Origin of the sequence: Shewanella hanedai (genome assembly GCF_007197645.1) — a bacterium.
Lineage (GTDB): Bacteria > Pseudomonadota > Gammaproteobacteria > Enterobacterales > Shewanellaceae > Shewanella > Shewanella hanedai.
The window spans coordinates 1-115,343 of record NZ_VKGK01000007.1; the positions used below are offsets into that span (position 1 = coordinate 1).

A 115,343-nucleotide genomic window follows, 5' to 3' on the forward strand; every position below is an offset into this window, starting at 1 on the left:
CTCTTTAAAGAGCCGTTCGAGACTAGGACGTTGATAGGCAAGGTGTGTAAGCGTTGTGAGGCGTTGAGCTAACTTGTACTAATGACTCGTAAGGCTTAACCATACAACCCAGATGGGTTTTATGAAGCGACAATAGTGATTACTTCATAAGCACAAAAGAATACGAACTTGATTTACGTGTTACCCAATTATTTAGAATTATCTTGCGAATGTGAGATAACAGCTTTCGAAATTATTTACCTTTAGCTTTTTAAAAGCTGAAAGTAATAGCAAATTTGTCTGGAAACCATAGCATTGTGGCCCCACCTGATCCCATCCCGAACTCAGAAGTGAAACGCAATCGCGCCGATGGTAGTGTGGGGTCTCCCCATGTGAGAGTAGGTCATTTCCAGGCGCCTATTTAAGTGACAAAGCCACCTTATTAAGGTGGCTTTTTTGCGTTTGGGATTTTAGAAGTTTGAAATTTCATTTTCCGTATCGAATTTATTGCAGACAGGTGGCTTATCCACTTAAGCACGTACGTGCAATGCCTACCTCGATGTCGACCCGCCGCTAAGCGGGCTCCCCAGTTCAGCGACTTCGTCACTTCTCGCTACAAAGCAGCTGAATGCTGCGCATCCAATACACTACTTTTTCGGCCCCATGTGTCCCTTTCGAGGATAATAAAGAGTAGGGCGAATATTGCGATAGTGATGTGCTTATGAGCGCGAAGCTTTAGCGTAGCTGGCCATGACAGGCGCCTATTTAGTATTTAAGCCCGCTACGATGTAGCGGGCTTTTTTACGTCTGCAATTTGTCATTTCTAACCACCTTCCTTATTAAACGGTTTCTAAACTTCCGCGAATAACGTCATAAAAACTGTGCTGTGAGGGCAAGATATTCATACCTGTAGCGCGTTAATTAGAACCGTCTTTTTAATTGAACATATTGAACCTCAAATAAATTCTATGCTGGTATTGCTATTGAGACTGGGCTTGTTACTTTAGCTGGTATTAACGGATTACTGACTTAGGATTGTCGATGAAGCTCGAGATGATTTGTACTGGTGAAGAGGTGTTAGCGGGGCAGATAGTAGATACGAATGCTGCTTGGTTTGCTAACGCGCTTATGGAAAAGGGAATTGAATGTCAGCGCCGTATAACCGTTGGTGACCGTTTAGAAGATTTGGTTGCAGTATTTAAAGAGCGTAGTACTGAAGCCGATATCATAATGGTCAATGGCGGTTTAGGGCCTACTAGTGATGATCTCTCTACTGAGGCTATGGCTTCCGCTATGGGAGTAAGTCTTGTTGAAAACAAAGAGTGGCGCAATAAGTTAGAGGCTTGGTTTACCAAAAATGGTCGAGTTATGGCTGCAAGTAACCTAAAGCAGGCGTTACTTCCCGAAGGGGCTGTGATGATCGATAACCCTGTCGGTACAGCTTGCGGATTTGCAGTCAAATTCAATCGTGCCTGGCTGTTCTTTACTCCTGGTGTTCCTTTTGAATTCAAGCGCATGGTGACTGATCAATTCATTCCTTTTGTTGAGGATAGATTCCCTTTATCTGAGCCCGTTTCAGTGAAGAAGCTGCTAACACTTGGAAATGGTGAGTCAGCTTTGGCAGACAAACTTGAGGTGATTTCTTTACCTGAAGGGATCACGCTAGGTTACCGCTCTTATATGCCTTATATCGAAATAAAGCTGTTTGCGCGTGGGCAATTGGCGATTGATTCGATCCCAAGAATAACTGAAAGGGTGGAAGAGATACTTGGTAATGGAGTTGTGGCAGAAGACATTACAACGTTAGATCAAGAGATCCATAATCGATTAGTTAATTCTGGTTTAACCCTGAGTGTTGCTGAATCTTGCACTGGAGGCATGATCACAAGCGGTTTAGTGGCATTTGCTGGAAGCTCTGCTTACCTGCATCAAGGTTTGGTCACTTACAGTAATGAGGCTAAAGTAAAAGTATTAGGTGTTAACCCTCATACACTAGATGATCATGGCGCGGTATCAATTGCCACGGTAGAGGAGATGGTTAAAGGAGCTCGTGGAATTTTGGATAGTGACTTCGCTCTTGCTACCAGCGGTATTGCCGGACCTGAAGGTGGAAGTGATGAAAAGCCAGTTGGTACTGTCGCTATCGCTTTAGCGACTAAGTCAGGAGTGTACAGTCAGATGCTGAAACTTCCTAGTCGATCTCGTGCATTGGTGCGTACTTTAAGTACCGCAGTTGCCTATGACATGCTTAGACGCGAGCTATTAGGTGAAGCTGTCATTGTGGATTACGCTTCTTTTTCACGTTTTAGTAAATAGTTTAAAAATACATATAAAAAATGCAATCAAGGGTGTTGATTGCATTTTCTGTATTAGGCTAACAAGGTTATAAACTTATTCGTCAAATATTAGCTTTAGCTTTCCAGGCTCTACTTTTATCTGCTTAGTCATGTCAGCGATTAAAGCTTGATTAGATTCAGAGGTATCAAGTACATAAACTGGCTGCGTTTCTAAAAAGTTAGTCAAGAACCCCATCATTTGTGGCGCCACTTGTTTCACCGCTTTCTCAATATCTTTAGGATCAGATTCGATACTCACGAGTGTTAACTGCTTTAAATAGACGCTATGACTTTGAGCATCATACCAAGGCTCGGCCTCAAAGGTCGTCTTCATATTCGCTTTGAACGGGACTAACGGGTTTTTGATCTTAATCACGCTATCAGCTGTGACTGACATAGTGTCAGCTTTATGTCCCAACTCTACATCGATATTATTGATGCGCATTTCAATGCCAAAGAGTTGGTTACCCTCTTTGACTTCGAAATGGATCTCATCGGATAGATAGCCTTCTAATTCCTCTTCTGTAATGCTGTACTGGCTAACACATCCAGTCAGTAACAGCATTGTGAGAGGAAGCATGCAACTTAAGAGTTTCATCAACCTGTATTTCTCATGCCTGCAGCAACACCTGCAATAGTAAGCATTAATGCTAACTCTACATTGGTTGATGGGGCTTCTTCTTTACGAGTTCGGGCTAACAGTTCAGCCTGCATAAAGTTCAATGGATCGATGTAGGGGTTTCTCAATGTCACCGATTCTCGGCTCCACGGAGTATGCTCCATTAACGCTTCTGATTGAGTCAGTTCTAGCACAGCTTTGATGCCTGTTGCTAAACGAGCTCTCAATGCGTCACCGAGATGATGCAGATTTTCTGGTACTAAACATGTTTCATAGTACTTGGCTAAGTTAGGTTCAGCTTTAGCATAAACCATCTCTAACATAGAGATCCTTGTTTTAAAGAAAGGCCAATCCTGTTCCATTTCTTGCAGTAGTGGCATATCTCCTCTATCACTTGCGGCTTGTAATGCCTCACCTGCGCCAAGCCAAGCTGGGAGCATTAAGCGGTTTTGTGACCAAGCAAAGATCCATGGAATCGCGCGTAGTGATTCTATCCCGCCATCAACTCGGCGTTTTGCTGGACGGCTACCTAGAGGTAGCTTACCCAATTCAACTTCTGGGGTCGCTGCGCGGAAATAGGCGACAAAATCGGGCTCTTCTCGAACAATAGCACGGTATGCGGCAACTGACTCTTCAGCCAGTCTCTCCATACATGTGCGCCATTCAGGTTTAGGCTCAGGAGGTGGCAGCAGTGTGGCTTCCATTACTGCTGAGGTGTACAGCGCTAAGCTCTGCACTGCGAGTTTAGGTAACCCAAATTTAAAGCGGATCATCTCACCTTGCTCAGTGACGCGAATACGGCCGTCTACTGATCCCGGCGGTTGAGAAAGAATAGCTTCATGAGCAGGTCCACCACCACGTCCGATAGTGCCACCTCGTCCATGGAACAAGGTTAGTTTTACATCGGCTTGACGGCTTACTTCAACCAACTGCTCTTGGGCATGGTATTGCGCCCAAGCTGCTGCCATTACACCGGCATCTTTTGCGGAGTCAGAATAACCAATCATCACTTCTTGATGACCTTTGGTATAACCACGGTACCAATCAATGGCAAATAGCGCAGTCATGCAACTAGACGCGTTGTTGAGATCGTCTAAGGTTTCAAAAAGAGGTACAACACGCATCGGGTGCGGACAGCCAGTCTCTTTTAATAATAATAAAACCGTTAATACATCTGATGGCTTGCTGGCCATGGAGATCACATAGGAACCAAGGGCGCGAGCAGGTTGAGTTGCGACAAGACGACAAGTACTGACAACTTCAGCAACTTCAGCGCTTGGTTGCCAGTTCGATGGGATCAGTGGACGCTTACTACTGAGTTCTCTGAGTAGGAATGATTGTTTCTCGCTTTCATCCCATTGGCCAAAATCTCCCATACCTAAGTAACGAGTGAGTTCAGCAATCACATCGCTGTGGCGCTCGGCATCTTGTCGTATATCCAGTCTGAGCATGTGGATGCCAAAACAGGCGATACGGCGTAAGGTATCAAGTAATAAGCCGTTAGCGATTAAGCTCATGCCTGAATCACAGAGGCTTTTGTAAAGCATCATCAGTGGGGTTTTAAGATCGTTTTCATGCCAGATAATCGTGTCTAAATCGATTTCTGGTTGGTGACCTAATAAGCGTTCATTTAAATAATCTATGGTGTTTCTGAGTTTCAGCCTGATATCGCGCAGCACATCTCGGTATGGTTCGTGGCTACCGTTAGTGAGTGCTAACAATTCATCGTTGGCTCCCTCCATAGATAGGTCGTTCACCAGTAAGACGACATCCTTTAAATACATGCGAGCCGCTGTATGGCGGTTTCTATCCAATACTTCTTGAGTCACTTTAGCGGTGACAAAGGGGTTGCCATCGCGATCGCCACCCATCCAGCTTGAAAAGCGTACTGGGGATATGTCGATTGGGAGTTGCTTACCCGTTTTTTCTTCGACTTGTTCATTAAGCTGTCGGAGAAAATCAGGAATGGCTTGCCAGAGTGAGCCCTCTATGGTGCTCAGGCCCCAACGTGCTTCGTCAACTGGTGTCGGACGCTCGTGTCTAATTTCGTTAGTGTGCCAGATCTGTGCGATAAGCTGACGTAAGCGAAGGTGTTGTTGTTTCTTCTCTCGCTCAGTGAGCTGTGGATTTTCTAAGGCAGCAAGACTGTCGATAACAGATGAGTATTTCTGGATTAAGGTTCGACGAGATATCTCTGTTGGGTGCGCCGTCAGTACTAAATCAATGTCTAGGTTTTGTAAGCAATCGAGCATTTTATCTTGGTCGATATTGCTACTTAATACTCTGCTAAGCAGTTGTTCTACAGGATCAGGGACACAAACCAGTTCGTCACAATTGCGGCTGATGGTGTGAAATTGCTCTGCAATGTTCGCTAAGTTTAGAAATTGATTGAATGCTTTAGCAAAAGGAACCAGCTCATTATCAGGAAGTGCAGCGAGTAATTTGAGCATCTCTTCACGAGAGGCTTCGTCGCCTTGTCGTGAGTTTTTAGCGAGTTGACGAATTTGCTCAATTTTATCAAGAAAAGGATCGTCTAAATTGGTGCGAATTGTGTCACCAAGGATCTGTCCTAAGGTACCGACATTGGACCTCAAAGACGCATACATATCAGCCATACTTACTCCATACCAAGATTTATGCTAGTCAGCCACAATACCTAGGCTTGATGGCCAAGGTCAATATTGGCATGCGAGATATTGTGAGCTTATGTGTTTTATATCACTTAAGCTGATGTAAATAGCCTAAGTTATTATAGAAATTAACTATTTAATACATGCGTGATAGATAAGTTGTTTCAATAAACTAACAGTCTGGTTGAGATACTTAGTGTCCAAATACTCATCGGGTTGGTGTGCTTGTTCGATACTTCCTGGTCCAAGTACGAGTGTTTGGCAGCCAAGCTTAGAGATGTAGGGTGCTTCGGTGGCATAGTTAACAACTTCGGGGGCATGGGCTGATAGTTCGGCAACAAGTTTACTCCAACTGTTTTCTGCACTGTCTGCAAAAGGCTCAGATCCTGGATAAAGCGGTGCGACATTGATACAACCAGGATACTTTTCATTGATCGGTGCAAGGTAGTTGATGACCAGTTGCTCTAACACATCCAGTTCCAGTCCCGGCAGTGGTCGTATATCGATGTGGAGATCGCAACAACCACAGATCCTATTGGCAGCATCACCGCCGTGAACGTGGCCAAAATTCATCGTAGGGTAGGGTACGCTAAACGCCTCTTCTCTATAATTATCTGCCAAATGTTGTTTGAGCTTTAATAGCTGCCCCATTACTTGGTGCATGATCTCGATGGCATTGATCCCTTTGGCTGGATCGGAAGAGTGACCACTCTTTCCTACAACTCGGATCCCTTGAGTAAGATGACCTTTATGCATATATACCGGTTTGAGACTGGTGGGCTCACCTATGATGGCATAATCTGGCGCGATAGATTTTTGCTGTGCGAATGCCTTGGCGCCATTCATGGTGGTTTCTTCATCGGCGCTGGCGAGAATGTGAAGCGGACGTTTGAATTGAGTCAGCGGCATATCCTTTAGGGCTTCAAGCACAAGGGCAAAAAAACCTTTCATATCACAGGTGCCTAAGCCATACCAACGATTATCTTTTTCGGTCAAGGTAAATGGGTCTTGGCTCCAGCGTCCTTCGTCGTACGGTACGGTATCAGTGTGACCGGCTAACAGTAATCCTCCTTTACCAGAGCCAAAAGAGGCGACTAAATTATGCTTATTGCGTGAATCTTCAACTGCCTGAACCTTACATTCAAACCCTAATTCTGAAAACCAAGTTTGCAAGAGATCGATGACGCCTTGGTTACTCATATCTTGCTCGACTTCGAGTGCACTTATCGAAGGTGTAGCAATTAATTGGCTAAAATTGCTTTTCAAATCTGCTAATGAACTCATAAGTTATTCCGTAAATATATATATTCAAATATATTGCATAATTAGTTTCTTGTGGTAGTCTATCAAACAGCTAAGACGAGCACCAGATTACAATGGATATTATTGAGAGTACAAATGAATAATCTACACATAAAATTTATTATTAAGGCGATATATAAAGACTTCCTGCGACGATAAACTTGTCAAAATTGGTATTTCTACCAGGGGCTTAAGTTGTGCCCTTTCTTTTTTTACTTTTAAAGCATTAATATTCAAATTAAGAAGTGTCAGATTATGAAAAGCATTGCGATTATTGGCGCGAGTGGTTACACCGGCGCACAAATTACTTCTCTCATCGATGCCGATAATAACTTAGTTATTCAAGGCCTTTATGTCTCAGAAAATAGTCTAGATAAAGGTAAGCCTTTGTCTGAGCTTTACCCTACATACAGTCATATTTCCCAGTCTCTATCACCTTTATCAGCTGAAGCAAAAGCCCTTATCGTTAAACAAGCCGACGGCGTGGTGCTGGCTACCGATCATGCTGTTAGTTTGCATTTGGCTGCTTGGTTTTTTGAACAAGGTTTAGCCGTATTCGATCTCAGTGGCGCTTACAGATTCTCAGATACAACTCAATATCCCAAATGGTACGGCTTTGAGCATGATTATCCTGAAGTTTTATCTCATGCTGTTTATGGACTGGCCGAGTGGAATGCTGCTCAAATTGCGGACAGTAAGATGATTGCTGTGCCGGGATGTTATCCGACTGCATCACTTACAGCGCTTAAGCCATTGAGTTCATTATTGACTGCTGTTTTACCGGTGATCAATGCGGTGAGTGGGGTTACCGGTGCTGGACGTAAGGCGCAACTGAATACTAGTTTTTGTGAGGTGAGCTTAACCCCTTATGGTGTACTCGGTCACAGGCATCAGCCTGAAATCGTAACGCAGTTGGGTCAGGAAGTGATATTCACGCCTCATTTAGGTAATTTCAAACGGGGCATTTTAGCCACGATCACAGTGCAGCTAAAAGCGGGAACAACCGAGGCCGATATTAAAGCTGCTTATGCCGTTTATGATGATGCTCCCTTGATCACAGTAAAACAAAATCAATTCCCTAAAGTGGATGATGTGACGAATACACCTAATTGCCACCTTGGATGGAAGTTTGATCCTCAGACGGGTTATTTGGTGGTAGCGAGCGCGATTGATAACCTGATGAAGGGAGCTGCTAGCCAAGCCCTTCAGTGCATAAAGATTCATTTCAAATACTAATTAGACAGGCGATTACGATGACAAAAAACAGTGACACATTAGTTATCAAAGTTGGTGGTGCCCTGCTTCAGTGTGAGATGGGGATGGCAAGGTTGATGGATACTGCGGCTAAGATGATAGCCAAGGGGCAGAGAATTATTTTAGTCCATGGTGGAGGTTGTTTGGTTGATGAACAACTTACAGCTAATGGCATGAAGACGGAAAAGCTTGATGGCTTAAGAGTCACTCCTGCTGAGCAGATCCCCGTCATTGTTGGTGCGCTGGCGGGTACTTCAAATAAGGTTTTGCAGGCGGCAGCTATCAAAGCTGGTGTGACTTCGGTTGGTATGAGTTTGGCTGATGGCAATATCGTTGTCGCCAAAGTCAAAGATGAGAGTTTAGGGTTTGTGGGCGAGGTTGCTCCCAAAGATGCAATGTATCTCGAGTTCTTGCTATCGCAAGGTTGGTTACCCATCGTGAGTTCTATTGCCATCGATGAAAGTGGTCAACAGCTTAATGTGAATGCGGATCAAGCTGCCACTGTATTGGCCAAGTTGGTTGATGCTCAACTGGTACTGTTATCTGATGTATCAGGTGTTCTCGACGGTAAAGGTCAATTAATTCAAAGTTTGAACAGGGCTCAGGTAGAGGATTTAACCAATAAAGGCGTGATTGAAAAAGGCATGAAGGTCAAAGTCGAGGCGGCCCTTGATGTTGCTGAACTGATGGGGCAGACCGTTCAAGTCGCCTCATGGAGAAGTGCTGATCAGCTAGCTGCGTTGTCTAATGGACAAAGTATTGGTACGCAGATCCAACCTAATTAAATCTTATATAAAATTAAATTTTAGCGGGCTTAAAGCGGCCTGTTATTAAAGTGACAAGTTTGGTGACATCACCAACTAGAGGAGTTTGAATGGACCACTTATTATCGATTAAAGACCTATCCCAAGAGCAGCTCTTAGCGTTACTTTCTCTTGCTAAGAAGATTAAGGCTAATCCTGCAGAATATAGACATGCATTAGATGGTAAAAGTGTGGTGATGTTATTCGAAAAGCCTTCATTGAGAACCCGTGTGAGTTTCGACATAGGTATTAATAAATTGGGTGGTCATTGTCTTTATTTGGATCAACAAAATGGCGCATTAGGTAAGCGTGAGCCTGTGTCGGACTTTGCGGCAAATATCTCCTGTTGGGCCGATGCCATCGTTGCGAGGACTTTTCTGCATTCAACCATCGAAACCTTGGCCGAATACGGTACGGTGCCTGTGATCAATGCACTGTCTGATCTTTATCATCCTTGTCAGGGCTTAGCAGACTTTCTCACATTGTCGGAAAAATTCGATGACTTGAGTCAGGTTAAACTCGCTTATGTGGGTGATGGTAATAATGTGACTCATTCGTTGATGTATGGCGCAGCTATTTTAGGGGCGACGATGACAGTGCTTTGTCCACCGGGTCATTTTCCTGATGGGCAAGTTGTTGTCGAAGCTCAAGCTTTGGCAGCAAAGCATGGTGGTAAGCTAATACTTACATCAGATGTTGAGCAGTTAGCTGAACAGGACGCCATCTACACCGATACGTGGATCTCTATGGGTGATGATACGGACTTGGGTGAGATAAAAGCTAAATTCCAGCCTTATCAAGTTAACGAAGTGATGATGAAAAAAGCGGGTGCTAACTTCTTTATGCACTGCCTACCTGCGTACCGAGGAGTAGAGGTTACCGCTGAGGTGGTCGACGGTGAAGGCTCACTTATATTGCAACAGGCGGAAAACCGCATGCACGCACAAAATGCCGTTTTGGTTACCTTATTAGGTCAGTAATTTAATCTATATTGGTCTTGCAGAGTTGCTCTGTGAGACACGTTAACAGAATTAGGAAATAAACATGTCAGCAGTAATAAAAAAAACCGGTGTTAAGAAAGTCGTTTTGGCATATTCAGGTGGACTCGATACTTCAGCGATTATCCCTTGGCTAAAAGAGACCTACGATGATTGTGAAATCATCGCATTTTGTGCTGACGTGGGTCAGGGCGAAGCTGAGTTAGAAGGGCTATATGAGAAAGCCATCTCTTCGGGAGCATCTGAGTGCCATATTGTCGATCTAAAAGAGGAGTTGGTTGCTGATTATATCTATCCGACCATTGCTACTGGTGCTATCTATGAAGGGACTTACCTACTCGGTACGTCAATGGCGAGACCTATTATTGCCAAGGCACAAGTTGAAGTTGCACGTAAAGTAGGTGCTGATGCGGTTTGTCATGGTTGTACAGGTAAAGGTAATGATCAGGTTCGTTTCGAAGGCTGTTTTGCTGCGCTGGCACCAGATTTAAAAGTGATAGCACCTTGGCGTGAGTGGGAGATGGTGAGTCGTGAAGATCTACTTGACTATCTTGCCGAACGCAATATTGAAACAACGGCTTCTGCGACTAAAATTTACAGCCGTGATGCTAATGCTTGGCACATCTCACACGAAGGTGGTGAGCTCGAAGATCCATGGAACGAGCCGACTAAAGGCGTGTGGACCATGACCGTTGCGCCAGAAGATGCCCCTAGTGAGCCTGAATATGTGACGATTGAAGTTGAGCAAGGCAAGATCACTAAGGTTAATGGCGAGGCTCTTTCTCCTTATGCAGCCCTTATGGTGCTTAACGAAGTGGCTGGTGCACATGGTGTTGGCAGAATCGATATTACTGAGAACAGATTAGTGGGTATGAAGTCACGTGGCTGCTACGAAACCCCTGGTGGAACTGTGATGTTTGCAGCGCTACGTGCTGTTGAAGAGTTAGTACTAGACAAGAGCAGCCGTGAGTGGCGTGAGCAGATTGGTGCTCAGATGGCGCACCTTGTTTATGATGGACGTTGGTTTACCCCATTGTGTGAATCTTTGCTTGGTGCATCTCAGCCGTTAGCCAATTTAGTCAATGGCGAAGTTGTGATTAAGCTTTATAAAGGTCAGGCTCAAGCGGTTAAGAAACGTTCTCCAAATAGCCTTTATTCTGAAGCATTTGCGACTTTCGGTGAAGATGACGTGTATAACCAGAAAGATGCTGAAGGCTTTATCCGCCTTTATTCTCTTGCAAGTCGTATTAGAGCATTAAATCCCAAAATTTAGAAAATTACAGTCTACTAATTTATAGAATTAAACGGGGCGCTAAGCGTCCCTTTTTACAGAAACAAGAGGAAGTCAGCATGGCATTATGGGGCGGAAGGTTTAGTCAAGAAAGTAGCGCGTTGTTTAAATTATTCAATGACTCATTGCCTGTCGATTATCGTTTGATTGAGCAAGATATTGTTGGTTCTATCGCTTGGGCTGCTGCGATTACGCAAGTAGGAATTTTGACTCAAGTTGAGTGTGACAAGTTGCAAAAGGCCTTAAAAGATCTGTTGGCGGAAGTCACCAATAATCCTGAGCTTATTCTAGCGTCTGGAGCCGAAGACATTCACAGTTTTGTTGAGTCGGCTTTGATTGCTAAAGTCGGTGATCTAGGTAAAAAATTACATACGGGTCGTTCACGTAACGATCAGGTGGCGACGGATCTTAAGCTCTGGTGTAAGAAAGAGGGGCAACAACAGTTAGGGCTCTTGGTAAAACTTAGGCAAGCTTTGCTCGAACTCGCTGAGCGTGAACTCGATGCTGTGATGCCTGGCTATACCCACCTTCAGCGTGCTCAGCCTGTTGCTTTTGGTCACTGGTGTTTAGCTTATGTTGAGATGTTTGAACGTGACATTAGTCGTCTTGAAGATGCGCTAAAACGCGCTGATACATGCCCGCTTGGTACTGGCGCATTAGCGGGGACGGCATATCCGATGGATAGATATAAGCTCGCTGAGTCGTTAGGGTTTGCATCACCGACATTGAACAGTTTAGATAGCGTGTCAGACAGGGATCATGTGATTGAGATCTGCAGTGATGCCTCAATTAGCATGATGCATTTGAGTCGTATGGCTGAGGATTTGATCTTTTTTAATAGCGGTGAAGCTGGGTTTATCGATCTCGACGATGAAGTGACTTCGGGCTCATCGTTGATGCCACAGAAAAAGAATCCAGATGCCCTTGAACTTATTCGTGGTAAAACAGGCCGTGTTTATGGCAGCTTAGTTGGTATTCTCACCACGATGAAAGCACTCCCGCTTGCATATAATAAAGATATGCAGGAGGACAAAGAGGGCTTGTTCGATGTGATGGATAGCTGGGCCATTTGTTTAGAGATGGCGGCATTGGTATTAAGTGGCTTAACTGTTAACCGTGAAAATACACTCAAGGCAGCTCAACAAGGTTATGCAAACTCAACAGAGTTGGCCGATTACTTAGTCGCTAAAGGTGTGCCATTTCGTGAGGCGCATCATGTTGTAGGTGAGGTTGTCGTTTGTGCGTTAGCTGCCAAGAAACCACTAGAGGATTTTGCTCTTGAAGAGTTGAAATCATTCGCTGCCGTGATTGAGCAAGATGTCTATGACTGCTTAACGATTGAGTCTTGTTTAGCCAAGCGTGAAGCATTGGGCGGGACGGCATTACCGCAAGTGAAGTCAGCATTAGACGTTAAAAAGTCTAAATTTTAACCACTTGGTATTGAGCTGAAAAATATTTTCGCTGTGTGTCAAAAAATAGTCGTGAAAATATAAGCACCGCATAAAATGAAAAAGCGCGAAAGACTCAATGAGTCCTTCGCGCTTTTTAATAGAGCAATGATGCAACCGTTAAAGATTTACCTTTATTGGAATAGATCTTCAGTAGAGTCCTCGATAAAAATATTATTCGACTCTTCAGCTTCAGTTGCAAATTCTGTTGGCTCAGTGCCAGAAACAAAGTACTCAAATTTACTGGTGTAGTCTGTTTTGCGGCTGAGTTTACCCGTTGCTAAATCGATTCTGACCGATACGATCCCTTCGGGTGGAGAACTTGGTACTTCAGGCTGACCAGCAAGTGCATTCTTCATAAACTCATTCCAAGCAGGGCCTGCTGTTTTTGCGCCAGCTTCTGCTGCTGAGATTTGATCCCTAGCTCCATTGGCATTCCAACTGGTTCTACCAAGTTCTTGGCCGTGATCATCAAATCCTACCCATACCGTTGTTGTTAAGTTAGGGTTGAAACCACTAAACCAAGTGTCGCGTGACTCGTTGGTTGTCCCTGTCTTACCAGCGATATCGTGTCTTTTTACGACTCTTGAAGCGCGCCAAGCTGTGCCATTCCAACCGGTTCTTTTACTCCAGTTACCGCCACCCCAAATAACACTCTTAAGGGCGTCAGTGATAAGAAAAGCGGTTTGCTCTGAGATTATTTGTGGAGCAAAGCGGCTATCTGAATCACCACATATATTATCAGGATCTTCAAGCGAAATTGGCGCAGGAGCAAGTTCTTGTGCCATTGAGGCAAACGGATCGACCTCTATTGCTGGCTCAGGAACTTCAGCTGCTGGTGGGGCGCAAGCTAGCGTTGGGTTTGATTTTTCAATGATGTCACCATAGGCGTCTTCAATACGATCAATGAAAAAAGGTTCGACCTTATAACCGCCGTTTGCAAAAACTGAAAACGCAGTGACTACTTGAAGAGGCGTCACAGAAGGAGAACCTAAAGCGACGGACTCATTTTTAGGAAGGTCGGCGGGATCAAAGCCAAATTTAATTAGGGTTTCAATGGCCGTATCCAAGGTCGCATAACGAATGGCTCTAACTGCCATCACGTTAATGGACTGAGCGAGACCCATCTTAAGACGTGTCGGTCCAGTATATTTATCTGGTGAGTTTTTAGGTCTCCAGGCTGTCCCTTGACGAGTATCGGGCTTATTAATTGGCGCATTATTGATTAAGGTTGCCAATGTATAGCCTTTATCAATTGCTGCTGTATAGATGAAAGGTTTGATGTTCGAGCCTAGCTGACGTTTGGCTTGAGTCACTCTGTTGTACTGACTTGTATGGAAGCTGAAACCTCCAACAAGCGTGCGTATTGCCCCGTTATTTGGGTCTAGAGATACGATGGCACTTGATACTTTAGGTACTTGAGATAGTTGCCAAATATCACCATTATTACGGATCCAAACCTGTTCACCAGGCGTTAAGATTTGATCCGCTTTTTTAGGAGCCTTACTTTGGCGTTTATTGGTAATATATTTTCGAGCCCAATTTAAACCCTGCCACTCTATGGTGAGCTCTTCGCCGTCAGGAGTGAGCACCTGTGCACTTTGTTCATCGATGCTAATCACTGCGACTGGAACCATGCCTTGAAAAGCTCTGGTTTGTTTGAGCTTAGTTATAATAACTGCGTTATCTAAGGGAGTTTCGGTCCATAGAATTTTAGTTGGTCCGCGGTAGCCATGACGTTCATCATATGCGAAAACATTATCCCTGAGTGCTTCTTGAGCGAAGACCTGAAGGCGTGAATCGATAGTTGTATAGATATTATATCCGCCAGTATAGGCTTCATCTTCACCTAATTTGTCAACGAGGTAATCACGAGCCATTTCAGAGATATAGGGAGCATATAAATTGATTTCTGCTCCGTGATATTTAGCAGTTATCGGTGTTTGGCTAGCTTCTGTATATTGCGTCTTGTTTATACTCTGTTTTTCCAACATTCGACTCAGCACCCAATTACGGCGGTTCATCGCTCTACTGGGGTTACGAATTGGATTGGCGGCAGATGGAGCTTGTGGCAAACCTGCAATCATCGCCATTTCGGGAAGAGTGAGCTGATCGAGTTCTTTACCGTAATAAACCTGAGCAGCAGCACCGACACCGTAGGCACGATTTCCAAGAAATGAGCGGTTGAGATAAAGCTCTAATATTTGCTCTTTAGATAATGCTTTTTCGATCTTTATAGCAAGAAATATCTCTTTGATTTTACGTATGTAAGTCTTTTCACGAGATAGGAAAAATCCCCTCGCAACTTGCTGAGTAATGGTACTTGCGCCCTGGCTTTTCTTCCCTGTTGTGATCAGAATAAATGCCGCACGAGTGATGCCGATTGGGTCTATACCATGATGTTCAAAGAACCTTGCATCTTCAGTGTCTAACACTGCATCGATAAGAAGAGGAGGGACATCCTCAAATGCGACTGGGATCCGTCTTTTTTCACCAAATTGTGAAATCAGCTTTCCGTCACTGCTGAAAACACGCAGAGGAGTTTGAAGTTTGACCGTTTTTAAGGTGTTAACATCAGGTAAATCTGGCAACACATAAAAATAAGCTGCAGCGATAGCGCCGACGCCTAATAGAGCGAGGCTAAATAGAGCGATAATTATACGTTTAAACCACTTCACCAGAATATCCCAAAATTTAAGCAAGGCCGACAGTATATAAGGCGTTAAGCAATTGGTGAAGTAAAAATGGTCGTCAAAAAAATGTCAATTGTAAAAGGGCTAAACATTCTGTACAAATAGCTATAACAAGTTGATTCTGTGCTAATCTAATTCTTGTAACAATAACAAAGAGCGACAATCAAATTATGCTTTCGAATTTATGGAAGCGTCAGGCTCCGCAGATGGTTGGAATTGACATCGGTTCCCACGAAATAAAAGCAATCCTGCTGAGTAAGACGGCTGATGGTTATAAAATTATAAGTCATGCAGCAGTTCCTTTAAAAAAGGGGGCTGTCAATGATCATGAGATCAGAGATGTCGATGCCGTCGTTGAATCGTTAAAGCAAGTGAGGCGTGCGCTTCCTAAAGGTACTCGGTCAGCAGCTGTTGCTGTATCAGGTTCAGCTGTGATGACGAAGGTTATCTATATGGATGCGGCATTAAATGAAGAGGAAATGGAGGCACAAATTGAAATTGAAGCCGATAATTTAATTCCTTATTCACTTGATGAAGTCAGTATTGATTTTGAAACATTAAATGTTAACAGTGCCGATCCCACCAAGGTTGATGTGCTACTCAGTGCATGTCGAACCGAGAATATTGATGTACGGGTCGATTCTCTCGATGAAATTAATTTTGAAACAAAAGTGGTAGATGTTGAAGGTTATGCTCTAGGACGTTCCTACGAAATTGTTTCGGCACAATTGCCTGAGGGTGCTGAAAACAAGGTTGTTGCCCTCGTTGATATTGGTGCCAATATCACGACTTTTGCAGTGGTTGAAAATGGTGAAACCAGTTTTGTGCGTGAGCAAGCATTTGGTGGAGAGCAGTTTACTCAGTCGATACTGTCATTCTACGGCATGTCACATGAACAAGCCGAAAAAGCAAAATTAGAAGGGGACTTACCGCGAAACTATATGTTTGAAGTTTTATCTCCTTTTCAAACGCAATTATTACAACAAATAAAAAGAACATTGCAGATTTATTGTACATCGAGTGGGAAAGATAAAGTTGACCATATTATTTTATGTGGCGGGACATCTAAACTTGAAGGAATGGCTAATTTACTCACGAATGAACTTGGTGTTCACACAATTATTGCAGATCCATTCCAAGGTTGTTTACATGCTGATGAGAAAGTTAAAAATAAACTTCAACCGGATATAAGTAAATATATGGTTGCTTGTGGATTAGCGCTAAGGAGTTACGCCCAATGGCGAACATAAATTTATTACCTTGGCGTGAAGAAGCGAGAGAGAAGCAGAAAAAAGACTATATCGGAATTCTGGTATTAGTTTTTATTGCTTCCTCTTTTGTGGTTTATTCCTCTCTAGGTTTTGTCGAGATGATGACTGATAACCAAAAATCTCGGAATGCATATCTAACCACTGAAATTCAGTTATTAGAGAAACAGATTGCTGAAATTAAGAAAATTAGAACGCGAAAGGATGACATTGAGCGTCGAACTGAAATCATACTGAATTTACAACAAGCACGAAATTTGCCGACTCATGTTCTTGATGAACTAGTGAGAATAGTCCCACCCGGCATCTATCTTTCAAGTATAGAGAAAAAAGGAAGTTTGTTGTGGATTCAAGGTAGAAGCGAATCTAACAACAATGTTGCTAATATGATGAGGAAAGTAAAAACATCCCCATGGCTTCAAGATCCTACTATTCAATCTATTGTTGCCCAAAATCAAGAGTTAAGGCAGTTACAGAGCTTTAGTTTGAAAGTCACTATCAAGCCTGCTGCTGATGTGTATAACTTGGCGGATCAAGGGGCGAGTAAATGAATCTCGATCTAGATCAGTTTAATGATATCGATTTTGAAAATGTAGGTGGTTGGCCTCTATTGGTCAAGATTGTATTTGCGGCAATTTTATCAGTCTGTATTTTTGTGGCGAGCTATTTCTTGTTCATTTCAGATGCGATGGCACAACTCGATAGAGAACAGCAAACAGAGCAAAGACTCAGAGAAGACTTTAAATCGAAGTACCAGTTAGCCGCTAATTTAAAGTTGTATCGTGAACAGTTAGGGACAATGGAAGGACAGTTTGCTCAGCTACTTAAGATGTTGCCTTCGAAAAATGAGATGCCTGGTTTACTCGATGATCTCACTTTTGTCGCTACTGACTCTGGCCTTAAAATCGACAGTTTAGATTGGCGAGATGTTGTTCAGCGAGACTTCTATATAGAGTTTCCAATTAGCATGTCTGTTAGCGGTGAGTATCACGAGTTGGGGCAATTGGTGGGTGGTGTTGCTAAGTTGCCGCGTATTGTGAGCTTGCATGACTTTGTCATCAAGAAGACGGATGGCGGTTACTTAGGGATGGAAATCCTAGCAAAAACTTATCGTTTTAAAGAGGGTGCTGATTTACCGGATAAGAAGGGGAAAAAATAATGAAACGACTCTTTCTTATATTATCTGCGTTTGTACTTGTGGGTTGTGTTGGCGATCGAAGTGACTTAGAACTCTTTGTGACGACCACTAAAGCGCAGCATGTCGCTCATATTCCGCCATTAAAAGAAGCTCCAAAATTTGAACATTTTTCTTATCAGGCTGATTTAATGCGAAGCCCTTTTGTTCCTCCGTCTAGAGAGTTGACTGAAGAGATTATTGATACAACGAAGGATTGTTTACAGCCAGATTTAAAAAGACGTAAGGGAAGATTAGAAACCTATGCGTTAGATAATCTAAAAATGCGTGGCACATTGAGTGAAATAGACACTACATGGGCTTTAGTTGAGAGCAATGATGGCAGTGTATACCGTTTAGGCTTAGGTGAATATTTAGGTCTCTATAATGGGAAGATAGCTAAAGTTACGCCACAAAAAGTTGAAATCATTGAATTAATTCCAGATGGTTCTGGTTGCTGGACTGAAAGAGTCAGCAGCATGGAATTGACTGGAGAATAACAAGCGAAGGATGTGGGAATAATGGGATCTTCTGCCGCGAGAAATAGAAGCTTTGGCAAGTCAGCGTTATACAGTTTTATTATTTGTTTAGCCTTGGCTATTACAGGTGTGTCTAATGCCGTTGCCGCAAATCGATTAGTTGACGTTAAATATCATACAATTGTGGATCACCAGTTAGAACTGCAATTGATATTTGAAGATGATATCGCAAAGCCTGAAATAGAGCTCAATGCATCACCTGCTCAAATCATATTATTCTTTAAAGATAGTATTTCAGGGTTAGAAAAGAACCTGCTTCCAATTAAGGCTGTTGGGGTTGAATCTGTGAGTGTTAGTCAGGATGGTGGCAGCACGAGATTAGTTGTCAGTCTTGATAAAGTGAAAGCTTACAAAGGCAACTTAGCTGGTAATACCTACAACCTAACTATTAATGATGAAGTGGCGGAGTCTAAAGACAGTGCTGAGAACCCATTTGTAAATTCAATTAATAATATTGATTTTAGACGTACGGAAGAAGGGGGCGGAGAGTTACTGGTCAAGTTGAACAACAGTAAGGTTGCAGCCAATGTTGAACAAGTTGGGGCTAAGCTTGAGCTTAAACTTTATAACACCGATATTGAGTCAGACTTACTTTACGTGATGGATGTTCAAGACTTTGCTACGCCAGTAAGAAGCTTTGAAACCTATAAAGATGAGCTTACCTCACGCTTCTTAATTGATATTACTGGTGAGTATGATTACAGCTATGTGCAAGAAGGTAACGTGTTCCGGTTGAGCATTACTAAAGCCGAACGTGTCTTTTTAGCCAAAGAGGAAGCGAAATATGATGGTAAATCACTATCATTGAACTTCCAGAGTATCTCCGTAAGAACGGTTTTACAGATTATTGCTGATTATAATAACTTTAACTTGGTGACCAGCGACACTGTCGAAGGCGATATTACGCTTAGGTTGGACGATGTTCCTTGGGATCAGGCGTTAGATTTAATTCTACAAACAAAAGGATTAGATAAGCGAATCGAAGGTAATATCTTGATGGTGGCGCCAAGAGAAGAGCTCGCGATTCGTGAGAGTCAGATGTTAAAGGACATGCAGGAAGTTAAAGAACTGTCTCCACTTTATTCCGAGTTTATCCAGATTAACTATGCGAAAGGTTCTGATATTGCAGTACTATTGAAAAGCGACGATTCGAGTTTATTATCTTCTCGGGGGAGCGTAGCTGTTGATGAAAGAACAAATACACTTCTTGTTAAAGACACTGAAGAGATCATCGAAAATATTAATCGATTAATCGAAGTGTTGGACATCCCCATCCGTCAGGTGCTTATTGAAGCTCGAATGGTAACAGTGAAAGACGATGTGTCAGAAGATCTTGGTATTCAATGGGGAATAAGTGACAAACAGGGCAGTAAAGGTACCTCAGGCAGTATTGGCGGCGCTGAAAGTATTGCTAACGGCAAGATCCCGAGTATCAATGACAGGCTCAATGTGAACTTTCCTGCTCCAGCTGCGGCAGCAAGTGTGGCATTCCATATTGCTAAGTTAGCAGATGGGACAATCCTCGACATGGAATTGAGCGCCCTTGAACAGGAAAATAAAGGTGAAATCATCGCAAGTCCGCGGATCACCACTTCGAATCAAAAAGCGGCATATATTGAGCAAGGTGTAGAGATCCCTTACGTTGAGTCAAGCTCAAGCGGTGCGGCTACGGTCAGCTTTAAAAAGGCCGTATTGTCGCTTCGTGTAACACCACAAATAACACCTGACAATAGAGTTATTTTAGATCTAGAGATCACTCAAGATTCTCAAGGTAAAGTAGTTGCAACACCATTAGGAGAAGCTGTTTCCATTGATACACAGCGTATCGGAACTCAGGTGTTAGTCGACCATGGTGAGACAATCGTGCTTGGCGGTATCTATCAACAAAACTTAATTAGCCGTGTTAGTAAAGTGCCGGTATTAGGTGATATACCGTTTGTCGGTTTTCTCTTTAGAAGCACTTCAGATAAAAATGAGCGACAAGAGCTACTCATATTTGTTACGCCGAAAATTATCTCTGAAGAGATATAAGCACACTAAATTATTAGATAAAACCAGTACCTAAGTTACTGGTTTTTATTTTTTAATCAGACAATATTTGAATTATATAGGGACATGGCTTGCCTTTAATGGTGTTTAACTGAGATAATCAGGGGTCAAGTCTCATTAGAGCAAGGTAACATATAAGGTCGGTTTTATTTTTCGAATCGACGTAGGCAAACTTAATATAAGATTCAGACGTAAAGCAATGGCTGAGAAACGTAATATTTTTCTAGTAGGTCCTATGGGGGCTGGCAAAAGCACTATAGGCCGTCATCTGGCACAGATGCTGCACTTAGAGTTCCACGATTCCGATCAAGAGATTGAAAGCCGAACAGGTGCGGATATAGCGTGGGTTTTTGATGTCGAAGGCGAAGAGGGTTTCCGCGTTCGTGAAACACAGGTAGTCGCTGATTTAACTGAGAAGCAAGGTATTGTCTTAGCGACAGGCGGAGGTTCTATTCAGAGCAAAGAGATTCGTAACAATCTTTCAGCTCGTGGAATCGTCGTTTACCTAGAAACAACAATTGATAAGCAAGTGGCTCGTACGCAACGAGACAAACGCCGTCCATTGTTACAAGTAGATGATCCAAGAGAAGTTTTGGAAAATCTAGCTGCAACTCGTAATCCTTTGTATGAAGAGATTGCAGATGTCATCGTTAAAACCGATGAGCAAAGCGCAAAAGTAGTAGCAAATCAAATTATTGAGCAGTTAGGTTTCTAGGTGGAAAAATGAAGCAAATTCAGGTTGATCTCGGAGTACGTAGTTATTCCATCGTTATCGGTCAGGATTTGATGAGTTGTAGCGAGCATTTTGCTCGCTTCCTCCAAGATAAGAAAATTCTAATTGTTACAAATGAAACTATTGCTCCTCTGTATTTAGAGAAGCTAGTATCACAGCTGTCCTCATTCGACTGTGTTGAACCCGTCATTTTACCCGATGGTGAGCAATACAAGACTTTGGCTCAGATGGATAGCATCTTTACCTCATTACTACAGCAAAACTTAGGCAGAGACACAGTTCTTGTTGCTTTAGGTGGCGGTGTAGTTGGTGACATGACAGGCTTTGCAGCTGCTAGTTACCAAAGAGGTATCGATTTTATCCAGATCCCTACGACATTATTGGCGCAAGTCGATTCATCTGTCGGTGGAAAAACTGCCGTAAATCACCCCTTAGGTAAAAATATGATAGGTGCCTTCTATCAGCCTAAATTAGTGGTGGTTGATACGGACTGTTTATCTACGTTACCCGTTAAAGAGTTTTCGGCCGGAATGGCTGAAGTTATCAAGTACGGGATTATTTGGGATCACGAGTTTTTTAGCTGGTTAGAGAATAATGTTGAACGCCTAAAGTCATTAGATGACGAAGCGTTAGCCTATGCTATCGGACGTTGTTGTGAAATTAAAGCTGATGTTGTTGCTCAAGATGAAACAGAGCAGGGAGTGCGTGCACTTCTGAATCTGGGTCATACATTTGGGCATGCCATTGAAGCTGAGATGGGCTACGGTGTTTGGCTACATGGCGAGGCTGTTGCAGCTGGCACGGTACTTGCTGCATCTACCGCAAGCAAGATGGGGTTAATTGATGAGTCAATTGTTTGTCGTATAGTAAAGCTATTCGAGGCATTTGATTTACCAGTTTCACCTCCCGATTCGATGAATTTTGAACAATTCATTAAGCATATGCGGCGAGATAAGAAGGTACTTAAAGGTCAAGTCAGATTGATTCTTCCTGAGGCTATGGGCCAAGCAGGGATCTATTCTGAAGTGAGCGATGAATTACTGGAAAATGTTATTCGCTGCGCATAGAGTTGTGTGGTGCATGAGTGACTTTTAAAGATTCCATTTTATTACCAAGCCAAGAAAACCTGTTACAGAGACTCCAGCATGTCAGTCTCTATAGTGGACAATTGCTCGCTGTTACGGGGCATAATGGTTCAGGTAAAACAACCTTAATTACCTCCCTAATCAATGAACTCGATGAGTTTAGTTCTGCACTTGTCTTATGCCCAAAGCATTGTGACAACAGTGAGATCCGTCGAAAAATATTAGTCCAATTACTCACTGAACCCGTATTTGACGATGAGACCCCTTTACCTGAAACCTTGTTAAGGTATGCAAGTTCGCTTCCTCAATCTTGTTTTATTGTACTCGACGATGCCGATCATCTTTCTATAGAGCTCATTGCTGAGTGCATTGTGCTTAGTCAGCTCTCAATTCCTGGTAAGTCTGTTTCTATCACGTTAACGACAACTGAAGAATTCTTTTATCATCTTGTTGAACAACTACCTGAGAGCCATCAAGAGAATCTGCTTTCGATTAATATCGAGCCTCTTACAATTGAAGAAAAAGAGGCACTTTACTATACGTTACTGAGTCGAAGTGATCAGGTGCCTTTTACTCCGAGAGAGATCGTCAGAACTCAATTAGAAAAACAATCTGGTACGCCACAGGAAGTGGTCAATTTATTGGAGTTGTCTCTTCTCGGGAAAGAGGAGGAGCCTCCAAAACGATCAAAATATAAGTTAGTTCTTTCAATCTTTTTATTATGTGCTATCGCACTCATTGGCTATTTGTACTTACCTAGTGAAGGAATAGAAGAGCGTAAGCCTAATCCTGAACGTCTAGTCATGGAGACTCCGAGTAAAGCGAACTGGCTGGCAGAGTATGGTGAAAACCTTTTAGTTGGTAGCGACCTAGAGAAGCATGCCTTATTTGCTGGTGGGCAAAACATCATAGATAGTTTGATGACTTCAACGCTCGGACCGCTAATGGAAGGTGTGATTCCTAGACAAAGTGAGTTAGTCCTAAATAAAACTGTAGAAGAAGTCGCTGATTTGCCGTCGACGGAAATGGATAAGGTTGAGGTTTTTGAAGGACTAAATAAGATAACGTCAACTGAGTTGCTCTCAGAAGACAAGGTTGAGCATGAGGTTGAACAGCAAGCTTCCCAATCTTGGCCTAAAGGTTTTACGTTGCAGCTAGCTAGCGTTAAGAAGCTAGAATCTTTAAATAACGTACTAAAACGTTTTGATGATGAGCAAGATCTTGTCGTGGCCCGTAACGGTAACGTGTGGGTTGTTTTGGTTGGCAAGTATGCCAATATGAATCTTGCTCGTATAAAGTCTAAGCAGATGGTTGTGAAATATCAGTTTACTGCCCCTTGGATCCGACAATGGAAAGATTTAACGGGTTATCAGATACAAGATGCTCTTCCAGCTCGTGATATTCCTTGATAAAGAGAGTACAATCGATGACTTCTTTTTTCTTGGTATTCAATCAATTTAGATGAGCAAAAAACAGAGAGCCTTTCTTAAGTGGGCGGGTGGTAAATTTAAACTGATTGAAGCTCTGACCGAGCACTTACCTGAAGGCCAACGTTTGGTTGAGCCTTTTGTTGGGGCAGGTTCAGTCTTTTTGAATACTGATTATCCAAGCTATTTGCTATGTGATATCAATCAAGATCTTATTAACCTTTATAAGATTGTACAGAAAGATCCTGAGCAGTATATTGCAGCGGCGAAAGCTCTGTTTGTTCCAGAGATGAATGAAAAAGAAGCGTATTATAGAATTCGTGCAGAATTTAATTTAAGCACGGATCCCTTCCTTCGCTCAGTCTACTTCCTCTATATGAATCGTCATGGTTTTAACGGTTTATGTCGATATAACCGTAAAGGCGGGTTTAATGTCCCCTTTGGTTCTTACAAGAAGCCTTATTTCCCAGAGAAAGAGATCTATGCTTTTTCTGAAAAAGCCCAAAGAGCAGAATTCAAATGTATTGGGTACGAAGAAGCATTTGAGCTGACTCGCGCTGGGGATGTTGTTTATTGCGATCCGCCATATGCACCACTTTCAACCACCGCCAGTTTTACGACTTATGTTGGCACAGGCTTTAGTCTGGACGATCAAGCTCTGTTGGCGCGCAAGTCTCGTCACACAGCGATAGATAGAGGCTTTCCTGTCTTGATCAGTAATCATGATATTCCACTGACTAGAGAACTTTATCACGGTGCGACATTCTCGACGATACAGGTTCAACGAAACATCAGCCGAAAGGGGAGTTCGCGTAAGAAAGTGGATGAACTGATGGCACTTTATGATGAAAGTTACCACAGTGAGAATGACTGATATCTTAGTTTGATTAGATATTGATTACTGAGAAATTAAGCGTTTAAGCAAGCACTTGCTTAACGATGAACAGAAGAGTGGCGACGAAGATAACGGCTAATACTATGCCCATAACGATAAACGGGACTGGGGAGTTTGTTTTAAAGTCGCGCTGTCTGTTTTTTTCACTTTGTACGCCAAGAAATGCGGCAAGGGTACTTGAAAATAAGCGCCAAACTTGATTTAACATTAAAGCGTATTTTTGTTGCTGTTTTTAAGGTTTACATCATCGAGTGGACTGTCAGTGTGGCCATAAAGTAGTTCTAATAGATCGACGAAGTGTAGTTGGTTAGACCGGCTACTGCCACTAAACCAATTTGCCCAATTTAGTTCTTTAGACTGACGAGCACAGCGGTTACCTGGGTGGCTTGCTGGCAGAGATGAGTTGTAGTTAGCGGTAGATTCTGTTGAGCAAACGCAGGCAGAAGCTGTTTCAGACGTAGATATACTTTGAGCACCCACAGCAGTAAGGGCAACAAGTATCGCCGAAGTCGCTAGAAACGCCGCAGGCTTAGCACCCACTATTCGCTTTTTACCACTTATCATTTTATCTTCCCTTATAAAACAAACCCAACAGAACACCTAATTATAGCAAAATAGATTACATTTTAAACACCATTTTTAACTTATTCATAATATCGTATAAAGGCATGATTTATTTCATCAGATTATGACTAAATGAGGGGTAAGCCCTAGAGGCTTATGTTTTCAGGAGGTAGAATAGTGTACTTCTTAGACATCATTGTGAGTATGTTATGCGTCCATTTCTTATCGCTCCATCTATTTTATCAGCAGACTTTGCCCGTTTAGGTGAAGATGTTGATGCAGTCCTTAAAGCCGGTGCCGATGTGGTTCACTTTGATGTAATGGACAATCATTATGTTCCCAATCTGACTATTGGTCCCATGGTATGCCAAGCATTACGTGATTATGGCGTTACTGCAGATATTGATGTTCATCTTATGGTAAAGCCAGTTGATCGCATTATTCCTGACTTCGCAAAAGCTGGTGCAACTATTATCACCTTCCACCCAGAAGCCAGTGAGCATGTTGATAGAAGCCTACAGTTAATCAAAGAGTCAGGTTGTAAAGCGGGACTAGTATTTAATCCTGGAACGCCTCTGCATTATTTAGATCATGTCATGGACAAGCTTGATGTCATTCTACTGATGTCAGTTAACCCAGGTTTTGGTGGTCAGTCTTTTATTCCTTCTACGCTGGATAAACTACGTCAAGTTCGTAAGTTGATTAATGACAGCGGTTTTGATATCCGTCTAGAGGTTGATGGTGGTGTGAAGGTCGATAATATCGCTGAAATAGCGGCTGCTGGTGCGGATATGTTTGTGGCGGGATCTGCCATCTTTAGCCAACCTGACTATAAGACTGTGATTGATGAGATGCGCAGCGAGCTTGCCAGCACAGAGTCTTAATTCATGAATTCCTGGGACAAGCTTAAAGCGATTGCATTTGATCTCGATGGGACGCTTATCGATAGTGCACCAGATCTTATCGCGGCAACTCAAGGTGCGCTTAAGGAGCTTTCACTACCGAGTTGTAGTGAGCAGCAAGTGAGATCTTGGATAGGCAACGGGGCTAAGGTGTTAATGCAAAGAGCATTAACTCACTCTTTAAGCGAACCTGTGAGCCAAGATGTACTCGACAATGCCATGCCCGTTTTTATGCGGCATTATGAAGCAAACCTGCAGCAACATAGCCAGCTTTACCCTGGTGTGTTAGAGGTACTTGCAAAATTAAGTGAGCTTGGGTATTCCATGGCAGTTGTGACTAATAAACCTCATCGTTTTGCGGTGCCATTATTGGCAGCTTTCAATATAGGCCATCACTTTACAGAGGTGTTGGGCGGCGATTCTCTTGAGAAGATGAAGCCAGATCCCTTACCGTTAACGCACCTTCTTGCTAAGTGGCAACTCGCTCCTGAAGTCCTTTTGATGGTGGGTGACTCTAAAAATGACATTTTAGCCGCAAAAGCAGCGGGTATTAGCTCGATAGGCTTGACCTATGGGTACAACTACGGTGAAGATATCGGACTAAGCAGTCCAGACGCCGTCTGTGAACAGTTTTGTGACATCTTAAAATTCGTGAATAATAGTGTAAGAGTAATGGAGCATGAGAGCGTATGACTAACCCAGTAAAACCCATAGTACTTAGCGGTGCACAACCGTCAGGTGAGCTGACCATAGGCAATTACATGGGCGCATTAAGGCAGTGGGTAGCCATGCAAGATAGCCATGATTGTCTTTACTGCGTCGTTGATCTTCATGCGATCACAGTAAGGCAAGATCCTAAGCTTCTTAGAGAAGCTTGTTTAGACACACTAGCACTGTATTTAGCATGTGGTGTCGACCCGAAAAAAAGCACTGTGTTTATTCAATCACAGGTACCTCAGCACACTCAACTAGGTTGGGCATTAAACTGTTATGCTCAGATGGGTGAGCTAAATCGGATGACCCAGTTTAAAGATAAATCGCAAAAGCATGCGAGTAATATCAACGTTGGCTTGTTTGCTTACCCTGTTCTTATGGCTGCAGATATTTTGTTATATCAAGCCAATGAGATCCCAGTAGGTCAAGATCAGAAGCAACACCTTGAGTTAACGCGTGATATCGCGACTCGCTTTAACAATGCCTATGGTGACACATTCACGATTCCAGAGCCTTTTATCCCAGAACATGGTGCTAAGGTGATGTCGCTGCAAGATCCGTTGAAAAAGATGTCAAAATCTGATGATAACCGTAACAATGTGATCGGATTGCTTGAAGATCCTAAAAAGATCTTAAAGAAGATCAAGAAAGCCGTAACCGATGGTGATGAGCCACCTGTGGTACGTTTTGATACTCAAAACAAGCCTGGTGTTTCTAACTTATTAAGCTTGATGTCGGGCGTGTCTGGCAAGAGCATTGCGGGTCTTGAAGCTGAGTTTGAAGGCAAGATGTATGGTCATCTTAAGGTGGCAACAGGTGAAGCAGTCGTCGCAATGATAGAGCCTTTACAGGCTAGATATCGTGAGTTTAGAGAAGATCAAACTTTCCTAAATCAAGTCATGAAAGATGGTGCAGAAAAAGCCCAAGCACGTGCTGAAGTGACGGTGAAGAAAGTATATGAGAAAATTGGATTGTTAGTATAACGACTTATTAATATCTGTTTTCAGTTCAGAAAAGCCGACGTTTGTCGGCTTTTCTGTGTCAGAACACTTGTTGAAGATTATACCATAGACGATATAAAACCTTCGTTGTGTCTAGGAGCTGGGTGACTCAAATACCTTAATGACTTTTCTCACTCCCGCAGTATTACGGGTGACGTCTACGGCTAGATCGGCTTGATCTCTAGGGACAACCCCGAGTAGGAAAACTTCGCCATTTTCAGTGATCACTTTAATACGTGTTGTATCTAAATTATCCGTGTTCAACATGCGAGTTTTTACCTTGGTTGTTATCCAAGTGTCGTTGCTGCGAGTCGTAAAAGAGGTCGGGTTACCTATGCGGATTTGGTTATGAATTTTGCCACCGAGTTTGAGGGTCTGCACGGTGCGAATGGCCTTATCCCTTAACATTGAATTAGGTGACTGGCCTATCATCAGCACATTACCATTCATGACAACCCCTGTGATATTTGCTTGATTCTTCACATCTTCTAATGCTGCCAGTTCACTGGCTATCTGAAAATCAGCGTTAGTATCATCGAGCTGAGTCGAAAAACTGCGCTCATCATTGACCATCATCGCGCCACCAACTGCACCGACCATAACGGCACCAGCACAGCCTTGTAGCATCAATATGACAGCGATTAGCGAGAGCGTTTTTATCATCATAATTGTCCAAAAGGTGAAGTGATTGCTTGCTGCTAATGGATCAAGCGAGCAAAACTTTGATGAGTAGCACCGGCTTAGTTGGCGGTACTACTCACGTGTTTATAGCGTCAGATCACTGTTCATCTTGAGGGAACAAGGTGCGATCGATATTGTCACACAGGCAGTGAATGGCGAGTAGGTGAACCTCTTGGATACGAGCTGTCACGTTTGAAGGCACACGTACCTCAACGTCATTAACACTTAATAGACCAGCCATAGGGCCGCCATCTTTACCTGTTAATGCGACAATCGTCATATCGCGGCTCAATGCTGCTTCGATAGCCTTAATGATATTACCTGAGTGACCGCTGGTGGATATTGCCAATAAAATATCGCCAGGTTGGCCTAGGGCTAAAATTTGCTTAGAGAAAATTTCATCATAGCTATAATCATTAGCGATGGCCGTAATGGTTGATGTGTCACAGCTTAACGCGATAGCGGGTAAAGGCGGACGCTCAATTTCGTAACGGTTTAACAGTTCAGCCGAGAAATGTTGTGCATCACCGGCGCTGCCACCATTACCACATGCTAGTATTTTGTTACCGCCTAGCAGACAATGCACCATCATCTCTGCCGCTTTAGCAATAGACTCTGGCAATGCCTCTGAGGCGTCAATCTTAGTTTGAATTGATTCGGTAAAGCTGTCTTTAATACGTTCTAACATGGGTCAATCCTTCATTGTAAATCTGGTGTTATCATGCCATAAGTTGTTAAATACTGAAGGCACAAATCATTAAATTTGCTTAAAAAGCGTTGGTTAGCCACTGTACTTGGCCCGCATCAATTGCAATAAGATCGAATCGACAAACTGTATCGATCTTATTTCTCTGTATATAGTGCTCTGCAGCGCGTCTAAGTCGACGAATTTGAGCTGCACTTAACGCATTTATTGCGCCACCATACTGAGATTTTGAGCGATATTTTACTTCAATAAATATCCACTCTTTGCCATCTTTCATGACAAGGTCTATCTCACCAAACTTATATCGAACATTGGCCTCTACAAAACTAAGACCTTGTTCGATCAAATAGTTCATCGCCAGATTTTCACCTGCCTGACCATGTGCTCTTGGGATTTGGTTTTTATTATCCATGTTAACCCATCATTGAGGGCGTAAGCTGCCTCTTTGGTAGCGTCCCCAGCTGAGCTGTCTGTTCACCGTGCCATCGGGCGACACTGATAACATACCGCTTCTTCCTGAGAACTGGTAACCAGGTAATGCGCGCATTTGGGCTAATTTCCCAACTAGCTCAAGTGCGTCATATCCCATGATATAAAGACGTTTCTGGCCATAGCTCCATGTTGGCCATAAAGACTCAACTAACTTGGCTTCAGGGCTATCAGTTAACAACCAAGGGATGTCACTGATGTTAAGGTTATTCAGTTCTAATGCTGTATTTCTTGAGCTGTCTTCTACTCGGCTTCTGCTACTGGCATAAAGAGGGACTGGTTCGGCAAAAACGCTGAAGTTAACATCAATAAAAGGTTTTAATAGAGGCAAGTCGTGATTGCCTGAAATCATATAGATGGCATCGATGTCGCGTCTAGATCTAAAGTCGGCTTCAACTTTATTACCAATAAGCGCTTTTATGCGGGCAATGCGCTCCTTGCTATCGATAACGCCCAATGATTTTTGCACTGTGACTTTCATTTTGTCACCGGGATCATACAAGTGCACTTCAGCAGGCTTTTGAGTCAGCTCGGTCCATTTTGCGTTAAAGCTTTCAGCCATCCGTTTACCAATGGAATTATTGCTGGCCAATATCAGCGGGTTCACTATGCCATCAGCAAAAAGCTTATCTGCAGCATCACTGGCCTCATTGGCTGGTGACAGGGCAAAATAGAAAGTTTCATCATTGGGAGTAAACTCATCCACATGATTTAGATAGAGCTGTGGGACTTGATTTGGAATATAGCCAGGCTCGATACTCACTGGTATCTCAATGCCTTCGGTTACCAGTCCTGCATTGAGTGGCTCTGGTGTTTCAGCGGCTAATGTCGGTTGCTGTAACTGTTCAACTTCAGATTGAAACAAGGGGCCAATGATGAACTCAGCACCGGCAGACATCGCCTGCTCATAAGCTATTTTTGCACCTTTAGCCGTGTCGAAAAAGTTAATCGATACATTGCTGTCAGGGTTACTTAAGTAGCGTGACATGATGCCCTGTTTAACCGTGCTGGCAACAGAGGCTCTTTTGCCACTTAATGGCAGTAACACTGCAATGTTTTTAGGCTGGTAAGGTTTGGTATTCAGCGCTTTTTCAAGATCTGTTGGTAATTTTATCGCACCAGGATGCGTCGGGTTTTCATGCTGCCAATTTCCGAGATGCTGCACGAGCTCACTTGGGTTAATCGCATAGTGCTTGGCAATATAAGCGAGTTGTAACCAACCAGCAAAAATAGGAGTAGAAGTGTCTTGGCTAAAGTTGAGTAGCGTCTGCTCATGCATAGGTTGCAATATACGCCAGATTTTATCGTTAACCTCGCTCGCTTCTGCCATCGGCAGATATGCACTCAACAAACTGAGTTGCCTAGCCTGCTCAATTGGCTGCTTGGTGGCTTGATAAAGACGGGCTTTAAATTGGTAATACGCCACCATCTGCCAATCCGCTAATTTCCACTGAGCCGGGTAATTAAGCTCTCGCAAGGCATCATCATAAGTTGAAGTCAGCTCTAACACTCTTGCTTTGAGGTATTTATGCTCCGCTAGCAACTCAGTGTTCTGACCTAAATCATTCTCAACTGACTTTAATGTCTTAGTTGCAGCGCTGGCATCACCTTCATTAATAAAGGCGTGTGCGGCAAGCAGCAGATAACGAGTACGTTGCTCAGTACTGTCGGCATTTGCTGCCTGAGTCAGGTAATCTGCGGGTTGCAGGCTAGCACTCACCAAGGAAACCTGGGTCTGTTTCGGTTTTTCAGGTGCAGGAGTGGTCCCACAACCGAACAAAACAGTGGTTAAAACCCCAATAGAAATTAATTTAGTTGTATTCAGTCTTTTCAACACAGGTCTTCACTCTGGTAAGATGCTACCACTAGTTTAACCTTCTCTTACGCTTGACGAAAGTCTTGTGGTAGCCAAACCGAGGTAGATATGGATCTGGCGGTCGCACTTTACATTGTACCAACACCAATTGGTAACTTAGGGGACATCAGTTCTCGTGCCATAGATGTACTCAACAATGTCAAATTAATAGCCTGCGAGGATACTCGTCATAGCGGTATTCTTTTGAGCCACTTTGGCATAGAAACACGAAAAACAGCCCTTCATGATCACAATGAAAGGGATAGAGCTGACTGGATCATTCAAAAGTTAAGTAATGGCGAACCCGTTGCGTTGATCTCCGACGCCGGTACACCACTGATTTCTGACCCTGGATACCACTTGGTGTCGCAAGTCAGAGCCGCTGGCTACAAGGTGATCCCACTGCCGGGTGCGTGTGCTGCTATTACAGCGCTGAGTGCATCAGGTCTGCCATCAGATCGCTTCACTTTCGAAGGCTTCTTACCTTCAAAAGAGAAAGGCCGTATCGATAAACTCACCGAGCTTAAAGAAGATCCAAGAACCTTAATCTTCTACGAATCACCGCATCGTATCATCCCGAGTTTAGAATCCATTCTGGTTGCATTGGGTGAAGATCGTGAGATTGTAATGGCCCGTGAAATGACCAAGACTTTTGAAACTTTCCTATGTGGAACGGTTAAAGAGGTATTGGAACAGGTAAAAGCCGATCCTAACCAACAAAAAGGTGAAATCGTGCTGATGTGCCATGGTTACCGCCTCAATGACGAGGAAGGTATCCCAACAGTGGTGATTAGTACATTAAAGCTGCTGTGCGAAGAGCTGCCTTTAAAGAAGGCCTCGGCACTTGCCGGTCAGATCCATGGGTTAAAGAAGAACGCTCTCTACAAATATGGCCTTGAAAACGGCCTATAAAGAACGCTTTTTAATCGGGCGAGTTATAAAGGCCGATTTTTGATGGAGTGTTGACTTCGCTTAGGCTATAATCCGCGCCGAGTTGGCCAGACAGTTGCCGCGTTCGCAAGAACGGGGAGGAAAGTCCGGGCTTCATAGAGCAGGGTACCAGGTAACGCCTGGGCGGTGTGAACCGACGACAAGTGCAGCAGAGAGGAGACCGCCTTCTTGATTTATCAAGGGGGTAAGGGTGAAAGGGTGCGGTAAGAGCGCACCGTGCGGCTAGTAATAGTTCGTAGCAAGGTAAACTCTACCCGAAGCAAGACCAAATAGGGTTCCATACGGCGCGGCTCGCGTTGGAACCGGGTAGGTCGCTTGAGCCTGTGAGCGATTGCAGGCCTAGATGAATAACTGTCCACGACAAGACCCGGCTTATCGGCCAACTCACCTAATAACACGAAAACCGCATCTCGAAAGAGATGCGGTTTTTTTGTATTTATCGAAAGGAAAGCTCAAATATGAATTAATTTTCCAACTACAAGACTTTATCTACGCATTATCCATGAAAAGATGCATAGATTAGTTCTTCACATTCAAACTTCACCATTTCTCCTCTAAAGTCGCTACTTTCAACCATATATCAGCTTCAAAGCCAACTTTAGAAGATTCGATAAGCTTTCGTGCTATCTAGAGCATTGAACATCCACAGTAGAGCCGCTATGTTATTGATTAATAATGGCTGGCTAGATTTACTCTCTCAATAAAAATTGGATAACCAGTCCGTCGGTAAAAAATCTACTTTTAGGTAGCGTTGCAGAGTCAGTAATAGATGAGTTTAACCTGGGTATTTTTGAACCAGAAAATATTGATGTAGGGGATTTACAACTATGCTCCTTATAAAATTGAATGACAAAATAAATAAAGATGCTTGGCTGCTTGATGACAAACAGTGGGTAGCAGAGCGAAAGAAGAGGTGGAGGCGATTAAGTGCATTTCTTCGAAAAGGTGTAATACGGCCGAAAGATGTTAAGTATTATCAAACATTTTTCTTAACGGGATTGCTACATAAGCCAGATGATGAGTTTGAATATCCACACGAACTATGTGCGCTGATATTAATGATACTACATCCCGATCAGTCGGAAGAAAACCTTAGAGGTATCTATAAGTATAATGTAACACTTTTCAATAAAGGTGAATGTGATGATGATAGTGTGGACTTTTTTTATAGAAGTATATTTGGTTCAGCTAGAGATTTAACGAATCTAGAGGGAGGCTATAGAGATATTTTTCATGGGCAAGAAGAGCTCTATGTAAAAATACTTTATGGAGATAATGAAGACGAGTATAAGTTAAGGCGTAAATCTAGGGGGGATCAAAACTTCAGCAGTTTATGCAGTAGTATGATGGAATTTATTCTGGAAGAAAGTGCGTATGAGAACGAGTTTAGGCAATATTTAATCGACTTCTCTTTTTTGGCGGTAGAGAAAACAGACTTTAAAGAGAGAGGTAGGATGCAAGATGATATGCCTCGCTTTCTTCAAACGATTGCTCACTATGAACTATTAGACCCTTTTAAAAATGTAAATGAGCTTCGTTACGACAGAGCGTGGAAAGTAGTTAATCATCTGCGTGATAGGTTTAATGAACCTAACCTTTACCCTCCTCTAAAGGAGTTATGGGAGTTTGCAAAAACAAAAGAGGGCAGGTTGACGGAGTATAAGTTTAGCCATGAATATCCAATACTAGAAAAGCTCCATGAGGGAATGGAAAAGCTATCCCCAGTGAAGAAAAGAAGAAAGCTGCCATCAAAATAAATCAGGCCACCCAAAATAAATCAGGCCAAAATAAATCAGGCCACCCACAATAAATGGTGCATTTTTCATTCTCCTACTAACCTAAAGAAATAAATATGGACAGGCATAGTTAATTGCGTAAATTCGACACCTCCTACTAAGCTTTAGTTATCGTTAAAAAGTAGGAGTTAACCATGCCTCGTCCCAGAAGATCCCAGATCAGTATTGAACTTTCCATATGAATAAGAAGTCCGTATTACCATGCATGGAGTAGAACAGTTCGTCGTCCCTTCCTAACGGGAGTTGATGAACTCTCGTAGTAAAAAGCGTGGGCAATAAATCAGGCCACCCACAATAAATGGTGCATTTTTCATCCTCCTACTAAGCTTTGGTTATCACCATAATAAATCAGGCCACCCACCATAATAAATCAGGCTGCAATAAATCAGGCCACCCACAATAAATGGTGCATTTGTCCTCCTCCCACTAAGCTTTGGTTATTGGTAGAAGTAGGAGGTAAATATGCCCTGTCCTAGACGAACTCAAATAAGTGTTGAAGACACGCCTTTCTATCACGCAGTTTCAAGGTGCGTGCGCAAGGCCTGGCTGACAGGAGTTGATTCGCAGACCGGTAGGTCCTATGAACATCGACGAGAATGGGTAGAATCTCAGTTAGTTAAGTTAGGTGAAGTCTTTGCTATAGATATAGCCGCTTATGCAGTGATGAGTAATCACCTGCATCTGGTATTGAGGATTGATATTGAATTAGCCAATAGTTGGAGCGATAGGGAGGTGGTAGAGCAGTGGCATCAACTGTTTAATGGCACAGAGCAGACACAAAGGTTTGCAAAAGGTGAATTAGTAGAAGAACGAAACCTAGCCCAGCTGAGGCATTCAATTGCTCAATATCGAAGCCGCCTGAGCGATATATCTTGGTTTATGAGGTGCTTAAACGAGCCTATTGCTCGAATGGCGAATAAGGAAGACAAGTGTACAGGTAGATTCTGGGAGGGGAGGTTTAAGTCTCAGGCTTTGCTTGATGAAGCTGCCGTATTGGCTTGTATGGCCTACGTAGACTTGAACCCTATTCGAGCGAAAATGGCGCAGACACTGGAAAGCTCGGAGTATACTAGCATTCAACAACGTATCCGTGCGGCATTTAAAGGTGAGCAACCTCTGCCATTGCTGAGTTTCATTGGCAATGAAAAGCTAAACCAGCCTAAGGGGATTAATTTTGTCCTAAAAGACTATCTACAGCTAGTTGATGAAACGGGACGAATCATCCGTGATGATAAAAGAGGCTCTATATCTTTAAGTTCAGCTAAGGTGCTAACAAGACTGAATATCTCATCGGAAAACTGGATAAAACTCACTACAGAATTTGGTAAAATATTCCACGGCCCTGTGGGTAATACTCAAGAATTAACCACCTTTTGTGAACACCTTCAAAAGCGCAGACGTCACTTTGCCAAGAGTTGCAAGTATCTAGAAGATGGCTGACAACAAACTTAGCTAAACCCCCTTACCTTTCAAACTACTTTTACTCTACTCAATCTTCTTAGATAACATGAGTTCACAAGCTCTGTCCGTCGTTCAGCATTTTCGTGTTAAATTGCCCTACTAATCATTCGTAAGCAGGTTAAGTTACAGTGGTGTCAGCAAGTTGACCGCTTCAATGACAGTCTAAGTTGAAAGCTTGCTAAGGTAGCGATATGTTATTGATTTATTTTGGGTGGCTTTATAAATTGTTTTTAAGTTTTTTGGCCGCCAGCAAAAGTATGGCGCTCAGTTTCACTTAGTTATGGTGTCATATAAACATTTAATGAGTCAGGTAGATTCATCTCAACCTAAAGTGAAAGCGATAGAAGCTTCGAGAAAGATCGCATTTAACAGTGGTACAAGTTATTCCCGCGAGGTGGATATCGTGCTTACCAATGATGCAGAAGAGTGGCTTGAATTGAAGTCCCTGCAAATGCCACTCAATAAAAGTCTCCTAAAGGAATGGACTGGTTACCCTGGCAAGCCAAAGCGAGGGCAGCATATCCATAAAGAGTTCTTTTCTGACTTCTTAGAGCTTGAATCTGAAGATAAACCCAGTTTTCAAAAATTATCTTGGCGTTTTCAGCAGTTTGTCTCCCAAGATAAAAAGCATAAAGGTCCTAAAACGACAGATTTGAAGAAAATAAAATTAGATGAGCGACTTTGTAAGGTTCCTGCAGCAGCCAAAAATGATGTGAAAAAGAAAACAGGTAAGGAGCATGTTGCTCATACTGAAACGTGTGAGTCGTTATTTTACAGTATGGTTAGCGTTCAAAATACTAAGGCGATAATGAAAGACTTTTTAGATAATAACTTGCTGGAAGGTATGGAAGACTTAATTAACGCGGTGGAGTAGTAAAACATGTATTGGAAAGTTGAAGATAAAAAATGGGTGAAGGCTCGTAAGGTACTATGGGCTGAGTTAAAAAAATGCCTTTTAGAGCATCAATACTCTAAAAAAGAGGTTAAATATATGGAGCCCTATTTTCTAAAGGGCGTACGTAAACAAGAAGATATTGCATGGGCAGAACCTGTACCGCTTATCTACTGTTTAGCGTGGCACCCATCAGATGATATTAACGTTTGGTTTGCAGAGTTTCAGCGCATCAAGTCTGAGGCGCGATGTGAAGAATCTATGGTGGGCAGTATCAGCACTAGCTATATTTTAATAAAAGATAACAGTTACTTATATTCTCCATTAAATGCGACTGAAAATGTAAAGTCACTTTTTTTGCAGCGTGAGCAACTACTTTATCAGTTTTTATTCTTAAATCAGCAGTTTCTCGATGACGCTTATGTTAAACAGGCTGAACAATGGCGGCTTGAAGCGCTTCGGCCGTTAAATAGCGGTGCTTTGTATTGTGTTCGTGGATTGGGAAGGTTGATTGAAGAATATCAAAATGATGCTAGAACACAGCCATATTTTTATGCTTTTGATTGCTATCATCTCCAAAATTTAAGTCAATATCTCTCTACAGAAATGTATAAAAGACAAATGCGAAGGGATGATTCTGAAGAAAAGCTCGGGCGGATGCTGGCGACTAGCCTGCAGTTTTACCAGCAACGGCAGCAATATTCTGCGGCGTTTCAAACAATCGCAGAGCTTTGGTTTAAACAACTTGATTCAGACGAGATTGCCCCAGAATGGAAAAACATTTGGGCGAATGCCAGGGCGGGTAAGTATCTAACAGACGATGAATACTTTTCAAAAGATAAAACTGAAGAAGTGGATATTGAAAACAATAAGACTAATGTCGAGGATGAACTTAATCAGCTACTACTTGATGGTACAAATAGAACTGAAATCATAGCGTGTTTAGCTGACCATTTTGAAGCTGAAACGATTGAGTTATTTGATATTAATGATTTAGATAATATTCGCTCACCTTATATAGGTTTTATTGATCCCTTAGAGCAGTTAGTTAAGTTACGTGGCGTGCGTGATAGTGTTAGTTACCAAGATGAGGTCAAAGATGATGTATTAACGATTAGCTTAAATGAAAAAGTGATCGGTGAGATTAATCTGGATGAGGTTTTTAGCAATGAAACTGCAGATTACTTTCAGAAGATTATAGATTTGGCTATGGAGTGGTTTCCGAATCAAGCATTATTATCGGTTGAGGAGGGTTCAACTTCCTTGTTTATCTTACCGAGTAATATATTTAAGCTGCTAAAAGAAAATGGAATTGAGTCAGACTTACTAACTCAGCAATAATAATTAAAAAAGAATAAATCAGAAATAAATGTGGACAGGCATAGTTAATTGCGTAAATTCCACACCTCCTACTAAGCTTTAGTTATCGGTAAAAAGTAGGAGTTAACCATGCCTCGTCCCAGAAGAACCCAGATCAGTATTGAAGATGCATAGGGCTATCTTGTTGTTTTAATTTATATGATTTTTATTTTCCTTATCGTTCAGTTTTCTCTAACTGTTTTCGGTATTCACTCGGCGTTTGTCCAGTTTCTTGCTTAAATGCTTTATAAAAAGAAGATCGGGCGTTAAATCCAACTTCAAGCGCTATATCAAGTACGGTATTTTTATTTGCGATTATTTTCGGTTTTGCTGCTTCAATGCGCCACTGGTTGACGAAATCAAAAAAGTTAGCTGATAGCGTTTCATTGAGAGTTTGCGAGATATAATTGGGTGAAATAGCGACATGATTTGCGAGTTTTTGCAGTGATAAACTTGAGTCTAAGTAGAGTTTATCGTTTTCCATCACGTTATTAATTTTACCTGCGATACGTGTAGCTTGCTCGACACTCAAGGCCGAACGTTGATATTTCTTTGGCGACTCTGGTGTGGTGCCACTTTGATTATCGTTGCTTTCTATATCAAGAACCGTTTCACTCACACTCTCATTGTTAAGTGTTGAGTTTAGGTTATTTTTTTCATTGTATTCAGTCAGTACTGGTTTTTGCTGTAAACCAAAATGAGCCAAGCTCCATATTAGTAATAGCAATAACAGGCTCTCGGTGCGCAGATTAAATAGTAAGTTGTCAAAGAGACTTGAGGAGAACAAGGTCGCTAAAGAAAATAGCCAAGCGCTAATGGCGACGAACATTAACCAGTTTATCCAATTAAGCTCTTTATCATCATTATTAGAAAATACATTTTTCAGTTGTTGTCGGTAAGCAACTAGACGATGAATAATTCGATAAATGGTATATACGCATTGCCCAAGCCAGAGCAATATTATGATTAATATACTAACCATTAACGTGCAAGTTAAAGGATCCGAGAGATCTGCATCATCAATAAAAATTGCAGTATGCATATCTTTGGGCAAGAACATCATCACTACGCTAATTAATATCGCAGGCCATAACAGTACAAAATGACGAGCTTGTGTTGAGTTGAGTTGCCAAGGTTTTTCAGCAGTAATTCCTTCAACGTAAAACCATAAAGATGGCGCCAATACAAAAAGTGCTGGAAATGCTAATGCTGAATATAGTTGGTACCAATTAGGAAAATAAGTGCTAACCACAGGCTCCATTGCTAAGGCGCCATTAGCGAATAAGAAGAGCGCTAAAGGTAAGCATATTACCGATTTTTTTGCTCTGGTTAGCAATACGGGAACACTTAACAAAATTTGTCCTACCATAATCATGGAGAGGGTCATTACTATAGGGTCGGTCAAATCAACTCCTTATATTTACACTTTTAATTTTTACGCTTTAGTATTTATTGAAGCTTGTAAGCCCCTAACTCTACTCTATTGTCTACCCGTGCCATATAGAAAACTGTCCGCGCTTCTAGTCTCGGACGATATAAGCCCTTATTAACTATATTCTTTTAATCAGTTGCTACTCGTGACAGTAAATAGACATCATTTACACGTTACAGAGGGAGAGTATTACAGTCGTTGTTTTATCCTCCTCGCTGCTTAGCAATCAACTTTATTTGTTAAATGGATTTTATAAAGATAGCTGAGGTGCTGATGGTAAAGCCAAGCTTGAAGCTTGTATTTTTACAAGAAGTAACAGGGAAAGTCTAAATCTCTAAAATTAGTTAATTTGTAAAGGAGTAAACCCAATGTCTGATTCAATAACAATGCAGAATGATGCGAGAGTAAAAAGCATCCCCTTTAATTGGTCTGTTGTTGGTTTTCTACTTTTTATGACGGCAATCCCAGGCGTGCCTGCTATTTTTTTACTCGCCTTGGTCGCCATCGGGTCGTCTAATGGCGTGAGTGATTCATCGATGATTAATGCCTTACACTTTGAGGCTCCAGCCGCTATTTTTGTGCATGGCGTAGCAGGCATTCTGTTTTTCCTAACCATGCCGTTTCAATTTTCACCTGCGCTACGAGCTAAAAATATAACATGGCATAAAGTCGGTGGACGTATTGCACTGTTATCAGGCTATGTCATGGGGTTATCTGCTATTTGGATGCACCATGTGTTGTACCTTGTGTCATTTGACGCTCGGTATATATCACTTCTAGTTATGAGTGTTGCTATGTGTATAGCATTTTCATTGGCGTTATGGCACATCATTAATCGCAATATTCAATCTCATCGAAAATGGATGGTTAGAGCTGTCGCAATAACTCTTGGGGCAGTAACACCATTATTTGTTGAGGTTATTCTGCTCTTGTTGTTTGGCCAATTTGAAAGCACGCTGACAATACTAAACCAATTTCAACATGACTATGGTCGACTTGTGGGAGTCGCAATTAACTTGGGTATTGTTGAGTACATGTTTTTTAAAGAACAACCCAAGAAAAAAGCACGATCTCAACTAGCAATGTAGGGAGAAAATAATGACAGAATTACCTGTTGTAGCCCAATTGCATTTAGTTATAGGAACCTTAGCTGTGGTAGGCGGATTTCTTGCCATGTTGCTTCCTAAAGGTAAAACACTACACAAATTCGCAGGTAAAATATTTTTCTATAGTATGTTGGGGCTTTGCTTTAGCGGAGTGTATTTAACGTTTGCACGCTCCCTTCAATTTACCTTTTTTTTGGCAATATTCTCTTTATATTTATTGCTAACAGGTTGGTACGCTGTCGCGCGTAGAAGCAATAAAGTTAATTTCATAGACAAACTTGGCTTTTATGTCATTAGCACTATTGGTATAACCACGTTAATTCTTTCTGTATTGGGATGGAGCTTAAATTGGTATTACCCTATTTCAGAGCCTTCATACCCCAGTTATCTCATCTTTGTTGTTTCTTCCGCTTTTATAGCATATTGGGATTATCAAATGCTTACCGCAAAAGTGCTTATTGGAACGAAGCGATTAGTGCGTCATCTTTGGCGAATGTACTTTGCGCTGTTTATCGCCACTACAATATTTTTTGGTGGTAATAGTCATGTCTTACCAGAAGAACTTCGTACCGAATTGATTTTAACAGCGCCTATAGTGACAGTACTTCTGTTTATGTTTGGATGGTTACTTTATTTTAGGTACTTTAAGAAGACGTGATAAGTCATTGTGAATTTAAACTCAGCTACTGATCTCTCGCAAAGATAAGTGTGGGCAGACTGAGTTGATTAGCCGATCACCTAGGCGGTCGGCATTTTCCTTTCGTAGAACGTAAAGTCCTGCTAGAAAATTATACATCTTAAGAAGCTTAGCGTGAGCTTACAAGGCACTTTCTAATCTACATACAGATCAGTGAAGAACCTGTTTTCACGGGGAATGTAGTGATTGTCGTAATTGAGTGAGAATGCGATTTTAATCGCTTTCCCTTTGAGTTCATTTCTTGGTACAAACCCATAAACTCTTGAGTCAGCGCTGTTGCGGCGATTATCTCCCATGACGAGGTAATGGTTTTCAGGCACTGTTAGCGTGTTAAAGTTGCTTAAACGATTGTCGGCATTTTTCTCAATGCGGACTTTATGGGTTAACCCGCTGATCGTTTCCTCAATAAACAACTCCTGTTCATCGTCGCTGATTACCGAGTAATTCAATTTTGTGCCATTAACAAACAATACTTCGTTACTTAGGCTGATTGTGTCGCCAGGTAATCCGATAACACGTTTTATCAAACGGTTTTGTGCGGCTTCTGATTCAAAAACAATAATCTCCCCACGTTCTGGCTCACCAGTTTCAACTAATGATATTTGCGTGAAAGGGACTCTTAAATCGTATGCCATTTTATTTACTACAATGCGATCCCCCTCTTTAATGGTGGGTTGCATTGAGCCTGTGGGTACCGTGTACCAGTCGGCCACAGCACTTCTAAACACAGACATTAAAATAATAAAAATGAACAACTGTCTGTTATTTTTCCAAAAGATTTTTAATTTACTCATAGAATCATTCCCCTGTTAACTATTTTACTATCCGATGCCGATGTGCAGACCATAGCAAAGTAGGCCATAGAAATAACAGTAAGTTCACATTGGGATTGTTACCAAGTATGTAATTTATCTCCCTTGATTGTTTGAATTATCCACAGAGCCTCAGCACTCAATTCTCTGTACTCAAGAGCAAGAGATCCCATCGTTCAAACCAGATCCGCAATGGTGCTCATTCTGACCTAGAAGAAAGTATTGGGTAATTATTACCCTATTTATTATTTCTGTGGCGCTGTAGTTTGCTCTCTGAAGTTTCAGGAAATGAAGTTAATGCTTTTCTGAAGCGATCAAAGGATGAAACATACTTTTATTAGAAGGAACTTTTAGATGGACAATTTATTCATGAAAACGGCGCTGTGTGCTGCCATGTTATCCGCACTGAATGTCAGCGCTGTTAATGCTCAAGAAGTCGAGAGATCTCAAAAGGAGCCGATGGAACAATTTAACGAAATCGGTGAAGGTTTGATTATTCAACATAAGGCCACTCAACACGAGCGTTCAGTGTTTAAAGCTGGTCAGGCACTATCGTCTTTGAGCAAGCAGTTAGGTGTCGAAGTTTTTCACAAGCGGTTTGATGCCAACCAATCTCAGATTGTCACGTTTGGCAAGCCGCAGCCCGTTGAAGTACTGACCAAACTCGCTAAGCAATTAACAGAGACCGGTAATTATCAATTTGTTGAGGTGAACCGATACTTCCAGCCAACCTTAACGCCTAATGACAGCCGTTTAGGCGACATGTGGGGCTTAATTAATAACAATACTGGCATTCGTGCCGAAGCTGGCTGGGACAGTAACAGCGGCAGCAACGTGACGGTTGCAGTGTTAGATACAGGTTTTCGTCCTCATGCCGATTTAGCCGATAATATTGTCGGTGGTTATGATTTTGTCTCCAGTGCGTTTATGGGCAACGATAACAATGGTCGTGATGCGGATGCTAGGGATCCCGGTGATGCGGTGTCGGCATCTGAGTGTGGTTGGAGTCATAGCGCTAGAAACTCTTCTTGGCATGGTACTCATGTGGCAGGCACCATTGCTGCAGTGGGCAATAATGGCCAAGGTGTGGTTGGCACCGCCTACAACGCTAATATTCTTCCGGTGAGAGTGCTGGGTAAATGTGGCGGTACTACGGCCGATATTGCCGATGCCATCGTCTGGGCATCTGGCGGTAATGTATCAGGCGTGCCCACTAATGCCTTTCCTGCTGATGTGATCAACTTGAGCTTAGGTGGCAACAGTGGTTGCTCTTCGACTTATCAATCAGCCATTAATCAGGCGCGAAATAACGGTGTTACGCTGGTGGTCGCTGCCGGAAATAGTGGTCGTGATGTCGCCAACTTCTCTCCTGCCAGTTGTGACGGTGTCATTGCTGTTGCTGCTCACGATCAAGCTGGACAACGCTCAGTGTGGAGCAGTTGGGCTTCTTCAAATTTCGGTTCGAAAATTGATGTGTCGGCGCCGGGAACAGGCATTTTGTCTACCTTAAACAGCGGCACCAATGGACCGGGTGCTGACAACTATGTCTCTTATAACGGGACATCAATGGCGACTCCCCACGTTGCTGGCGTGGTTGCTCAAATGCTGCATCAAAGCCCCTATTTATCACCAACGGCCGTGGAGATGCGGATCAAGCATTCGGCGCGAACCTTTCTGCCAGGATCTAGCTGTAATACGTCCAACTGTGGTGACGGAATGTTAGATGCGCCCGGTGCAATCGGGCTGGCAAGTTCACCTAGTATTGAGTATCGCGCTCATGTTGCCAATAACGGCTGGTTAGAGTTTGAAATGAATGGTGATACTGCGGGCACCACTGGCGAAAGTCGGAGAATGGAAGCGTTGCAGATGTTTATGTACAACTCCAATATGGGGATCTGCTATAACGCGCATGTCGCTGGCATCGGCTGGCAGCCAGCCGTGTGTGATGGTGATATTGCAGGCACCACCTATCAGAGCCGTAGAGTAGAGGCTGTTCGGATCTGGCTCAACAACCGTGCGCCAGGTTGCAGCGTTGAGTACCGTGCTCATGTTGCGGGACAGGGATGGCTTAACTGGGTACCTCAGGGCGGCGTTGCTGGTACAACTGGGCAAAGTAGGCGGATGGAAGCATTACAGGCTAGGTTAACCGGAAATTGTGATTAAGATTAGCACGTTAAATGCACATGTTTGATGGTGTGAATCGACAGAAGGGGCGCTTATGCACTCCTTCTGTCGATTGGGTCTTTTACGCCGTTATGGCTTGCTTAAACTCAACTTAAAGGCGTTCAAAATTGGGTCGTGGCAGTTTGTCTGATATCCCATATAAATAGATCACCAGTACAGAAAGTGCAGCACAGCTCATAAATAGCCAGAATCCACCAAAATGATCCAGCATAATGCCACCACCAAGCGGGGCGAATGCAAAGCCAAACTCGTAGAACGACGCTGCGCCAAAGTAAGCACCACGCAGATGTTGAGGTGCCAACCTGTCGATATGCACGTTCATGGTGGGGAAGGTAATGGTCTCTGCGAGACTGATGATGATCACCGCTCCTATCCAACCCCAAAACAGATCAATGGGGTTCACCGCTAACCACACCTGCGAGATCATCAGCAACACTAACCCAAACTGAATTCTTGCAGTAATGCTAAAGCCTGACATGAGCTTTAACAGTAAAAACTGAGTGGTGATGATCACCATAGCATTGGTGAATATCATCGCCGAGATAAGCTCCAACAGATGTGGTGCATCAGCGCGAGTTAGGTATTGGATCAGAGAACTGTCCATCTGCGCATAGATAAACATGCAGATAATATTGGCGAATATAAGACACTGAAAAAGCTTGTCCTGCCACAACACTGTGATGATCTGTCTGCGTGTCGCCGGTTGTTGTGTGCTATCAGCTAGCTTGTCTGTTTGCTTGCCTATTGTTTGATTATTTGTGGTCGACTTGAGCGCTGCTTGGCCTCGAAATCCCCAAAACAGCAAGCCTAACAATATGGCAAAGGCACCTGCGGTAATGTAAAAACTGGATTGCTCACCAGTAAGCCCTAACCAAACACCGGCCAGTGGCCCTACGGCGCAACCTACATTCACAATAAAGTAGAGTGATTGCATCGCCAGTTCACGGGTTTGTGGATCGGCAATAATGTCACCAATTGCAGCTGATGTAAGCGGTCGCCAAAGTGAGGTGGCGATTGAACATAAGGTCATCACCACCACATAAGCGGTGATAGTGTCAGCCTCTGCCAGCAGAGAGAATGAGATGATATAGAGCACACCGGTTAAATACATTAATCGGTGACGGCCAATGCGATCAGATAACGCACTGCCAATAAAGCTAGTGAATACCGAGATCATGGCAGCGCCGGATAAGATTAAGCCGACTTCGGTTGCCGATAAGGCAAACTTTTCATACAAAATGACAGCCAAAAAAGGCCACACCATGTAGTAACTGCCACGGGTGATAAAGGAGCCAAACAGGAAAATCCACATCAAGCGGGGAAACTGTTTAAACCGTTTTATTGAAACGTCACTCTGCACAAATCATCCTTAATACATCGCTGTAGCGGGTTGTATGGAACACCCTTGGTTAATCCTTTAAAAATATCTCGTAGCGGTCGACCTCAAAGCCCATCTCCTGATATTGGCTTTGAAAACCCATACCGAGCTTTTTCAATACATTGGCTGACGCAGTGTTTTCATGAACAACATCACCCAATACATGATTTAAGTCCATATTTTTCTTAGCGTATTCGATGCAGGCTTGATTCGCTTCGGTGGCGTAACCTTTGCCCCAATAATCAGGGTGTAATCGATAACCTATGTCAACTCCATCGATGCGGGTTTCCTTTTTAAAGCCACAAAACCCGATGACGGTATTAGTCTCTTTTAACACAATCGCCCAGCGAGCAAACCCATGGGCTTGGTACTCTTTTAGCCAGATATCAGTAATGATATTTTCGGCATCGATCAGGCTTTCGCATAAACCCGCATCGCCCGTAAAGCGGTTCACCTCTTCCGGTGTATTGAAATGGAGCACGGCTTGAACATCACCGAGGTTAAATTCACGAATGATAAGGCGTTCTGTTTCGGTGATAATTTTCATGGTCCATCCTTAGCGGTTATAAGTCCCTGTGTCAGGAGAACGATTACTCTATCTGGAAACTGAAAGGCAAAACAGATACAGTCTATTAAAATAAAAACCAATACAGATGGTGCCGCGTTCTATTCACGGTGTATAAGGGCAAGAGACTATGGCGTTTAAGTACCAGAAAATTGTTGATGGGGTGATCACCGCGATTAACGGAGGTTTACTGACGGGCAAGCTTGATTCTGTCAGGCAATATGCCAAGCATCACCAAGTCGGGGTATCGACCGTGACCCAAGCGTATATGGCGCTGGAGCGACAGGGCTGGATCTACGCTAAACCCAAATGCGGCTATTTTGTGAATCATCAACAAGGGCTGGTGTCAGGCAAGCGCACGCCTAACTACGGGAAAACTATTAATCGGGTTAAAGCTGGGCAATCACTGGCTACGGCGGTGCAGTTTTCATTTAACGACCCCGATATTTTACCGCTCTCGTGCACAGCGCCAAGTTCAGTGATTGACCATGAGGTATTGCTCAATCGTCTGCATCGGCAAGTTGTCGCTAAACGCCCTTATAAACTCTTTATGGATTCGCCGATAGAGGGGTTAGATCAGTTGCGCTATGAGATCTGCCGTCATCTTTCTCGCGCTGGACAAGTGTTAACGCCTGATAACGTATTAATCACTAACGGGAGACAGGATGGGCTATTACAGGCATTGATGGCGGCTAAAGCGATAGGTAAAACTGTCGCGGTAGAATCACCGGTTTCATTCTATTTTCAGGCGATATTGAGCCAATTAAATATTGATGTGGTCGAAATACCTCAGCAGATGGATTATCAAGATGAGCTGGATCTACTGTCGAACGCTTATCAAACCCAGCCTTTTGAAACCTTGTTAGTCAATCCAAGCTTTGCTGATCCGACAGGAAGAGTATTGTCTGACAGGGATAAACTCGCGCTTATCGATTGGGCTGTATCTCATAAGGTGACACTTATCGAATATGATCGCTCAGAGCTCTATTTCGGTCGCCAGCGGCCCAGCTGTTTAGTCGCTTTAGTCCCACCAACATCGCCATGCAGAGTGATCTCTATTGGTGACTTTTATGACACCTTATCGCCAACAATTAGCCTAGGTTACCTTATCTGTTGCAACACCTTTAGTGACTGTCAGTTTACTAAGCAAACTGTCGGTGAAGAAGCCAGCATTGCACTGCAATTGATGGTGCATCAGCTAATGGAAAGCGGCCAATACCATAAGCTCATGACTAAATTAAGAGAGCAGCTGGTGGGCAATTACATCGCCGCGCAGTCGATTTTGGCTCAACACCTCCCACAAGCATTAGCCAACGGCCTTTACATCAGCCAACCCGAAGGCGGCCCCTGCATCTGGTTCAAGTTACCCAATCAACTCTCCAGCGAAGCTCTGTGGCAACTCGTCATCGCCGATAAATTATCGATAGCACCAGGACAGATGTTTACCTTTAGCCATCAAGCTGATGTTCAAAAGGGCGATAACAAAGCGGCAGCATATCAAGATTGTTTCCGCATCACCTTCGGCCTACCTTGGACTGACCAAATGCAAGCCGGCATCAAACGACTCGCCCAAATCATAGAGTCATATGTCGTAGAGTCTTCCGCTCAAGCTTAAATCTTCGCTTAATAGTGATAAACAGTGAGGGAGTTGGGTTTTACTTTTTGAGGAGAGGAGGAAAGATAGAAAGAAAAGAGCTCTCACCACAGAGCGCTACACAGAGTTCACGGAGAAAAGCTGGATCAGTTTCTATTTTTTAAAGTGTTTATTGCCTGTCGCCGACTAATGTGCGGATACTTCGGTGACACGCCGCAGCACAACCCCAGTGGGCTCTGCCGTGACATCTGGTGCACGGTCGAGACTATAGGGAAATATAACAATGAAGGGTCGACCTTCAATGACATACCCAATACCAATTCAGCCAAAAGCCAAACCAAAAAATGTAATCAGCCTTCATTCGAAGGCTAATGCCCAATCGCATTCAAATGCTGGATCAAATAGATCCGATCCTGAACAGAGGTTTGGCTATGCCAAAACCCGCTGACATAAGCCATAAGTGGAATGAGGAACAGGATGAGTAGCAGCATGATGGTTAACCCTCTGGCAGATAACGCCCAACCATTTCGAGTGCTGAATTGCAGCGCTTCACGCTTTGGGCAGGCAGAGACGCAACGCATGCAGGCTTGGCATTCATCGGATCGGATATTCTTCTGAGTGTGAACTGAAATATTCGCCGGACAGGCGCGGGTACACTTGTCGCAGCTCATGCCTTTGCTGTCGATTAGGCAATGTTGAGTGTTACGGCGAATCTTAAAGGGGCTTAAGAAGCTGAGTAAACCTAACAAAGCACCATAAGGGCAGATATATCGGCAGAATCCCTGACGTCGCCATGCTGAAAGCCCCAAGATGAAGCCGAAACAGACTAAGGTAACCATGCCCGGTGTTATGAAAAACAGCGCCATTTTGAGATCGGCGATCTTATGATAATTACCCTCAAGGTAATGTGGGATCGACGCAACTGGCATACCAAGGATGATGAAGAGTAGGGCAGTTAACAGCAGATATTTCAGCATTCTCAATGGCCAATCTATCCAGGCTGGTGGCATAAACTCCGACTTGATAAAGCGCTTTCTCAGTTTATAAAGGTATTCACCAGCGAGCCCGAGTGGGCATGCCCAGCCACAAAACGGCCGTTTGCAGAGCAAACCTGTGAGTAGTACGACTGCCAGCATGACGGCGGCTGCCGGATGAGTTTGATCCCATAACCCCAGAGTGAGTATTGCCTTTATCTCAATGCCGCCTGCGATTGGCAAAAAGGCGTCACCAACGTCGGGTCGCATTAACCAAGGGGTGATTCCCGCGTTGAGCATGAATGCGTTGGCGGCGAACTGTATGCCGACAAGTAACATCGACAGCGCTAATAGATGTTGTACGCCATCTCTCAGTTGGTTGGCTCTCAATTCTCCTTTAGCAGCTTCTGGACGTAGTTTAGTTAACAGTGTCAGTGAGACTGCCGCTATCGCCGTGGCGAGCATTAAGGGCCAAGAGAGTGAGATGACAGCAGCGCTAATCGCGAGGATGATTGTGGTTAACGCACCTGATTTTTGGCCACTCCAGTACAACAGACTCGCGGCATAGGCTAACGCTAACATAAGCGTTAATGATTCAATGAAGCTCATAAGATCTGATTTTATAATGACTTGTTATTGTTAGAGACGAGCGATTAGGCGTAAGTTCTTCGGCCATTTTCGTTTCGTGCAGTAGATCTAAATTATATGCTGTTGTGAGGTTATTAATTTTAAGGCGATCACAAAGGGAGGGATGAGTAGTAGGGAAATTGTATTAAATCAGACATTGAAATGAAGATATTCCTAAGCACTTCGTTTAGGAATATCTTTATATTTGACTGTTACTTAGTGCCTTCGATAGCGGCGATAAACTTGTTCGACTCTGCGATAGACTTGTTCATCTCTTTAATTAAGCTTGAGATATCAGTCTGAAGACTGGTGAACTCTCCCTTAATGGCGCCAATAGCTTGGGCATTAAGGTTATGCTTTAAATAGAGCATGTTGTCTTTCATCGCGGTGAGTACCGGTGCCATCTTGCCTTCTGCACGCTTCATGGTGCGAACCAACTGCTCATAAGAGCGTTTGGTTTCGCGAAGCTTAGACTCACTGTTGCGGCGTAGACTTGCTTTGCTAATCTCACCTATTTCAGTCTGCCACTCTTCGAATAGCGCATCGGCGACATCTTCGACTTTTTCGATACGATTGCTCACATCATCGGCTGCATCTTGTGATGATTCATACTCATCTTTGGCCTTGTTATAGGCTGTTTCCAGATCGCCACCATCGTGGTTTAACAATGCCTGCATCTCTTCGAGAGCTGAGCTGAACTGCTCTTGAGCTTCCTCTTGTGATTCTTTGGCGTCGTTGACTCTGTCGACCATGATGTCGCGTTTGTGATAACCGACTTTTTCCATCGCACCGTAGTAAGCGCTCTGGCAGCCGCTCAGCAAAAGAGTGGTGGCGATAATGGCAATTGAGATATGTTTATTCATCTAGTAGGGTGTCCTTGTTTGTGCCCGTATGAACCGATTGAAGTACCTTTAATAAGTGGTATTAGTCTGCTTTATATCGAGCAGCATCAATGATGCACCATAGGTGTAGAGGCAACGCGACGATTAAAAATAGACCAAAAGTGAAAGTGGCAATACCATATGCAGCATAGGTGGTTAGACAAAAAATAATTGCAGCAAATATGCGGCCTTGGACTAACTGCCCTAGTCCTACAAAGAAAAAGCTAGCGATTGCGGCAATTACGTTGCCTGCAGATCCTTGTTGAGACATCTATTTATTCCTTACACTTGTAAATCTTAGGTTATAAGCTTTATTGTACGAGGATACACATTCAACGCCAATACTCTAATTATTTAATCGAGAGCGCTGTGATAAAAAAGTTCAATTTGACCAAGTTACAAACATTCATGCTTAGTATCTGGCACTTCATGATACATCTAAAGCAACGATTAGCGGAAGACCAGATTAATATTCGTGCAGGCCATTTAGCCTATGTGAGTTTATTATCCCTGGTGCCGATGGTGGCTGTGACCATGTCTATGTTGTCAGCTTTTCCCGTATTCCAAGGGATTAGAGGGCAGATAGAGGGCTTTATTTATAATAACTTCCTGCCCTCGGCTGGTGACAGTGTGCAAGTTTATATCAACGAGTTTGTTGATAATGCGTCTAAAGGCACGGCTGTCGGTATTGCCGCGTTAATGGTGGTCGCGATTATGTTGATCTCCAGCATTGATAAGTCTCTCAACAGCATATGGCGCACCAAAGATAAGCGTTCGATGGTGGTGTCTTTTTCCATGTATTGGATGGTGCTGACATTGGGACCAGTGCTGATGGGGGCGAGCTTAGTGGCGACCTCTTATGTGGTGTCTCTTAAAGTTTTTAATGGCTCGGATCTCTCCGGTATTGTCCCTTTGCTGGTGGAACGCTTGCCGATGCTTTTTTCGGTGGCGACGTTTCTACTGATCTATATGGTTGTGCCTAATACTAAGGTTAAGTTTTTCCATGCTTTATTGGGCGCGATAGCGGCTGCGCTTATGTTTGAGTTCGGCAAGAAAGGCTTCGCACTTTATCTGACAAAATTCCCGACTTACGAAGCTATTTATGGTGCGTTGGCGACAATCCCTATTCTATTTCTTTGGGTATATCTGTCTTGGATGATTGTACTGTTAGGGGCGGTGATCACCGCAGCGCTGCCTGAGTACTTAGACAGTAAAGAGATGGACAGTAAAAGAGAGTCTGCTGAAATCCTTGAAGAAGAAAACCTGCCTCAGATGAGCTTTTCTATCATGGAGCCACCGCAGGAGTTAGAAGGAAGGGCCTCTGATCGATGAGCCAAGTGCTTCCGGCATTTATTCGTAGGGATTGGGTAGATGTTGGTGACGGACAACTACTGCATTTAGCCCAATATGGTAATCCGAATGGGATCCCCGTGTTGTACCTTCATGGTGGCCCAGGTGGCGGTTGTATGAGTGACGAGTTGAAGTTGTTTGATGAGAATAGTTATCGGATTCTGATGCTAGATCAGCGCGGCGGCGGTCGCTCTAGACCTAAAGGGGATATTAGACATAACAATCTGCAAGCACTGCTTGCTGATATTGAAACAGTGCGGGGCCTGCTTAATATCCCTTGCTGGTGTGTGGTTGGTGGCTCATATGGCGCAACCTTAGGATTTATCTACAGTGCTTTATTTCCGCATAGGGTGATGTCACAAGTGCTTTGGGGATTATTCGTGCCTAGCGATGAGGCTGTGGCTTGGTTGTATGGCGCTAATGGTGCAGCCAATCTATTTCCTCAAGAATATTTAGCTTTTACCTCCTTACAAGACTTCACTCCCTGTTTAGAGACCTTTCTTGCGGGTTTCCGAAAGGGACTTCATGCTCCTGATATTAATACTCTTAATGCCCATGTTTATCAGTGGTTAAGTTGGGAGCTAGCTTTGTCATTACCCGGGACTAAGCTGCCGGATACTGAGCTGCCTTTTGGTAAAAGTCTAGCTCAAATAGAGTTACATTTTGCTTATCATCAATATTTTAATTCATATGAAATCATGTGTGAGAATGCCAGTAAAATCACCGCTAAAACGGTTATTTTACAAGGTGAGATGGATTGGGTTTGCCCCGTTATGATAGGGGAGAGATTTATCTCAGAATATGGTAATGAGCAGATCCATTACTCAGTGGTTAAAGGTGGGTATCACGCGTTAGCCAATGGTAAGATGCATGAAGAAGTCGTCTACGCGGTAGGGGAAATGGCACGTAAGATACACGAAAAATAAAGGAATATGGATACAATGAAAAAACTCATTATTGCAGGAATGCTTACCTCGCTTTGTGCTTGTGCTACGACGGAAAAGACTCAACCAGAGGCGACCGCAGGCTTAGCGCCCGACAGTGTCACTCTCGGTGGTGTAACGAATGAAGATGCGACGAAAAAGCTTTATGAAGCGTTAGTTAAGAATAATTACTTAGCAAAAATGTCAGGTGCACATAGCGTTGCAGTGCAGTTCGATGATAATCAATTTTTGCTTCAACCTAGTATTAATCCTGATGGCATCGATCGTATTTTGATGAACCGTTTCTATGCGGTACACCCAAAATTGGTGGGCAGTAAAGATCTGTTAGTACTGATTGGCACCCTTAATCATAAGCTGAATTTTGCTAAGTTTGTTTTACGTGAGAACGGCGCCGTGATCCAAGTACAGGGCGCCGCCACGTTTGTTGATACTATCGAGATTGAAGAGATCCGCAGGTTTATGCTGTGGACCGATGAAGGCTTGCGTCAAGTCAGCCACTCTCTGCCAAAAGGCGCAGAAGAGATGATCAAACCGATACCCATTATGAAGTAAGTACAATGTTTGTAACCGATATCAATTCCTAAGTATTAGGAATTGATATCGGTTTTTATTGGAGAAGTAGAGTCAAGTGATAGCCCTAATTCAACGTGTTACTCAAGCTAAAGTCGATGTAGATGGCATCACCATTGGTGCCATTGATAAAGGGTTGCTGGTATTGCTGGGGGTCGAACGGGATGACGATTTAGCCAAGATGGAAAAGTTGGCGACTAAGGTGATGAGTTACCGTATTTTCAGTGATGAAAATGGCAAGATGAATCTAAATCTTCAGCAAGCTGGTGGCTCACTGCTAGTGGTGTCTCAGTTTACGTTGGCAGCGGATACTGGACGTGGATTAAGACCGAGTTTTTCTGGCGCAGGAACGCCGGATCAAGCCAATACATTATATGAAGCCTTTATCGCATTTTGTCAGTCCAAAGGGGTGACAACTCAGACGGGTGAATTTGGCGCTGACATGCAAGTAAGCCTAGTTAATGATGGGCCTGTGACCTTTAATCTTCAGGTGTAAAGTGAGCTGGCCGGGTACCGATTTAACTCAACTTACTGCAGGTCGACGAATTAAAGTGCGCTTAGACGTGGAGCTTTATTGTGATGATAAGCTTTGCGCGACATTTACAGGGGTATATACCCAAACTACCTGAGAATGCTCGTTTCAGAGGCGTTGCGCGAGTTCAATTTTAGGCGTATTTGGTATTGGAATGGTGCTCCCTTTTAAGCTAATACAACAACGAAGTGGGCTTGCGCAAAGCCTTCGTAGATGGGTTTTAATGCGCTTTATTCTGCGTTATTGATTTTGCTAAGGGAACAACCATTACCTACTATCAATATCTTGCCTAAAGCGCATTAAATTCCCACTGAATCCTGCATTTCCAAGTAGCTTGGGTATATATCAGTAAGCCTGCAAATTAAACTTACGAACCCAATGAGCTCACTTTGATTGAAACTTGGCCAATACGGATAAGTTGGTCTGGTTGGGATCACTGATAAACAATTAGGTTTATAGTGAAATATAGGTCATAAGTGCGTCTTAATAGCATGTTTTCCTGAATACTGTGTTTTGGAAAAAAAGCGTTGTTAAATTACCACTACCTCATATAACAAATACTGAAAATCAAAGTCATTTCAAAACAACAGCTAACCTCATGAGTGTCTAATTTACTTAAAGTTTTTAGCGCATAAAACGCTATTTTTGGAAACAAATCACGCACATAATATACCGTTGTTCCCATTGTTGGTCGCTGATAATATCCGCGCACTTTCAGTTTTGAATTAATTCTTATGCCACATCATGATCAAATTTCGCCGGTCAATAAACAGAATCCAGTTCTAGTTCAAGGTGCGATGGATGTAGAAATAGAAACCCTTGTTGACGCTCTCGATAACGTGATAGAGAAAACGTTTGGGTCATGGACTTTTTGGGAAGGTCAAATCAACGGTTACCCAGTTGTGGTATCTCGTACCGAAATAGGTTTAGCCAATGCTGCTGCAGCAACCACTCTGGGTATTGAGCACTATAAGCCGACGTTTATTATCAATCAAGGCACTGCAGGTGGTCATGATCCAAAGCTGTTTCGTGGTGATATTGTGATTGGCGAAACCAGTTTCAATATGGGTTCATATAAGACTGAACATACTGAAAAGGGTAAGGGTATTCACCCGACGACATGGCAGAATTTTGATATGACCATGTATCTGCGAGATAACGGTGAGGTTATTAAGCATAATCATTTCAAAGCCGATCCCGCTTTAGTGCAGCTTGCCATGTCTTTGTCCGACAGTTACAGCAAGGGCAAAGTAGTGACTGGTGTGATTGGTACCGGTGACGAATGGAACCGTGAGCTAGACCGGATTAACTGGTTCCATAATACCTTTGGCACCGCCATTGAAGAGATGGAAACTTCTGCTGCTGCAATGGTGGCTGAAGCCTATAAAATCCCTTTTGTCAGCATTCGAGTACTGTCAAATACTGATCAACATGGACAGGACTTTGAACCACAAACTGCTATTGATTGTCAGTTCTATGTGTTGAGTGTCATTAACGCCTTAATTAAAAATTTGTAATTATTGGCAATTTTAAATTCCCTCGTAAATGTAGATAAAATCAATGCAAACTTTAATCAGTATCATCGGCATTATTGCCTTACTTGCCGTGGCTTTTCTGGTATCGGAAAACCGTAAAGCAATCAATTATAGAACGGTCGGCCTGGCCTTTTTGCTGCAATTCACCTTGGGTGCGTTTGTTATTTACACCTCTGTTGGACAAGCGGTAATTTTTAGTATGGCGGAGAGTGTTTCAACCGTCATCGGCTACAGCAAAGACGGCATGTCGTTTATGTTTGGTGGTCTAGTCAGCGATAAAATGTATGAGTTATTCGGCCCAGGTGGATTTGTTATTGCATTTCAAGTGCTGCCGATTATCGTGTTTTTCTCTGCCCTTTCTGCTGTGCTTTACTATCTAGGGGTGATGCCGTGGGTGGTTAAATGGGTTGGCGGCGGCCTGCAGAGGTTACTGAAAACCAGTAAAGCCGAATCCATGTCTGCCAGTGCCAACATCTTTTTGGGGGTGAGCGAAGCGCCTTTGTTGATTAAGCCATATATTCCTAAGATGACCCGTGCAGAGCTATTTGCGGTGATGTGTGGTGGTTTAGCCTCCATTGCCGGCACTATGTTGGCTGGCTATGCGCAGTTGGGTATCAAGATGGAATACCTGTTGGCCGCTTCTTTTATGGCTGCTCCTGGCGGTTTGCTGTTTGCCAAGTTACTCATCCCACAAACTGAGCCTGTATGTGACGATAACCTTGCTATCGTCGAAGAGGCGAAGCCAAGCAACATTATCGACGCAGCAACAGAAGGAACAATGAGCGGCCTTTATTTGGCACTGGCTGTCGGTGCTATGCTGTTCTCATTTGTCAGCTTGGTTGCCCTGTTGAATGGCATGATGGGCGGAGTAGGCAGTTGGTTTGGTATTGAGGATCTAAGCCTGCAAATGATTCTGGGGTATCTGTTTGCACCTGTAGCCTGGTTGATGGGAGTTTCTTGGGACGAAGCTATGTTAGCAGGCTCGTTTATCGGCCAGAAGATTGTGATCAATGAATTCTTTGCCTACATCAATCTGGCACCTTATCTGTCCGGTGAGTCTATTGTTGAAGCGACTGGCATGCCAATGTCTGAGCGTACTCAAGTTATTCTCTCTTTTGCTCTGTGTGGTTTTGCCAACTTTGGTACCGTCGCGATTGCCATTGCAAGCATTGGTGGTTTGGTACCGGAGCGTCGCTCTGAAGTCGCTTCTCTTGGTTTTAAAGCTTTGCTTGCTGGTGTGTTATCCAACCTGATGGCCGCTACGATCGCAGGTTTGTTTATGAGTCTTGGATAGCAGGTTTACCACGTAAATAGCCTGAGTTCCGTTAGTCAGAACTGAGGTTAGTGCTTATTTCGCCTATATCGTTAAAGCCTGTTTATTCTAAATAAACAGGCTTTTTTCCTGCCGTGAATCTAAACTCTCGTTGAGCGATTACATCTCTATACTGATTGGTATTATTCAGACCAACGCTTAAAAATCAATGAAGTATTGATGCCACCAAAAGCAAAGTTATTGCTCATGACGTAGTCTGTCTCAATATGGCGGATCTCATCTTTGATGTAATCGAGTTCACCACATTCAGGGTCGATGTCAGTCAAATTCAGACTTGGCGCAAACCAACCCGCATTCATCATCTCAACACTGCACCAAGCTTCTAATGAACCACAGGCTCCTAGGGTGTGTCCGGTATAACTCTTTAGTGATGAGATAGGCATGTTAGGGCCAAAAACGGCGTTAGTGGCTTGAGTTTCGGCGATATCGCCACGATCCGTTGCCGTACCGTGAGCATTGATATAGCCGATGGCATCAGGGAGTAATTTGGCATCTTTAAGGGCGAGTCTGATGGCAATTTCCATGGTGGTAGCATTCGGTTGAGTGACATGCATTCCGTCTGAATTTGTACCAAAGCCGACTATTTCAGCATATATCTTGGCGCCACGGGCTGTGGCGTGTTCAAGCTCTTCAAGCACTAAGGTGCAAGCTCCTTCGCCGATGACCAATCCATCACGGTTTTTATCGAACGGCCTAGGTGTCAGTTCGGGTGTGTCATTCTTGGTGCTGGTGGCAAACAAGGTGTCAAAAACCACGGCTTCGGTAGGGCATAACTCTTCACCACCACCGGCTAGCATGAGGTCTTGTTGACCATATTTTATCGCTTCATAGGCGTAACCAATGCCTTGGCTAGCAGAAGTGCAAGCGCTACTCGTCGTATGGACACGGCCTTTAAGCCCGAAGAAAACACCGACATTGACCGCCGTTGTGTGTGCCATCATGCGAATATAGCTCGTGGCGGTGACGCCAGACATATCGCCATCTTTTAGCATATTGGCAAACGGGATAAGCGGATCAGTACTGCCCGTTGATGAGCCATAAGCGATGCCCATTGCACCGGAGCTGATCACTGGGTCGTTAAGCAGGTTGGCATCGATGAGCGCTAGTTCACTGGCGCGTGTGGCCATTAGGGATACACGTCCCATGGAGCGTACTTTTTTGCGCGAGTAGTGAGCTGGCTTTTCAAAGTCGGTAACAGGGGCGGCTAAACGGGTATTTAAGCCATCAAACTTGTTCCATTCATCCATGGTTACCACAAAGTTTTTCTGTGCTTTAAGACTATTGGCCATTGCGTCCCAATTGTCTCCTAAGCAAGAAATTCCACCGAAGCCGGTGATCACTACACGTCTGCTCATCTGCTTATCTCTTTATTTAACTTGTTGTTTAATGCGCTCTGTTGCATCAGATCATGCCTCCGTTTACGGAGATCACTTGTCGGGTAATATATGCAGCATCTTCAGACATTAAAAACTTAGCCAGTCCGGCTATTTCTGACGGTTTACCCATGCGGCGCATTGGCACGAGATCGTTAACCATCTCTTTGGGAATGTCAGCCACCATGTCGGTTTCGATTAAACCCGGTGCGATACAGTTAACGGTGATTTTACGTTTGGCGAGCTCTAAGGACAAGGCTTTAGTCGCCCCGATAATGCCAGCCTTTGAGGCGCTGTAATTGACCTGACCACGATTACCAGCAATGCCGGATACCGAGGCCATTGTGATGATGCGCCCGCCAATACGGGTTTGAATCATCGGCATGACTGTTGGGTGGATGACGTTATAAAAGCCATCTAAGTTGGTGTGAACAACACTGTCCCACTCGTTTTCAGTCATGGCAGGAAAAGCGGTATCGCAGTTGATGCCTGCATTGAGGATCACGCCATAATACGCACCATGCTCGGCGATATCGTCTTCGATGGCCGCTTTTACTTTCTCGCGATCAGCAATATCAAACTGCAAGCAAGATACCTGTACGCCGTGGCTGATAAGCGCTTCTTTTGTTTCATCTGCAGCAGCTTGGTTGCTGTGAAAGTGCAGGGCGATATCGAAACCAGCTTCAGCAAGTTGTAAGGCGATTGCTTTGCCAATACCACGACTTGAGCCAGTGATCAGTACTCTTTTGTTTTGCTTGTTCATTTTTTATCTTCCTGCTGGCTCTCTAAAATATAGGTCTGGGTATCTTGAGGCTGGAATACATTCACATTGGCCTCGGCGACTAAGGTTTCATGATGGAAAACCTTACAGTCAAAGACGGCAAGTCCGCTCTCCTCTTGGTAGAGGCGAGTGACGTGAGTTTGGTAGCTTTCACCCAGTTGATAATGCGGGATATGCATCTTGAGTTTTCGGCTTCCAAGCAGAAAACCGACACGTATGATGTCACCACGAGACTTTGCTTCAACACCAGCAAGAGCGGCGACACTCTGGGCCATATATTCGATACCCACGTAGTTTGGCACTGCGTTGATGGTGTCATCAAAGTAGGGGCTGCTTGGCGTAATATGGGTTTGAGTGACTAAGGTATCTGGCACATAGGAGATCAGTGTATCGATCAAGATCATGGGATCTTTATGGGGGACGACTTCTGCAACGGGCAGTTGTGACAGAGGCTCCGGCAGAGCAAAGACTGGGTTGATTACTTTTGGATTCATAACGTCTTGAGTCATGATGGCTGCTCCCCACGACAGAATATCAGGCTGGCATTGCTGCCGCCAAAGGCGAAAGAGTTGCTCATCACGTATTGAATATCTGCGGTTTGCCCCTTGGCGACCAAAGGCAGCTTTGGATCGTTAGGATCTTGTTGCTGATCCCAGACCTGAGGCGGCAGAGTGTGTTCGGTATTGAAAGATGACAGCAGCAGACAACAAAATGCAGCTTCTATTGCGCCCGCAGCGCCTAAGGTGTGACCAACAAGCGGCTTAGTTGAGCTGCAAGGGGGAATGCTATCACCGAATACCTGCTGCAGTGCGCGACTTTCCATGGCATCATTTTTACGCGTTGCGGTACCGTGAAGGTTGATATAGTCGATATCTTGCGGGGCAATGTCTGCATCATTAAGTGCAGCGTTAATGGCCAAAATTGCGCCGTGTCCCTCAGGATGTGGCGCCGAAATATGGTGTGCGTCGCTGGACTCACCTATGCCTGCAAGCATGATCTTGCCTTCATCTTGCTCTAGGGTAAATAGAGCCGCGCCTTCGCCGATGTTGATGCCGTCTCGGTTGGCACTAAAAGGCTGACAATGACCCTTAGATACTGACTCTAATGAGCTAAAACCGTTAAGGGTTAATTTACACAAGCTATCGCTGCCCCCCACAATGACCATGTCACACAGGTTTGCCTGTAATAGGCGTCTGGCACTGGAGAACACTTTTGCGCTCGATGAGCAAGCGGTTGAAACCGTATAGCAGGGACCAGAGGTATTGAACAATGCCTTTAAAAAGTCACTCGAATTGCCAAGCTCTTGCTGAGCGTAGCGGTATTCTTCGGGGTATTCGCCTTGCTCGGCCTTATGGACTAAGGCCTGCTCACCACTGGCAATACCAGAGGTGCTGGTGCCTATGACTATGCCAATACGCTGGGAACTGTATTGTGCACAGGCTCGGGCTACCGCATCGGTTATCTGCTTGGCAGCACAAAACAGAAGACGATTATTACGAGACTCAAAATGTGACAGAGAAGCTGGCAGCGGAACAAGTACTTCACTGACTTCGCCGACCAAGGTGGTGGCATCGAGGAGCAGGTCGTCTCTTGATACCATCGCGCTGGTATCGCCTAGATTGAGTCTAGCGAGTACAGCCTCTGGACATTGACCGAGCGGGGTACATAACCCTATGTGTGAGATCGTTATTCTTGTCATTATATCTTCATCAAACTTCGGTGGTTATCGCAGGAATCATCTGCATAACGAATTTAAATTGGGGTTATCTTAAGCTCAAACTTTGCTTTCGGGATCGCAAGCTGTATCACGGCTTTCCATGGATCTTGCTGATCGTAGCTTATCTGCATAATGCCCTCTTTTTCGTTAGCATATAGTGTTCGACATTGAGCTGCATTACAGGATTGGCTAATGAGTGTCGCCCCCTGTAAATGTGGATTTACGTCTTCAATTGGCCAGTAAGCGAGTTGGATGAGGGCCAGAAGGTATTCGGCTTTAAATTCATCACCTAAGAGCATACTTTGTTGGCTGGTAAGGCTATTCCCATCATAGGTTAAGGTAAACAGCGCCTGACCTAAAGGTGCCAAGCCGACCAGCGTGAGGTTATGTTTATCCTGTTCAAGCTGGGTTAAGAGTTCATGATGAGAACCATCGACCTGAATCGATACTTGCTGAGTAAGCTCGCGTATTTGGGCGTCTGCTGGAATAGGGGATAGGCAGTAGTTCACATCACTGGCTAAGGCGACACATGTCTGCCTCTGTAGTGTGTGGCTACACGCGCTAGTCAACATGATTAACAGGAGTGAAACCAGGTACGGCCATTTTCTGGCCAGTAGCGTAGAGTCTCTGAATTTAGTCATTATATGCTTTGGCCTAATGTGCATTACTTGCATAGCTCAACGATTAAATTTAAGCGTTTTTGTGAATCATGGACGAATGGGTTGGTTTCATCCCATGCATAACCCGCCAAGATGGAGCAGATCATCTGCTTGATCTTATTGTCAGGATCTTGATAGAAGATCACATCTTGAAAACGGCCATCATACCAAGCTTCGACATAAGTACGGAACGTATCGACACCACGCATGAGTGGAGCACAATACTCCTTTTCCCAGTCAACCTGGGTGCCATTGAGTTGCCTGACTGCACATTTTACTGCCATAGAGGCTGATTGCATCGCAATGGTGACACCTGATGAGAAAACCGGGTCGAGAAATTCCCCTGCGTTGCCGAGCAAGGCGAACTTATCTGTCGCTAAGGTGCTGACGTTAGCGGAGTAGCCGTTAAACAGCGCACAGTCGCGTAGTACCTCGGCGTCAGACAGCAGGTAGCTCAGGCTTGGTTCTTGCTCGATCATCGTCATTAACAGATCTTGTAAATTGTGTTCAATGTCGCCCAGAAGGTGAGGCTCACCCACCACGCCGACTGAACATTTAGTGTCGCTGAGTGGGATCAACCAATACCAAATGTCTTTATTCTTAGGGTGAACACTGACAAGAATTTTGTTGCGATCAAAAGCCTTATCTTCGACTTTCTTGTCACCAATATTATCCTGTATATGGGTAAAGACCGCACTGCGATTGGCTAAGCTGGAAGGCTTTTCAAGCGCTAACAATCTGGGCAATACGCGTCCAAAGCCGCTGGCATCTAATAGGTATTTAGCTTCAATTGTGTAGCGCTCACCATCCTCATCCCTGACGGTGAGCTTAGGCGACGCGCTGAGGTCGACAGATTCGACGGTCTGGTCATAGCGGATCTCAACTCCCTGCTCGGTGGCGGTATCAGCCAGCAATTTGTCAAAGCTGGCTCGTTCTACCTGAAATGTTGTTCCCGGCCCCGGAGTGAACTTATCGGTAAAGTCGAAGTGTGTATATTGATCTTGATAGCGAAATGCAGCGCCATTTTTAAATTGAAATCCCGCTGCATTGACGGCATCAAGCATATTGGCTTCTTCAAGTAACTTCATACAGCAGGGAAGTAAACTCTCACCAATCGAGAAGCGCGGAAACTGCATTTTTTCGAGCACGACAACCCGTTTACCTTGCTGGTGTAACAAGCTTGCGGCAATGCTTCCCGAAGGCCCAGCACCAATAATGACCACGTCAATATCGGTTTGGCTGCACTGTGTTACTGAAGGCGTGTGGTTCACTTTATCGTCCTTGTAAAAGTTTGAACAAATGGGGAAAGTACAAATGTGAAGACGATCCCTAATAGGAGTGTGAGTCCAAAATTGTGGATAGCCGGAGTGCTGCTGAATGCCAGTAGCCCAAAAGCTAAAATGGTTGAGCAAGCGGACATAAATACCGCCATCATCACGCCTCGGCTTTGCTGTTTTGATTCTGCAAAAAAGAGGCTGTAGTCAACACCAATTCCGAAAACAAGGATCAAAGCCAGCGCGTGAAAAAGGGTTAAAGGTGAGCCCATTAACCCAAGCAATGCCAGCGTGAATATCGCCGACAGTGCAGGGACTGCGACCACCAATATTGCCAGTTTAATGCTAAAACGCATACTGAATATGGCGGCGGCAATCATCATGGCAATCGCTAACAAAATCAAGGTTAGCTGCCGATATTTGCCCATGATATTTGAGATGTCACCGACTTTATCGACCAGTTGTATATCACCGCCGTGGGGGAAAAGCTTGGCCAACGTGGCTAAGTCGGTTATCCCGCCAAGTAAGACAATGGTGCCAAACTCAGGTTGTAGCTCAGATGGTGCAATCCACAGTGGCGCGAACAGTTTTCCAGCCTCTGAATCGATAAAGGATTGCGCATTGATGTATTGACCATGGGCATCTTGATAAGCCTGCTCAAGAGGAAGCTGCAAGGATTCGTCGAGGCCGATATTGGCTAAAATGGTAGCCAGTTGCTGGTAAATTTTACCCTGTAACTCATAGTTATCGGCCTGCTCTTTCTGGCTGGGCAGGTAGCTATTGAGGCTAAATGCATTACCAATAACCCCTTGTTCTACTAACTTGTTAAGTTCAGGTGCCAGTGTCTCGAGAGATTGAAGCAGTAACTCTTCACTTTTTGCTCTGACGAGCAGGAATTGATTATCGGTGCCGCCACTGAGGATCGTTCTAAGCTGTTGCTCCTCATCGAGCAGATAATCGGGGCTCTGTTGTAGATTTCGAATGTCATCATCTGCGGTGAGCTGACTTATCCCTACCGCTGAGATTACAGTCACTATAACGAGTAAAAGTAGGGAAGTTGAACGAGTGAACTTATTCTGAAAACAAGCCAAAGCGGTTAAGTAGCGCTGGGCAAGTTGCAGTGGTTTCTCTCGATTAGGCAGCTTGCCGGACGCTAATAACGGATAGGCTAATAGCAAGGTCACGTAAGCACCTAAAAGTCCTGCCGCGCAGAATACTGCGACCTGTTGCATGCCAGGGAAGGGGGCTAATCCGATCCCTGAATAAGCCAGTACACTGGTGATTAATGCAAGGGTAATGGCTGGAAATATATGCTGGATAACTTGGGTGGCATTGAATTTAGGTTGAGCCAGTCGTTCACAATAGAAATGAAAACTGTAGTCAATAGCGATACCGATAAGGCTGGTACCAAAGACTAAGGTCAGCAGGTGCAACTCTGAAAAAACCACGAGTGTGACTACGATGGCAGTGAGTAAGCTGGTCGTGATGGTCAATAGTGCGATGGTCAGTGGCATCACAGAGCGAAATGCCAACCAGACTAATAAGCTAACGCCAATAAGCGATGCTAATCCTAAGGTCGATACTTCTGTTTTAGCACTTTGGGTGGCAACACTTGCATGAAACAGGGCGCCCGCTTTGAGTATCTCAACGTCTGGGTTTTGCTGGTGGACCTTATCGATTGCTTGTTGCAGCACGCTGAGCTGTAATGTTTGCGCATTAGGATTAAATGCACTGCCTATCCCTTTAGCCATCACAATGGCTGCGACCTTATCTTGGCTGTTAGCCCCGTCGACATGATGATTGCCGAGCAAGATCCCTTGCTGAACCGTTAATGTCTGCTTAGGCGCCATCGCCTGTAAATTCGCTGGGTATAGCAATAGCGGATCATTGGCGATTAACCCACTGTTTGCATAACTAAAAGCGTTATAGAGGTGCTCTTGAGCGCTTGTGACTAAGGTATCGAGTTGACCCGATGCTAGCAGGGTTGCTTGAGACTCGGTTAGCAGATTAAATCTATGCTCGAAGTAGTAATGGTTGATGGCCTCTGCTTGATTGATATCAGCACTTCTTACTTGAGTAAAAGCGGCTTGGCTATTGTTACTAAGACTGGTCATCAAGGCTTGAGCAGCAGAGATGGCCTCAGCTTTATTATCAGCCACTAACGCGAGATAGATGCTATTGGATAGCGCTTGTTCGACGCGGTTTAGGGCTGTTTGCGTTAATGGATCTTCTTGAATTTTTGGCAGCATGGCCAAAATGTCACTCTGGATTTTGGCGCCGCCTTGCCAAAGTTGTAGCCCAGTGATTAAGGTTGTGCAAAGCAGCAATAACCAGAGGGAGAGTTTGAGTTTAGCTGAGCATTGGCTCAGTCGAAGGGCGAGTTTATCTATCATGGCTGCTTTGGTCATGCCTCAGGAGTGGCTCAGGTATAGCATGATGAGATTCGGTATCCTCAGTTGGCACCACAGTGAGGTGTGGGGAGATCAATTGTTGCATCTCTTCACTCAGTAGCTCGCTGCTGATCTGTTCAAATTCGATTCGACTGGTGTCGCCATTACGGCTGAGCAACGTCAGGCTGGTCAGTTGCGCATCTCCCTCAAGCACCATCTGTGGGATCACTTTGTGCATTAAGGGATCTTTAGGCACCAAACCTAACTGCCAACTGTTGGCAATCTCTGATGCTGATGTATCAGGGGAACTCTGTACAAGATAGAGAGTAAATTGCTGATTCAGTGCGTTGATATTTCCGCTAAGCAACGCCTTCATTAATGTCGGCATTGTTTCAGCTAACGCGCCAGCTCCCTGACTGTCGCTTGCCTTGGTCACTTGTCGATGGCCTGAGCTATCAACTTGTATCAACTCACCCTCTTTGAGTATTAAACTGGATGAGAACGGTTTTGTTTGCTGCCATACCAGCCCAAGTTGAGCGTCGAAAGCAAACTGACCATGACTTACCAAGGGTTTTTTTAACACTTTAAGCTGTCGATACTGGGTAAACTTTCCACTGGCGTTATCCCCAAGTTCAAGACGCTGGGTTAGCTTTTCAAGCCGTTGATTATCTTCTGTTGATTCAAGCTGGGCGCTGGGTTCAAACAGAGCTTCAAATGAGGCGGATTGTACCGTCTGGGTATTGAGCAAGCTAAGCAGACCCACGAGTAAAATCGCATTTAGCGTCGACACTAATGTCATCGGCTCTGATCCTTGCTGTCTTCTTGAGTGTCGCTCACCTCTGTGTTTGACACTGCTTGCTCATCGATTAGATGGGCAATTTTCTCTCTGAAAACAGGAGGAGTAACGAAACACATCTCATTGTTTGGCATCTCGACAGCCGCTTGTATTGTGTAACCTTTAGTCAGCCTTTTGTTACTGACGACATCCCTTACCTGATAGTTGATTTTAAGGCGGTTTTCCCATTCAACCAAAGAGGCTATCACGTTGATTTTTTGGTCGAAGGTGCTTGGCTGCACATACTTTATCTGCAGATCTATGATGGGCCATGAGTATCCAGAGGTCAGCATTTCACGGTAGCCATAGTGGATCTCATCGAGCAGTTTGCAGCGCGCCATCTCGAAATATCGGAGATAGTTACCATGCCAAGTGATCCCCATAGAGTCGACGTCATGGAATGGGATTAACACTTCAAGTTCCGTGGTTAAAATCGCCTTCATGAACAGACTTCCCATTGTCCTTGTTGGATCTTATCTACCGTTTGTCTTAACACAGATTCTAAGGGTCTATCTTCAGTGAGTAGTTCAAAGTCGGCTTTGACTTGCTCTAAGGTTTTAGCGACCGAAGGCGTCAGAGAGGATGGGCATAATTCATCTTGTGAGATACGCAGATTAATCCCCTGTGCCATGGCTAATAGGGCTGCTGCTGCAACCTGTTCTGTCAGTTGCAATACACGCATGCAGTCACGAGCCGCAATGGTGCCCATACTCACCTTGTCTTGGTTATGACATTCGGTCGAACGGGAGAATACACTGGCTGGCATGGTATTCTTTAGGGCTTCGGCAGTCCAAGCTGAAACGCCAATTTGCACGGCTTTAAAGCCGTGATTGATGGCACGTCTTTCACCCGTCGCGCCGGATAAATTCGCTGGTAGGCCATTATTAAATTTTGGATCCATGACTAATGCCATCTGACGATCGATAAGATCAGCGATGTTGGCGACAGTATTCTTCATTGAGTCCATAACAAATGCGATATGACCGCCATAGAAGTGGCCGCCATGAAGAATATGTTCGCCTTCGGCATCGACAATAGGATTGTCGTTGGCGCTATTGAGCTCAGTTTCGATAAATTGGCGCATAAACGGCAGTGCATCTTGTGATACACCTATGATGTGCGGCGCACACCGAATCGAGTATCTGTCCTGCAGTCTGTCTGAGTTTCTCGGGTGTTCGTGATGATTAAGGTCTTCACGTATCCAAGCGGCTATCTGGTTCTGACCTGGGTGCGGCTTAGCGGCAAACAAGATATCATCGAAATGGTTGGAATTACCTTTAAGGGTAAGCGACGCCATGGCGGTAATGCGGCTAGCCAGTCGATTCAGATACTGCGCTCTGTCATAGGCTAAGCATGCCAATGCGGTCATCACTGCGGTGCCATTCATCAGCGCTAGCCCCTCTTTTGGGAGCAGCTTATGCGGCGTGATATTGAGTTTGGCGTACACATCGGCAGTGGGTTGGCGCACACCTTGATAAAACACTTCGCGCTCGCCGATTAAGACGGCAGCAAGGTAAGAAAGTGGCGTCAAATCGCCACTGGCACCGACTGAGCCTTCCTCTGGAATCACCGGCACTATGTCTAGATTGAGTAAGGTTTCGATTCTCTGTAGCAGCTCGTAGCTCACGCCTGACTTGCCAACAGCTAAAGAGCTTAAACGACATGCCATCACTGCGCGGGCTTGCATTGGTGAGAATATTTCGCCTAAACCACAGCCATGAAATCGTGTTAGGTGCAGAGGCAATTCATGCACCAGATCTAGCCCGACGGTCACGGTACATGAGTCGCCGTAACCTGTGGTCACGCCGTAGACAACCCCTTCTTCATCGAGCAGACTGTCGATAAAATCAGCCCCTTTTTGAATATAGGTTCGATAATCACTGCTCTGTTTGAGCTGAGCTTTAGCCCCTTTGGCTACCGCCACCACATTTTCTAGGCTCAAGGCTCTATGGCCAAAGTGGACAACCGTCTCTTTATCGGTTGATTGATTAGTGTGAGTCATCTATTTATCTGTCCTGTCTTCAGCCTGATGCTTGGTCCGTTGGATCTCTGAATCCTTGCGCCAAAAATCAAAAAAATTAAACCATTGCAGAGGCTCTCGCCGAGCATAATATTCAAGTCGTGCGCTATAGTGATGCACGGCTTCTTCGAGCCTTTGCATACGGCCGTTTCGCGGGCCTTTTAAGGTATTTGAAAATGTTTCTAGGTGAACTTGATAGACTCCTTGTTCCCTGAGGCAAAACATCAGGTACACGGGGCAATCTAATAAACCTGCAAGGATGAAAGGTCCTTGAGGAAAAGGCGCTTCTTTGCCCATAAACGGCGCGTAAATGACTCGCCCTTGGGTATTGGATGAGGTTCTGTCACCTGCGATAACAACCAGCTCACCTTGCTCTACTTTCTGCTGTAATAGCATTGAGGTAGTGGGCCCGAGTTCTGTCACCTGAATGAGGTTGAGTGAACTGTCTGGATTTAACTGCTTAAGCACTCGATTGAAATTTTCAGCATTTTGAGTCAGCACCATCACATTGACCTTCACCCTTTTCTGGTGAATTGAGATGGCACGGCAAAGCTCTAGATTGCCTAAGTGAGACACCAGTAAAACAGCCCCCTGACCAGCGTCGAGTTGGTCGGCTAACAGCTCTCGGTTGGGGAAGTTAATCTGACTTAGCTGGATGCGGTCGCACCAAGCATCAATTCTGTCGAGTGCAGCGTTACCAAAAGCAATAAAGTGTTTTAGGCTATGGCGCCAGCTAATCTCATCTTGGAGTTGGGGGTGTTCAGGTTCAAGCTCTTTTACCTGCTTGAGAAATGCCAGTGAGGCTTCACGCGCTTGGCGTCCGGTTAAGAAGAAGTAGAAGATGACCGGATACATGATGGCACGGCAAAGCCAGTGGCCACCGAGTTTATAACTGGCGGCAAGAAACTTAATGCCCCAATAACTCCCACGCTCACTGATGCGCGACCAATGTTGCTGCTCTTTATGATTAACTTGACCGCCTTCTCGTTGCTCGCTTATAGGTTGATCACTTTTAGGTTTAAAGAGTTTTTGTGGCAGACGCGCTAACATGCCAAATACCAGTCGAGTATGCATCGCTGATATTCGTACATTGTCCCACAATCCCTGGAAATGGCTGACGCCATCTTCAGGGTAGATAACTTGAGTCGGCAGGTGGAGTACTTCAACGCCTTGCCAGTGTAGACGGACAAGAATTTCAATATCGAAATCCATGCGCTCACCTAAGGCCTGACTGAGAAACAAGGCCTCTGTCGCCGCAAGTGGATAGACACGAAAGCCACACATGGAGTCTTGTATATCGAAACTTAAGGTTTCAACCCAGACCCAGAAATGGGTGAGGTAACGTGCGTAATAGCGACCTTTTGGCACGGATTCATCATATTGTGGCAATCCCGAGATCAATGCCTGAGGGTGCAGCTCAGACGTTGTTATCATGGCCGGAATATCATCTAAATTGTGTTGACCATCGGCATCGACTTGTAGTGCATGGGTAAACCCATCTTTATACGCAGCTCTTAATCCAGTAGTCACAGCCGCGCCTTTACCGCGATTAAATGGGTGATGGATTAAGGTGACCCAAGGGAATGTGGCTGCAAGTTCAATCAGTAGGTAGCGGGTTTTATCATCGCTGCCATCATTGATTAAATAACAGGGCAGCTTGAGGTGATCGAGTGCTTCAAGCGTCTCCTTAATAGCGACACTATGATTGTAATTGGGGATGACTAAGGCCAAGGACATCAGCTGGCCTCTGAACTGGCTAAGCTTGTGTCACTTAGGGCAATGCGCCCTGACCCAAAGCGTTTTTCACCATCAAAATAGCTAAAGATAAGTTTGTTTTTGGCTGCGTTTAGCGACACTTTTAATGTGATTTCTGAATCTGGCAAAATAAGCTGTTGGAACTTAAGTACTTCCAAGCTTGCTATTTCGCTTGGGTAACCGAAATGTTCACACCCCATACGAATGGCCCAGTCGAGTTGGGTAACACCAGGGAGTACGGGCTGTTCAGGAAAGTGACCATTAAAAAAAGGCAACTCAGCATCGATAAACAGACGCCACTCAATGGTCTCTTCCACTGTTTGACTCGACAGAATACGGGGTAGACTGGATTTAATCATGATTGAATAACTCAAGTAACAGAGCTTGTACGTGCTTCCCTTGTTGATTAACAGGTAAAGCATCGGGATAGCGCCAGCGTTTCGGTAAGGTCACACGTTCAAACTGAGTTAATAAGTGCGCCTTGAAGAGGTTGTTTAGGCTTAATTTACCTTCGACTTCAAGTTCTTTTATCCCATGTTCTGATAGGACGATTACCGCACCAAGTTGCGTTCTTGGTTGCTCTAAGCTCACTAACACTGCACGTTCTATCAACGGATGGCTTTCGAGCAGTGCTTCCATCTGAACCAAAGAGACACGCTTCTCTTCAATTTTGACGATGCGATCTAAACGTCCACGAAGATGAAATAGACCTGCTTCAACCAGCTCTATCTGATCCTCAGACCTTAACCAGTTAGCATCTTCTAGGTAGGGCGATTTTACGTTCAGCGCACCGTCTTTGTTATCCTGCTTAATCTCAATACCGTGAAAGGCTTGCCAAGGCTGATCTTTGAGTGTTTGACGGCGGTAGGCAATACCGCCGGTTTCTGTGCTGCCAAAGACTTCGATAGGTTGCTTGCCATAGCAGTGAGCCACACCTTGAGCTGCATCATAATGGAGTGGGCCGCCGGAGCTGAAAACTAAGCTAGGTGAACGAAGTTGCGGCTCATTATCCAGCGCATCGGGCAGACGAGACAATTGGGCAGGACTACTGATTAAGCATAAATTCGGGAACAGACTCGTGTAGTAAGTCAGAGTCTCAGGGTATTCAACCAGATCACTTAAAAATGGACGACTGGCGGCTAAAGGCCAGAGTATCTTAAACAAGAGTCCATAAATGTGCTGGTGAGAAACCGTTGAGATCACACTGCACTGTGGCAAGTGTTGGGCAAAAGTGTGCTCAAGAACCGTCACTTCTGCGTCAAGCTGATCAAGGGTTTTGCGCACTGCTTTTGGATGCCCACTACTGCCAGATGTGAACAGGATTAACTGCCCAAATTGCGTGCAGTTAGGCCAGACTCCGGCGGATTGAGTCAGATCTTTTTTCAACATGATGAAGCATTTACCTTCACATATCGCCTGATCTGATATCACGCCGTCGAACTCGTGAGTTATTTCACTTAAGGTGCCTGTTTGCGTATTCGCAGGCAGTATGATCTCTTTACCGGCAAGCAGTGCTGCACATAGGCCAACGGCAAACAGATCACTGGACTCACTGGCCAATAACCAACGCTTTGACGGCGAAAGCATCAATTGCTGGTGGAGATAAGCCACTTGGCCAGTAAACACGGCTCCAGTGACAATATTATGGTGATTGAAGCTGATCAGTTGTTGGCTTGAAGGGCCCTTGGATAACCAAGATTTTAATAACTCTGTCATGACTTTTTTAACCATATAGTTCGATATAACCACTCGCCACCCAGTAGCGAACCGATAAGCAGATAGGCGATTAAGCCGTTATACAATGTCCATACTTCTAAACTGGCATATCGCGCTGTGTATAGTGCAACTGTGCCATTAAAAATAAATAAGCCACACCAGATTAATGTGACTTTTTTTAAATAAGGAGTCGCCTCATCAGGAAGGTCAGGCTCCTTTAATCGCGCTAACCTTTCTACCATGCTCGGGCCTAACTTCAGCGAGTATGCAAACAAGGCCAGCATGCTGATATTTATCACGACAGGATAGTAGAGTAGCCAATCATGTCGTTTAGCGATAATGCTAGATGCTGTTAACCCTATGCCGACAAGGACAGGTAAAACCATGGATTTTACCTGTTGCTTCTGTATGACTAATCGCAATATCAGCAGCAGACAAAGTGTCATCGCGATAGTGCCAGTGGGCAAGTAGTTGAGCCCAAAATACACAGCCAAAGGGTAGCCAAGTAAGACTACACTCGTGATTATCTGCAGAGTTAATCGCATTGGCTTTTACACGAGTCCTTTGATAACTGTATGTACATTCGGCTTATGTCAGCCCTTCGATAGCAGTCACTACATCATTGACTGTGCGTACAGCTTTGAACTCTTCAGGTTTAATTTTCTTGCCAGTCATCTGTTGCAGTTTAATCACCAAATCAACCGCATCAATGCTGTCCAGATCAAGATCTTCATAGAGTGATGCTTCTAGGGTGATATCCTCAGCATCGATTTCAAACTCATCGACTAAGATCTGCGTTAGTGCTTCAAGAATTTGCTCACGGCTTTGCATAATAGACTCCTAAGCTCGCTGGGATTCAATAAAGCTAGCTAAGCTGGCCACACTGTAGAAATGGGCTTTAGTGGCTTCAGAATTTGCTTCTATTTTGACATCAAATTGCTTCTTGATTGCTAAGCCGAGCTCTAGCGCATCGATTGAGTCTAAGCCTAGTCCTTCACCAAACAATGCAGCGTCAGTATCAATGTCATCAACAGTGACGTCTTCAAGGTCTAAGCAACTAATAATGAGTTGTTTTATATCGTTATCTAAGTTCATAATTTAATTAAGTTCTTTATTATAATAATCTTCGAGGTCACGGGTAAGTTGACGCGCCATTTTTGCATCTCCTCCCTCTTGTTCATCATACCTGATATGCAAAAGGGATTCGCCTACTTCAACGCGCATCCCTATGGTGCGACGGGGTATTTGGTACCAAGCTTGTTGCTTGGTTAAACCAGGGCTATCGGTGCGCAGAATCACTGGGAGTATGTCTGTTTTGGTTCTCAGTGCAATATTGGCAGCACCTCGCGCAAAGGGGTTAATTTTGGTGCCAAGGACGGTTCGGGTACCTTCAGGAAAAATAATGAGGTTGGTGCCACTGTTTAGTACTCGGCGACAGTCTGTAAGTAGTAGTTCAGCACTACGGTTTGGGATATAACCTGCACAAGCGACAACGCCTCGCATAAACGGGTTACGCCAGAGGCCTTGCTTAACAATGCAGCCTGCGTTTGGCATTAAGCTGATGAGCACGACCACATCAACTAATGTTGGATGGTTAACGACAACGACTTTGCCTTTGGCTAGGCTTAAGCGTTCAATGTTAATTGGGGTGACGTTAATGACGCCAGTGAATGTTAGCATCTGCACAAAGCCACGAAACATAAAATGCACGGCTTTTTGAACTCGGCTAATTCTCTGCTCAGGTGTCCCCGGCCAAAATCGTAATAGAGGCAAGATAGTCAGTGAGCTTAACAATCCACCTAACCCAAAAGTGATGTAGCAGCTAACACCACCGAGCCAGCGAGGAAGGTACGCTAGCCCAGTTAATTTTGGGGATGTTGAGTCGGAGGCTAAGAGGGAGTTATCCAAAACTAAGCGTCCAAATATGTTGAGATAGAATGCCGGATACTGCTTGTCGATTCGCTAACCCATTCAGTAGAGCACCATAACTTAAAAGAGGTAGTGTGCTGTTCTCCTCACGAGTAATGGTCAGTGTCATTCCCTGAGCTTGGGTTTGAGATAAGCTAAACGCCATTGATATGGGCAACTCATATTCATCAGTGAATTGACTATATCGTTCGGGCACAAGCTCATCACCGAAGACCAGCATAAGCGGGGAAGAGTCTTGCTGTAGCTGGGCATAAGCCTCGATAAATGCCTGAAACAGCGTCTCTTCACCAGCCGCAATGGATGTGGAGGGAGATTGATCTCCTGTCAAAATACTGAAGATGCCACTAGCGGTGTTATGTACTGACTGACTAAATGCAGTGGGTGATAGCGGTTCTTGCTCGACTAGGTTATCGAGTAATCCTATGGTTCGATGAAGTTCGCCATGTCTAGAGGCAAAGATGGAGCGGCATGGTGTTGGAGGATTACATTGAAATGCGGCTTCAAGCTGCATTTTAGTCAAGCTGCTATAGCGCCTACGCTGCATGGCTGGCACTTGTGATAATTTTGGGGAAAGAGGTTGGCCTTCTTTAAGATGAGTGGATGACTCACTCCAATGCTTCCAATCTGCTGCCTGTTGGTAGTGTGGTGACCAAGCTCCCCAAGAGCATATATTAAATGTTAATTGCACCGTACAGCCTCATTTTCGGCTTTCAAAGCCGGTATTTTTAACACAATATGCTAAGTTTGCAGCGAGTTGACGGATCGCCAATAGGGGAGGTTATCCTCAAACTCAGCATATTCTACACTAATAAAGTGGTCTTTATGAAGTGTTTTGAGTTACAGCTGTTGCTGGTGTGTGGGAGGTTTGTGTAAGGTAATATTTTATTAACCTGCAGCTAACATGCTGCAGGTTAACGGTTGAGCAAAGATGATGTGCGGGTCTAGTTTGCTAAGTTCTTTTTCAACTTACGCAGAGCCGCTTTTACTTTTTTGCTGTTCTCCGGTCCCATTCTGACCAGTAGCTTTTGAGCATTTGGTAAGGATTCTAGCTGTGGATCAACAAATTGATAGTTCACACTCACACCATCAAGTTCTATTGGTGTATCGATAATTGGCGCATCGAGCATAATATCGATAGCTTCCACCATGCGATCATTAAAGTCCATATCGCCATAGCCTAGCTCTTTGAATGCTTCGCCTAACAAGGGGGTTAACTCTTGATAAGTTTTAGTGAGCTGCTCTTCATTTAGACCGCTAATGAAGTCTGCATAGAGATCATATCTGTGGTAACTATCAGGGTTTAGATAGGTCTTGTTGGTGATCTCAGAAACCGTAAACACTTGATTCGGTGCTTTAAGCGGACTGACTTTACGGGCTATTTGACCTTGAGCTAAGTTATCAACGAAAACAACAAAATGTCTGACAAGATCTTTCTCTACCATTAATGGTTCGATCTTCATTCCGTCAGCCATCTCTATGGCTTTTTGGTTAACAAACTCATCACTATCAGATAATGTCGGCAGAGGCTCAACTTGAGGGACGATGACGGCTTCCTCAACGATCACTGGTTCAGCTTCGACAATAGTTTCAGGGATTGGTGCCTCGGTTTGCAGTGGCTCACTGGGGATTGGATCCGGCAGTTCGACAACCTCTATCACTTCCGATTGGGCAGCTTCTTGAGCGTTAAAGTAGTAGTAAACACCGCCTGCGAGCAGTAATACAACGACGATAGCCGCGATGGCGACCGCATTAGCTCCAGCAGACTTTTCCTGTGGTGCTATTCTATCTTCTTGATTGACTTGCATTTAGCATCCTTTGAACAAACTACTTGATGACATTAGCGTTGATTGGCATTAGCTTCCATTGTGCAATAATCAACGCACTTGTCTAGCGAAGTTAGACAAATTAAAAAATAATTAATTTAACTAGTTAAATTGAAAAGCATTATTAGGCTTGTACGTACTGTTCTCGATCTCCTAACCAACGCTGGACTATGCCGTCGACATTATCGGGGACTTGCTGCATCACATGCACGGCGAGTTTTTGAATGTGAGGAATAAGAGCTTGATCGCGCATCAAGTCGGCAATCTTCATATCAGCGACACCAGTCTGTTTTGTACCAAGCACTTCACCCGGACCTCTAATTTCCAGATCTTTTTGAGCGATAACGAAACCATCATTACTCTTTCTGAGGACACCTAAACGCTTAGTGGCCATTTGAGAAAGTGGCGCTTTATACATTAAGAGGCAGTGGCTGGCGACTGAACCTCGTCCCACTCGCCCTCGAAGTTGATGCAGTTGGGCTAGCCCTAAGCGCTCCGGATTTTCGATGATCATTAAACTCGCATTAGGCACATCTACGCCTACTTCAATGACCGTGGTGGCGACCAATAGGTTTAGCTTTCCTGATTTAAATTCGGCCATCACGGCCTGCTTTTCAGAAGATTTCATGCGCCCATGGACTAAGCCAATGTTCAATTCGGCCAAGGCAATGGTGAGTTCGGCTGCAGTGTCTTCTGCCGCCTGACATTCAAGAACCTCAGATTCGTCGATAAGGGTGCAGACCCAATACACTTGGCGGCCATCATTGGTCACCGCTTGCCTGACACGCTCTATCACTTCATTGCGTCGTACATCCGATACGGCAACCGTGGTGACCGGTGTTCTTCCTGGTGGAAGCTCATCAATCACAGAGGTATCAAGATCGGCATAGGCTGTCATTGCCAAGGTGCGAGGAATTGGTGTGGCTGTCATGATCAATTGATGGGGATGAAACCCTTGGCTTACCCCTTTTTCCCTAAGACCGAGACGTTGATGAACACCGAATCTGTGCTGCTCATCAATGATGATCAGGGCGAGCTTGTTAAAGATCACCTTGTCTTGAAAAATGGCATGGGTGCCTATCACTATATGGGCATCGCCGCTTTCAATATCAGCTAAAGATTGTGCTCTTGCCTTGCCTTTGAGCTTACCCGCTAACCAACCGACCTTTAATCCTAATGGTTCGAACCATTGACTAAAGTTAACCGCATGCTGCTCAGCAAGAAGTTCGGTCGGCGCCATCATGGCCACTTGATAACCATTTTCGATTGCTTGCAGGGCTGCAAGGGCGGCCACTAAGGTTTTTCCGGAGCCTACGTCACCTTGAACAAGGCGCATCATGGGAGATGGCTTTTCAAGATCCTTGCAGATATCAAGGCCAACTCTGTGCTGCGCGCCAGTGGGTTTAAAGGGGAGAGCTTTTAGAAAAGGGTTGAGAAGCTGTCCGGTAGCCGGCATTGAGATTGCTTTGTCTCGATTACTGCGTTGACGAAGCTTTAACATGCTGAGGTTGTGAGCCAGTAACTCTTCTTGAATCAGTCTTTGTTGCGCTGGGTGTATGCCCTGTTCAAGTTCATACAGTGCTACGCCATTATGAGGGCGATGTAACAGCTGTAGCGCTTCTTTAAGGCTTAAATTATTGGGTTGAAGCTGAGGCGGAAGCAGTTCTTGAAGACCGCCATTTTCCAGCATTAGCAGTGCTTGATCGGTTAGCTTTATCCAGCTTGCTTGCTTAAGCCCTTCGGTTGTCGGATAAACTGGAGTCAGAATATCGCTCAGCGCTTCTGGCTCGTGATCATTAACGAGCTTATATTCGGGATGAACAATTTCAGCTTGATGACCACTGCGACGGATCTCTCCGTACGCTCGGATCCGTGCACCATTTTCTAACCCATTCTTCTGTGCGACCGAGAAATTGAAAAACCTTAAGATCAATGAGCCAGTATCGTCTCTGACAGTACAGGTCAGCATGCGTTTGCGACCTTGAATGATCTGACTGGATTGGATAATGGCTTCTATGGTGCCATAGCTGCCAGGATAAAGAGAGGCGATGGGGTAGATCTGGGTACGGTCTTCGTAACGCAGTGGCAGGTGGAATAGAATATCTTGCACTGTATTGATGCCGAGCTTAGCTAAGCGTTCAGCCATTTTCTTGGCAACACCATTAAGTTCAGTGACAGGAACAAGATCGAGTCTATTCAAGGCCGATACCATTTTATTGTTGAGTGGTAGAACACTCAAACACTGTGTTTATATACATATACTATCAGATAAATGGATGATGGCAATCTTAAGCGTTATTTAGGTTATAACCAGCCTTTTTGCTTTGCTATTCGTGCTGCATCGATTCGATTAGAACCATTGAGTTTACTCGTAGCTTCTGATAGATAATTGCGCACTGTGCCTTCGGCGATAAAAAGACAAGCGGCTATCTCAGCTGTGCTCTTTCCTTCGCTGGCGAGCCGCAGTGCTTTGCGCTCTTTATCATTAAGCGGATCGTGTTCGCCGACCGCCATGATCGCAAGTTCGGGATCGATAACCCGCTTTCCTGCCATCACTTGTTTTATCCCTTGAGTGAGGCTCTCAGAGGGAGCATCTTTTAACAGAAATCCCCCTGCGCCAGATTCGATGGCGCGTTTGACATAACCTGCTCTGCCAAAAGTGGTGAGAATGATGACCTTGATAGGGGAGTCCTGTTTCTGACACCACTGAGCAAGTTCGAGCCCAGTGAGTCCTGGCATCTCAATGTCAGTCAGCAGCAGGTCAAACTCTTGGGTTTTCAGCAAAGCCAACGCCTCATCGCCATCGCATGCTTGTGTGATGTCGAACTCGTCATTTAAGCTGAGCAAAGCGGCCAGTGCACCTCTGACCATGGCTTGATCTTCTGCCAATAAGATTCTCATTGGTCTAGGTTTCCTTGTTTGGGCAATGTGATGCTGAAACGGCACTCCTGATTTAAAGAGTAATCTAATCTACCTTGAAATTCAGTTAGCCTCTCTTTAATCCCGCTTAAACCATTGCCCTCTTCGATAGTGTCTGTTTTGCCGTTATCAGTCACATTAATACAGATCTCTGTTTCAGATTCAATAAAACTTATAGTACAAATGTCTGCCTGACTGTGGTGGATGATGTTATTGCACAGCTCGGTTAAACTTAAGATGATTTGTGTTTCAACTTGTGGTGTTAGCTGCGGTATATCACCTTCTAAACTTACGCTTAAGCCTTTATCACGTAGCGTTTGGCACAGTAGCATGACGCTGGATGTCAGCCCTTTATGTTTATATCCAGAGACGGTTTGGCGTATCTGGCTTAGGCTGCCTCTGGCTATTTCATTTAACTCCTTGAGTTGTACTTGTGCTTGGGCTAACTCATTTCTTTCCAAGAGTTTTTCCGCCAATTCTGCCTTAAGTGAGATACTGGATAAGTTGTGGCCCATGATGTCGTGCAGATCTCTGGCGATTCTTTCTCGCTCCAGCATCGTGGCGAGTTGGCTGATTTCAGCCTGACTACGGCGCTCACTGGACAGATTTTCGACTTGCTTACGTCTTGCGATACCGATGAGGCCAATACTGGCGATGAGCATGCTACCGTAACCCACAAAATAGTAATAATTGAACCCGATAACGAGGTTGAGTAAGACCAAGAGCACGATTAAGGCTAAAAAGCCTAATAACGCTCTCTTTAATGGGTAGTAAAACCCAATAAAGAAACTTGCAAACGTAAATAGCGACAATGAGCCTGGATTAATGGGGGTTATCAAGGAGCCTATGGCGATCATTGATAGTATAGGGTAAATAGCTTTATCTTTCGGGCTGCGATATGCCCAGAAATAACAGTAGATAAAAGGGATTAAGACCAACAGGCTTAAGCCTATTTTCCACGCAGGCATCTCATTGAGGACTAGGGGGATAAAATAGAAAACCAGATTGACGAGATAGATCCAAGAAAATTTATCTTCCGTCGTTTGAACCGGTTCCTTTGAGGCGACATTAGTCTCGTTCATGATTGTTGTCCGTATAGCTTATAACAATTGGTATTACTGTCAAAGCCGCTTAACTGAAAGCTAAGCGGCATTCGAAGAGGCTTGATTAGTTGGTCATTGCTACGTTCTGTTGCAGAAGGAAACTTGCCCAGCCGTAGTCCGGTTGTATTTCGATAGCTGCCAACCAATCGGCAATCGCGCCCTGTGCATCGCCCATATTCTGCTTTGCCAATCCACGCCAAGTATAGGCTTCTGCATGTCCCCAGCAGATGTCGTCACAGGGATTACTGTAAAGCTCTATCGCTTTAGTACTTAAATCCAGTGCCTTTTTCATACTACCACCAAACATTACTGGTGTGTTGAATGCCGATATTGCCTCTACTAGCACGACGCGTGGATTATAAGGTTCAAGCTCTTGTGCTTGTGCGAGTGCTTGTCCAAGTTTAGGGCCTAAACTTGCGCCAAGCATACTATCAAGCCCGATCTGCATACCGTAAACCGACGCCAGTAGAGCTAAGTTGTCAGCATCTGTTTGGCTGAGGTTCTCAAGTGTCGATTGAGCCGATGTTAAAGCGTTGACCGCAGTATCGCGCTGACCGAGTATGTTGGCCGTTATGGCGAGACGATAGTTAGCATAGGCTTGATCATAACCTTGGGTTTGCTGACTTAGCTTGTGAAGGGCTGTTAGGTTCATCGTATTAGAAGCGGCATCAATGGCCGGGATCTCATTAGCGTGAGTGAGTCCTGAAACAAGTGCTATAGTGGTGATAAGAATCGTTAATTTCATGTCAATCTCCTTTTGTTGGGTACAGAACAATTATGGAGATTGCTAAGGGATTTTTGCAGATACAAAGGTCATGAGATCGGCATGACAAATGTCACTTTCGATTCAACTTACAGAATGAAAAAAGCCACCGAGCAGTGTCGGTGGCTTTTTAGAGATTGAGCTGCAACTGTAACTGTAACAGTAGCTGTAACGAGTGTATTTACGCAGAGGCTTGAACGACCAGGTAACCGATATAAGCAAGATAGCTGACTAAAAGGATTGCACCTTCACGTCTGCCGATCCTAAAGCCAGTCCAAGCAAAAGGCAGAACCAGTAGTGCAAGCAGTAACATAACAAGCAGATCAAAATCTTGAATGCCAGCAGCTGCGATTGGGTGGATAAGGGCGGTAACACCCAAAATACCCAAAATATTAAATAGGTTTGAACCGACGATATTACCGATAGCAATGTCGCTTTGACCTTTGCGAGCGGCAACAACAGAGGTCACAAGTTCAGGCATGCTAGTACCGATAGCCACAATCGTTAAGCCGATGATGACTTCGCTGATCCCGAAGGTTTTAGCCAGTTCAACAGCACCATCAACAAACAGTATTCCGCCACCCACCAACATACTTATGCCGATAATGATAAAGAGAACTGAGAGCATCGGGTTTTGTGGGCTGGTATCTAGCTCTTCGCTTTCGCCGCTGTTTCTACTACTGATATAGCTGAAACTTAAATAGCCGACTAATAAGCTGGTGAGCAATGCGCCGTCCCAGAAACTGAGTCCACCATCAAGTAATAGTCCCCAAAACAGCATAGTGGCAGCGATCATGATTGGTATATCGCGCTTCACCATTTGTGATTGCACTTGAATGGGACGAATTAAGGCTGTAATAGCCAGAATAAGACCAATGTTGGCGATGTTTGAGCCGATAACATTGCCTAATGCAATACCGCTGTTACCAGCGATAGCAGACTTTAAACTTACGGCTAACTCAGGTGCACTTGTACCGAAAGCAACAATGGTTAAGCCTATGATTAAAGGCGTTATTCCCAATTTTAGGGCGATTGCGCTGGCACCACGAACTAAGGCTTCAGCTCCTAAAGTTAGGATGACAAAGCCACCGACAATAGAGAGTAAAATTAACATTTTTGGTCCATCTAATTAAGGGGGATAGAATTTTGGATACGCTAGCTTAAGGATTTTTTATGACAAGGCAACAAACTTAAGCACAAGCGGCATTAATCTTAATTCATTAAGATATCATTTAAAAAAGCTAAAAAGAAAGCACGCTTGAAGCGTGCTTTAAAATTAACGACTTACTAGAATCTAGAACTTAAATCTCCGATTCCCAGCGAATTTTACCACCACGAATGCCATCGGAGATATCGCTGAACTTTTTCTCTAAAACATGACGTTTAATCTTCAATGTTGGCGTGAGTATATCATTATCTACGTCCCAAGGCTCAGTGACGACAATGATGGCATCAATGGTTTCATGGGATTCAAGGTTTGGATTGATACTATCGAGTGTGGCTTTGAGTGAACTGCGCACCTCTTCTCTAGGCTGTAACTTCGCGCCCTCGGATAGTTGCACTAGGGCAATCGGATGAGGGAGACCTGAGCCTATTACGCATAACAGTTCGATATGAGGGTCTTGGGCGAGCTTACGTTCAATCGGTACAGGGGCGACATATTTCCCTTTAGACGTTTTGAAATTATCTTTAACGCGCCCAGTGATCGTCACGCAACCATCGGCATCGATAGAGCAGAGATCGCCGGTACGGAAATACCCTTCTTCATCAAATGAAGCGGCTGTCACCTCATCTTGCTTGTAGTAGCCTGTCATCAAACCAGGACTCTTAACCAACAACTCCCCATTTTCGGTTTGTTTAATTGAACAACCTTCGACAGCACGACCCACGGTGCCAATCTTACTGGCGTCGAACGGAAAGTTAATGATTGAGTAGGCGCTGTTTTCTGTCATTCCCCAAGCTTCACTGATATTGAGCCCTATCTTGTGATACCAAGCGATCAATGAAGGTGGAATAGGGGCAGAGCCTGAACCAAGCAGACGGCAATGTTCAAGCCCGAGTCCTGCATGGATTTTCTTTTTCACTATGCCGCTGACGATTGGCAACTTAAGCAGGAAATTAAGCTTATCGTAGCCGATTTTATCGATAATATTTTTCTGGAACAGACTCCAAAGACGTGGCACTGAAAAGAAGACAGTAGGGCGAGCTCGCTGCACATCGGCGACAAAACTATCTAAACTCTCGACAAAAGCGACGCAGCTACCGGAATAGAAAGAGGAACCTTCCATAGCGACACGCTCAGTGATGTGAGCGAGCGGCAGATAGGAGAGCAGCCTGTCTTCGACATCAGTGTTCAGATCGCGAACTACCGCCTGACATGTCCAGCCATAACTGGAAAATGTCAGCATGGCGCCTTTAGGCTTGCCAGTTGAACCGGAGGTGTAGATGAGCGTCATCATCTGCTCTGGTAAAGCAAAAGGGGCATCGATTAATGGCTGACCTAGCTTAAGTAGGCTGCTCCATGAGTATTGAGCTGGCATGGTCTCGTAGGGCATCGCCATTCTGAGAATATCGCCGCCCACGCCGGCTTCTTGGTCTGCCCAGTAATCCAGCTTGCCGATAAAGATGGCTTTCGCTTCGCTGTGCTCAAGCACATAACGTATGGTGTCGGCATTGGCTGTAGGGTAAATAGGTACGCTGATGTAGCCGCCATGCATCAGGGCGAGATCGGTAATAAACCATTCGGCGCAATTCTTTGAAAGCACAGCCACTTTGTCACCGGGTTCAAGGCCTAAATGGCGTAATGCCCCAGCGATTTTTTGCATCTGTTGTTGCACATCGCGCCAGGTAAAATCTTGGTATTGGCCGTTGATGGGTTGTCTGAGATAGGTGCTATCCCCTTGCTTTTCAACCCACTGAGATAACATTTCTACTGGGGTTTTAATTGTCGATTCCATCAGCGACTCCATGATTTAATTAGTGACTCTCTTAACGGGAATGTTTCATTTTAGTTTTTATTTTCAAACGATTGAGAAATACCAATGGGTATCAACACATTGATTATGTCGAAAAATGTGATCTAAAACAAATTGTTTGAATAACTGTGAGGAGAATCATTGTAAAAGTGGTGTCAGCCTTCGAATGAAGGCTTGATTACATTTTCTGGTTTGGTTCATTTGGCTGAGTTGGAATTAGGGTGGTGATGCTGTACTTTGTTTTGTACTTCTCCGTGGTGAATAGTCTTTGTTTGAATTGTTTAGCTAAAAGACAAAAGCTTGTTCTCACCACGGTGAATATGGCGAAGCCATAAGTTTATGAACGAGATACAGGGACTGTAGAACTGGCTGTTAAACAGGGACGTTATTGTGCTGCGCTTCGGTTTGGCTTGTGATTTTGTATTTTGTTTTAGCATTTCTCCGTGGCCCTCAGTGTCCTCCGTGGTGGAAGTTTTAGCCTTCGAATTTTTCCTAAGAAAGCCCTTCTTCAAACTTAAGCCCTTCAACAGCTTGAGTTAACTACCGCTGTCAGTCACTGTTTAAACCAAATTAGCGACAATTCCACTATTGAGAGAGTATTTAATTGCTGATGTATCGGTGGTTTCCCTGCTTTAGCTACGAGCAGAGTTGAAAGCTCGCCGCAGGCTCGCTATGTTATTGACTTATTGTGGGTGGCAAGTAAATTCTGTTTTAGTCCGTTAGACTCAAAAATATGTGTAGGAACACAAGTATGACAAAGGAAGTTGAATGAAACTTATCATCTACTCAATATCAGTTATCGAACAGATCTAAAGTCCAAAGCCAATATCAAAAAATGTAAATGCCTATAGCATGAAGTGTACGAATGAATCTGGACTAGGCTGCGGGTAGCCCAACAAGCGATTTATGCTTTGAAGACAGCGCAATGCATAAATAGTAAGAGGTTAAGGACAGGAAATTATGCGAACTGAAATAAAGTCTCGTTTAGATAGTGAGTTAAGAAAAAACAAATTAGTAAAGATCATTTTATTTTTGGTTGTGTTTCCCGTTTGTTGTTTTTTAATATATTCGTTAATAGACCCTAGCTCAATTAAAGGTTCGAATGTAATTGGTGTTTCAATTAATAGGCATACTCTGTTGCATGATGAAGGACATACGAACTATTTGCACATCAGAGTGGAAAATGACGATCGAATAATAAAAGTAACATTACCTCGATCTGTACCTATAAAAGTGGGGGTTAAGGTCATGCTACGAAAGCTGGAGAGGTCTTCATCTAGAAAGGCTAAGTATAAATTTTTAATGTATTTAAAGTGAAGAACTTCTAGGAAGTTGTTAAAGCTTTCATGTTGTTTGCAAAATAATAAGGGGCAACAAATTGTGCCCGTATTGCTCACGGTCTATGTTATGGGGCATTGTCGTATATTCGATTGTTATATTTTTTCAAATTTTAATCGTTATTTCTAGAGTTTTAGCACTCACACACTTCTGTTCAAATTCGAGTTGTGAGTCGGAACGTCTAAATCGAAGAGATAAACATTCAGGTGTGAACGCGGCTGTGACCTTCGACAGCAAGGACGCTGTGGTAGAGGCTATAGGGACATACTTGCGGCGTGTCACAGAAGTGTTTGCACTTAAGCCCACGGCAGGTGATAGGTAAACATGAAGCTATGGTATTCAGCAAACAAACCAAATACCAAACCAGCCCAATGAACCCAACCTAAAAAATATTTGAAACTTGTTATTCGACAAGTATTTAGTCTTGGGTTGCGAAGAGAGTCGTTAAGCTTCGATAGGGGGGTGATATGTGGGGGATCGCATTTTTTCCCACCATAGGTCATCTGCTAAAATTTGCCCTTCGTGATCGACCTGAGGGTAAGGGATATTTTTACGACGACATGCCTTGGCGTAGATTGGGTGACCTTGCTCAAAAAGCATTGTCTGGCAGTATGCTTCATCGAGTTTTCGAGTGCCATAAAGCCCTGCTGCTTGCCTTTGTCTCTGAGCTTCATACATCACGAGTGCTGAGGCCACCGAGACGTTGAGCGACTGCACCATGCCTATCATTGGGATGATGATATGCTGATCTGCAGCAGCGATCCCTTCAGGACTCACACCGTCATGTTCATTGCCTAAGATGATGGCCGTTGGGCGGGTGTAATCGATGTCGCGGAAATCAACTGCACTGTCTGAAAATGTGGTGGCGAGGATTTGCATCCCCTGGGCGCGAAGCGCTTGCTGAGCATCATCCATATGATAATGCTTAACTGTTTTGACCCATTGCTGGCTGCCAGAAGCGGTATTGCCTGAAACTCGCATTTCGATGTCCGGCCAAACCGCATGAATTTGATGGATACCAACGGCATCGGCTGTGCGGATCACTGCGGCGATGTTATTGGTCTTATGAACACGATCTAAACAGAGAGTGAGGTCGGGTTGGCGGTTATCTAGCATCTCATTGATGCGTGCAAAACGTTCTGGGCTCATGGCTAATTTCTAATATTTCTTCAGGGAGTTTGGGTGTAATAACAAAAGGGCGCCGTAGCGCCCTAGTATGAAGGTGAGGAAGAGTTAAATCTCCATCACTCCGTCCATCTCTACCAAAGAATCTTTAGGCAGTTGCTTTACACCAATTGCTGCGCGAGCTGGATAAGGTTGAGTAAAGTAACGTCCCATGATCTCATTGACGGTGGCGAAGTTGCTTAAATCTGTCATGAAGATATTGAGCTTGACGATGTCACTGAGCGAACCGCCAGCGGCTTCACAAACAGCGGTCAAGTTGTCAAAAACCTGCACGACTTGGGCAGCAAACTCATCGCTCACGATCTGCATGCTTGTTGGGTCGAGCGGGATTTGACCAGAAAGGTAGACAGTATTGCCAACTTTAACTGCTTGAGAATAAGTGCCGATAGCCTGTGGTGCTTTATCGGTTGCTATGATGCTTTTTTCCGCCATAACTCTCTCTCCTAACTGTATCTGATTATCGATTACGGGATGTACGTAATACTTCAGGCAACACCCTGATACGACGCATCACGTTGGCTAAATGAACTCGGTCAGTGACCGAAATTCGTAAATTGATTAAGAAAACTCTGCCGTCACGCTCTTCTGTGCTGAGGTTGTGAATGTTCGCGCCTCCTGCGGCGACGATAGAGGTGATCTTTGCCAATGCGCCTTGGTGGTTAACGATTTCCACGCGCAAATTCGCTTGGAATTCGACGCCTTCTGCGTTGTCCCACTGCACTGGAATATATTTGTCTGGCTCGCCTTGATATCCGCGGATATTGGCGCAGCTTTCCATGTGAACGACTAAACCTTTACCCGGGCTTACATGGGCAATGACTGCATCGCCAGGAATAGGGCGGCAACAGTTGGCAAATGTGACTAACATGCCTTCAGCACCACGGATCGGCATCATGTTGGATTCTTTGTGCTCATGAGGGATCTGCGCCTGATCATCTTTAAGGCGTTGTGCGATCACGATACTCATGGCATTACCCAGGCCGATGTCGATGAGTAGTTCTTCAAGGGTATTATGTTTTGTCTCACTGACTACTTTGTCGATTATCTCTGGCGCAATCATGTCGAGTTTGGTTTCACCCAACGCATGATTAAGTAGGCGTTTACCTAAGATAACCGCGTCTTCTTCTTTTAGACTTTTCAGAAGTTGACGTATCTTAGCGCGCGCTTTACCGGTCACAACAAAGTTTAACCAAGCCGCATTAGGACGAGCGCCTTTAGCGGTAATAATCTCGACAGTTTGACCTGAGATCAAAGGCTGACTAAGCGGGTATGCTTGACGATTAACTCGGGCACCGACACAGGTATTACCAACATCGGTATGTACGGCATAAGCAAAATCGACTGGAGTTGCGCCAACCGGCAGTTCTAAAATGCGACCTTCAGGGGTAAAGACGTAGATCTCTTCAGGGAAAAGTTCGGTCTTAAAGTTTTCAACAAACTCAAATGAGGTGCTCGCACTCTGCTGCAACTCAAGAAGACTCTGCATCCACTTACGAGCACGAACTTGTGTCGTTGTGCCTTGTTCTGCTGAGCTGCCTTTCTTGTAAATCCAGTGTGCTGCTACACCCTTATCAGCCATCTGGTCCATATCTTCAGTACGAATTTGGATCTCAACGGGCACGCCGTGAGGACCAAACAGTGATGTATGGAGTGACTGATAGCCGTTGGCTTTGGGAATGGCAATATAATCTTTGAATCGGCCTGGACGCGGTTTATATAAACCATGCATGGCACCCATGACGCGATAACAGGTATCGATGGAGTCAACAATCACGCGGAAGGCGTAGATATCCATGACTTCCTGAAATTGAAGCTCTTTACTGCGCATCTTGTTGTAGATGGAGTAGAGGTTTTTCTCTCGGCCCTTTACAGTGCCGGGGATCTTAGTGTCTTCGAGGCGAGTGTGAACTGCAGCCTCAATACTCTGAATCAGCTCTTTACGATTACCACGAGCAGCTTTTACGACCTCTTTAAGTACGCGATAGCGCATTGGGTAATAAGCTTGAAAACCAAGGTCTTCCAATTCAATCTTGATATTATGAATACCGAGACGGTTGGCGATAGGAGCATAAATTTCGAGGGTTTCCCGCGCTATACGTCGACGCTTGTCAGGCCTTAAAGCCCCAAGGGTGCGCATATTGTGGGTTCGATCGGCTAATTTGATCAGAATAACTCGAATATCTTGAGTCATTGCCATCATCATTTTGCGGAAGTTTTCAGCCTGAGCTTCTTTCTTATCGCGGAATTTTAGCTTGTCGAGTTTTGAGACGCCTTCAACCAATTCGGCAATGGATTCACTAAATAATTCAGCGAGTTCCTCTTTGGTTACCGGGGTGTCTTCAATGGTGTCGTGCAGAAGTGCAGCCATAAGCGTCTCATGATCGAGACGCATATCGGCCAGGATGCGGGCAACCGCAACCGGATGTGTGATATAAGGTTCACCACTTGTGCGCATTTGACCTTCATGGGCATCACGCGCCACCTGATAGGCCTGCTTGAGTAATTCTACCTGATCGGGTTCTAAATATACCGATGCAGACTCTTTGAGACCTTCAAACAGATACAAGTGGTTACACTCCTTAAATTATATTGTTGTTGCGACCTTCAGCAATCGCAGCAACAGCAGCTATTTCAGCAGCCTCACGTTCACGAACAGTCTGGCGCTCATCGGCGTCAAGAGTATCTGCTGTGACTAGACCAAGTTCGATTTCGCGTAAAGCGATAACCGTTGGCTTGTCGTTCTCTTCTTCAACCATAGGGTCTTTACCCTGCACGGCGATTTGGCGAGCACGACGCGCTGCAACCAGGATCATATCAAAACGGTTGCCGATTTGGTTTACGGCGTCTTCTACGGTTACGCGAGCCATGTGTGGAACTCCAGTGTTAGGATGAAAAATGACGCAAAATTGTACACTAAGGCAGCTATTCTGCCAATAGATCTTTAAGCATATCATTTTGAGTATGAATTTGACCAGCGCCAGTTAGGCGCTGGCTGCGAATTATAGCGATAAAATCGCCAAGTGCGGTATCAAAATCATCGTTAATAATGATGAAATCATACTCAGCGTAATGTGATATCTCTGATGTTGCCTGAGCCATACGAGAGGCTATGACCTCTTTGCTGTCTTGACCTCGACCGGTTAAGCGCTTTTCTAGCTCAACTTTCGAGGGTGGCAGAATAAATATACCAATCGCTTCAGGCATCACTTTTTTTACTTGCTGAGCGCCTTGCCAGTCGATATCAAGGAATACATCGATACCTTGATGCAGGGTTTGCTCTATCACTTTGCGTGAGGTGCCGTAGTAGTTACCGAATACTTCAGCCCATTCGAAAAAAGCATTGTCAGCGATTAAGGCCTTAAACTCTTCGACTGTGACGAAATGGTAATGCTGACCGTTAATTTCTCCCGGACGCGGATTGCGGGTGGTATGAGAAACCGATACTTGCTTATCTGCTGGCTTGTCTTTAAGCAGATCAGATATGAGTGAAGATTTACCCGCACCGCTTGGCGCAGATACGATAAATAGATTTCCGCGTGCGGTCATTTGCTAAGTACCCAAAAAAGATTAAAACGAAAGTGGCTCCCAATATACCGAGAGGGAGCCGTTCATTATACAAGCCTGCTCGCCGTTGGCGCTAGTGTCAGTTGTGCTATTTTTGTTGTAGGGGGAAGAATGGGGGCATTTATTCGCGTCTATAGAGAGGAATTGTCATGCTGAGACTGACTTTGGCGAATAAAATAGTTAGTCTGTTGGCGGTTGAAACGTATCTTCAGCTAAGGTTTGATTAGTCTTTACGCCTGAAAACAGTGGGTCAACTTCTGCTTCGGGTGTACTTAATTTATTCATCCTTTCTCCTTGAATTAACTCTTAGGTATTGAATTTAATGCAGTATAAATCTCTTTTTTGTGTGAAGGGGCGAGACAATTGGCAGAGGTTCACAGCCATAAGTGGTTCGCTTTATCTGATTTTATTATTGGGGTTTGTGTTGATAGGGGCTGGCGGAGGCAACCTGTTGTTGGCTTTGTTACTCTTACCTGTTCTTGGTTTGAGCGCATTAAGACGAGTTCGTGATATTGAGCGACAATCTTGGTTTGCAGGATTAACTTTACCTCCTTTTATGCTTTTTTCGCTCTCTTTGGCTAACGAAAGCGTCATGGCTTCGTTAATCAGTCTGGTTATTGGAGTCTCAATCACACTCTTTCTGGCGTTTCAAAAATCTTCACATCCTGCCAAGTCCTATTCTCAAGGTTACTTTGGACCACAAGTTTCACAGCAAAGACCCCGAAGTCATTCGAGAGTCGAACCGACGATAGATGGATCAGCTCCTGATGCTGAAGAGGTGGGTTATGACGAGGCGTATGCCGCTCCATTTTATCTACAAGCGGAATCGACTCAACAGCCTGAAAAGGGAGTCACACTGGAACTTTGGCTTGTTTGGGCGAAGCAAAATCAAAAATTGCTATTTGGGGTTGTGGGAAGTTGTTTACTCTTGATGGTATTTAGCAGCCTTTGGTCAATGTTGGACTCATCTGAAGATGCTGCTGAGCAGGCATCAATAGAACATACACCCCAAGAGTCCGTTGAGCGTAGTGAAGTGAGACTGCCGGATGGCTTTAGTCTCCTGCTAGAGGATGAGTTACTTATTATGCGTTGGCTAGGCGAGGCCGATGAGCCCGGTGTTATCTGGTCACTAGCAACTGCAAAGGGTGATAACAGTTGTGCGGAGTTGGTGTTTAATAATGGTAGCCAGTATCGACCTGTATCGGTCGAACTGATGGCAGACACCAGTATTGAAGCGCGCTTTACACCGCTTGATACTGCAGAGATTATTCATGATGTCGCCCTGAGAGGGAGCCTTAAATTATGTGGTTATAACTTCAGCTTAAAAGGGAGTCAGTCTGCGTTAGCAAAAAGTGGTGCTTTTGTGCCCTACTTGGGCTGAGTTAAGGTTATGTATTGCTGGATAAAGACGACTTTTCTCTTTAAACTGCACGGCTCAATGCGAGCCACAGTCATGTTTTGGCTGAAATACCAGATGATTATAGTGAATGACAACAAATATCAAAAATGAAGCGCTATCTTTAGTGATTATGGCTGCAGGCTTGGGTAGCCGTTTTGGAGGGGATAAACAACTCGCAAGTTTTGGCACTAACGGCGAAACCATGCTTGAGTTATCCATTCTCTCCGCTAGCCGAGCAGGGTTCTCCAGAGTGGTGTTAGTTATAAGGCCTGAACTTGAGGATGCATTGCAAGGTATCTTTGCCGCAGGCCTAACAGCAAAGCTCCCGTCAGATTTTAGTTATGATTTTTGTTATCAGGCGATGGATGATCTTCCGCCCGCAGCATTAGCAACCCTATCTGATGTGAATCATAGGCTAAAACCTTGGGGGACTGCACATGCACTTTGGTGTGCTCGTGATAAAGTCAAAGGTCGAATGGCGGTGATTAACGCTGATGATTACTATGGTGATAGCGCTTTTGAGTTACTTTTCTCCGGTTTAAATGAATCTAAAACCGATTGGATGTTAGTCGCTTATCCCTTGTCGTTGACCTTGTCTGAACATGGTGGCGTAAATCGAGGTGTTTGTTTAGTTGAAGATGGCCAATTGCAGAGTGTTGCTGAGTGGACGGATATTCAACAGAGCCCCTCAGGATTAGTGGGGATCTGTCAGGGACAAGAAGGCGTGTTGTCGCCTTCGGTGCCAGTGTCTATGACCTGTTGGGGCTTTGCCCCTGATATATTTTTGGCTATTGAAGCGGAATTAATTCATTTTATTGCAGCCCATGGTCAGGAAGCGAAATCTGAGTGTTTCCTCCCTGATGTGGTTCAACATAGTATGGCTACAGTCAGCATCGGTGATGGTGGGATTAGTCAAAAATGCATTAGAGTGAAAACTGCTCAAGAATCTTGGTTTGGTGTGACCTACCCTCAGGACGCAGTGTGGGTAAAGCAGAAGCTGTTAGAGCTGTTAAATAATAAGAATAATGGAGTTATTAGTGATTGATTTTGTTAGGCAGCGAGTCCTGCCGCATTTTGGCATCCCAGCTTTGGATGCAAGTGTGTCTCCTTTAGGAAATGGCCACATTAATGAAACTTTTTTGGTTCGCTGGGACTCTGGCGAACTGGTATTACAGAAAATAAATACAGACGTATTTAAGACACCCCATGGCTTAGTGGAAAACGCAGATAAAATTGCGATCCATCTTGCTCATAAGCATGCCAATGATGAATACGCACTGCAGGTTGTTGGTCCACTTCGGACTAAAGATCAACAGCTCGCGATTGATCTTGGTGAGCAGGGGTTTTGGCGTGCAATCAACTATCTCCCTCATAGTCACAGTATCGAAGTGGTGAGTAGTGAAGAGGAGGCGTTTGCAGCCGCTAAGGCATTCGGCCATTTCTCCTCTGCGCTGAGCGATCTTGATGCGACAGTACTTGAAGATGTTATTCCGCAATTTCATCATCTTCCAGGTCGTATTACTTTGCTCGAACAGGCTGTAGCTCAAGACACACAACATCGATTAGATGGGTGTCGTGATTGGGTCGAGCTAGTTTTGTCACAGCAGTCTTTGTTGCAGGAGTTAGCAGAGCTTTCACCTAAACTGCCGTTACGAACTTGCCATAACGACACTAAGATCAACAATATGTTATACGACAAGCGCGACATGAGCAGCTTGGCGATTATTGACCTCGATACCTGCATGAAAGGTTATCTAATGTATGATTTTGGTGACATGGTACGCACCTTTACTTCTCCGGAAGAGGAAGACTCTAAGGTACTTGATAATGTGCATGTGCGTGAACCCATTTTTGCCGCTATCTGTCGTGGATACCTGAGCGAACTTGGCTCAGTATTGAGTGAAGATGAGAAGAAAAGCCTATGGTTAGGTGCTCGGGTTATCTGCTTGATGATCGGGGTTCGATTCTTAACTGATCACCTTAATGGCGACGTTTATTTTAATATTCATCATGAAAATCATAACCTAGAACGAGCGGCGAATCAGTTTACTCTGTATCAAAGCTTGCTAGCGCAAGAGCAAGAATTAATTAAGTATTTTAACTAGTTTTTTTCTTTAGTTAGAAAAAGTTAGCCGTCATAGGGGCGAAGCAGCAGTGCTTCGCCTTTATGGTTATAAAGACTTGGCTTTTCAATTTGCTGAACTAAGAAGTTATGTCGAAGAGCAGGCTTTAGTAGATGTTCAAACATATCGACCTGATGATTGTTAGGGTCTAACCAAGCATCTTGAATTGCACTCGATTGAGGCAGTATAAGCGGGCTCGTTTTCGTGTGGAATGGCTCCATATCTGGGTGAGGGGGATTGGTGATCACTGAACATGAGACTGTGTGTTCGCCGGTTTTCGGATGATGCCATTCCTGAAATAAGCCGCCTAAGCTGATGGCTGAATCTTGGGCGATAAAATCATAATACTCTGTCGAGTTTTCACGTTTTTCAGTTTCTCCGAAACCTTTAGCTAAGATAATACAGCGACGCTCACGAAAGGGAGTATAGCCGGCACTTCCTACCTGATTGAGCTTGTCATAACGGGTATTAAAAGAGGTAAATCGGCTGGGTTTGAATCCATCATAAGTAATCTCTTGCAGTAACCACCACGTCGCGGTTTGCAGTTGCCTAATTCCCTTTTGTTCCCTGACGATGCTGATCTCATTTGTGGGCATTTTAAAGCGATTGAAGTGCATCTCATTGGGATTAGATACGCCCAAATCTTGCATCAAGGTTCGAGTAAAAAGATCGTCTATCATGTTGAGTCGACCGCACATTCGCTGCTCTCTTATCTTGTTTCTTATACAGATTGGTATAAAGCGAGTTAATTACATCAGTTGCAACAACGAACCTAACACCCCGGCAATACTCTCACCAGCAATACAACCTGCAGCAATCGCGAGTATAAATCGTTGTGACCACTTTGGGGCGAGTTGACGTAAAGCCCAAGCCAATAGCGCACCGATAAATAGCATGATACTAATTTGAGCTGGAAGTACAAAGGCCAGCCCCATCGCCGACATACTTGGCAAATATTGGTGCCACTTTTCCTTCAAAATAAGAGGTAGTAACTCGTTAATCGTTGCTGCAATCATTCCAACAAACATAGCATATCTTGCCGATTGCGGAATTGCCTCTAGCCCTTCAGTTAAGGCGATGGCTATTGATTTCCATATGGCGACACCAGGGGCGGGCCATTGTTCGGTCATTAGCTGAGTGGCGGGGTTTGGTATGAGGACCATGAATATCGCAGCACTAACTAGGCAACCTGTGATTATGCCGCATATTTGCGCGATGAATTGCTGTCTGGGTGGAGTGCCGAGTAGGTATCCTGCTTTTAAGTCATTAAGCAGATCGGTAGCTTGAGCCGCAGCGCCAGCAGAGACATTGGCGGTCATTAAATTGGTCGTGACATTACCTGGGCTAATCAGGGCAAAAGAGAGCTGAGATAATTTACCTAACGCCCCCATTGGTGGGATCCCTGTTTCACCGACAACTTGTGCGGCAACGACGGCAAAGATAAAGGCCAGAGGTACGGCGAGTATGGCGGCAAACAGACTGATATCAAAAAAAGTGATCTGTAGGGCGACAATCAAAGGCGTAAGAATGGCGAGAAAGGTATATTCCTGCCAATGCCAGTTTAATGTCAGCCAGTTCTGTTTTTTGGTTTTAAATAGTATCAGTAAGGTGCTGGTCAGCGATGAGGCCAACATTAAGCTGACACCAGGCCAAATTAGCCAATCTATAAGGTAATCAAACCAGCTAGCATCAACCGGCCCTGCTTGCTCCCAGCCTTGCCCCAGAATATAAGGGCCGAGTCCAACCCAAGCGATGAGGCAGCCAAGCAGAATACTGAAGGCCGAACGTATGCCTATGATACTGCCAAATGCCAGCAGCATATACGATGGCTCAAGCATAAAGCCTAAGTTCTTCGCGCTTATACTGGTGCCAGTAAGCGCGCCGCTTCCGGGTATTGAGAAGCCTAGAGAGAGCTTGATTGAGCCTGGGAATAAAAAACGATGCGATAGCGTGAGCGTAATTGCAATGAGCAAGGCTGTTATTTTCTTCTTCGCTTCTTGCCCATTATCAAATATATCTTTAATGACCTCGGCTGTGGCTATTCCTGCAGGAAAAGGCAAGCGGGGATTATTGACCATCACGGGTCTGAGTGCTGATGCAACACAGACTCCCAGCAGACTGATTGCTATCATCCAGATCACTATAGGCCAGTATTCGAACGGGCTATCAGTGATAATCAAATAGGCTGGAATTGGCGCGATGAGTCCCGCAGCCATAGTACTGCAAGCCGCCGATGTTGTTGTTTGTTGAATATTGCTTTCGATTAGCGTCCATTTATTGGCGTTAAACATGGAATGATTACTACGCCAAAATATAAACCCAAGTAGTGCCGCTAAAATCGATAAGTTTAATGTCCAGCCAACCTTGAGCCCCATGTAGATGTTGCATATGGTCAAAACAGAACCGAATAATATTCCAGTAATGATAGCTCTGATTGAAAGAGGAGGTTGCAGCATGGCGTGGGAGGTTGAAATTGGCATCTATCTATTATCTAGTTATTTAAGAAGCAAGCAGGAGTGTTATCGCATAATTTCTCTCTATCTCTTAGTAAAAGATCCTAAATAAGTGAAATATTCTAATTTTGAGTATGAACAATAGAAATTATTTCAATATCGTGGTTTAGGTTTTGTCTCTATATGTGATCGAGTCTGGGTTTGTACATTGGTTGGCAACTTGATTAATTGATATGCTATTAGAAAGACATTCGTTAGTCATCTGTTTAAGGTTTAGTATTATATATGAGTAAGTCAGCACGTGAAGCAGTGTTACTGAATATTGCTAAAGAGCTCATTTTAGAAGATGGTGTTATGTCTTTTAAGTTTGTTGATATAGCTAAGCGCGCAGGTGTGTCTCGGGCCACTTTATATAATCATTACTCAGGAAAAGAAGATATTGTAGTGAGTTTATATGTTCGAGATGCAGGCCAAACCAAACAAATGTTGCTCGATATTCAGGCTGACGAAACCCTCAACGACAGAGAAAAATTAATCCTGAGTTTACTCGCTCCAGTTGCGGGTTCGATGGAGATTCAGAACCGTTCAGGAACCACTTTACTGAGTGCTAACCCAGGTATTTTTATGTTTGCCAGTGAAGCGCAGCAGGCGAGGCTAGAGCTGATTGTGACTCAAATTCGCGGAATTGTTCTTGAGTTTTGGATAGCGCCTTTCAAGAAAGGGCGTATACAAGTACCCCAAGATGAACTCGAAGAGATCATGGCTTCAGTTTTTCCCTACCAAAGAGGCTGTGTCATCATTCCACAAAATGTAATGACGGCTGGAAAGCATATTAACTATACCTTGCGAAAAGTATTTGAAAACTTACTTAAGTCGACGGAGCAATTAAACTGGAGTGATGAGCACGCCAGTGTCGATTATGAGAAGACCTTGATAGCGATTGGAAGACATAAGAAGGATGGTATGATTGCATGCTAGGTGCTAGGTGCTAGGTGCTAGGTGCTAGGTGCTAGGTGCTAGGTGCTAGGTTGCACAGGACGCTGTGACCCTGTAGCTGATATATGTAACCCGCTATCCATCCCTTTATCCACCTAGCCATTTTACTGATTTTGTATTGTAGCCTCCGCGTCACTACTATCCCCATAGGTTCAGTTTTTTCACTATAATGCCATTGGATTCAACTAACACATCTAGATAATCCTTAAGTAATAATCCCCAGCCTAAGTAGAAGTCAGTTTTAGCGTGTTCGATTGTTAGTTCAGCCACTCGATATGCCCATGGGGTTAGATGCTCGGTGACGACAGCTTTCAGCTCTAGGGTTTTATTTTCATTAAGTGTAAATTCAACCAGTCGTAGAACCAGCGATATGTGGTCGATAGGTTGGTTATCGTCATCTATGGTTCTGATTGTAATATCAAGAGCATCAATGCGCTCTTGAAGTTTTTGCGTGCTTGGCCCACACAGTAAATTATCTTCATTGAGGTAGTAGGAACCCCATAATGGCACCTTCATTTTACCTGGACCTATAAACAGCTGATTGAAGTCGAGCAGTAATTCTGGTAACTGGTCACTTGAGTATTGGCTGACGTAGTTACTCACAAGTGCGACTCCCTTGCTGCGTGTTTTACTCTCTGTAAGCAAAGGGTAACACGCGTTGAAGTCATGTTGGTTGTACGTGTCAAGCATCTTATTGCAAGGGTCATGATACATATTGGCGGCAAGTATTGGGGTTATTTCAGCTAGTGATTTGTTCATATTTACTCCTAAAAAAAGGCGGCCATGGGCCGCCTTAAAGATATCTACTTGTCTAAGCTTGGATCGTATTGGTAAAACTCAAGTCCGGAAGTCGGACCTAGGTTGCACCACGTTGACGTACCAAAATACAGTTTGTCGTCGATATCAACGACGTTGCGGATACCGTTAGAGCACTGGTTACCAAAACCGTTAGTGGTAAGCTTACGTGCCGATCCATCAGCCTCGATCATTAGCAGATCTCCGCCGGGGACAAACTCTTCGGCTAGGCCGTTAGCGCTCATCTCCGTTTTAGTGTAATCGTACATCCACATGGCGGGGTTATTAGCCATTTGCTTCTTCCATTCAGGGTTCTGGAATACTATTCCGTCGAATAACATATACTCACCAGAATACGCATCGAACAGTAAATCATGCAGGCCAGAGAATGCGTCGAAGAATCCCCAGAATAACTTACCGTCCTTCGCAATGGAGGTCCAAGAATAGACGTTACCTGGATTACCCATACCTGCTTCGCCATGAATAGGCTTCTGACCTAGTAAGTTAGGCGTCGTTTTCCAGCCGTTACCATCATTCACTTGCATGGTCTCGTAGCCGTAAAGTAGCTCTACCTTTGAGGTGTCACCTGCGCTTACCGCATCGATATTGTTAAGGTCAATACGGAAAATTGAAGTGGCACGCCATTCGTTAATCATAAAAAGTTTATGATCAGTTGCTTGGGCATTGTCAGTAGGAGTGATATCGGTAACCTTTTTGACGTCTGCTTCACTCGCTGACTCTAGACCTGTTAACTCTGTGAATAGAGCTGGGTCTGCCTTAGCGAAGTGTTTATAAGCTGCGTCTGTACCTTGGTGGTAAGTACCGAAATACATGAAGCCATCGTTAATAGCACTTGTTCCCCACTTGGCTCCCCAGCGACCTTTTGTGTCTGGATCATATTGATCCATACCGAAGACTTCACGGAAAGTAAGCTGCTCATCAACACTATAACCAGCGGTTGGGATCGGATCAGATATCAGAATGACAGACTCTTTGAAGTTATCGTTACGCACGCCGTTCTTGTAGACAAAAGGATGTGCCGATGCTGACATGATCAGACGTTCAGTGCCGTCCGTATGGGTGAATTGACGCCAGTCACCGATCATACCGTATTGTACGCCACCAGGCGTTTGTTCATTGTCTAGCTGAGTTGATACTTTGCTCCAACCTGTCGTCGTCAGCGGGTTGGTTCCTTTGATATCACCACCAGCAAAAGGCTCGTCTTGAGTGCCGACCCAACGAAGTAATTGAGTTGGGCCATCACCGTATTGAGTCATTCCTGTTTCAGCACCGACCAGAGTGTAGAATCCAGTGGTACCATCTGCATGCTCTAAGGTTCTAAAACGACGCGTCGTGTCACCGACGATATCGCGGTAACCAACGAATGAACGCTCTTTTGCATTGAATACGAATAAACGTAAACGACCTTTATCTTCAGTGGTCTTCCAATGTCCTGCGACGAATACTAGATCACCAGCAGTACCAGCAGCGCGGAAACCATAGGTGTTGTTGATTGGTTTGAAGGCTTCAGTAAACTGAGGGCCACCTGATGTCAGCATGCTCTCATGAATTACTTCTTTTTCACCCGTGCGGAAGTTGTAGATGAAAATTTGTGATGGGGTACCTGTTGTCCCTGGAACTGAGCAACCTGTAGTCTTACTTTCGTAAGTTGTTAATTCAATCGGCATGGCGATGTTTTGGTATGGCCAAACACACCAACCATTAGAGATCGTCCCCATCCATAATTCTTCACCGTTGGCTGCGCTATCATATACCGTTGTGCCCCATGGGTATGATGCGTTGCGCATCTCTTCGTATCCTGCTGGCATTGTATTTTCCCAGTCACGCAGAGGGTCATACTCGTTACTTGGGCTGGTGGCACTGTAAAATGCCCCATCAACGATAGTACGTCCGGCATGTACGAACGGGCCATCTACTGCTGGGGGAACAACTGGGTCTACCGGATCGACAGGTTCAGTAGGGGCTGTAGGACATTGCTCTGGAGCCGACACCTGAGTGCCATTCTCACAGATATATAGGGTTTCTGAATCGTCATCAGAGCAACCCGTTATCATGGTGCTTGCAAGCAAGACGGCGACAAGAGAAAGTTTAGTATTCATGTTATACCTCGTTTGGATTTACTACTGAGCCGGCGCCTGAACCTACAGGTTGGCCGTCAGGGTGAACTCTAAGAATTAGATTGGGTTTGGTGATGCTTGCTGACGGTAGCGGGGCAATTTCTGCCGTATCACCGTACTTAGCGCGCAACTCATCGATAGGGCCGAAGTCCAATGCTCGATGGATACAGCTATCAACACACATAGGCTGTTTACCAGCGTTGAGTCTGTCGATACAGCCGTCACATTTGGTCATCTTGCCTCGGGCTTCATCAAGCTGTGGCGCGTCGTAAGGACACGCTTGAGCGCAAGATGAACAACCGATACAGATCTCTTCATGGATCATGACTAACCCGTCTTCGATGCGCTTATGCATCGCACCTGTAGGACAGGCTTTAGTGCAAGCTGGAGAGTCGCAATGGTTGCAAGAGATTGACGTGTAGTAGGCAAATACGGATTGGGAGAACACCCCATTACCATTATCCGTACAGCTTCCACCTGCGTATTCATACACACGACGGAAGTTACGGCCTACATTTAAGTCATTCTTATCTTTACAGGAGACCATACAGGCCTTGCAGCCTGAGCAGATCGCGGTATCAACATAGAATCCTAATTGCATATCTTTCTCCTATGCCGAGTAGACTCTGACTCGGTTAGTGTTAGAGCGGAATGACTTAGCAACCGGACTTGGCTTACTATCTGTCAAGGTGTTCGCACAGCCGCCAACATCGATATCACCTTTCATACGACGCCATTGACCCTGTGGCATAGCCACTACACCTGGGACGATCCGTGGTGTGATACGAGCGGTTATTTCGAGCTTGCCTCTGCGGCTCTCGACGATGACCTTCTGGCCGTTGATAACCCCCGCTGCGCCAGCATCTATTGGGTTTAGCCATAGGTGGTGCTCCAGCACTTCATTGAGCCATGGCGTACTGGCGTGAATGCTGTGAGCGCTATGTTTACCGTGATAGTTAATGCACTGGAGCGGAAACTCAGACGCTGTTGTATCTTCGTATGATTCGTCACAAGCAAAGTAAACCGGTAGCGGATTGATCTCATCGGTACCTTCAGCTTGAGACTGTTTACTTTCGAAGTACTGAGAGTAAATTTCGACCTTGCCACTCGGAGTCCCGAGAGGATTTTCTATCGGATTGGTGATGAAATCTCGAATCTTACCGACGTTAGGATGCTCTCCAGCAGGTCGGCGCTGAGGGCCGTAGCTGACGAACTCCTCAAAGGTGTCACCTTGGATCCACGGATTGCTTTTCTTAAATTCAGAGAAGACTTTGCGAACTTGGTCTAAGTAAGTCATGCCACCATTGGTGAACTTACTGCCTATGCCCAATTGATTGGCGATCATGTGGCAGATGTCGTATGCAGGCTTACATTCAAACATTGGATCTACAGCAGGCGTGATCCCGTAGGCGTACATGAGTGAACCACAATCCATCTTGTTGTAGCTTTGGATCACGTCATACATCTCAAGCCAACTGACCTCAGGCAAAATGATATCGGCGTATTTAGCCGAGGCTGTCATATGTTGTTCAACGACGACCACGAAGTCGACTAAGTTTTCGTCATTCAGTAGACGGTCAGCTCGGTTGATGTCGCCATTTTGGTTGGCCAACATATTAGAGGACGCAAGCCATAGGAAACGTACGTTCGTTTCTAGTGGTGTGTCAGCAGCCATCAAGTCGGGGTCTGAGTAGCGAACGTCATGAGTACTTGGCTTCATCTGAGCGCCAAACTCGATAGCATCAAGATGTGATGCGGCCGGGATCGTCACGTCCATGATTTTCATGTTCATGAGATCTTTCAGAGTATCAGCAGGCATCATGGCGTAATGGGATAAACCGTCGTTACCTGGTGTGCCGCCATGGTTAGTCCCTGCGCCACTAATCTTACCGACGAGTATCGGTAACATCATCACGGCTCGTGCGTTGTTCTCACCATTACCTTGACGTTGAGGTCCGAAGCCCTGTGTGACGAATGGAGCAGATGCAGTACCAATAGCCTGGGCTATCTCACGGATCTTCTCAGCTGGGATACCACAGATACTTTCAGCACGTTCTGGAGTCTTAGCAATATCATCAGCTGCACCAGTGATGTACGCTTCATACTTATCGTATCCATAAGTGTATTGCTCGAGAAATGGGATGTCAGCGTATCCATCTTCTATCAATACGTAGGCTATCGCTTCACATAAAGCTGCGTCAGTACCGGGGCGAATAGGTACCCATTCATCGGTGGCTGTCACTGCTGTATCAGTGAATCTAGGGTCAATGTAGTATGTTTTGAAGTTATTTTTCTTCTTAACATTCAGGTATTCATAACCTGAACCAGCACCGCCTAAACGTGCTTCCATTGGGTTGTATCCGAAACACAGCATTAAGTCACTGTCTTCTAGGCTGCGTAGACTGGAGCCTGTATTCCAAAAGCCGACGGTATCCCCAGCATTAGATGCGAGATATCCGTACATGCCAGCAGAACCTTCGCGGTACTGAGATGCTGAGTAATCGTTATGAAAGAATAAGCATCCGCCTGCCATATTTAACAGACGTACACTTGATTGAGTTACACCCGTGTTTAAATCGTGAGATCCCCCGCCTAGAGGCATGAAAATAGCGTTTTTACCGTACTCAGCGTAGGTCTTTTGCAACGCGGTAGCGACGCTAGACACTGCTTCTTCCCAACTAATACGAACGAATTCATTCGAACCTCGACGCCCAACACGCTTCATTGGGTATTTAAGACGGTCGTGGTTATAGACCTTCTGACGCATAGAGCGGCCCCGAGGGCAGGGACGGATCTCGTGGTCGAAATTGTCCCAGTCGTCAGTAGCCTTACCTTCAGTTTCAATGCGTGTGATCACGCCATCTTTACTGTGTACTTTCAAAGGGCATGCTTGCCAGCAGTTGGTGGCGCATGAACCCCATGTAATACCTTCTCCTATTGGAGGAAGTACAGGTTTATCAGGCGTCGGCAGAGGGTTATTGGCACTGCTGCTGTCACAGCCTGTAACTGTTGCGACTGCAGCCGCAGCTGCAGTAAATTTAAGAAACGTGCGACGTTCCATAACGATTACCTCAAATATATGGCCTTAAGGCCCTTACAATTTAATGGTGAAGAAGACACCGAGTTTGTGGTCGGTAAAATTTTGATTGAGGTCGTCTAGACTATTGATGGCCTCAATCGGTTGATTGGCATAGCTCGTGTCGTAATGGCGCTCATAGGTGTAAGCAACACGGGTCGAGATACGTGCATTGATGCGGTAATCCATGTGGACTTCAGCAAGGTGTTGGTACTGGTAGTAATCACCCATTTCAGTGCTATCGACTGAGGTGTCACTGCCAGAAAATGAGAAGGTGTAAGAGGTACCTAGTGCGATGTCCTCACTGATTTGATATTGGTTGAGACCAAAACCAAAGTAGGTAAACTCATCACTAATCTTGGTGTTGTATATCTCCAAACTGTCGATGGTCTGTACACCAGCATAGGCGTTGAGAGTTAGCAGCTCATTGAAGTGGTAGAAGGCGTCGGCGTTGACTGAGGCTTCATCAGACTCTTTCAATGCTGAGCTGTTGCTGTACTCATCGCTTGCTATGTTGGCTTGTAGGTTTACGCCGTAGTTATTGTGGCTATATCCAAGACCCAGTTCGGTGTTGATACGATCTCGATCGGCGAGGTAATACTTCTCAAAAATATCCTCATCGATGCGATACTGTGAACCTGTACGTTCACCGCTGGTGACCTTTATGTGACTATTGAACCCTGCTAGACGGTAATCGACGCGAGCAAAGATTTCATTTTCTTGGGTTTCTTCACGATCGCTATCAGAGCGAGTACGGTCATTTTGCTCGAAACCAGTACTGAACTTAGCACTGCCTAAACGGTAGCTGGCATCGATACCGTAACGTGTTTTGCTGCTGTCGATTGGTGTGTTAATTGCGTCGAAAAACTCATATTCACCACTGACATTATCGCGGTCACTGTAACGGTAGAAACCTGCGACTTTTATACCAGCAAAGCGAGAGCTGATACGGGCGCTGTAATCTAATGTTTCAACTTCACCGTCAAAATTTGCGATAGGCACGAGCGAGTTTTCTTGCTCGATAGCCTCATCCTGGATCATTTTTCCCGAGGAAGCACTCATTGATAAACGCGTGCTGCCGTAGTTAAGTCCGGCTTTGACGCTGGCTTGTTGAGCTGTGTTATCAGGATCGATACCAGTGTTATCAGTAAAGTCTGAGTTAAAAGCTGCTAGACCAATGTTCCAGAAATTTCCGTGTAGCCGGACTCCGGCGTTCATCACTTGAGTTGTATGGTCGATGGCCTCTAAATAGTTAGTGGGTTTAGGGTCAATCACAGAGCTGATACGTTGACCTTGTTTGTCTTCGCTGCTGGCTTTTACAAAGGCAGTGATAAGCTGAGTTTGATATTTGGCAACGGCAGATAACTGCTGACGCTCTGCACCTATATCGTTATCGTCAAGGTTCCTGCGATTAACGTATGCGAGTTCCAGCGCGACATCACCTAGGTGAGCGATGGCCTTCAGGTGACCGTTATCGGCCCCAGCATTTTTAGCCTTGATGCTGTAGTTTTTACCACGGATATCTGCATTAGCGCCGTATTGACTATCAAAGTGAGTACGCTGCTCGGTCATGATACCGACCGTATTGCTGTGCTCGGGAGCGATGCAACGCTTGCAGGCGTAGTCTTTTTCAATGTTCTGTGGCACAGCGAAGTTTGCTGCGGTGGCATTGGCTGAGAGAACAGCGAGTGCCACTAAAGTAAGTTTAGCTTTCATTATTGACTCCTATTTCTCAAACAAGTGGCCTGAAGGGTGATTAGAACCGTGTATTTTGCTGTGGCAATTCATGCAAGATTGGCCTTGAGTGAAGCCATCTAAGCTGTTGTGGATGTCGCCTGAGTGACCCGCTTGGTTGTGACAGCTTTGACACAGCTGAGGTGCACGACTGTTGAGTAGGTTGTCGTTGACCGAGCCATGTGGATTATGACAAGTCGTGCAATCTTCAGTGACAGGGGAGTGCTCCCAGAGTGTGGGGCCTCGTTTTTCGGCATGGCAGGAATAACAGGTGTCATTAACAGACAGAGGTGCTTCTTCATGTGGGTTATGGCAATCACTGCAGGTTAAGTTATCGAGGTGAGTCGAGCGTTTAAACTCTGCGGAGGCTTGTTGCATATGGCAGCTGGCACACTGAGCTTGTGGCTGCTCTGCTGCTAACTCAGCCTGGTGAATGTTGTGACAATCACTACAGGCTTGGTCATGGAAGGGTGTGTGTTCTTGGGTGTGGCAAGACTCACAAACGCTGTTACGTCCTTCGATAGATATGTCATCTCCGAAGCTGAGCATAGGTTCGTTTTTGCCTTTGTGTTTCCCTTGCGGTCCATGACAGGCTTCGCATTGAAGACCTGACATTGGGCCTTTGTTGGTGTCACCGTGTGGCGTATTGAAGATAGCCATGACAGAAGGTGATTTTTTGTGACACATAAGACAGGTGTCAGCACCTTTGTTAGAGTAGTTAGCCTCCGTGAATTTATTAATTAACTTTTGCTCTAAAGGAGTAGTTGATTCATTTGCCAGTGCACTTGGCACTGATAGGATAGTCATGGCGATAAACGCAGTTAACATCCCGATATTTTGTAAGATTCTCATCACATCTCTCACACTTGTAGTTTCAAAAAGAAACGCTATTTATGTTTTAGTACTTATTTCGAGGTAATTGTATAGACATATGACTAGTCTGGTGTGTGATGCGGGTCTTGTTTGCCGACAAATGTATAAATTTGATGGGATTGCTGTGAGCTGGTCGGTATTTAAGCTGTGTTGTGTGATGAGGTTGACCTAGGGTGAGCTAACGTGATCTTTGATAATTTATTTTGTTTCATATGGAGTTACTCACATTTTTATCGCTCTATTCGATCTAACTATAAGTTTAATTACATGGCATTACTGTTGTCTTGACACGTGTCTAAGTTTGGGCGTAGCCTTAACTGGTTTTTGTAGTTTCCCATTATGATTTATTTATCTTAAGTATTAGATATGGACCATGCCGCTAAAGTTATGCTTATCTTTCCCTGCAAAGTTGGATACAGCTGCTTGGTCCTTTTTATTACAAGATGAGATAGCTGAGAAAGAGTGAGTATTCAGCTAAAAATGAGAGAGAATGCGGATACAGTTTGAAGTGTCGTTAAATAAGAGATTAGTTAAGTGGGTGCACTTACTCGTTGATAGAGTGTAACTGTTCGGTTTAACGCAGGATAAAGATGATAGAGCCTAATACTCCAGCAATGCTCTCTCCTGCGATACAGCCTGCTGCAATAGCGAGTAAAAAACGCTGTGACCATTTAGGCGCCAGTAGTCGAAGAAACCACGCTAAGACAGCACCGATAAATAGCATAATACTAATTTGAGCGGGCAGAACAAAAGCGAGTCCCATCGCTGACATGCTTGGCAAGTATTGGTGCCACTTTTCTTTAACAATAAGTGGTAGTAGCTCGTTAATTGTCGCCGCAACAATGCCAATAAACATCGCGTATTGTGCCGATTGCGGTATTGCCTCTAATCCCTCGGTAAGTGCTATGGCAATGATTTTCCAGGTTGCGACACCTGGTGCTGGCCATTGTTCGGTCATCAATTGCTCTGCAGGGTTTGGGATCAGTAACATAAAAATTGCTGCGCTCGTTAAACAGCCAACTATAATCCCCATTGTTTGTGCAAATACTTGATGTCTTGGATTGGTTCCTAATATATGTCCGGCTTTTAAATCATTAAGTAGATCAGTTGCTTGCCCAGCTGCACCACCCGCTACGTTGGCTGTCATTAAATTAGTTGTTACACAACCGGGGCTAATTACTGAGAACGATAGTTGAGACAGTTTTCCGAGTGCACCAATTGGAGGGATCCCTGTTTCACCAACGACTTGTGCGGCAACAATGGCAAATAAAAAGGCGAGAGGAACGGCAAGTATGGCGGCAAACCAGCTGATATCGAATAAGCTGACCTGAAGAATCACAATGACAGGGGTTAGCGTGCCTAGTAGTAAAAACTCCTGCCAGCCCCACATCAGGGAAAGTCGGCCTTTATTATCTGATTTAAACAATGTTATCGCTGTTGTGGTAATCGCTGAAGCTAGCATCATGGCAACACCCGGCCAGACGAGCCAATCTATGATGTATGTAAACCAACTGCTATCAATGGGACCTGCTTGCTCCCACCCTTGACCAAGAATATAGGGACCTAATCCGAGCCATGCAATCAGACATCCAATAAACAGACTGATAGCTGCCCTTGTTCCTATGATGGTGCCGAAGGCTAATAACATATAAGAGGGATCAATGATAAATCCAAGGTTTTTGGCACTGATGCTGGATCCCGCCATTGCGCCTTGGCCGGGAATTGAAAAACTTAACGGTAATTTATAATTGATTGGAATAAATATACGGTGGCTAATGGCGATTATCATGGCTGACAATAACGCGATAATTCGGTGACGAGCGATACGGCCACTGCTAAACATATCGGTGATCACTTCAGCTGTCGCAATACCCGCGGGGAATCTGAGGCGTGTGTTACTGAGCATGGCGGGACGAATAGCTGAGGCGACGCAGATCCCAAGTAAACTGATGGCGATCATCCAGAAAACCATGGGCCAATATTCAAATTGGGTGTCGGTGATAATAAGATAAGCTGGGATCGGCGCAACAAGACCAGCTGAAACCGTTCCCCCTGCAGCTGATGCTGCTGTTTGCTGAATGTTAGCTTCTCTCGGGCTCCAGGCACGACAACCAATACTTGATTCAATCGCTTTCCAACCGATGAAACCAAGCAAAGATGCGAGTACTGACATGTTAATTGACCAGCCAATGCGCAGGGCCATATAAAGGTTACATAACACGAGGAGGCTGCCAAGTGACATGCCTGTCAATATGGCTCTGATAGAGAGGGGATGAAAGTTATTAGATGATGGCATTATTATAAATAATTAGTATCGCTGGTAATTGAATTCGTTGATATGGAGATCGTGTCATAGAAGGGTGAAATAAAACCGTACAGCGTTCACAGTACCTTAGCTTTATTTGTGGAGTGTGACAGGTATAACATCAAAGTATAATGAATTTTTCAGTTTGTATGTGATTGTAAGCATCTATAAATAGGTGTAAAAAATCCCGCATAAGATCACAATCTCTCCTCCCATCGCTGATTAAATGGGAGTAGTTTGATATATTAGAAAAGTATTAAATGTTGGGTTGAATTAAAATAATGACGAAACTAGAGCGAGAATCACGACTATTAGAAGTGGCTAGAGAGCTGATTCTTGAAGATGGTATGGTGTCATTTAAATTTACCGATATTGCCAAGCGAGCCGAAGTTTCTAGAGCCACCCTATATAAGCATTTTTCAGGCAAAGAAGATGTGCTGGTATCTCTGTTTGTTCGTGATGCTAGCAATACGCGGCAGATGCTGGTAGATATTCAAGACTATGAGCCACTGAATGATAGAGAAAAGCTGATCACCGCATTGCTCGCTCCTGTTTCTATTTCATCGGGTACCAAAAATCGTTTAGGGATCACTTTTCTGAGTGCAAACCCTGGTATTTATCTTTTTGCCGGTGAAAGTCAGCAAGAGGAGTTGGAAAGGCTCATTGAACAGCTGAGAAATATCCATACTCAGTTTTGGATGACACCCATGAAAAAAGGCACCTTGATTGCGACTCAAGAGCAGCTTGTTAAAGTGATGGCAGCCGTTTACCCCTATCAGAGAGGTTGTGTACTCATTCCCCAAAGCATTATGACCTTAGGTAACCACATCAATCGTTCGCTGTTCGATGTGTATGAAAACCTGATGCTCTATACCGATAAGCTCGAGTGGCATGAAGATCATAAAACAGTCGAGTATGACAAGGTATTAAAGGCGATTGGTAAGTTTGAGCGTGACAGTATGATTGCCTGCTAGATTAATTGTTTAATCATATCAAACTAAATAAGCCGACCAATAGTGTCGGTTTTTTTGTACCGGGCCGTAAATGTTCGCAAACTCCAACTAGCAAGCTAGCTCAGCATACTCAAATGATCTTTCTCTGCTGGGCGTTTATCCAGCATAGGCTGCAGCAGGGGGTATTTCTCAGTGGCTGTTTTGATAATAAATAGTGCAATATTTTGAGTGCTGTTTCTCTCTACGGGAAGTTGCTCTGCACAGTAGGCAAGGGCAATTAAACATTGTGTCAGATCATCGCAATCTTCAGGCTGATTAACTGCACAGGTGGCGATATAGTTACATACCTTAGCCTTTGAAACCTGTTTGAAGATCTGAGTAATATTGAGTTCTTCAACGATAAATAGCTCAAGTTTAGCTGAGAGTTTTACGATCTTATATTGACGTTGTACGAGATTCATCTGCCCTACCTTATGACTATTTATCTATCTGTTATTATCTGGTTTTTACACCTGTATAGAAAGTTTCTGATGGTGAAAATTTGAACCCCTACACACTTTTATCTTATCTCCTGTCAGCTCAAGTATATTAATTGCGCTAGTGAGAGAGCAACAAAAAGCCCAGCAGGAGCTGGGCTTTGTTTAGTACTTTACTCGTACTCTGTTTTGGGCTTAGTCATTAATGATTAATGATTAACGGTTATCGCCTGTGTACTTGTAGAATTCAAGACCAGCTTCTTCACCTAAGTTACAGTAACTTGTGGTACCGAAGTAAAGCTCACCATCTACTTTAGAGTAGTTACGGATACCGTTGTTACAAGAGTTACCGAATCCATATTTATCTACGATAGTAGCTGGTGACTTAGTGTCTTCGAACACTGCTAACCAGCCGCCACGACCCGCGAGGTCATCTGCTTGGTTTTGCTCTTTAACTGCCTTATATAGGAAGTATGCTGGGTTGTTATGCACCACACGCTCTTCACCAATCATGCCACCATCGGTAGGTATAGGGTTCAGTAGCTTAGACATAACTAAAGCTTGTTTATGAGCCTCCTCTTCTGTCATGCCATCGGCTATGAACTTAGCGTACATATCATCATAGATACCTTTCTCAGTGTCTTTGCCAATTTGAGCCGCTATATCGTTGGGATTGAGAACTTCATCACCCAATGCAATCTTATTATGACTATCAGGATGCTTGTATCCTTCAATACCATTTTCGAAGATATCGTACAGACCAGCTGTCGCATTCCATGTACCTAGGAATAGTTTGCCGTCATGCTCTGTCATAGTGAAGGCATAGACTAAACCTTCATGTCCGAAACCTTCTTTACCAAATAATGGCTTCTGTCCCATTAAGTTTGGTTGCATTTCGAAGTGATAACCATCTTTACCATCATCAACGAATACCCAATCTTGCTCGTTGCCGTAAAGCAGCTCTACATCATCAATGTCACCGTTAACTATGTCTTCGGTTTTAATACGGAATAGTGAAAGTGCACGCCATGTCTTCATCATGAACTCGTCATGCTTGGCTATGGTTAGCTCGTCTTGCTGCTGAACACTGTTCTTCAGATCACACAGTGATCCTTCTTCAATTGGTGTTCCATCGTCATTAAAGCCAACGGTGACACAGTGCTTTTTAATCAAGTGATTGTATGCACCAGAAGTACCCTGATGGTATGAACCGAAATATAGGTAACCATCATAGAAGGCTTGTGCGGCAAGTTTAGAACCGTGTGCGCCTACTGTATCTGGATCGTACTGGTCATAACGGAAGAAGTCGTTATAGCTAGCCTTATTCTCTGCTGTAAATCCAGCGTCAGGCATCTTGCTGGTGTAAGGTTTTGCAGCAGCGTTACCCGTTGGGTTATACCAGCTAGACATGATCAGACGGTTGTCACCATCTGCATCTTGGAACATATCAACGTCACCAACAACACCGTAATCTAAGAAGGTATCATCAGAAACAATATCAAAACCGTTACCTAGTGAGCCGCCTTTCAATGGCTCCTCTGGCGTACCAACCCAGCGCAACATTTGGTTTTTAGCCACACCAGCTTGACCGCCTGACTGATCTGGTCCACCAAACCAGTACATACCTTCGCTGCCATCTTTATGATCAACAGTGATAAATCTACGTACAGTGTCATAGGTAAATTCTGAATAACCTAGGTATTCCATTTTCTCTTCGTTGAACACGAATAGGCGGTTATAACCAATTTTGTCAGATTCACCCTGGTTGACGACATCTGGATCCGGTGTCGTTAAATACCCCATAACAAACACAAGACCTTGGGACTCACCATTACCACGGAAGCTGAATGGGTAACGTGTCTGGTCATCTTCTAGAACCAGAGTCCCGTTTTCGTCAAGTAACCATCCATCAGGGTCAATCAGTTCTTCAGGTGTACCTTCTGGCGCTTTAACCGCATTCTTAATGCCGATCTCTTTACCGTGGAAGTCCATCATGTCAGCCCAATACTGATCGCCATTCTTAACCGTTTTATCGTTAATATGGATGTTTTCACCAGTGGCTGGATCGTATACGAAAGCTTGTGCGTCTGGCATCTGACCAGTAGGTGCCATTAGCTGACATGCTTGACGTTCAGTCTCATAGTTCATCAGTGCCATTGGCATAGCCATTGAAACCATAGGCCAGTAACAGTAAACAGAGGTGGCTGCGCCGTACCAGATTTTTGTTTCGGTTGCTGTGCTGGCTAAAACATACTGTGAGTTAACCCAAGGCTCAGCGCCGTTAGGCATAGGACGACCATCGTTATACTCTTGATAATTCAGCTCATTACGCTCATCGTGAAGACCAAACCAAGCACCATCAGGTGTTGCTTTGTAAGTACGCTCAAAGCTAACTTCGAGTGGCGCTGCAGGAACCGGTACTTCAACCGTTTCTGTGTCGTCATCACTGCTACAAGCAGTCATGCCTAGGGTTAATGCTGTAGTGATAGATACAGCGAGTAACTTCTTCATCATAGTCATCATTTTTACCTTTTATATAGCGGGCAGCCTAAGCGTTAATCGAGGCTACCCACGGATTTCAAATATATTTCTAAGTTCTGTTAAAAATTTATTTAAACTTCATTAGGGTTCAGTACGCTGCCATTGGTGTCGCCGGTTGGGCGAGAGCATTTAGCAGCGCGAATAAGCAAGTTGGGTTGAGTAATTCCCGCATCTGGTAATGGCGCAATATGACCAACCCCCGGCGCACCGCCATATTTGGCCTGTAGTTCGTCAACCGTGCCGCAATCCAGTGCACGCTGTGAGCATGACTGAACACAAAATGGTTTTAGGCCAAACTCGAGACGTTCGAAACAGCCATCACACTTGGTCATCTTGCCGCGTGTTTTGTCTAATTGAGGTGCATCGTAAGGGCAGGCTTCTGCGCAGCTGTTACAGCCGATACAGATGTCGTCATGTACTGCGACGATACCGTTAGCCTTCTTGTGCATAGCACCCGTTGGACAAGCCGCAGTACAAGCTGGCTTTTCACAGTGGTTACAACTTACCGATGCATAGTAGGCAAAGGCATCCTGAGACATGGTGCCGTCTGCGTTCTTGGTAAATGTACCGCCACCATATTCGTAAACACGGCGGAAGTTGCGGTCTAGTGATAAGCCGCGGCCATCTAAACAAGACACCTGACAGCCCTTACAGCCGTTACAGCGAGATGCATCGAAATAAAACGCAAAGGCTTTGTTTTCTGCTACTTGAGTCATTATTTAGCTCCTTACGCTTGAGTTATACGAACGCGAACAGTGTTCATTGGATTGCCTTTAGCGAGAGGCGTCGTCTGTTGGCGGGTTAGTGTATTGGCACAGCCACCGATATCTTTGCCATTTTGCAGCTTATTCCAGGCACCTTGCCCTAATGCCACCACGCCCATAGCGATTCTTGGGGTGACTTTAGCGGGAACTTGAAGAGTGCCTCGCTTGCTGGTCACATCTAGCATCTCACCTGAGATAATGCCTAGGTTGTTGGCGTCGTATGGATTGATCCAGATCGCATCTTCATACACCTTGCGCAGTGTTGGACAGTTATGGAAGGTTGAGTGGGCACGGCCCTTAGTGTGGTAGCTCACCATCTGTAGCGGGTAGCCTTCATCATCTGACTCGAAGCTTTCCCATGTCGGCACATATTTAGGAATGGCTGATAGGCCACCCGTTTCACCATAGGCTTGAATATCTTTGTCCCAACCATCGTTTGACGCGATCCAGGCCAACCTTGGAGAGTAAGTTTCAACCATCTTCGATGGTGTGCTGAGTGCGGGTGCGCCATTGCGACCGTTAAACTCTTTTTCCATGCCGATAGCGGGTTCGTCGAATGAATGAATATAGACGTAGCCTGTTTTTTCATGGCCTTCGAGAGGGGGAAGCTCTGGATCACCTAGCATGCCGTTGATGGCTTCATCGAGGAATGACTTAGTCAACTCCTCTTGAGTACGTCCCTTGGTAGCAAAGCCACTCAAGCCTAAGTTATCAGCCAGCATCACCATAAATTCGAACATTGGCTTACTATCACCGATAGGCTCGATGCTAGGTACGGTAAGCACAGTGGCGTTATCTGAGGCAATCAGATCCCAGCGCTCAGTCCAGGTGGTATCGGGTAACACGATATCGGCCCACTGCGCTGTTGGTGTCATCTGAGTGTCGATGACTACGTGCATATCCAGACCTGGCTCTTCAGCTTGACCTGCTGAGCTAGGTTCGATACTCAGAATGCGTTTGACTTCGTTGATGTCACCGTGCTGATTGACAGTGTTACCGGCAATGGTCATCAGGAACTTGATGTTGGTGCCGTAAGTTTCATCTTTGATATTTACTTCGCTCTCAGGAAGCTCTGAATTAAAGGGGGTGACACCATATTTAAGCCCTTTGACACCATCACTTCGGTAGGTCATCTCAAAACCACGTTCCATCGCCTCAAATGTCTTGTAAGTGGGTATTTTTGCTTGGATAACCGTAGCTGGTGCGGTGCCACCTAAGAACCCTGGAAAAGTAGGGTCCGACCAGGCAGCCATAGGAACAGGGGCTGCGCCAGGCCCTGCAGCGGCGACCATTGGTAGATCTCCATTGTTCGTACCGCGACGACCAATTGCATTGAGAAGTACTGGCAGCGTGTAGATCATTCGCATGACTTGCTCGCCCTGTGCAGAGCGCTGAATACCTTGGCCTGCACAGATAAATGGGGCTCTAGCCGTTAACAAATCTTGTGCGACTTGGCGAATTTTATCGGCAGAAATACCACAGATAGGCGCAGCCTTTTCAGGAGTCTTAGCATTACTATTGCCACCGTTTTCATCGGCAAACTTACCAAGGCCCAGAATGTAATCTTTTAAATTCTCCTCTGGATAAATCCAATCGGCATATTCTTTATTGCCATCAACAATCTTGCCTGTTTTTAAGTCATCTCTGTACTGTGTAAGGGCTTCTTTGGTTAAACCTAAAATGAACCTTTCGGCAAATTCACGATTATCATCAAAAGCTTCATTAATGTAATATTCAGTTAAGATCTCATGGAAAAGGGCTTCGATAAACGCACCATCCGTCATGGGACGGATACCAAGCCAGTCATCTTCCCGGCCCAGGCAAGTATCGGTATAGCGCGGATCGATATAGACAAACTTAAGATCATTTTTCTCTAAAGTCTGGATAAAGTGATGGCCTTCGCCGCCACCGGTCATAAACATCTCAACCGGGTTGTAACCAAATGACAGCACATAATCTGAGTGCTTCATCTCGGTTACTGATGATGATCCAGTACCCTGTCCATATGCGAAATTTTTTGTGCCTTCACCGAACGTGTACGAGATGGCTTGCTCTTTCATTGATGCTGAATAATAGCCATAGGTTTTTTGGAAACCACCGAGCATATTAAGCAAGCGCACATGAGGTCCCATGATTGGGTATGAGCTGTGGGCAGAGCCGGAGCCATTGCCTAGCATCAAGGCGCGGTTACCACAGGTATCGATAGTGCTGCGGATTGACTGAGCAACTTCACTCGCAGCTTGCTCCCAGCTGATCTCTTTAAACTGACCTGAACCACGCGGGCCAGTTCGCTTAAGTGGTTTGGTTAAACGCTCTGGAGAGTAAACTAACTCCTTGAGCATTAGCCCTTTGGCGCACGCTTTATTGTGGATACGGCCAGTATTAAAGTTATCATCACCTTCAGTATGTGGCTCGATACGAATGATTTTGCCATCTTTAGTGATGACTTTTAGTGGACACCAAGCCCAGCAGTTACTTTGACACTGAGCCCAAGCATGGCTCTCACCAGCGATTGGGTCTGTGATTGGTTGTTCAATAGGCTCAGCTGGTTCTGCTGAATCAGAGCTACAACCTGTAACTGTTGCTACTGCGGCTGATGCTGCACTGACTTTAAGGAAGTCGCGACGTTTCATAGTTGTCCCTTACAGCTTAATGGTGAAAAAGACACCGAGTTTGTGGTCGGTGAAATTTTGGTTGAGGTCATCAAGACTATTGATGGACTCAATCGGTTGATTGGCATAGCTCGTGTCGTAATGGCGCTCATAGGTGTAAGCGACGCGGGTCGAGATACGCGGATTGATGCGGTAATCCATGTGGACTTCAGCAAGGTGTTGGTACTGGTAGTAGTCACCCATTTCGGTACTATCTACCGAGGTGTCACTGCCAGAAAATGAGAAGGTGTAAGAGGTGCCTAGTGCCATGTCCTCACTGATTTGGTATTGGTTGAGACCAAAACCAAAGTAGGTAAACTCATCACTAATCTTGGTGTTGTATATCTCCAAACTGTCGATGGTCTGTACACCGGCATAGGCGTTGAAGGTTAGCTGCTCATTGAAGCGGTAGAAGGCGTCGGCGTTGACCGAGACTTCATCAGACTCTTTCAGTGCTGAGCTGTTGCTGTACTCATCACTTGCGATACTGGCTTGCAGGTTTATGCCGTAGTTATTTTGGCTATACCCCAAGCCAAGTTCGGTGCTGATACGGTCTCGGTCAGCGAGGTAATATTTCTCAAAAATATCATCCCCAATGCGGTATTCAGACCCGGTACGTTCACCGCTGGTGAGCTTTATGTGACTATTGAACCCTGCTAGACGGTGATCGACACGAGCAAAGAGTTCACTCTCCTGGGTCTCTTCACGATCGCTATCAGAGCGAGTGCGGTCGTTTTGCTCGAAGCCTGTGCTGAACTTAGTGCCACCTAAACGATAACTGGCATTGATGCCAACACGTGTCTTGCTACTGTCGATTGGGGTGTTAATGGCGTCGAAAAACTCATATTCGCCACTGACATTATCGCGGTCACTGTAACGGTAGAAACCTGCGACTTTTATACCGGCAAAGCGAGAGCTGATACGGGCGTTGTAATCTAATGTTTCAACTTCACCGTCAAAATTTGCGATAGGCACGAGCGAGTTTTCTTGCTCGATAGCCTCATCCTGGATCATTTTTCCCGAGGCAGCGCTCATTGATAAACGTGTGGTGCCATAGTTAAGTCCAGCTTTAACGCTGGCTTGTTGGGCAGTGTTATCGGCATCGATACCGGTATTATCGGTAAAGTCTGAATTAAAGGCACTGAGACCAATGTTCCAGAAATCTCCGTGTAGTTGTACACCGGCGTTCATCACTTGAGTCGTGTGGTCGATAGTTTCTAAATAGTTAGTGGGTTTAGGGTCAACCACAGAGCTGATACGTAGACCTTGTTTGTCCTCAGAGCTTGCTTTTACAAAGGCAGTGATAAGCTGAGTTTGATATTTGGCAGCGGCAGATACCTGCTGACGCTCTGTACCTATATCGTTATCGTCAAGGTTCCAGCGATTAACGTATGCGAGTTCCAGCGCGACATCACCTAGGTGAGCGATGGCTTTCAGGTGACCATTATTGGCCCCTGCATTTTTAGCCTTGATGCTGTAGTTTTCACCACGGATATCTGCATTAGCGCCGTATTGACTATCCAAGTGAGTACGCTGCTC

100 protein-coding genes, 2 rRNA genes and 1 other RNA gene (1 of these 103 running past the window's edge) are annotated in these 115,343 nt (G+C 44.6%); 42 read left to right on the top strand and 61 right to left on the bottom strand.

The genetic code is table 11. From position 1 onward, the window contains the following. The 3 genes from FN961_RS07460 to FN961_RS07470 all read left to right on the top strand — a co-directional run. Nucleotides 1-103: ribosomal RNA gene (locus FN961_RS07460) — 23S ribosomal RNA — on the top strand; the annotation flags it as partial. Nucleotides 104-278: 175 nt separating this feature from the next. After that, nucleotides 279-394: ribosomal RNA gene (gene rrf / locus FN961_RS07465) — 5S ribosomal RNA — on the top strand. Between the two features lie 626 nt (nucleotides 395-1,020). Then, nucleotides 1,021-2,295 (top strand): CinA family nicotinamide mononucleotide deamidase-related protein, encoded by a 1,275-nt coding sequence (locus tag FN961_RS07470; RefSeq protein ID WP_143563931.1) that lies wholly within the window; start codon nucleotides 1,021-1,023, stop codon nucleotides 2,293-2,295. 75 nt (nucleotides 2,296-2,370) lie between these two features. Here FN961_RS07470 and FN961_RS07475 read toward each other — a convergent pair whose 3' ends face one another. The 3 genes from FN961_RS07475 to argE form a co-directional block, all read right to left on the bottom strand. Then, on the bottom strand, nucleotides 2,371-2,913 hold the full coding sequence (locus FN961_RS07475; protein ID WP_143563932.1) for a YceB family lipoprotein: 543 nt from the start codon (nucleotides 2,911-2,913) through the stop codon (nucleotides 2,371-2,373). After that, entirely contained in the window at nucleotides 2,913-5,549 is a 2,637-nt protein-coding gene (ppc, locus tag FN961_RS07480) for a phosphoenolpyruvate carboxylase (protein WP_143563933.1), read from the bottom strand. The genes FN961_RS07475 and ppc overlap by 1 nt, the downstream gene beginning before the upstream one ends. 147 nt (nucleotides 5,550-5,696) lie before the next feature. Further along, nucleotides 5,697-6,848 (bottom strand): acetylornithine deacetylase, encoded by a 1,152-nt coding sequence (argE, locus tag FN961_RS07485; protein ID WP_143563934.1) that lies wholly within the window; start codon nucleotides 6,846-6,848, stop codon nucleotides 5,697-5,699. Nucleotides 6,849-7,121: 273 nt separating this feature from the next. On the opposite strand from argE, the gene argC reads away from it, so the two are divergent. The 5 genes from argC (at nucleotide 7,122) to argH (ending at nucleotide 12,642) form a co-directional block, all read left to right on the top strand. Beyond that, the gene (gene argC, locus FN961_RS07490; RefSeq protein ID WP_143563935.1) at nucleotides 7,122-8,102 is read left to right on the top strand and encodes an N-acetyl-gamma-glutamyl-phosphate reductase; all 981 of its coding nucleotides are present in this window, start codon (nucleotides 7,122-7,124) and stop codon (nucleotides 8,100-8,102) included. Nucleotides 8,103-8,119: 17 nt separating this feature from the next. Further along, nucleotides 8,120-8,905 (top strand): acetylglutamate kinase, encoded by a 786-nt coding sequence (gene argB, locus FN961_RS07495; RefSeq protein WP_143563936.1) that lies wholly within the window; start codon nucleotides 8,120-8,122, stop codon nucleotides 8,903-8,905. Nucleotides 8,906-8,994: 89 nt separating this feature from the next. Next, nucleotides 8,995-9,903, top strand: coding sequence for an ornithine carbamoyltransferase (locus tag FN961_RS07500; protein WP_143563937.1), 909 nt, complete (start codon nucleotides 8,995-8,997; stop codon nucleotides 9,901-9,903). Nucleotides 9,904-9,967: 64 nt separating this feature from the next. Beyond that, complete coding sequence (locus tag FN961_RS07505) at nucleotides 9,968-11,194, top strand: argininosuccinate synthase (protein ID WP_143563938.1); 1,227 nt, start codon at nucleotides 9,968-9,970, stop codon at nucleotides 11,192-11,194. Nucleotides 11,195-11,271: 77 nt separating this feature from the next. Further along, a complete protein-coding gene (argH, locus tag FN961_RS07510; protein WP_143563939.1) occupies nucleotides 11,272-12,642 on the top strand; it encodes an argininosuccinate lyase in 1,371 nt (456 codons plus the stop codon). A gap of 152 nt (nucleotides 12,643-12,794) precedes the next feature. Here the strand turns inward: argH and FN961_RS07515 are convergent, their stop codons facing one another. Then, entirely contained in the window at nucleotides 12,795-15,338 is a 2,544-nt protein-coding gene (locus tag FN961_RS07515) for a penicillin-binding protein 1A (RefSeq protein WP_143563940.1), read from the bottom strand. 185 nt (nucleotides 15,339-15,523) lie between these two features. Here FN961_RS07515 and FN961_RS07520 point away from each other — a divergent pair, with 185 nt between their 5' ends. The 9 genes from FN961_RS07520 to FN961_RS07560 all read left to right on the top strand — a co-directional run bounded on the left by FN961_RS07520 (nucleotide 15,524) and on the right by FN961_RS07560 (nucleotide 24,502). Further along, nucleotides 15,524-16,603 (top strand): pilus assembly protein PilM, encoded by a 1,080-nt coding sequence (locus FN961_RS07520; protein ID WP_143563941.1) that lies wholly within the window; start codon nucleotides 15,524-15,526, stop codon nucleotides 16,601-16,603. Next, nucleotides 16,591-17,172: a PilN domain-containing protein gene (locus FN961_RS07525; RefSeq protein WP_143563942.1), complete on the top strand. Its 582-nt coding sequence runs from the start codon at nucleotides 16,591-16,593 to the stop codon at nucleotides 17,170-17,172. Before FN961_RS07520 ends, FN961_RS07525 begins: the two co-directional genes overlap by 13 nt. Further along, the gene (locus FN961_RS07530; RefSeq protein WP_143563943.1) at nucleotides 17,169-17,780 is read left to right on the top strand and encodes a type IV pilus inner membrane component PilO; all 612 of its coding nucleotides are present in this window, start codon (nucleotides 17,169-17,171) and stop codon (nucleotides 17,778-17,780) included. The genes FN961_RS07525 and FN961_RS07530 overlap by 4 nt, the downstream gene beginning before the upstream one ends. Next, complete coding sequence (locus FN961_RS07535; RefSeq protein ID WP_143563944.1) at nucleotides 17,780-18,295, top strand: pilus assembly protein PilP; 516 nt, start codon at nucleotides 17,780-17,782, stop codon at nucleotides 18,293-18,295. The genes FN961_RS07530 and FN961_RS07535 overlap by 1 nt, the downstream gene beginning before the upstream one ends. 21 nt (nucleotides 18,296-18,316) lie before the next feature. After that, nucleotides 18,317-20,365: a type IV pilus secretin PilQ gene (locus FN961_RS07540; RefSeq protein WP_143563945.1), complete on the top strand. Its 2,049-nt coding sequence runs from the start codon at nucleotides 18,317-18,319 to the stop codon at nucleotides 20,363-20,365. A 217-nt stretch (nucleotides 20,366-20,582) separates the two neighbouring features. Beyond that, on the top strand, nucleotides 20,583-21,098 hold the full coding sequence (gene aroK, locus FN961_RS07545) for a shikimate kinase AroK (RefSeq protein WP_126523405.1): 516 nt from the start codon (nucleotides 20,583-20,585) through the stop codon (nucleotides 21,096-21,098). 8 nt (nucleotides 21,099-21,106) lie between these two features. Further along, a complete protein-coding gene (gene aroB / locus FN961_RS07550) occupies nucleotides 21,107-22,183 on the top strand; it encodes a 3-dehydroquinate synthase (RefSeq protein ID WP_143563946.1) in 1,077 nt (358 codons plus the stop codon). Between the two features lie 17 nt (nucleotides 22,184-22,200). Beyond that, nucleotides 22,201-23,610 carry an ATP-binding protein gene (locus FN961_RS07555; protein WP_143563947.1) on the top strand — a complete coding sequence of 470 codons (1,410 nt, stop codon included), beginning with the start codon at nucleotides 22,201-22,203 and terminating at the stop codon, nucleotides 23,608-23,610. A gap of 52 nt (nucleotides 23,611-23,662) precedes the next feature. After that, entirely contained in the window at nucleotides 23,663-24,502 is an 840-nt protein-coding gene (locus tag FN961_RS07560; protein ID WP_143563948.1) for a Dam family site-specific DNA-(adenine-N6)-methyltransferase, read from the top strand. A 43-nt stretch (nucleotides 24,503-24,545) separates the two neighbouring features. Here the strand turns inward: FN961_RS07560 and FN961_RS07565 are convergent, their stop codons facing one another. Further along, on the bottom strand, nucleotides 24,546-24,731 hold the full coding sequence (locus FN961_RS07565) for a DUF2970 domain-containing protein (protein WP_143563949.1): 186 nt from the start codon (nucleotides 24,729-24,731) through the stop codon (nucleotides 24,546-24,548). After that, the gene (locus FN961_RS07570; RefSeq protein ID WP_143563950.1) at nucleotides 24,731-25,087 is read right to left on the bottom strand and encodes a hypothetical protein; all 357 of its coding nucleotides are present in this window, start codon (nucleotides 25,085-25,087) and stop codon (nucleotides 24,731-24,733) included. Before FN961_RS07570 ends, FN961_RS07565 begins: the two co-directional genes overlap by 1 nt. Nucleotides 25,088-25,296: 209 nt before the next feature. On the opposite strand from FN961_RS07570, the gene rpe reads away from it, so the two are divergent. The 3 genes from rpe to trpS are packed head-to-tail and all read left to right on the top strand — an operon-like array spanning nucleotide 25,297 to nucleotide 27,686. Continuing rightward, nucleotides 25,297-25,971 (top strand): ribulose-phosphate 3-epimerase, encoded by a 675-nt coding sequence (gene rpe, locus FN961_RS07575; RefSeq protein ID WP_143563951.1) that lies wholly within the window; start codon nucleotides 25,297-25,299, stop codon nucleotides 25,969-25,971. Between the two features lie 3 nt (nucleotides 25,972-25,974). Then, nucleotides 25,975-26,682 (top strand): phosphoglycolate phosphatase, encoded by a 708-nt coding sequence (locus tag FN961_RS07580; protein WP_143563952.1) that lies wholly within the window; start codon nucleotides 25,975-25,977, stop codon nucleotides 26,680-26,682. After that, the gene (trpS, locus tag FN961_RS07585) at nucleotides 26,679-27,686 is read left to right on the top strand and encodes a tryptophan--tRNA ligase (RefSeq protein WP_143563953.1); all 1,008 of its coding nucleotides are present in this window, start codon (nucleotides 26,679-26,681) and stop codon (nucleotides 27,684-27,686) included. Before FN961_RS07580 ends, trpS begins: the two co-directional genes overlap by 4 nt. A gap of 111 nt (nucleotides 27,687-27,797) precedes the next feature. Here trpS and FN961_RS07590 read toward each other — a convergent pair whose 3' ends face one another. From FN961_RS07590 to FN961_RS07605, 4 genes are all read right to left on the bottom strand, one after another. After that, complete coding sequence (locus FN961_RS07590; protein ID WP_143564080.1) at nucleotides 27,798-28,367, bottom strand: BON domain-containing protein; 570 nt, start codon at nucleotides 28,365-28,367, stop codon at nucleotides 27,798-27,800. Nucleotides 28,368-28,482: 115 nt separating this feature from the next. Continuing rightward, a complete protein-coding gene (locus tag FN961_RS07595) occupies nucleotides 28,483-29,073 on the bottom strand; it encodes a phosphoheptose isomerase (RefSeq protein ID WP_143563954.1) in 591 nt (196 codons plus the stop codon). 79 nt (nucleotides 29,074-29,152) lie between these two features. Continuing rightward, nucleotides 29,153-29,503 (bottom strand): YraN family protein, encoded by a 351-nt coding sequence (locus FN961_RS07600; protein ID WP_143563955.1) that lies wholly within the window; start codon nucleotides 29,501-29,503, stop codon nucleotides 29,153-29,155. 9 nt (nucleotides 29,504-29,512) lie between these two features. Continuing rightward, a complete protein-coding gene (locus FN961_RS07605; RefSeq protein WP_143563956.1) occupies nucleotides 29,513-31,417 on the bottom strand; it encodes a penicillin-binding protein activator in 1,905 nt (634 codons plus the stop codon). A gap of 87 nt (nucleotides 31,418-31,504) precedes the next feature. Between FN961_RS07605 and rsmI the strand changes: the two genes are divergently transcribed. The 6 genes from rsmI (at nucleotide 31,505) to FN961_RS07635 (ending at nucleotide 37,876) form a co-directional block, all read left to right on the top strand. Continuing rightward, nucleotides 31,505-32,347 carry a 16S rRNA (cytidine(1402)-2'-O)-methyltransferase gene (gene rsmI, locus FN961_RS07610; protein ID WP_143563957.1) on the top strand — a complete coding sequence of 281 codons (843 nt, stop codon included), beginning with the start codon at nucleotides 31,505-31,507 and terminating at the stop codon, nucleotides 32,345-32,347. Between the two features lie 78 nt (nucleotides 32,348-32,425). Further along, an RNA gene (gene rnpB / locus FN961_RS07615) (RNase P RNA component class A) lies at nucleotides 32,426-32,777 on the top strand. A 436-nt stretch (nucleotides 32,778-33,213) separates the two neighbouring features. Then, nucleotides 33,214-34,143: a hypothetical protein gene (locus tag FN961_RS07620; protein ID WP_143563958.1), complete on the top strand. Its 930-nt coding sequence runs from the start codon at nucleotides 33,214-33,216 to the stop codon at nucleotides 34,141-34,143. Nucleotides 34,144-34,644: 501 nt separating this feature from the next. Further along, nucleotides 34,645-35,622 carry a transposase gene (locus tag FN961_RS07625; protein WP_143563959.1) on the top strand — a complete coding sequence of 326 codons (978 nt, stop codon included), beginning with the start codon at nucleotides 34,645-34,647 and terminating at the stop codon, nucleotides 35,620-35,622. A gap of 322 nt (nucleotides 35,623-35,944) precedes the next feature. Next, nucleotides 35,945-36,517, top strand: a complete 573-nt coding sequence (locus FN961_RS07630) for a hypothetical protein (protein ID WP_143563960.1) — start codon at nucleotides 35,945-35,947, stop codon at nucleotides 36,515-36,517. Between the two features lie 6 nt (nucleotides 36,518-36,523). Continuing rightward, entirely contained in the window at nucleotides 36,524-37,876 is a 1,353-nt protein-coding gene (locus tag FN961_RS07635) for a hypothetical protein (protein WP_143563961.1), read from the top strand. Between the two features lie 193 nt (nucleotides 37,877-38,069). Here FN961_RS07635 and FN961_RS07640 read toward each other — a convergent pair whose 3' ends face one another. Next, nucleotides 38,070-39,299, bottom strand: coding sequence for a helix-turn-helix domain-containing protein (locus FN961_RS07640; protein WP_143563962.1), 1,230 nt, complete (start codon nucleotides 39,297-39,299; stop codon nucleotides 38,070-38,072). Between the two features lie 395 nt (nucleotides 39,300-39,694). Between FN961_RS07640 and FN961_RS07645 the strand changes: the two genes are divergently transcribed. Next, nucleotides 39,695-40,414 (top strand): DUF2306 domain-containing protein, encoded by a 720-nt coding sequence (locus FN961_RS07645; RefSeq protein ID WP_143563963.1) that lies wholly within the window; start codon nucleotides 39,695-39,697, stop codon nucleotides 40,412-40,414. A 10-nt stretch (nucleotides 40,415-40,424) separates the two neighbouring features. Next, nucleotides 40,425-41,090: a DUF2306 domain-containing protein gene (locus tag FN961_RS07650; protein WP_143563964.1), complete on the top strand. Its 666-nt coding sequence runs from the start codon at nucleotides 40,425-40,427 to the stop codon at nucleotides 41,088-41,090. A 173-nt stretch (nucleotides 41,091-41,263) separates the two neighbouring features. On the opposite strand, the gene lepB is transcribed toward FN961_RS07650, so the two are convergent. Next, nucleotides 41,264-41,923, bottom strand: coding sequence for a signal peptidase I (gene lepB, locus FN961_RS07655; RefSeq protein ID WP_143563965.1), 660 nt, complete (start codon nucleotides 41,921-41,923; stop codon nucleotides 41,264-41,266). Nucleotides 41,924-42,295: 372 nt separating this feature from the next. Between lepB and FN961_RS07660 the strand changes: the two genes are divergently transcribed. After that, nucleotides 42,296-44,104, top strand: a complete 1,809-nt coding sequence (locus FN961_RS07660; protein WP_143563966.1) for a S8 family serine peptidase — start codon at nucleotides 42,296-42,298, stop codon at nucleotides 44,102-44,104. 112 nt (nucleotides 44,105-44,216) lie between these two features. Here FN961_RS07660 and FN961_RS07665 read toward each other — a convergent pair whose 3' ends face one another. After that, nucleotides 44,217-45,485: an MFS transporter gene (locus FN961_RS07665; protein WP_143563967.1), complete on the bottom strand. Its 1,269-nt coding sequence runs from the start codon at nucleotides 45,483-45,485 to the stop codon at nucleotides 44,217-44,219. A gap of 49 nt (nucleotides 45,486-45,534) precedes the next feature. Then, nucleotides 45,535-46,050 carry a GNAT family N-acetyltransferase gene (locus FN961_RS07670; protein ID WP_143563968.1) on the bottom strand — a complete coding sequence of 172 codons (516 nt, stop codon included), beginning with the start codon at nucleotides 46,048-46,050 and terminating at the stop codon, nucleotides 45,535-45,537. A 148-nt stretch (nucleotides 46,051-46,198) separates the two neighbouring features. Between FN961_RS07670 and FN961_RS07675 the strand changes: the two genes are divergently transcribed. Beyond that, on the top strand, nucleotides 46,199-47,683 hold the full coding sequence (locus FN961_RS07675; protein ID WP_143563969.1) for an aminotransferase-like domain-containing protein: 1,485 nt from the start codon (nucleotides 46,199-46,201) through the stop codon (nucleotides 47,681-47,683). Nucleotides 47,684-48,030: 347 nt separating this feature from the next. Here FN961_RS07675 and FN961_RS07680 read toward each other — a convergent pair whose 3' ends face one another. The 3 genes from FN961_RS07680 to FN961_RS07690 form a co-directional block, all read right to left on the bottom strand. Next, complete coding sequence (locus FN961_RS07680) at nucleotides 48,031-49,245, bottom strand: 4Fe-4S binding protein (protein ID WP_143563970.1); 1,215 nt, start codon at nucleotides 49,243-49,245, stop codon at nucleotides 48,031-48,033. 230 nt (nucleotides 49,246-49,475) lie between these two features. Next, nucleotides 49,476-50,126 (bottom strand): DUF2959 domain-containing protein, encoded by a 651-nt coding sequence (locus tag FN961_RS07685; RefSeq protein WP_143563971.1) that lies wholly within the window; start codon nucleotides 50,124-50,126, stop codon nucleotides 49,476-49,478. Between the two features lie 61 nt (nucleotides 50,127-50,187). Then, entirely contained in the window at nucleotides 50,188-50,415 is a 228-nt protein-coding gene (locus tag FN961_RS07690; RefSeq protein WP_143563972.1) for a hypothetical protein, read from the bottom strand. 137 nt (nucleotides 50,416-50,552) lie between these two features. Here FN961_RS07690 and FN961_RS07695 point away from each other — a divergent pair, with 137 nt between their 5' ends. The 7 genes from FN961_RS07695 (at nucleotide 50,553) to FN961_RS07725 (ending at nucleotide 56,369) form a co-directional block, all read left to right on the top strand. After that, the gene (locus FN961_RS07695; RefSeq protein WP_229814722.1) at nucleotides 50,553-51,476 is read left to right on the top strand and encodes a virulence factor BrkB family protein; all 924 of its coding nucleotides are present in this window, start codon (nucleotides 50,553-50,555) and stop codon (nucleotides 51,474-51,476) included. Continuing rightward, nucleotides 51,473-52,420: an alpha/beta fold hydrolase gene (locus tag FN961_RS07700; RefSeq protein WP_143563974.1), complete on the top strand. Its 948-nt coding sequence runs from the start codon at nucleotides 51,473-51,475 to the stop codon at nucleotides 52,418-52,420. Before FN961_RS07695 ends, FN961_RS07700 begins: the two co-directional genes overlap by 4 nt. 15 nt (nucleotides 52,421-52,435) lie before the next feature. After that, nucleotides 52,436-52,990, top strand: coding sequence for a hypothetical protein (locus tag FN961_RS07705; protein WP_143563975.1), 555 nt, complete (start codon nucleotides 52,436-52,438; stop codon nucleotides 52,988-52,990). A 76-nt stretch (nucleotides 52,991-53,066) separates the two neighbouring features. Next, on the top strand, nucleotides 53,067-53,504 hold the full coding sequence (gene dtd, locus FN961_RS07710; protein ID WP_143563976.1) for a D-aminoacyl-tRNA deacylase: 438 nt from the start codon (nucleotides 53,067-53,069) through the stop codon (nucleotides 53,502-53,504). Between the two features lies 1 nt (nucleotide 53,505). Continuing rightward, nucleotides 53,506-53,637, top strand: coding sequence for a hotdog family protein (locus FN961_RS26155; protein WP_268241157.1), 132 nt, complete (start codon nucleotides 53,506-53,508; stop codon nucleotides 53,635-53,637). A 637-nt stretch (nucleotides 53,638-54,274) separates the two neighbouring features. Beyond that, complete coding sequence (locus tag FN961_RS07720; RefSeq protein WP_143563977.1) at nucleotides 54,275-55,057, top strand: 5'-methylthioadenosine/S-adenosylhomocysteine nucleosidase; 783 nt, start codon at nucleotides 54,275-54,277, stop codon at nucleotides 55,055-55,057. Nucleotides 55,058-55,100: 43 nt separating this feature from the next. Further along, nucleotides 55,101-56,369, top strand: coding sequence for a NupC/NupG family nucleoside CNT transporter (locus tag FN961_RS07725; protein WP_143563978.1), 1,269 nt, complete (start codon nucleotides 55,101-55,103; stop codon nucleotides 56,367-56,369). Nucleotides 56,370-56,530: 161 nt separating this feature from the next. On the opposite strand, the gene FN961_RS07730 is transcribed toward FN961_RS07725, so the two are convergent. From FN961_RS07730 to gmk, 30 genes are all read right to left on the bottom strand, one after another. After that, on the bottom strand, nucleotides 56,531-57,763 hold the full coding sequence (locus tag FN961_RS07730; RefSeq protein WP_143563979.1) for a beta-ketoacyl-ACP synthase: 1,233 nt from the start codon (nucleotides 57,761-57,763) through the stop codon (nucleotides 56,531-56,533). Nucleotides 57,764-57,809: 46 nt separating this feature from the next. Continuing rightward, nucleotides 57,810-58,544, bottom strand: coding sequence for a 3-ketoacyl-ACP reductase FabG2 (locus FN961_RS07735; protein WP_143563980.1), 735 nt, complete (start codon nucleotides 58,542-58,544; stop codon nucleotides 57,810-57,812). Continuing rightward, on the bottom strand, nucleotides 58,541-59,071 hold the full coding sequence (locus FN961_RS07740; RefSeq protein ID WP_229814720.1) for a hotdog family protein: 531 nt from the start codon (nucleotides 59,069-59,071) through the stop codon (nucleotides 58,541-58,543). The genes FN961_RS07735 and FN961_RS07740 overlap by 4 nt, the downstream gene beginning before the upstream one ends. Continuing rightward, complete coding sequence (locus tag FN961_RS07745) at nucleotides 59,068-60,261, bottom strand: beta-ketoacyl-[acyl-carrier-protein] synthase family protein (protein WP_143563981.1); 1,194 nt, start codon at nucleotides 60,259-60,261, stop codon at nucleotides 59,068-59,070. The genes FN961_RS07740 and FN961_RS07745 overlap by 4 nt, the downstream gene beginning before the upstream one ends. A 53-nt stretch (nucleotides 60,262-60,314) precedes the next feature. Beyond that, on the bottom strand, nucleotides 60,315-60,920 hold the full coding sequence (locus FN961_RS07750; RefSeq protein WP_143563982.1) for a DUF3261 domain-containing protein: 606 nt from the start codon (nucleotides 60,918-60,920) through the stop codon (nucleotides 60,315-60,317). A gap of 23 nt (nucleotides 60,921-60,943) precedes the next feature. Further along, the gene (locus tag FN961_RS07755; protein ID WP_143563983.1) at nucleotides 60,944-62,209 is read right to left on the bottom strand and encodes an NAD(P)/FAD-dependent oxidoreductase; all 1,266 of its coding nucleotides are present in this window, start codon (nucleotides 62,207-62,209) and stop codon (nucleotides 60,944-60,946) included. Next, on the bottom strand, nucleotides 62,206-64,605 hold the full coding sequence (locus FN961_RS07760; protein ID WP_143563984.1) for an MMPL family transporter: 2,400 nt from the start codon (nucleotides 64,603-64,605) through the stop codon (nucleotides 62,206-62,208). The genes FN961_RS07755 and FN961_RS07760 overlap by 4 nt, the downstream gene beginning before the upstream one ends. Beyond that, entirely contained in the window at nucleotides 64,595-65,401 is an 807-nt protein-coding gene (locus FN961_RS07765) for an outer membrane lipoprotein carrier protein LolA (protein WP_185972748.1), read from the bottom strand. Before FN961_RS07765 ends, FN961_RS07760 begins: the two co-directional genes overlap by 11 nt. Next, nucleotides 65,398-65,880: an acyl-CoA thioesterase gene (locus tag FN961_RS07770; protein WP_143563985.1), complete on the bottom strand. Its 483-nt coding sequence runs from the start codon at nucleotides 65,878-65,880 to the stop codon at nucleotides 65,398-65,400. Before FN961_RS07770 ends, FN961_RS07765 begins: the two co-directional genes overlap by 4 nt. Next, the gene (locus tag FN961_RS07775) at nucleotides 65,877-67,439 is read right to left on the bottom strand and encodes an HAL/PAL/TAL family ammonia-lyase (RefSeq protein WP_143563986.1); all 1,563 of its coding nucleotides are present in this window, start codon (nucleotides 67,437-67,439) and stop codon (nucleotides 65,877-65,879) included. The genes FN961_RS07770 and FN961_RS07775 overlap by 4 nt, the downstream gene beginning before the upstream one ends. Beyond that, nucleotides 67,440-69,194, bottom strand: a complete 1,755-nt coding sequence (locus tag FN961_RS07780; protein ID WP_143563987.1) for a glycosyltransferase family 2 protein — start codon at nucleotides 69,192-69,194, stop codon at nucleotides 67,440-67,442. Next, on the bottom strand, nucleotides 69,194-69,571 hold the full coding sequence (locus FN961_RS07785) for an ApeI family dehydratase (RefSeq protein ID WP_143563988.1): 378 nt from the start codon (nucleotides 69,569-69,571) through the stop codon (nucleotides 69,194-69,196). Before FN961_RS07785 ends, FN961_RS07780 begins: the two co-directional genes overlap by 1 nt. Then, nucleotides 69,564-70,928: an AMP-binding protein gene (locus tag FN961_RS07790; protein ID WP_143563989.1), complete on the bottom strand. Its 1,365-nt coding sequence runs from the start codon at nucleotides 70,926-70,928 to the stop codon at nucleotides 69,564-69,566. Before FN961_RS07790 ends, FN961_RS07785 begins: the two co-directional genes overlap by 8 nt. Then, nucleotides 70,925-71,473: a COG4648 family protein gene (locus tag FN961_RS07795; RefSeq protein WP_143563990.1), complete on the bottom strand. Its 549-nt coding sequence runs from the start codon at nucleotides 71,471-71,473 to the stop codon at nucleotides 70,925-70,927. Before FN961_RS07795 ends, FN961_RS07790 begins: the two co-directional genes overlap by 4 nt. Nucleotides 71,474-71,516: 43 nt before the next feature. After that, a complete protein-coding gene (locus tag FN961_RS07800; protein ID WP_143563991.1) occupies nucleotides 71,517-71,759 on the bottom strand; it encodes an acyl carrier protein in 243 nt (80 codons plus the stop codon). A 9-nt stretch (nucleotides 71,760-71,768) separates the two neighbouring features. Beyond that, nucleotides 71,769-72,023 (bottom strand): phosphopantetheine-binding protein, encoded by a 255-nt coding sequence (locus FN961_RS07805; protein ID WP_143563992.1) that lies wholly within the window; start codon nucleotides 72,021-72,023, stop codon nucleotides 71,769-71,771. A 3-nt stretch (nucleotides 72,024-72,026) separates the two neighbouring features. Further along, nucleotides 72,027-72,836: a lysophospholipid acyltransferase family protein gene (locus FN961_RS07810; RefSeq protein WP_143563993.1), complete on the bottom strand. Its 810-nt coding sequence runs from the start codon at nucleotides 72,834-72,836 to the stop codon at nucleotides 72,027-72,029. After that, entirely contained in the window at nucleotides 72,829-73,545 is a 717-nt protein-coding gene (locus FN961_RS07815) for a beta-ketoacyl synthase chain length factor (protein WP_143563994.1), read from the bottom strand. Before FN961_RS07815 ends, FN961_RS07810 begins: the two co-directional genes overlap by 8 nt. Nucleotides 73,546-73,798: 253 nt before the next feature. Next, complete coding sequence (locus FN961_RS07820) at nucleotides 73,799-74,662, bottom strand: DUF3014 domain-containing protein (RefSeq protein ID WP_143563995.1); 864 nt, start codon at nucleotides 74,660-74,662, stop codon at nucleotides 73,799-73,801. A 142-nt stretch (nucleotides 74,663-74,804) separates the two neighbouring features. Further along, nucleotides 74,805-76,880, bottom strand: a complete 2,076-nt coding sequence (recG, locus tag FN961_RS07825; protein ID WP_143563996.1) for an ATP-dependent DNA helicase RecG — start codon at nucleotides 76,878-76,880, stop codon at nucleotides 74,805-74,807. Between the two features lie 104 nt (nucleotides 76,881-76,984). Beyond that, nucleotides 76,985-77,581, bottom strand: a complete 597-nt coding sequence (locus FN961_RS07830) for a response regulator transcription factor (protein ID WP_143563997.1) — start codon at nucleotides 77,579-77,581, stop codon at nucleotides 76,985-76,987. Next, nucleotides 77,578-78,681, bottom strand: coding sequence for a sensor histidine kinase (locus FN961_RS07835; RefSeq protein WP_143563998.1), 1,104 nt, complete (start codon nucleotides 78,679-78,681; stop codon nucleotides 77,578-77,580). Before FN961_RS07835 ends, FN961_RS07830 begins: the two co-directional genes overlap by 4 nt. 85 nt (nucleotides 78,682-78,766) lie before the next feature. After that, nucleotides 78,767-79,447, bottom strand: coding sequence for a tetratricopeptide repeat protein (locus tag FN961_RS07840; RefSeq protein WP_143563999.1), 681 nt, complete (start codon nucleotides 79,445-79,447; stop codon nucleotides 78,767-78,769). A 199-nt stretch (nucleotides 79,448-79,646) separates the two neighbouring features. After that, complete coding sequence (locus FN961_RS07845; protein ID WP_143564000.1) at nucleotides 79,647-80,579, bottom strand: calcium/sodium antiporter; 933 nt, start codon at nucleotides 80,577-80,579, stop codon at nucleotides 79,647-79,649. Nucleotides 80,580-80,766: 187 nt separating this feature from the next. Beyond that, a complete protein-coding gene (locus FN961_RS07850) occupies nucleotides 80,767-82,422 on the bottom strand; it encodes an AMP-binding protein (RefSeq protein ID WP_143564001.1) in 1,656 nt (551 codons plus the stop codon). A 1,800-nt stretch (nucleotides 82,423-84,222) separates the two neighbouring features. After that, nucleotides 84,223-84,927 (bottom strand): tRNA (guanosine(18)-2'-O)-methyltransferase TrmH, encoded by a 705-nt coding sequence (gene trmH / locus FN961_RS07860; RefSeq protein WP_143564003.1) that lies wholly within the window; start codon nucleotides 84,925-84,927, stop codon nucleotides 84,223-84,225. A gap of 84 nt (nucleotides 84,928-85,011) precedes the next feature. After that, nucleotides 85,012-85,395: a RidA family protein gene (locus tag FN961_RS07865; RefSeq protein ID WP_143564004.1), complete on the bottom strand. Its 384-nt coding sequence runs from the start codon at nucleotides 85,393-85,395 to the stop codon at nucleotides 85,012-85,014. A gap of 25 nt (nucleotides 85,396-85,420) precedes the next feature. Beyond that, entirely contained in the window at nucleotides 85,421-87,529 is a 2,109-nt protein-coding gene (gene spoT, locus FN961_RS07870) for a bifunctional GTP diphosphokinase/guanosine-3',5'-bis pyrophosphate 3'-pyrophosphohydrolase (protein WP_143564005.1), read from the bottom strand. A gap of 13 nt (nucleotides 87,530-87,542) precedes the next feature. Then, nucleotides 87,543-87,830 (bottom strand): DNA-directed RNA polymerase subunit omega, encoded by a 288-nt coding sequence (rpoZ, locus tag FN961_RS07875; RefSeq protein WP_143564006.1) that lies wholly within the window; start codon nucleotides 87,828-87,830, stop codon nucleotides 87,543-87,545. 55 nt (nucleotides 87,831-87,885) lie between these two features. Continuing rightward, nucleotides 87,886-88,509: a guanylate kinase gene (gmk, locus tag FN961_RS07880; protein ID WP_143564007.1), complete on the bottom strand. Its 624-nt coding sequence runs from the start codon at nucleotides 88,507-88,509 to the stop codon at nucleotides 87,886-87,888. A 340-nt stretch (nucleotides 88,510-88,849) separates the two neighbouring features. Here gmk and FN961_RS07885 point away from each other — a divergent pair, with 340 nt between their 5' ends. From FN961_RS07885 to FN961_RS07895, 3 genes are all read left to right on the top strand, one after another. Further along, complete coding sequence (locus FN961_RS07885; RefSeq protein ID WP_143564008.1) at nucleotides 88,850-89,908, top strand: DUF805 domain-containing protein; 1,059 nt, start codon at nucleotides 88,850-88,852, stop codon at nucleotides 89,906-89,908. A 106-nt stretch (nucleotides 89,909-90,014) separates the two neighbouring features. After that, complete coding sequence (locus FN961_RS07890) at nucleotides 90,015-90,971, top strand: NTP transferase domain-containing protein (RefSeq protein ID WP_143564009.1); 957 nt, start codon at nucleotides 90,015-90,017, stop codon at nucleotides 90,969-90,971. Further along, nucleotides 90,964-92,031 carry a phosphotransferase enzyme family protein gene (locus tag FN961_RS07895; protein ID WP_143564010.1) on the top strand — a complete coding sequence of 356 codons (1,068 nt, stop codon included), beginning with the start codon at nucleotides 90,964-90,966 and terminating at the stop codon, nucleotides 92,029-92,031. The genes FN961_RS07890 and FN961_RS07895 overlap by 8 nt, the downstream gene beginning before the upstream one ends. 23 nt (nucleotides 92,032-92,054) lie before the next feature. Here the strand turns inward: FN961_RS07895 and FN961_RS07900 are convergent, their stop codons facing one another. Together FN961_RS07900 and FN961_RS07905 are read right to left on the bottom strand one after the other, a co-directional pair. After that, nucleotides 92,055-92,747 (bottom strand): SOS response-associated peptidase family protein, encoded by a 693-nt coding sequence (locus FN961_RS07900; RefSeq protein WP_143564011.1) that lies wholly within the window; start codon nucleotides 92,745-92,747, stop codon nucleotides 92,055-92,057. A gap of 51 nt (nucleotides 92,748-92,798) precedes the next feature. Beyond that, nucleotides 92,799-94,529: an OPT family oligopeptide transporter gene (locus FN961_RS07905; RefSeq protein WP_143564012.1), complete on the bottom strand. Its 1,731-nt coding sequence runs from the start codon at nucleotides 94,527-94,529 to the stop codon at nucleotides 92,799-92,801. 258 nt (nucleotides 94,530-94,787) lie between these two features. On the opposite strand from FN961_RS07905, the gene FN961_RS07910 reads away from it, so the two are divergent. Next, nucleotides 94,788-95,480 carry a TetR/AcrR family transcriptional regulator gene (locus FN961_RS07910; protein WP_143564013.1) on the top strand — a complete coding sequence of 231 codons (693 nt, stop codon included), beginning with the start codon at nucleotides 94,788-94,790 and terminating at the stop codon, nucleotides 95,478-95,480. A 156-nt stretch (nucleotides 95,481-95,636) separates the two neighbouring features. Here the strand turns inward: FN961_RS07910 and FN961_RS07915 are convergent, their stop codons facing one another. From FN961_RS07915 to FN961_RS07945, 7 genes are all read right to left on the bottom strand, one after another. After that, nucleotides 95,637-96,257, bottom strand: coding sequence for a TorD/DmsD family molecular chaperone (locus tag FN961_RS07915; RefSeq protein WP_143564014.1), 621 nt, complete (start codon nucleotides 96,255-96,257; stop codon nucleotides 95,637-95,639). Between the two features lie 44 nt (nucleotides 96,258-96,301). Further along, the gene (locus tag FN961_RS07920) at nucleotides 96,302-98,413 is read right to left on the bottom strand and encodes a hypothetical protein (protein WP_143564015.1); all 2,112 of its coding nucleotides are present in this window, start codon (nucleotides 98,411-98,413) and stop codon (nucleotides 96,302-96,304) included. A gap of 1 nt (nucleotide 98,414) precedes the next feature. Then, on the bottom strand, nucleotides 98,415-99,032 hold the full coding sequence (locus FN961_RS07925) for a DMSO/selenate family reductase complex B subunit (protein WP_143564016.1): 618 nt from the start codon (nucleotides 99,030-99,032) through the stop codon (nucleotides 98,415-98,417). A gap of 9 nt (nucleotides 99,033-99,041) precedes the next feature. Continuing rightward, nucleotides 99,042-101,492 (bottom strand): molybdopterin-dependent oxidoreductase, encoded by a 2,451-nt coding sequence (locus FN961_RS07930; protein WP_143564017.1) that lies wholly within the window; start codon nucleotides 101,490-101,492, stop codon nucleotides 99,042-99,044. A gap of 33 nt (nucleotides 101,493-101,525) precedes the next feature. Beyond that, the gene (locus FN961_RS07935; RefSeq protein WP_143564018.1) at nucleotides 101,526-103,223 is read right to left on the bottom strand and encodes an MtrB/PioB family outer membrane beta-barrel protein; all 1,698 of its coding nucleotides are present in this window, start codon (nucleotides 103,221-103,223) and stop codon (nucleotides 101,526-101,528) included. A gap of 9 nt (nucleotides 103,224-103,232) precedes the next feature. Continuing rightward, nucleotides 103,233-104,093 carry a DmsE family decaheme c-type cytochrome gene (locus FN961_RS07940; RefSeq protein WP_143564019.1) on the bottom strand — a complete coding sequence of 287 codons (861 nt, stop codon included), beginning with the start codon at nucleotides 104,091-104,093 and terminating at the stop codon, nucleotides 103,233-103,235. Between the two features lie 595 nt (nucleotides 104,094-104,688). Beyond that, nucleotides 104,689-106,410, bottom strand: a complete 1,722-nt coding sequence (locus FN961_RS07945; protein WP_143564020.1) for an OPT/YSL family transporter — start codon at nucleotides 106,408-106,410, stop codon at nucleotides 104,689-104,691. Between the two features lie 290 nt (nucleotides 106,411-106,700). On the opposite strand from FN961_RS07945, the gene FN961_RS07950 reads away from it, so the two are divergent. Beyond that, nucleotides 106,701-107,393 (top strand): TetR/AcrR family transcriptional regulator, encoded by a 693-nt coding sequence (locus tag FN961_RS07950; RefSeq protein ID WP_143564021.1) that lies wholly within the window; start codon nucleotides 106,701-106,703, stop codon nucleotides 107,391-107,393. A 95-nt stretch (nucleotides 107,394-107,488) separates the two neighbouring features. On the opposite strand, the gene FN961_RS07955 is transcribed toward FN961_RS07950, so the two are convergent. The 5 genes from FN961_RS07955 to FN961_RS07975 all read right to left on the bottom strand — a co-directional run. Continuing rightward, the gene (locus FN961_RS07955; RefSeq protein WP_143564022.1) at nucleotides 107,489-107,833 is read right to left on the bottom strand and encodes a hypothetical protein; all 345 of its coding nucleotides are present in this window, start codon (nucleotides 107,831-107,833) and stop codon (nucleotides 107,489-107,491) included. A 231-nt stretch (nucleotides 107,834-108,064) separates the two neighbouring features. Beyond that, the gene (locus FN961_RS07960; RefSeq protein ID WP_143564023.1) at nucleotides 108,065-110,371 is read right to left on the bottom strand and encodes a hypothetical protein; all 2,307 of its coding nucleotides are present in this window, start codon (nucleotides 110,369-110,371) and stop codon (nucleotides 108,065-108,067) included. A gap of 89 nt (nucleotides 110,372-110,460) precedes the next feature. Then, the gene (locus FN961_RS07965; RefSeq protein ID WP_143564024.1) at nucleotides 110,461-111,105 is read right to left on the bottom strand and encodes a DMSO/selenate family reductase complex B subunit; all 645 of its coding nucleotides are present in this window, start codon (nucleotides 111,103-111,105) and stop codon (nucleotides 110,461-110,463) included. Nucleotides 111,106-111,116: 11 nt separating this feature from the next. Beyond that, nucleotides 111,117-113,786: a molybdopterin-dependent oxidoreductase gene (locus FN961_RS07970; protein WP_143564025.1), complete on the bottom strand. Its 2,670-nt coding sequence runs from the start codon at nucleotides 113,784-113,786 to the stop codon at nucleotides 111,117-111,119. Nucleotides 113,787-113,795: 9 nt separating this feature from the next. Next, nucleotides 113,796-115,343, bottom strand: partial view of an MtrB/PioB family outer membrane beta-barrel protein gene (locus FN961_RS07975; RefSeq protein WP_143564083.1) — the 3' portion only. It continues 150 nt past the right edge of the window; the window shows 1,548 of its 1,698 coding nt (coding positions 151-1,698); its start codon lies off the right edge, out of view; the stop codon is at nucleotides 113,796-113,798.

Bases quoted from the DNA above. Each gene is read 5' to 3' on its own strand.
- FN961_RS07470 (WP_143563931.1), top strand. From the start codon at position 1,021: ATGAAGCTCGAGATGATTTGTACTGGTGAAGAGGTGTTAGCGGGGCAG.
- FN961_RS07475 (WP_143563932.1), bottom strand. From the start codon at position 2,913: ATGAAACTCTTAAGTTGCATGCTTCCTCTCACAATGCTGTTACTGACT.
- ppc (WP_143563933.1), bottom strand. From the start codon at position 5,549: ATGGCTGATATGTATGCGTCTTTGAGGTCCAATGTCGGTACCTTAGGA.
- argE (WP_143563934.1), bottom strand. From the start codon at position 6,848: ATGAGTTCATTAGCAGATTTGAAAAGCAATTTTAGCCAATTAATTGCT.
- argC (WP_143563935.1), top strand. From the start codon at position 7,122: ATGAAAAGCATTGCGATTATTGGCGCGAGTGGTTACACCGGCGCACAA.
- argB (WP_143563936.1), top strand. From the start codon at position 8,120: ATGACAAAAAACAGTGACACATTAGTTATCAAAGTTGGTGGTGCCCTG.
- FN961_RS07500 (WP_143563937.1), top strand. From the start codon at position 8,995: ATGGACCACTTATTATCGATTAAAGACCTATCCCAAGAGCAGCTCTTA.
- FN961_RS07505 (WP_143563938.1), top strand. From the start codon at position 9,968: ATGTCAGCAGTAATAAAAAAAACCGGTGTTAAGAAAGTCGTTTTGGCA.
- argH (WP_143563939.1), top strand. From the start codon at position 11,272: ATGGCATTATGGGGCGGAAGGTTTAGTCAAGAAAGTAGCGCGTTGTTT.
- FN961_RS07520 (WP_143563941.1), top strand. From the start codon at position 15,524: ATGCTTTCGAATTTATGGAAGCGTCAGGCTCCGCAGATGGTTGGAATT.
- FN961_RS07525 (WP_143563942.1), top strand. From the start codon at position 16,591: ATGGCGAACATAAATTTATTACCTTGGCGTGAAGAAGCGAGAGAGAAG.
- FN961_RS07530 (WP_143563943.1), top strand. From the start codon at position 17,169: ATGAATCTCGATCTAGATCAGTTTAATGATATCGATTTTGAAAATGTA.
- FN961_RS07535 (WP_143563944.1), top strand. From the start codon at position 17,780: ATGAAACGACTCTTTCTTATATTATCTGCGTTTGTACTTGTGGGTTGT.
- FN961_RS07540 (WP_143563945.1), top strand. From the start codon at position 18,317: ATGGGATCTTCTGCCGCGAGAAATAGAAGCTTTGGCAAGTCAGCGTTA.
- aroK (WP_126523405.1), top strand. From the start codon at position 20,583: ATGGCTGAGAAACGTAATATTTTTCTAGTAGGTCCTATGGGGGCTGGC.
- aroB (WP_143563946.1), top strand. From the start codon at position 21,107: ATGAAGCAAATTCAGGTTGATCTCGGAGTACGTAGTTATTCCATCGTT.
- FN961_RS07560 (WP_143563948.1), top strand. From the start codon at position 23,663: ATGAGCAAAAAACAGAGAGCCTTTCTTAAGTGGGCGGGTGGTAAATTT.
- FN961_RS07565 (WP_143563949.1), bottom strand. From the start codon at position 24,731: ATGTTAAATCAAGTTTGGCGCTTATTTTCAAGTACCCTTGCCGCATTT.
- FN961_RS07570 (WP_143563950.1), bottom strand. From the start codon at position 25,087: ATGATAAGTGGTAAAAAGCGAATAGTGGGTGCTAAGCCTGCGGCGTTT.
- rpe (WP_143563951.1), top strand. From the start codon at position 25,297: ATGCGTCCATTTCTTATCGCTCCATCTATTTTATCAGCAGACTTTGCC.
- FN961_RS07580 (WP_143563952.1), top strand. From the start codon at position 25,975: ATGAATTCCTGGGACAAGCTTAAAGCGATTGCATTTGATCTCGATGGG.
- trpS (WP_143563953.1), top strand. From the start codon at position 26,679: ATGACTAACCCAGTAAAACCCATAGTACTTAGCGGTGCACAACCGTCA.
- FN961_RS07590 (WP_143564080.1), bottom strand. From the start codon at position 28,367: ATGATAAAAACGCTCTCGCTAATCGCTGTCATATTGATGCTACAAGGC.
- FN961_RS07595 (WP_143563954.1), bottom strand. From the start codon at position 29,073: ATGTTAGAACGTATTAAAGACAGCTTTACCGAATCAATTCAAACTAAG.
- FN961_RS07600 (WP_143563955.1), bottom strand. From the start codon at position 29,503: ATGGATAATAAAAACCAAATCCCAAGAGCACATGGTCAGGCAGGTGAA.
- rsmI (WP_143563957.1), top strand. From the start codon at position 31,505: ATGGATCTGGCGGTCGCACTTTACATTGTACCAACACCAATTGGTAAC.
- FN961_RS07620 (WP_143563958.1), top strand. From the start codon at position 33,214: ATGCTCCTTATAAAATTGAATGACAAAATAAATAAAGATGCTTGGCTG.
- FN961_RS07625 (WP_143563959.1), top strand. From the start codon at position 34,645: ATGCCCTGTCCTAGACGAACTCAAATAAGTGTTGAAGACACGCCTTTC.
- FN961_RS07630 (WP_143563960.1), top strand. From the start codon at position 35,945: ATGAGTCAGGTAGATTCATCTCAACCTAAAGTGAAAGCGATAGAAGCT.
- FN961_RS07635 (WP_143563961.1), top strand. From the start codon at position 36,524: ATGTATTGGAAAGTTGAAGATAAAAAATGGGTGAAGGCTCGTAAGGTA.
- FN961_RS07645 (WP_143563963.1), top strand. From the start codon at position 39,695: ATGTCTGATTCAATAACAATGCAGAATGATGCGAGAGTAAAAAGCATC.
- FN961_RS07650 (WP_143563964.1), top strand. From the start codon at position 40,425: ATGACAGAATTACCTGTTGTAGCCCAATTGCATTTAGTTATAGGAACC.
- lepB (WP_143563965.1), bottom strand. From the start codon at position 41,923: ATGAGTAAATTAAAAATCTTTTGGAAAAATAACAGACAGTTGTTCATT.
- FN961_RS07660 (WP_143563966.1), top strand. From the start codon at position 42,296: ATGGACAATTTATTCATGAAAACGGCGCTGTGTGCTGCCATGTTATCC.
- FN961_RS07670 (WP_143563968.1), bottom strand. From the start codon at position 46,050: ATGAAAATTATCACCGAAACAGAACGCCTTATCATTCGTGAATTTAAC.
- FN961_RS07675 (WP_143563969.1), top strand. From the start codon at position 46,199: ATGGCGTTTAAGTACCAGAAAATTGTTGATGGGGTGATCACCGCGATT.
- FN961_RS07680 (WP_143563970.1), bottom strand. From the start codon at position 49,245: ATGAGCTTCATTGAATCATTAACGCTTATGTTAGCGTTAGCCTATGCC.
- FN961_RS07685 (WP_143563971.1), bottom strand. From the start codon at position 50,126: ATGAATAAACATATCTCAATTGCCATTATCGCCACCACTCTTTTGCTG.
- FN961_RS07690 (WP_143563972.1), bottom strand. From the start codon at position 50,415: ATGTCTCAACAAGGATCTGCAGGCAACGTAATTGCCGCAATCGCTAGC.
- FN961_RS07695 (WP_229814722.1), top strand. From the start codon at position 50,553: ATGCTTAGTATCTGGCACTTCATGATACATCTAAAGCAACGATTAGCG.
- FN961_RS07700 (WP_143563974.1), top strand. From the start codon at position 51,473: ATGAGCCAAGTGCTTCCGGCATTTATTCGTAGGGATTGGGTAGATGTT.
- FN961_RS07705 (WP_143563975.1), top strand. From the start codon at position 52,436: ATGAAAAAACTCATTATTGCAGGAATGCTTACCTCGCTTTGTGCTTGT.
- FN961_RS07720 (WP_143563977.1), top strand. From the start codon at position 54,275: ATGCCACATCATGATCAAATTTCGCCGGTCAATAAACAGAATCCAGTT.
- FN961_RS07725 (WP_143563978.1), top strand. From the start codon at position 55,101: ATGCAAACTTTAATCAGTATCATCGGCATTATTGCCTTACTTGCCGTG.
- FN961_RS07730 (WP_143563979.1), bottom strand. From the start codon at position 57,763: ATGAGCAGACGTGTAGTGATCACCGGCTTCGGTGGAATTTCTTGCTTA.
- FN961_RS07735 (WP_143563980.1), bottom strand. From the start codon at position 58,544: ATGAACAAGCAAAACAAAAGAGTACTGATCACTGGCTCAAGTCGTGGT.
- FN961_RS07740 (WP_229814720.1), bottom strand. From the start codon at position 59,071: ATGACTCAAGACGTTATGAATCCAAAAGTAATCAACCCAGTCTTTGCT.
- FN961_RS07745 (WP_143563981.1), bottom strand. From the start codon at position 60,261: ATGACAAGAATAACGATCTCACACATAGGGTTATGTACCCCGCTCGGT.
- FN961_RS07750 (WP_143563982.1), bottom strand. From the start codon at position 60,920: ATGACTAAATTCAGAGACTCTACGCTACTGGCCAGAAAATGGCCGTAC.
- FN961_RS07760 (WP_143563984.1), bottom strand. From the start codon at position 64,605: ATGATAGATAAACTCGCCCTTCGACTGAGCCAATGCTCAGCTAAACTC.
- FN961_RS07765 (WP_185972748.1), bottom strand. From the start codon at position 65,401: ATGACATTAGTGTCGACGCTAAATGCGATTTTACTCGTGGGTCTGCTT.
- FN961_RS07770 (WP_143563985.1), bottom strand. From the start codon at position 65,880: ATGAAGGCGATTTTAACCACGGAACTTGAAGTGTTAATCCCATTCCAT.
- FN961_RS07775 (WP_143563986.1), bottom strand. From the start codon at position 67,439: ATGACTCACACTAATCAATCAACCGATAAAGAGACGGTTGTCCACTTT.
- FN961_RS07780 (WP_143563987.1), bottom strand. From the start codon at position 69,194: ATGTCCTTGGCCTTAGTCATCCCCAATTACAATCATAGTGTCGCTATT.
- FN961_RS07785 (WP_143563988.1), bottom strand. From the start codon at position 69,571: ATGATTAAATCCAGTCTACCCCGTATTCTGTCGAGTCAAACAGTGGAA.
- FN961_RS07790 (WP_143563989.1), bottom strand. From the start codon at position 70,928: ATGACAGAGTTATTAAAATCTTGGTTATCCAAGGGCCCTTCAAGCCAA.
- FN961_RS07795 (WP_143563990.1), bottom strand. From the start codon at position 71,473: ATGCGATTAACTCTGCAGATAATCACGAGTGTAGTCTTACTTGGCTAC.
- FN961_RS07800 (WP_143563991.1), bottom strand. From the start codon at position 71,759: ATGCAAAGCCGTGAGCAAATTCTTGAAGCACTAACGCAGATCTTAGTC.
- FN961_RS07805 (WP_143563992.1), bottom strand. From the start codon at position 72,023: ATGAACTTAGATAACGATATAAAACAACTCATTATTAGTTGCTTAGAC.
- FN961_RS07820 (WP_143563995.1), bottom strand. From the start codon at position 74,662: ATGCAAGTCAATCAAGAAGATAGAATAGCACCACAGGAAAAGTCTGCT.
- FN961_RS07830 (WP_143563997.1), bottom strand. From the start codon at position 77,581: ATGAGAATCTTATTGGCAGAAGATCAAGCCATGGTCAGAGGTGCACTG.
- FN961_RS07835 (WP_143563998.1), bottom strand. From the start codon at position 78,681: ATGAACGAGACTAATGTCGCCTCAAAGGAACCGGTTCAAACGACGGAA.
- FN961_RS07840 (WP_143563999.1), bottom strand. From the start codon at position 79,447: ATGAAATTAACGATTCTTATCACCACTATAGCACTTGTTTCAGGACTC.
- FN961_RS07845 (WP_143564000.1), bottom strand. From the start codon at position 80,579: ATGTTAATTTTACTCTCTATTGTCGGTGGCTTTGTCATCCTAACTTTA.
- FN961_RS07850 (WP_143564001.1), bottom strand. From the start codon at position 82,422: ATGGAATCGACAATTAAAACCCCAGTAGAAATGTTATCTCAGTGGGTT.
- trmH (WP_143564003.1), bottom strand. From the start codon at position 84,927: ATGAGCCCAGAACGTTTTGCACGCATCAATGAGATGCTAGATAACCGC.
- FN961_RS07865 (WP_143564004.1), bottom strand. From the start codon at position 85,395: ATGGCGGAAAAAAGCATCATAGCAACCGATAAAGCACCACAGGCTATC.
- rpoZ (WP_143564006.1), bottom strand. From the start codon at position 87,830: ATGGCTCGCGTAACCGTAGAAGACGCCGTAAACCAAATCGGCAACCGT.
- gmk (WP_143564007.1), bottom strand. From the start codon at position 88,509: ATGACCGCACGCGGAAATCTATTTATCGTATCTGCGCCAAGCGGTGCG.
- FN961_RS07885 (WP_143564008.1), top strand. From the start codon at position 88,850: ATGCAGTATAAATCTCTTTTTTGTGTGAAGGGGCGAGACAATTGGCAG.
- FN961_RS07890 (WP_143564009.1), top strand. From the start codon at position 90,015: ATGACAACAAATATCAAAAATGAAGCGCTATCTTTAGTGATTATGGCT.
- FN961_RS07900 (WP_143564011.1), bottom strand. From the start codon at position 92,747: ATGTGCGGTCGACTCAACATGATAGACGATCTTTTTACTCGAACCTTG.
- FN961_RS07905 (WP_143564012.1), bottom strand. From the start codon at position 94,529: ATGCCAATTTCAACCTCCCACGCCATGCTGCAACCTCCTCTTTCAATC.
- FN961_RS07910 (WP_143564013.1), top strand. From the start codon at position 94,788: ATGAGTAAGTCAGCACGTGAAGCAGTGTTACTGAATATTGCTAAAGAG.
- FN961_RS07915 (WP_143564014.1), bottom strand. From the start codon at position 96,257: ATGAACAAATCACTAGCTGAAATAACCCCAATACTTGCCGCCAATATG.
- FN961_RS07920 (WP_143564015.1), bottom strand. From the start codon at position 98,413: ATGAATACTAAACTTTCTCTTGTCGCCGTCTTGCTTGCAAGCACCATG.
- FN961_RS07925 (WP_143564016.1), bottom strand. From the start codon at position 99,032: ATGCAATTAGGATTCTATGTTGATACCGCGATCTGCTCAGGCTGCAAG.
- FN961_RS07930 (WP_143564017.1), bottom strand. From the start codon at position 101,492: ATGGAACGTCGCACGTTTCTTAAATTTACTGCAGCTGCGGCTGCAGTC.
- FN961_RS07935 (WP_143564018.1), bottom strand. From the start codon at position 103,223: ATGAAAGCTAAACTTACTTTAGTGGCACTCGCTGTTCTCTCAGCCAAT.
- FN961_RS07940 (WP_143564019.1), bottom strand. From the start codon at position 104,093: ATGAGAATCTTACAAAATATCGGGATGTTAACTGCGTTTATCGCCATG.
- FN961_RS07945 (WP_143564020.1), bottom strand. From the start codon at position 106,410: ATGCCATCATCTAATAACTTTCATCCCCTCTCTATCAGAGCCATATTG.
- FN961_RS07950 (WP_143564021.1), top strand. From the start codon at position 106,701: ATGACGAAACTAGAGCGAGAATCACGACTATTAGAAGTGGCTAGAGAG.
- FN961_RS07955 (WP_143564022.1), bottom strand. From the start codon at position 107,833: ATGAATCTCGTACAACGTCAATATAAGATCGTAAAACTCTCAGCTAAA.
- FN961_RS07960 (WP_143564023.1), bottom strand. From the start codon at position 110,371: ATGATGACTATGATGAAGAAGTTACTCGCTGTATCTATCACTACAGCA.
- FN961_RS07965 (WP_143564024.1), bottom strand. From the start codon at position 111,105: ATGACTCAAGTAGCAGAAAACAAAGCCTTTGCGTTTTATTTCGATGCA.
- FN961_RS07970 (WP_143564025.1), bottom strand. From the start codon at position 113,786: ATGAAACGTCGCGACTTCCTTAAAGTCAGTGCAGCATCAGCCGCAGTA.